The sequence below is a fragment of the Frigoribacterium sp. VKM Ac-2530 genome (assembly GCF_015350835.1).
In the GTDB taxonomy this organism is placed as follows: Bacteria; Actinomycetota; Actinomycetes; order Actinomycetales; family Microbacteriaceae; genus Frigoribacterium.
The window spans coordinates 1-113656 of sequence record NZ_JADKSE010000002.1; the positions used below are offsets into that span (position 1 = coordinate 1).

107 protein-coding genes (1 of these 107 cut by a window edge) are annotated in these 113656 nt (G+C 72.5%); 34 read left to right on the top strand and 73 right to left on the bottom strand.

Annotation, left to right across the window (positions count from 1 at the left end):
* Positions 1-252: 252 nt before the first annotated feature.
* From tyrS to infC, 20 genes are all read right to left on the bottom strand, one after another.
* Positions 253-1563 carry a tyrosine--tRNA ligase gene (tyrS, locus tag ITJ48_RS08915; RefSeq protein WP_123548729.1) on the bottom strand — a complete coding sequence of 437 codons (1311 nt, stop codon included), beginning with the start codon at positions 1561-1563 and terminating at the stop codon, positions 253-255.
* Between the two features lie 12 nt (positions 1564-1575).
* Positions 1576-2181 carry a DNA-3-methyladenine glycosylase gene (locus tag ITJ48_RS08920; RefSeq protein WP_194613424.1) on the bottom strand — a complete coding sequence of 202 codons (606 nt, stop codon included), beginning with the start codon at positions 2179-2181 and terminating at the stop codon, positions 1576-1578.
* 5 nt (positions 2182-2186) lie between these two features.
* Positions 2187-2312 carry a hypothetical protein gene (locus ITJ48_RS16435; RefSeq protein WP_255416206.1) on the bottom strand — a complete coding sequence of 42 codons (126 nt, stop codon included), beginning with the start codon at positions 2310-2312 and terminating at the stop codon, positions 2187-2189.
* Positions 2309-3760, bottom strand: a complete 1452-nt coding sequence (gene argH, locus ITJ48_RS08925) for an argininosuccinate lyase (protein ID WP_194613425.1) — start codon at positions 3758-3760, stop codon at positions 2309-2311. The genes ITJ48_RS16435 and argH overlap by 4 nt, the downstream gene beginning before the upstream one ends.
* Positions 3760-4959 carry an argininosuccinate synthase gene (locus ITJ48_RS08930; RefSeq protein WP_194613426.1) on the bottom strand — a complete coding sequence of 400 codons (1200 nt, stop codon included), beginning with the start codon at positions 4957-4959 and terminating at the stop codon, positions 3760-3762. Before ITJ48_RS08930 ends, argH begins: the two co-directional genes overlap by 1 nt.
* Before the next feature lie 108 nt (positions 4960-5067).
* On the bottom strand, positions 5068-5988 hold the full coding sequence (argF, locus tag ITJ48_RS08935; protein ID WP_123548725.1) for an ornithine carbamoyltransferase: 921 nt from the start codon (positions 5986-5988) through the stop codon (positions 5068-5070).
* Positions 5985-7202, bottom strand: coding sequence for an acetylornithine transaminase (locus ITJ48_RS08940; protein WP_370544857.1), 1218 nt, complete (start codon positions 7200-7202; stop codon positions 5985-5987). Before ITJ48_RS08940 ends, argF begins: the two co-directional genes overlap by 4 nt.
* Positions 7199-8197: an acetylglutamate kinase gene (argB, locus tag ITJ48_RS08945; RefSeq protein ID WP_194613427.1), complete on the bottom strand. Its 999-nt coding sequence runs from the start codon at positions 8195-8197 to the stop codon at positions 7199-7201. Before argB ends, ITJ48_RS08940 begins: the two co-directional genes overlap by 4 nt.
* Positions 8197-9354, bottom strand: a complete 1158-nt coding sequence (gene argJ, locus ITJ48_RS08950; RefSeq protein WP_194613428.1) for a bifunctional glutamate N-acetyltransferase/amino-acid acetyltransferase ArgJ — start codon at positions 9352-9354, stop codon at positions 8197-8199. The genes argB and argJ overlap by 1 nt, the downstream gene beginning before the upstream one ends.
* A complete protein-coding gene (argC, locus tag ITJ48_RS08955) occupies positions 9351-10400 on the bottom strand; it encodes an N-acetyl-gamma-glutamyl-phosphate reductase (RefSeq protein ID WP_194613429.1) in 1050 nt (349 codons plus the stop codon). The genes argJ and argC overlap by 4 nt, the downstream gene beginning before the upstream one ends.
* A 57-nt stretch (positions 10401-10457) precedes the next feature.
* Positions 10458-12962, bottom strand: coding sequence for a phenylalanine--tRNA ligase subunit beta (gene pheT / locus ITJ48_RS08960; RefSeq protein WP_194613430.1), 2505 nt, complete (start codon positions 12960-12962; stop codon positions 10458-10460).
* Complete coding sequence (gene pheS / locus ITJ48_RS08965; protein WP_194613431.1) at positions 12962-14002, bottom strand: phenylalanine--tRNA ligase subunit alpha; 1041 nt, start codon at positions 14000-14002, stop codon at positions 12962-12964. The genes pheT and pheS overlap by 1 nt, the downstream gene beginning before the upstream one ends.
* Positions 14003-14117: 115 nt before the next feature.
* Positions 14118-15062 (bottom strand): amino acid ABC transporter permease, encoded by a 945-nt coding sequence (locus tag ITJ48_RS08970; RefSeq protein WP_194613432.1) that lies wholly within the window; start codon positions 15060-15062, stop codon positions 14118-14120.
* On the bottom strand, positions 15059-15724 hold the full coding sequence (locus ITJ48_RS08975; protein ID WP_123548746.1) for an amino acid ABC transporter permease: 666 nt from the start codon (positions 15722-15724) through the stop codon (positions 15059-15061). Before ITJ48_RS08975 ends, ITJ48_RS08970 begins: the two co-directional genes overlap by 4 nt.
* A gap of 102 nt (positions 15725-15826) precedes the next feature.
* Positions 15827-16705: a glutamate ABC transporter substrate-binding protein gene (locus ITJ48_RS08980; RefSeq protein ID WP_192041345.1), complete on the bottom strand. Its 879-nt coding sequence runs from the start codon at positions 16703-16705 to the stop codon at positions 15827-15829.
* Positions 16706-16830: 125 nt separating this feature from the next.
* The gene (locus tag ITJ48_RS08985) at positions 16831-17568 is read right to left on the bottom strand and encodes an amino acid ABC transporter ATP-binding protein (protein ID WP_194613433.1); all 738 of its coding nucleotides are present in this window, start codon (positions 17566-17568) and stop codon (positions 16831-16833) included.
* A gap of 82 nt (positions 17569-17650) precedes the next feature.
* Positions 17651-18463, bottom strand: coding sequence for an RNA methyltransferase (locus ITJ48_RS08990; protein ID WP_194614394.1), 813 nt, complete (start codon positions 18461-18463; stop codon positions 17651-17653).
* 108 nt (positions 18464-18571) lie between these two features.
* Positions 18572-18964, bottom strand: a complete 393-nt coding sequence (rplT, locus tag ITJ48_RS08995; RefSeq protein ID WP_123548716.1) for a 50S ribosomal protein L20 — start codon at positions 18962-18964, stop codon at positions 18572-18574.
* A gap of 30 nt (positions 18965-18994) precedes the next feature.
* Positions 18995-19189, bottom strand: coding sequence for a 50S ribosomal protein L35 (gene rpmI, locus ITJ48_RS09000; RefSeq protein ID WP_123548715.1), 195 nt, complete (start codon positions 19187-19189; stop codon positions 18995-18997).
* A gap of 3 nt (positions 19190-19192) precedes the next feature.
* Positions 19193-19819, bottom strand: a complete 627-nt coding sequence (gene infC / locus ITJ48_RS09005; protein ID WP_123548744.1) for a translation initiation factor IF-3 — start codon at positions 19817-19819, stop codon at positions 19193-19195.
* Positions 19820-20170: 351 nt separating this feature from the next.
* Between infC and ITJ48_RS09010 the strand changes: the two genes are divergently transcribed.
* Positions 20171-20509 carry a DUF1844 domain-containing protein gene (locus tag ITJ48_RS09010; protein WP_123548743.1) on the top strand — a complete coding sequence of 113 codons (339 nt, stop codon included), beginning with the start codon at positions 20171-20173 and terminating at the stop codon, positions 20507-20509.
* Between the two features lie 31 nt (positions 20510-20540).
* Here ITJ48_RS09010 and ITJ48_RS09015 read toward each other — a convergent pair whose 3' ends face one another.
* The 6 genes from ITJ48_RS09015 to ITJ48_RS09040 all read right to left on the bottom strand — a co-directional run bounded on the left by ITJ48_RS09015 (position 20541) and on the right by ITJ48_RS09040 (position 24921).
* Positions 20541-21320 carry an SseB family protein gene (locus ITJ48_RS09015; protein ID WP_194613434.1) on the bottom strand — a complete coding sequence of 260 codons (780 nt, stop codon included), beginning with the start codon at positions 21318-21320 and terminating at the stop codon, positions 20541-20543.
* Positions 21317-22066 carry a bifunctional 1-(5-phosphoribosyl)-5-((5-phosphoribosylamino)methylideneamino)imidazole-4-carboxamide isomerase/phosphoribosylanthranilate isomerase PriA gene (gene priA / locus ITJ48_RS09020; protein WP_123548713.1) on the bottom strand — a complete coding sequence of 250 codons (750 nt, stop codon included), beginning with the start codon at positions 22064-22066 and terminating at the stop codon, positions 21317-21319. Before priA ends, ITJ48_RS09015 begins: the two co-directional genes overlap by 4 nt.
* Before the next feature lie 72 nt (positions 22067-22138).
* Positions 22139-22774, bottom strand: a complete 636-nt coding sequence (gene hisH / locus ITJ48_RS09025) for an imidazole glycerol phosphate synthase subunit HisH (protein ID WP_123548712.1) — start codon at positions 22772-22774, stop codon at positions 22139-22141.
* Entirely contained in the window at positions 22771-23385 is a 615-nt protein-coding gene (gene hisB / locus ITJ48_RS09030) for an imidazoleglycerol-phosphate dehydratase HisB (RefSeq protein WP_192041342.1), read from the bottom strand. The genes hisH and hisB overlap by 4 nt, the downstream gene beginning before the upstream one ends.
* Positions 23382-24467: a histidinol-phosphate transaminase gene (locus ITJ48_RS09035; RefSeq protein ID WP_194613435.1), complete on the bottom strand. Its 1086-nt coding sequence runs from the start codon at positions 24465-24467 to the stop codon at positions 23382-23384. The genes hisB and ITJ48_RS09035 overlap by 4 nt, the downstream gene beginning before the upstream one ends.
* Positions 24468-24555: 88 nt before the next feature.
* Positions 24556-24921 carry a LysM peptidoglycan-binding domain-containing protein gene (locus ITJ48_RS09040; RefSeq protein WP_194613436.1) on the bottom strand — a complete coding sequence of 122 codons (366 nt, stop codon included), beginning with the start codon at positions 24919-24921 and terminating at the stop codon, positions 24556-24558.
* A gap of 252 nt (positions 24922-25173) precedes the next feature.
* Here ITJ48_RS09040 and lexA point away from each other — a divergent pair, with 252 nt between their 5' ends.
* The gene (lexA, locus tag ITJ48_RS09045; RefSeq protein ID WP_192041339.1) at positions 25174-25860 is read left to right on the top strand and encodes a transcriptional repressor LexA; all 687 of its coding nucleotides are present in this window, start codon (positions 25174-25176) and stop codon (positions 25858-25860) included.
* 76 nt (positions 25861-25936) lie between these two features.
* Here lexA and hflX read toward each other — a convergent pair whose 3' ends face one another.
* Positions 25937-27508 (bottom strand): GTPase HflX, encoded by a 1572-nt coding sequence (hflX, locus tag ITJ48_RS09050; protein ID WP_194613437.1) that lies wholly within the window; start codon positions 27506-27508, stop codon positions 25937-25939.
* A gap of 81 nt (positions 27509-27589) precedes the next feature.
* Between hflX and ITJ48_RS09055 the strand changes: the two genes are divergently transcribed.
* Entirely contained in the window at positions 27590-28213 is a 624-nt protein-coding gene (locus ITJ48_RS09055; RefSeq protein WP_192041337.1) for a methyltransferase, read from the top strand.
* A gap of 74 nt (positions 28214-28287) precedes the next feature.
* Here the strand turns inward: ITJ48_RS09055 and dapF are convergent, their stop codons facing one another.
* The 15 genes from dapF to thyX form a co-directional block, all read right to left on the bottom strand.
* Positions 28288-29166 (bottom strand): diaminopimelate epimerase, encoded by an 879-nt coding sequence (dapF, locus tag ITJ48_RS09060; RefSeq protein ID WP_194613438.1) that lies wholly within the window; start codon positions 29164-29166, stop codon positions 28288-28290.
* Complete coding sequence (gene miaA / locus ITJ48_RS09065) at positions 29163-30104, bottom strand: tRNA (adenosine(37)-N6)-dimethylallyltransferase MiaA (RefSeq protein WP_194613439.1); 942 nt, start codon at positions 30102-30104, stop codon at positions 29163-29165. Before miaA ends, dapF begins: the two co-directional genes overlap by 4 nt.
* 23 nt (positions 30105-30127) lie before the next feature.
* A complete protein-coding gene (locus ITJ48_RS09070) occupies positions 30128-30736 on the bottom strand; it encodes a regulatory protein RecX (RefSeq protein ID WP_194613440.1) in 609 nt (202 codons plus the stop codon).
* A gap of 188 nt (positions 30737-30924) precedes the next feature.
* Positions 30925-31986, bottom strand: coding sequence for a recombinase RecA (gene recA, locus ITJ48_RS09075; RefSeq protein WP_123548702.1), 1062 nt, complete (start codon positions 31984-31986; stop codon positions 30925-30927).
* 307 nt (positions 31987-32293) lie between these two features.
* Positions 32294-32518, bottom strand: a complete 225-nt coding sequence (locus tag ITJ48_RS09080; protein ID WP_194613441.1) for a DUF3046 domain-containing protein — start codon at positions 32516-32518, stop codon at positions 32294-32296.
* Between the two features lie 91 nt (positions 32519-32609).
* Positions 32610-32918, bottom strand: a complete 309-nt coding sequence (locus ITJ48_RS09085) for a helix-turn-helix domain-containing protein (protein WP_123548700.1) — start codon at positions 32916-32918, stop codon at positions 32610-32612.
* Positions 32919-33064: 146 nt separating this feature from the next.
* Complete coding sequence (locus ITJ48_RS09090; protein WP_194613442.1) at positions 33065-33556, bottom strand: CinA family protein; 492 nt, start codon at positions 33554-33556, stop codon at positions 33065-33067.
* On the bottom strand, positions 33553-34194 hold the full coding sequence (gene pgsA / locus ITJ48_RS09095; RefSeq protein WP_194613443.1) for a CDP-diacylglycerol--glycerol-3-phosphate 3-phosphatidyltransferase: 642 nt from the start codon (positions 34192-34194) through the stop codon (positions 33553-33555). Before pgsA ends, ITJ48_RS09090 begins: the two co-directional genes overlap by 4 nt.
* Before the next feature lies 1 nt (position 34195).
* On the bottom strand, positions 34196-37147 hold the full coding sequence (locus ITJ48_RS09100) for a DNA translocase FtsK (protein WP_194613444.1): 2952 nt from the start codon (positions 37145-37147) through the stop codon (positions 34196-34198).
* A 76-nt stretch (positions 37148-37223) separates the two neighbouring features.
* On the bottom strand, positions 37224-38453 hold the full coding sequence (locus tag ITJ48_RS09105) for an ABC transporter permease (RefSeq protein WP_194613445.1): 1230 nt from the start codon (positions 38451-38453) through the stop codon (positions 37224-37226).
* Positions 38450-39259, bottom strand: a complete 810-nt coding sequence (locus ITJ48_RS09110; protein WP_194613446.1) for an ABC transporter ATP-binding protein — start codon at positions 39257-39259, stop codon at positions 38450-38452. Before ITJ48_RS09110 ends, ITJ48_RS09105 begins: the two co-directional genes overlap by 4 nt.
* Positions 39259-40281 carry a biotin/lipoyl-binding protein gene (locus ITJ48_RS09115; protein WP_194613447.1) on the bottom strand — a complete coding sequence of 341 codons (1023 nt, stop codon included), beginning with the start codon at positions 40279-40281 and terminating at the stop codon, positions 39259-39261. The genes ITJ48_RS09110 and ITJ48_RS09115 overlap by 1 nt, the downstream gene beginning before the upstream one ends.
* A gap of 120 nt (positions 40282-40401) precedes the next feature.
* Positions 40402-42078, bottom strand: a complete 1677-nt coding sequence (locus ITJ48_RS09120; protein ID WP_192041326.1) for a ribonuclease J — start codon at positions 42076-42078, stop codon at positions 40402-40404.
* Positions 42079-42178: 100 nt separating this feature from the next.
* Entirely contained in the window at positions 42179-43156 is a 978-nt protein-coding gene (gene dapA / locus ITJ48_RS09125) for a 4-hydroxy-tetrahydrodipicolinate synthase (RefSeq protein WP_192169887.1), read from the bottom strand.
* Between the two features lie 62 nt (positions 43157-43218).
* On the bottom strand, positions 43219-44001 hold the full coding sequence (thyX, locus tag ITJ48_RS09130; RefSeq protein ID WP_243833450.1) for an FAD-dependent thymidylate synthase: 783 nt from the start codon (positions 43999-44001) through the stop codon (positions 43219-43221).
* Between the two features lie 160 nt (positions 44002-44161).
* Between thyX and ITJ48_RS09135 the strand changes: the two genes are divergently transcribed.
* The gene (locus ITJ48_RS09135; RefSeq protein WP_194613448.1) at positions 44162-45067 is read left to right on the top strand and encodes a TIGR01777 family oxidoreductase; all 906 of its coding nucleotides are present in this window, start codon (positions 44162-44164) and stop codon (positions 45065-45067) included.
* Here the strand turns inward: ITJ48_RS09135 and ITJ48_RS09140 are convergent.
* Together ITJ48_RS09140 and dapB are read right to left on the bottom strand one after the other, a co-directional pair.
* Positions 45064-45504, bottom strand: coding sequence for a tetratricopeptide repeat protein (locus tag ITJ48_RS09140; RefSeq protein ID WP_194613449.1), 441 nt, complete (start codon positions 45502-45504; stop codon positions 45064-45066). The genes ITJ48_RS09135 and ITJ48_RS09140 overlap by 4 nt on opposite strands.
* Complete coding sequence (gene dapB, locus ITJ48_RS09145) at positions 45504-46235, bottom strand: 4-hydroxy-tetrahydrodipicolinate reductase (RefSeq protein ID WP_123548690.1); 732 nt, start codon at positions 46233-46235, stop codon at positions 45504-45506. The genes ITJ48_RS09140 and dapB overlap by 1 nt, the downstream gene beginning before the upstream one ends.
* A gap of 55 nt (positions 46236-46290) precedes the next feature.
* Between dapB and ITJ48_RS09150 the strand changes: the two genes are divergently transcribed.
* Positions 46291-46827, top strand: a complete 537-nt coding sequence (locus ITJ48_RS09150) for a GNAT family N-acetyltransferase (protein WP_194613450.1) — start codon at positions 46291-46293, stop codon at positions 46825-46827.
* Here ITJ48_RS09150 and ITJ48_RS09155 read toward each other — a convergent pair.
* Both ITJ48_RS09155 and ITJ48_RS09160 read right to left on the bottom strand, forming a co-directional pair.
* Complete coding sequence (locus tag ITJ48_RS09155; protein ID WP_123548739.1) at positions 46824-47426, bottom strand: histidine phosphatase family protein; 603 nt, start codon at positions 47424-47426, stop codon at positions 46824-46826. The two genes, ITJ48_RS09150 and ITJ48_RS09155, sit on opposite strands and share 4 nt — an antisense overlap.
* Before the next feature lie 14 nt (positions 47427-47440).
* Positions 47441-48799 carry a pitrilysin family protein gene (locus ITJ48_RS09160; protein WP_194613451.1) on the bottom strand — a complete coding sequence of 453 codons (1359 nt, stop codon included), beginning with the start codon at positions 48797-48799 and terminating at the stop codon, positions 47441-47443.
* Between the two features lie 241 nt (positions 48800-49040).
* Between ITJ48_RS09160 and ITJ48_RS09165 the strand changes: the two genes are divergently transcribed.
* Positions 49041-49655 (top strand): TetR/AcrR family transcriptional regulator, encoded by a 615-nt coding sequence (locus tag ITJ48_RS09165; RefSeq protein WP_192041321.1) that lies wholly within the window; start codon positions 49041-49043, stop codon positions 49653-49655.
* Between the two features lie 84 nt (positions 49656-49739).
* On the opposite strand, the gene ITJ48_RS09170 is transcribed toward ITJ48_RS09165, so the two are convergent.
* Entirely contained in the window at positions 49740-50783 is a 1044-nt protein-coding gene (locus ITJ48_RS09170) for an aldo/keto reductase (RefSeq protein ID WP_370544858.1), read from the bottom strand.
* Between the two features lie 266 nt (positions 50784-51049).
* The gene (locus tag ITJ48_RS09175; RefSeq protein ID WP_192041320.1) at positions 51050-53323 is read right to left on the bottom strand and encodes a polyribonucleotide nucleotidyltransferase; all 2274 of its coding nucleotides are present in this window, start codon (positions 53321-53323) and stop codon (positions 51050-51052) included.
* A gap of 341 nt (positions 53324-53664) precedes the next feature.
* On the opposite strand from ITJ48_RS09175, the gene ITJ48_RS09180 reads away from it, so the two are divergent.
* Entirely contained in the window at positions 53665-54912 is a 1248-nt protein-coding gene (locus ITJ48_RS09180) for a hypothetical protein (RefSeq protein WP_194613452.1), read from the top strand.
* 105 nt (positions 54913-55017) lie between these two features.
* Here ITJ48_RS09180 and rpsO read toward each other — a convergent pair whose 3' ends face one another.
* Both rpsO and ITJ48_RS09190 read right to left on the bottom strand, forming a co-directional pair.
* Entirely contained in the window at positions 55018-55287 is a 270-nt protein-coding gene (rpsO, locus tag ITJ48_RS09185) for a 30S ribosomal protein S15 (RefSeq protein WP_123520309.1), read from the bottom strand.
* Positions 55288-55379: 92 nt separating this feature from the next.
* Positions 55380-55835, bottom strand: a complete 456-nt coding sequence (locus ITJ48_RS09190) for a VanZ family protein (RefSeq protein ID WP_194613453.1) — start codon at positions 55833-55835, stop codon at positions 55380-55382.
* A gap of 119 nt (positions 55836-55954) precedes the next feature.
* On the opposite strand from ITJ48_RS09190, the gene ITJ48_RS09195 reads away from it, so the two are divergent.
* The gene (locus ITJ48_RS09195; protein WP_192041317.1) at positions 55955-56698 is read left to right on the top strand and encodes a M50 family metallopeptidase; all 744 of its coding nucleotides are present in this window, start codon (positions 55955-55957) and stop codon (positions 56696-56698) included.
* Between the two features lie 14 nt (positions 56699-56712).
* Here ITJ48_RS09195 and ITJ48_RS09200 read toward each other — a convergent pair whose 3' ends face one another.
* Entirely contained in the window at positions 56713-57252 is a 540-nt protein-coding gene (locus tag ITJ48_RS09200; RefSeq protein WP_133738666.1) for an adenine phosphoribosyltransferase, read from the bottom strand.
* Positions 57253-57434: 182 nt separating this feature from the next.
* Between ITJ48_RS09200 and ITJ48_RS09205 the strand changes: the two genes are divergently transcribed.
* From ITJ48_RS09205 to ITJ48_RS09220, 4 genes are all read left to right on the top strand, one after another.
* Positions 57435-58478, top strand: a complete 1044-nt coding sequence (locus ITJ48_RS09205; protein ID WP_194613454.1) for a M4 family metallopeptidase — start codon at positions 57435-57437, stop codon at positions 58476-58478.
* A gap of 53 nt (positions 58479-58531) precedes the next feature.
* Positions 58532-58870 (top strand): protealysin inhibitor emfourin, encoded by a 339-nt coding sequence (locus ITJ48_RS09210; RefSeq protein ID WP_194613455.1) that lies wholly within the window; start codon positions 58532-58534, stop codon positions 58868-58870.
* A gap of 4 nt (positions 58871-58874) precedes the next feature.
* On the top strand, positions 58875-59474 hold the full coding sequence (locus ITJ48_RS09215) for a hypothetical protein (RefSeq protein ID WP_194613456.1): 600 nt from the start codon (positions 58875-58877) through the stop codon (positions 59472-59474).
* A gap of 164 nt (positions 59475-59638) precedes the next feature.
* Positions 59639-60229, top strand: coding sequence for a DinB family protein (locus ITJ48_RS09220; RefSeq protein ID WP_194613457.1), 591 nt, complete (start codon positions 59639-59641; stop codon positions 60227-60229).
* On the opposite strand, the gene ITJ48_RS09225 is transcribed toward ITJ48_RS09220, so the two are convergent.
* From ITJ48_RS09225 to ITJ48_RS09235, 3 genes are all read right to left on the bottom strand, one after another.
* Positions 60213-62495: a UvrD-helicase domain-containing protein gene (locus tag ITJ48_RS09225; RefSeq protein WP_194614395.1), complete on the bottom strand. Its 2283-nt coding sequence runs from the start codon at positions 62493-62495 to the stop codon at positions 60213-60215. The genes ITJ48_RS09220 and ITJ48_RS09225 overlap by 17 nt on opposite strands.
* A gap of 142 nt (positions 62496-62637) precedes the next feature.
* Positions 62638-63468, bottom strand: coding sequence for an aldo/keto reductase (locus ITJ48_RS09230; RefSeq protein ID WP_228506841.1), 831 nt, complete (start codon positions 63466-63468; stop codon positions 62638-62640).
* Positions 63468-63842 (bottom strand): FKBP-type peptidyl-prolyl cis-trans isomerase, encoded by a 375-nt coding sequence (locus ITJ48_RS09235; RefSeq protein WP_123548736.1) that lies wholly within the window; start codon positions 63840-63842, stop codon positions 63468-63470. Before ITJ48_RS09235 ends, ITJ48_RS09230 begins: the two co-directional genes overlap by 1 nt.
* An 86-nt stretch (positions 63843-63928) precedes the next feature.
* Between ITJ48_RS09235 and ITJ48_RS09240 the strand changes: the two genes are divergently transcribed.
* Positions 63929-65254 carry an MFS transporter gene (locus ITJ48_RS09240; protein ID WP_194613458.1) on the top strand — a complete coding sequence of 442 codons (1326 nt, stop codon included), beginning with the start codon at positions 63929-63931 and terminating at the stop codon, positions 65252-65254.
* 27 nt (positions 65255-65281) lie between these two features.
* Here the strand turns inward: ITJ48_RS09240 and ITJ48_RS09245 are convergent, their stop codons facing one another.
* Positions 65282-66703: a PrsW family intramembrane metalloprotease gene (locus ITJ48_RS09245; protein ID WP_194613459.1), complete on the bottom strand. Its 1422-nt coding sequence runs from the start codon at positions 66701-66703 to the stop codon at positions 65282-65284.
* A gap of 155 nt (positions 66704-66858) precedes the next feature.
* Between ITJ48_RS09245 and ITJ48_RS16180 the strand changes: the two genes are divergently transcribed.
* The gene (locus tag ITJ48_RS16180; RefSeq protein WP_228506843.1) at positions 66859-68040 is read left to right on the top strand and encodes a YihY/virulence factor BrkB family protein; all 1182 of its coding nucleotides are present in this window, start codon (positions 66859-66861) and stop codon (positions 68038-68040) included.
* A gap of 119 nt (positions 68041-68159) precedes the next feature.
* Positions 68160-68756 carry a GNAT family N-acetyltransferase gene (locus ITJ48_RS16185; RefSeq protein ID WP_370544859.1) on the top strand — a complete coding sequence of 199 codons (597 nt, stop codon included), beginning with the start codon at positions 68160-68162 and terminating at the stop codon, positions 68754-68756.
* Between the two features lie 15 nt (positions 68757-68771).
* Here ITJ48_RS16185 and ITJ48_RS09255 read toward each other — a convergent pair whose 3' ends face one another.
* A complete protein-coding gene (locus ITJ48_RS09255) occupies positions 68772-69194 on the bottom strand; it encodes a hypothetical protein (RefSeq protein ID WP_194613461.1) in 423 nt (140 codons plus the stop codon).
* Positions 69195-69317: 123 nt separating this feature from the next.
* Here ITJ48_RS09255 and ITJ48_RS09260 point away from each other — a divergent pair, with 123 nt between their 5' ends.
* Complete coding sequence (locus ITJ48_RS09260) at positions 69318-69749, top strand: hypothetical protein (protein ID WP_194613462.1); 432 nt, start codon at positions 69318-69320, stop codon at positions 69747-69749.
* A 36-nt stretch (positions 69750-69785) separates the two neighbouring features.
* Here the strand turns inward: ITJ48_RS09260 and ITJ48_RS09265 are convergent, their stop codons facing one another.
* From ITJ48_RS09265 to ITJ48_RS09275, 3 genes are all read right to left on the bottom strand, one after another.
* Positions 69786-71516, bottom strand: a complete 1731-nt coding sequence (locus ITJ48_RS09265; protein ID WP_370544860.1) for an endo-1,4-beta-xylanase — start codon at positions 71514-71516, stop codon at positions 69786-69788.
* A 1-nt stretch (position 71517) separates the two neighbouring features.
* Positions 71518-72027, bottom strand: coding sequence for a hypothetical protein (locus ITJ48_RS09270; RefSeq protein WP_194613463.1), 510 nt, complete (start codon positions 72025-72027; stop codon positions 71518-71520).
* A gap of 106 nt (positions 72028-72133) precedes the next feature.
* Complete coding sequence (locus ITJ48_RS09275) at positions 72134-73660, bottom strand: aspartate ammonia-lyase (protein WP_370544962.1); 1527 nt, start codon at positions 73658-73660, stop codon at positions 72134-72136.
* Between the two features lie 428 nt (positions 73661-74088).
* On the opposite strand from ITJ48_RS09275, the gene ITJ48_RS09280 reads away from it, so the two are divergent.
* Positions 74089-75615 (top strand): MFS transporter, encoded by a 1527-nt coding sequence (locus ITJ48_RS09280; RefSeq protein WP_194613465.1) that lies wholly within the window; start codon positions 74089-74091, stop codon positions 75613-75615.
* Between the two features lie 552 nt (positions 75616-76167).
* Here ITJ48_RS09280 and ITJ48_RS09285 read toward each other — a convergent pair.
* From ITJ48_RS09285 to ITJ48_RS09295, 3 genes are all read right to left on the bottom strand, one after another.
* Positions 76168-76380 (bottom strand): hypothetical protein, encoded by a 213-nt coding sequence (locus tag ITJ48_RS09285; protein ID WP_194613466.1) that lies wholly within the window; start codon positions 76378-76380, stop codon positions 76168-76170.
* Positions 76377-77678 carry an inorganic phosphate transporter gene (locus ITJ48_RS09290; protein WP_194613467.1) on the bottom strand — a complete coding sequence of 434 codons (1302 nt, stop codon included), beginning with the start codon at positions 77676-77678 and terminating at the stop codon, positions 76377-76379. The genes ITJ48_RS09285 and ITJ48_RS09290 overlap by 4 nt, the downstream gene beginning before the upstream one ends.
* A gap of 114 nt (positions 77679-77792) precedes the next feature.
* Entirely contained in the window at positions 77793-79337 is a 1545-nt protein-coding gene (locus tag ITJ48_RS09295) for a carboxylesterase/lipase family protein (RefSeq protein WP_194613468.1), read from the bottom strand.
* A 178-nt stretch (positions 79338-79515) separates the two neighbouring features.
* On the opposite strand from ITJ48_RS09295, the gene ITJ48_RS09300 reads away from it, so the two are divergent.
* Both ITJ48_RS09300 and ITJ48_RS09305 read left to right on the top strand, forming a co-directional pair.
* On the top strand, positions 79516-81228 hold the full coding sequence (locus tag ITJ48_RS09300) for a sodium:proton antiporter (RefSeq protein ID WP_194613469.1): 1713 nt from the start codon (positions 79516-79518) through the stop codon (positions 81226-81228).
* 40 nt (positions 81229-81268) lie between these two features.
* Positions 81269-82576, top strand: coding sequence for an ABC transporter permease (locus ITJ48_RS09305; protein ID WP_194613470.1), 1308 nt, complete (start codon positions 81269-81271; stop codon positions 82574-82576).
* A 112-nt stretch (positions 82577-82688) separates the two neighbouring features.
* On the opposite strand, the gene ITJ48_RS09310 is transcribed toward ITJ48_RS09305, so the two are convergent.
* Positions 82689-82994 (bottom strand): hypothetical protein, encoded by a 306-nt coding sequence (locus ITJ48_RS09310; RefSeq protein WP_194613471.1) that lies wholly within the window; start codon positions 82992-82994, stop codon positions 82689-82691.
* 157 nt (positions 82995-83151) lie between these two features.
* On the bottom strand, positions 83152-83634 hold the full coding sequence (locus tag ITJ48_RS09315; RefSeq protein ID WP_194613472.1) for an 8-oxo-dGTP diphosphatase: 483 nt from the start codon (positions 83632-83634) through the stop codon (positions 83152-83154).
* 118 nt (positions 83635-83752) lie between these two features.
* Here ITJ48_RS09315 and ITJ48_RS09320 point away from each other — a divergent pair, with 118 nt between their 5' ends.
* The 4 genes from ITJ48_RS09320 to ITJ48_RS09335 are packed head-to-tail and all read left to right on the top strand — an operon-like array spanning position 83753 to position 87693.
* Positions 83753-84103, top strand: coding sequence for a hypothetical protein (locus tag ITJ48_RS09320; protein WP_146904661.1), 351 nt, complete (start codon positions 83753-83755; stop codon positions 84101-84103).
* A 50-nt stretch (positions 84104-84153) separates the two neighbouring features.
* The gene (locus ITJ48_RS09325) at positions 84154-84963 is read left to right on the top strand and encodes a hypothetical protein (protein ID WP_194613473.1); all 810 of its coding nucleotides are present in this window, start codon (positions 84154-84156) and stop codon (positions 84961-84963) included.
* Between the two features lie 45 nt (positions 84964-85008).
* Positions 85009-87117 carry a S9 family peptidase gene (locus ITJ48_RS09330; RefSeq protein ID WP_194613474.1) on the top strand — a complete coding sequence of 703 codons (2109 nt, stop codon included), beginning with the start codon at positions 85009-85011 and terminating at the stop codon, positions 87115-87117.
* Between the two features lie 18 nt (positions 87118-87135).
* Positions 87136-87693: a DUF1697 domain-containing protein gene (locus tag ITJ48_RS09335; RefSeq protein ID WP_194613475.1), complete on the top strand. Its 558-nt coding sequence runs from the start codon at positions 87136-87138 to the stop codon at positions 87691-87693.
* A gap of 123 nt (positions 87694-87816) precedes the next feature.
* Here the strand turns inward: ITJ48_RS09335 and ITJ48_RS09340 are convergent, their stop codons facing one another.
* Positions 87817-88596 (bottom strand): CYTH domain-containing protein, encoded by a 780-nt coding sequence (locus ITJ48_RS09340; protein ID WP_194613476.1) that lies wholly within the window; start codon positions 88594-88596, stop codon positions 87817-87819.
* Positions 88597-88684: 88 nt separating this feature from the next.
* Here ITJ48_RS09340 and ITJ48_RS09345 point away from each other — a divergent pair, with 88 nt between their 5' ends.
* Positions 88685-90040 (top strand): phosphotransferase, encoded by a 1356-nt coding sequence (locus ITJ48_RS09345; protein ID WP_194613477.1) that lies wholly within the window; start codon positions 88685-88687, stop codon positions 90038-90040.
* A 115-nt stretch (positions 90041-90155) separates the two neighbouring features.
* Here the strand turns inward: ITJ48_RS09345 and ITJ48_RS09350 are convergent, their stop codons facing one another.
* Positions 90156-91913: a pyruvate dehydrogenase gene (locus ITJ48_RS09350; RefSeq protein WP_194613478.1), complete on the bottom strand. Its 1758-nt coding sequence runs from the start codon at positions 91911-91913 to the stop codon at positions 90156-90158.
* A gap of 143 nt (positions 91914-92056) precedes the next feature.
* Here ITJ48_RS09350 and ITJ48_RS09355 point away from each other — a divergent pair, with 143 nt between their 5' ends.
* A complete protein-coding gene (locus ITJ48_RS09355) occupies positions 92057-92329 on the top strand; it encodes a mycoredoxin (protein ID WP_123548654.1) in 273 nt (90 codons plus the stop codon).
* Between the two features lie 120 nt (positions 92330-92449).
* On the opposite strand, the gene ITJ48_RS09360 is transcribed toward ITJ48_RS09355, so the two are convergent.
* A complete protein-coding gene (locus ITJ48_RS09360; protein WP_194613479.1) occupies positions 92450-92845 on the bottom strand; it encodes a VOC family protein in 396 nt (131 codons plus the stop codon).
* Between the two features lie 753 nt (positions 92846-93598).
* Between ITJ48_RS09360 and ITJ48_RS09365 the strand changes: the two genes are divergently transcribed.
* Positions 93599-93952 (top strand): hypothetical protein, encoded by a 354-nt coding sequence (locus tag ITJ48_RS09365; RefSeq protein ID WP_194613480.1) that lies wholly within the window; start codon positions 93599-93601, stop codon positions 93950-93952.
* Between the two features lie 280 nt (positions 93953-94232).
* Here the strand turns inward: ITJ48_RS09365 and ITJ48_RS09370 are convergent, their stop codons facing one another.
* Both ITJ48_RS09370 and ITJ48_RS09375 read right to left on the bottom strand, forming a co-directional pair.
* A complete protein-coding gene (locus ITJ48_RS09370) occupies positions 94233-96365 on the bottom strand; it encodes a DEAD/DEAH box helicase (protein WP_194613481.1) in 2133 nt (710 codons plus the stop codon).
* 394 nt (positions 96366-96759) lie between these two features.
* On the bottom strand, positions 96760-98004 hold the full coding sequence (locus tag ITJ48_RS09375) for an aminoglycoside phosphotransferase family protein (RefSeq protein ID WP_194613482.1): 1245 nt from the start codon (positions 98002-98004) through the stop codon (positions 96760-96762).
* 94 nt (positions 98005-98098) lie between these two features.
* On the opposite strand from ITJ48_RS09375, the gene ITJ48_RS09380 reads away from it, so the two are divergent.
* Complete coding sequence (locus ITJ48_RS09380; protein WP_194613483.1) at positions 98099-99232, top strand: FUSC family protein; 1134 nt, start codon at positions 98099-98101, stop codon at positions 99230-99232.
* Positions 99229-100197, top strand: a complete 969-nt coding sequence (locus ITJ48_RS09385; RefSeq protein WP_194613484.1) for an alpha/beta fold hydrolase — start codon at positions 99229-99231, stop codon at positions 100195-100197. Before ITJ48_RS09380 ends, ITJ48_RS09385 begins: the two co-directional genes overlap by 4 nt.
* Here ITJ48_RS09385 and ITJ48_RS09390 read toward each other — a convergent pair.
* Both ITJ48_RS09390 and ITJ48_RS09395 read right to left on the bottom strand, forming a co-directional pair.
* Complete coding sequence (locus ITJ48_RS09390) at positions 100172-100930, bottom strand: triacylglycerol lipase (protein WP_194613485.1); 759 nt, start codon at positions 100928-100930, stop codon at positions 100172-100174. The genes ITJ48_RS09385 and ITJ48_RS09390 overlap by 26 nt on opposite strands.
* Before the next feature lie 24 nt (positions 100931-100954).
* Positions 100955-101317, bottom strand: a complete 363-nt coding sequence (locus tag ITJ48_RS09395; protein ID WP_194613486.1) for a hypothetical protein — start codon at positions 101315-101317, stop codon at positions 100955-100957.
* Positions 101318-101603: 286 nt separating this feature from the next.
* Between ITJ48_RS09395 and ITJ48_RS09400 the strand changes: the two genes are divergently transcribed.
* Both ITJ48_RS09400 and ITJ48_RS09405 read left to right on the top strand, forming a co-directional pair.
* Entirely contained in the window at positions 101604-102110 is a 507-nt protein-coding gene (locus ITJ48_RS09400; protein WP_192041463.1) for a Dps family protein, read from the top strand.
* A gap of 104 nt (positions 102111-102214) precedes the next feature.
* On the top strand, positions 102215-103423 hold the full coding sequence (locus tag ITJ48_RS09405; RefSeq protein WP_194613487.1) for an NAD(P)/FAD-dependent oxidoreductase: 1209 nt from the start codon (positions 102215-102217) through the stop codon (positions 103421-103423).
* Positions 103424-103545: 122 nt separating this feature from the next.
* Here ITJ48_RS09405 and ITJ48_RS09410 read toward each other — a convergent pair whose 3' ends face one another.
* Positions 103546-104421, bottom strand: coding sequence for an SMP-30/gluconolactonase/LRE family protein (locus tag ITJ48_RS09410; protein ID WP_194613488.1), 876 nt, complete (start codon positions 104419-104421; stop codon positions 103546-103548).
* 123 nt (positions 104422-104544) lie between these two features.
* Here ITJ48_RS09410 and ITJ48_RS09415 point away from each other — a divergent pair, with 123 nt between their 5' ends.
* Both ITJ48_RS09415 and ITJ48_RS09420 read left to right on the top strand, forming a co-directional pair.
* Positions 104545-106488, top strand: coding sequence for a glycoside hydrolase family 15 protein (locus tag ITJ48_RS09415; protein WP_370544861.1), 1944 nt, complete (start codon positions 104545-104547; stop codon positions 106486-106488).
* A complete protein-coding gene (locus ITJ48_RS09420; protein ID WP_194613489.1) occupies positions 106488-108899 on the top strand; it encodes a phosphoketolase in 2412 nt (803 codons plus the stop codon). The genes ITJ48_RS09415 and ITJ48_RS09420 overlap by 1 nt, the downstream gene beginning before the upstream one ends.
* Before the next feature lie 96 nt (positions 108900-108995).
* Here the strand turns inward: ITJ48_RS09420 and ITJ48_RS09425 are convergent, their stop codons facing one another.
* Complete coding sequence (locus ITJ48_RS09425) at positions 108996-109979, bottom strand: Ku protein (RefSeq protein WP_194614399.1); 984 nt, start codon at positions 109977-109979, stop codon at positions 108996-108998.
* A 92-nt stretch (positions 109980-110071) separates the two neighbouring features.
* Between ITJ48_RS09425 and ITJ48_RS09430 the strand changes: the two genes are divergently transcribed.
* Both ITJ48_RS09430 and ITJ48_RS09435 read left to right on the top strand, forming a co-directional pair.
* Positions 110072-110959, top strand: coding sequence for an SDR family oxidoreductase (locus tag ITJ48_RS09430; protein ID WP_192169855.1), 888 nt, complete (start codon positions 110072-110074; stop codon positions 110957-110959).
* A gap of 252 nt (positions 110960-111211) precedes the next feature.
* Positions 111212-113656 carry the 5' portion of an ATP-dependent DNA ligase gene (locus ITJ48_RS09435; RefSeq protein WP_194613490.1) on the top strand. 123 nt of this gene lie beyond the right edge of the window, so only the first 2445 of its 2568 coding nucleotides appear in the window; it begins with the start codon at positions 111212-111214; its stop codon lies off the right edge, out of view.

Consider the following 113656-nt stretch of genomic DNA (forward strand, 5'->3'; position numbering starts at 1 on the left):
TGGTGACAAGAGGAAACACTACAGGCACACCAGCCACATCGTCCAAACCCTGCCGCATCCCGGGCGTGTCGCGAGCACGAACCCCGAAAAATCAAGGGTCGAGACCACGTTCGGCCGTCACAGGGCCGCACACGGCCTCCAGGGACACGATGAGCGACGCGGGAGACCCCACGAATCAGCCTCCTTGACCGCCAGACGCACGAAGGCCCGCCCCCTGTGCAGGGGCGGGCCTTCGTCATCACGGGCTGGTGGTCAGCGGACCGTCACCCCGGCGAGGGTCTTCTTGCCACGACGCAGCACCACGGTGCCGCCGGCGAGGGTCGACTCCCCCACCGGGGCGTCGGCGTCGACCACCCTGACGTTGTTCAGGTAGACCCCGCCTTCGCCGGTACTCCGGCGGGCGGCACCGAGAGATGCCGACAACCCGGTGGCCACCAGTGCCTGCGCCACCGTGGTGGTCGAGTCCGCCTCCGCGGACGGGAGCTCGGCGACCGCGCTGCGGAGGGTGTCCTCGTCCAGGACACCGAGGTCGCCCTGCCCGAAGAGGGCGGCGGCCGCGTCGATCGCCGACTGCGTGGCGGCCTCGCCGTGGACCAGGCGGGTGACCTCCCACGCGAGCGTGCGCTGCGCCTCCCGCCGGAACGGCTCGTCGGCCACCGCTCGCTCGAGCGACTCGATCGCCGCCCGGTCGAGGAACGTGAACACCCGCAGGCGGGAGACGACGTCGGAATCGTCGGTGTTGAGCCAGAACTGGTACATCGCGTAGGGGCTCGTCAGCTCGGGATCGAGCCAGACGGCGTTGCCCTCGCTCTTGCCGAACTTGGTGCCGTCGCTGTTGGTGATCAACGGGGTCCCGATGGCGTGCACCGCGACTCCCTCGGTGCGACGGATCAGCTCGGTGCCGCTGGTGAGGTTGCCCCACTGGTCGCTGCCCCCCGTCTGCAGCACGCACTCGTGCTGGCGGTAGAGCTCACGGAAGTCGAGGCCCTGCAGGATCTGGTAGCTGAACTCGGTGTAGCTGATGCCGGCGTCCGAGTTGAGGCGGGCGCTCACCGCGTCCTTCTTGAGCATCGTGCCCACTCGGAAGTTCTTGCCGATGTCGCGGAGGAACTCGATGGCCGACAGCGGCGCAGTCCAGTCGAGGTTGTTCACGACCCGGAGGCCGTTCTCCCCCTCGGCGGCGAGGAACTTCTCGACGTGCACGCGGATCCGCGTCACCCACTCGGCGGTCTGCTCGGGTGTCTTCAGGGTGCGCTCGGCCGTCGGACGCGGGTCGCCGATCAGGCCGGTCGACCCGCCGACGAGCCCGAGCGGTCGGTGTCCGGCCAGCTGGAGGCGACGCATCAGCAGCAGCTGCACGAGGTTGCCGAGGTGCAGGCTCGGCGCGGTCGGGTCGAAGCCGCAGTAGTACGTGATCGGCGGGCCGGCGAGCACGGACTTCAGCGCCTCGGCGTCCGTCGAGACGTGGACCAGGCCGCGCCACTGCAGCTCGTCCCAGACGTCGTCGAACGTGGGGTCGTTGGCCTGGCCGGCGAGGACGTCGGCCGTGGTTTCGCTGCTCACCCGAGAACGGTATCAGCGTGCGGACGTACCGCCGCCGCGCCTGACCGCGGGCCGCCAGGCCGAGACCGACGGCTCACCTGCGAGCGTGAACCGCCACGGGAAGTCGTCGGTCCCGGCCCGGCCGGACACCCCGACGCGGGGACCGGCGACGACCTCGCCGACGGCACCGGTCGGCAGCTCGAGGGAGAACCGCCCGTGCCCCAGGGTGCTGCCGTCGTCGTCGAGACCGATGTCGAGCGCCGACCCGAGCCTCCCGGGTCCCTTCGCCAGCTCGGCGTCGTTCCGGGCGGATGCCCGGCGCGACCGAGCGACGTCGAGACCGTCGACGACCTCGCCCGCGCGGAGCAGCAGCCCGGAGGCGTAGCCCTCAGGGCCGCAGACGATGTTGACGCACCGGTGGATCCCGTACGACAGGTACACGTAGAGGGTCCCGCCCTCGCGGAACATGCTCGAGTTCCGCGGCGTCGGCCCGCGGTGCGCGTGCGACCCGGGGTCCTGCCCCTGGCCGTGGTATGCCTCGACCTCGGTGAGCCTGACCGCCACCTCCCCGACCCGGAACACCGAGCCGAGGAGGAGCGGGCCCACCTCGAGGGCCGGCCGCGTCAGCAGCCGGGTCACCTCGTTCAGAAGAACCGCTGGCCCGAGGCGGTCGCGATCACGACGACCGCGACGAGGACGACGACGCACACCGCGACGACCGCGGGCAGCAGCCAGGCACGCGGGGTCCGCGGTCGACGCGGCTCGGTCACGCCGAGACCGGGTCGAGGTCGCGGACCAGGTGCGCGACGCGCTCGGTCAGCTCGGCGAGCTGCTCGGCGACGCGCTCGGGAGCCGTCCCGCCGACGCCCTGCCTGCTGCCGATCGAGCCGCGCACGGTCAGGACCGCACGGATCTCGGGGGTGAGGTGGGACGACACCTCGGCGTACTGCTCTTCGGTCGGCTCGTCGAGCTCCAGCCCGTGCTGCTCGCAGAACCTGACCAGCTCGCCGCTGATCTCGTGGGCGTCACGGAACGTCACTCCCTGGCGGACGAGCCACTCGGCCACGTCCGTCGCGAGCGAGAAGCCCTGCGGCGCCAGCTCGGCCATGCGGGCCTCGTCGAACTCGAGCGTGGCGATCATGCCCGTGAACGCGGGCAGCAGCACCTCGAGCTGGGTGACCGAGTCGAACACCGGCTCCTTGTCCTCCTGCAGGTCGCGGTTGTACGCGAGCGGGAGGCCCTTGAGCGTCGCCAGGAGGCCCGTGAGGTTGCCGATCAGCCGCCCCGACTTGCCCCGGGCGAGCTCGGCGATGTCCGGGTTCTTCTTCTGGGGCATGATCGACGACCCGGTCGAGAACGAGTCGTGCAGCTTCACGAAGCCGAACTCCCGCGTCGACCACAGGATCACTTCCTCGGCGAGGCGTGACAGGTCGATGCCGATCGAGGCCGCCACGAACGCGAACTCGGCGACGACGTCACGACTGGCCGTCGCGTCGATGCTGTTCTCGGTGGTGCGCTCGAAGCCCAGCTCGGTCGCGACGAGCATCGGGTCGAGGCCGAGCGAGCTGCCCGCCAGGGCGCCGGCGCCGTAGGGCGAGGCCGACGCACGACGCGACCAGTCGCGCAGGCGCTCGAGGTCGCGGACCAGGGGCCAGGCGTGGGCGAGGAGGTGGTGCGCGAGCAGGACGGGTTGCGCGTGCTGCAGGTGCGTGCGCCCGGGCATCACGGCATCGGGATGAGCCGAGGCCTGCGAGGCGATCGCGTCGACGAGCCCGACCACGAGACGGCCGATCGCCGCACCGTGGTCACGCAGGTAGAGACGCACGAGCGTGGCGATCTGGTCGTTGCGGCTGCGGCCCGCGCGGAGCTTGCCGCCGAGCTCGACGCCGGCGATGCCGATCAGGCCGCGCTCGAGCGCCGAGTGCACGTCCTCGTCGGACTCCGCCGCGACGAACGAGCCGTCGGCGACGTCGGCCTCGAGCTGGTCGAGGGCGGCGACCATGCCGTCGAGCTCAGCGCCGTCGAGGTACCCCGCGGCCGCGAGGGCACGGGCGTGCGCCCGTGACCCCGCGATGTCGTACGGCGCGAGCTGCCAGTCGAACTGCGTCGACTTGCTCAGGGCCGCGAGCTCGGGGGCGGGGCCGGAGGCGAAGCGGCCTCCCCACAGGGCGCCCGCCTCCCCCGCCCGCTGGTTCTGGCCCGGGGTCGCGTCGACCACTACTGCTGCGCCAGGTCGCGACGCGCCGAGATCTTGCTCGGCAGGGACCAGATCTCGATGAAGCCCTTGGAGAGCGACTGGTCGAACGTGTCGCCGGTGTCGTAGGTCGCGAGGTCGAAGTCGTACAGGCTCTGGCCGCTCCGCTGGCCCGTGACGACCGCGCGGCCGCCCTGCAGCTTGAGGCGGATCTCGCCCGAGACGTACTTCTGCGTGTCGTCGATGAAGACGTCGAGCGAGCGCTTCAGGCCCGAGAACCACAGGCCGTCGTAGACGAGGTTCGACCACTCGGCCTCGACGCCGCGCTTGTAGCGACCGAGGTCGCGCTCGATCGTGAGGGCCTCGAGCGCCTCGTGCGCCTGGATGAGCGCCACGGCGCCGGGAGCCTCGTAGACCTCGCGGCTCTTGATGCCGACGAGCCTGTCCTCGACGACGTCGATGCGGCCGACGCCGTGAGCGCCCGCCAGCTCGTTCATCTTCTGCACGATGCCGAGCGGCGTGTACGGGACGCCGTCGATCGCGGTGGGCACGCCGGCCTGGAAGGTGATGACGACCTCGTCGGCGTCCTTGATTACCGAGGGGTCTTGCGTGTACTCGTACAGATCTTCGATCGGCGGGTTCCACGGGTCCTCGAGGAAGCCCGTCTCGACCGCGCGGCCCCAGACGTTCTTGTCGATCGAGTAGGGGTTCGCCGCGCTCTGGCGGATCGGCAGCGAGTGCTGCTCGGCGTAGATGATCGCCTTGTCTCGGGTGAGGGCGAGGTCGCGAACGGGCGCGATGCTCGTCAGGTCGGGCGCGAGCGCGGCCACGGCCGCCTCGAAGCGGACCTGGTCGTTGCCCTTGCCGGTGCAGCCGTGCGCGACGCTGTCGGCGCCGAGCTCCTTCGCGACACGGGCGAGGTGGCGCGCGATCAGCGGGCGGCTGAGGGCCGAGACCAGCGGGTAGGTCTTCTGGTACATCGCGTTCGCCTTGAGGGCGGGCATCAGGTAGTCGCGCCCGAACTCCTCCTTGGCGTCGACGACGACAGACTCGACGGCACCGCAGTCGAGGGCACGCTGACGGATGTCGTCCATGTCCTCTCCGCCCTGTCCGACGTCGACGGCAAGGGCGACCACCTCCTTGCCGGTCGCGTCAGCGAGCCAGCCGATGCCGACGGAGGTGTCGAGACCTCCGGAGTATGCGAGGACGACGCGTTCCGCCATGGTTCTCCTTGAGTGTGGTGTGTGGGTGATCTTATCGGGAGGCCGCCCGGCCTCGTGGCCGGGCGGCCGGTGCTGCGAGCTCGCTGCTGCAGGCTCGCCGCTGCTGTCTCAGTGCGAGAGCAGCCAGGTGAGGAGCGCCTTCTGGGCGTGGACGCGGTTCTCCGCCTCGTCCCAGATGACGCTGGTCGGGCCGTCGATGACGTCGGCGTCGACCTCGTACCCGCGGTCGGCAGGGAGGCAGTGCAGGAAGATCGCGTCGTCGGCCGCCTGCGCCATGAGCGCCTGGTCGACCTTGAAGCCGCCGAAGACGGCGACGCGCTCGTCCTTCTCGTCCTCCTTGCCCATGGAGACCCAGGTGTCGGTGACGACGACGTCGACGCCCGCCACCGCGGCCGCGGCGTCGTCGACGACCTGGACGGAGCCGCCGGTCGTCGCGGCGATCGCGGCCGCGTCGTCGACGACGTGCTGCTCGGGCTGGAAGCCCGCCGGCGAGCCGATGCGGACGTGCATGCCGGCGGTGGCGCCGGCCAGCAGGTACGACTGGCCCATGTTGCTCCGGCCGTCGCCGACGAAGGCGACGGAGAGGCCCGCGAGCGTGCCCTTCGCCTCGCGGATGGTCTGCAGGTCGGCCAGCAGCTGGCAGGGGTGGAAGTCGTCGCTGAGGGCGTTGACGACCGGGACGGTCGTGCCGGCCGCCATCTCCTCCAGGCCGGACTGCGCGTAGGTGCGCCAGACGATGGCCGCGACCATGCGCTCGAGGACGCGCGCGGTGTCGGACGGCGTCTCCTTGCCGCCCAGCTGGCTGTTCGCGGTCGCGATCACGAGCGGGCTCCCGCCGAGGTCGGCGATGCCGACCGCGAAGGACACCCGGGTGCGGGTCGACGACTTGTCGAAGATGACGGCGACCGTCTGCGGCCCCTCGAGGGGGCGCTGCGACCAGCGGTCGCGCTTGAGGGCGTCGGCGAGGTCGAGGACCTCGAGCTGCTCAGCGGGGCTGAGATCGTCGTCGCGGAGGAAGTGGCGGGTCATGCGAGACCTTTCAGGACGCGGGAGAAGAGGGCGGAGAACTCGGCGATCTCGGCGTCGCCCACGATGAGCGGCGGAGCGAGACGGATGCTGGAGTCGTTGGGGGCGTTCACGATCAGGCCTGCCTCGAGGCACCGGGCCGAGATCTCGGCGGCGATCGGCTGGGTCAGCCCGATGCCGATCAGCAGGCCTTGTCCCCGGACGCCGGCGACGAGGGGAGACTCCATCGCCGTGATCGCGGCCCGGATCTGCTCGCCTCGGACGACGGCGGCCTCGACCAGGCCGGCACGCTCGATCTCGCCGAGGACCGCGTCGGCCGCGGCCGTGGCCAGCGGGTTCCCGCCGAACGTGCTGCCGTGCTGGCCGGCCTCGAACAGGTCGGAGGCGGCGCCGAAGGTGACGAGCGCGCCGATGGGCACTCCCCCGGCGATCCCCTTGGCGACGGTGATGGCGTCGGGCACGACGTCGAACTGCTGGAACGCGAACCAGGATCCGGTGCGGCCGATGCCCGTCTGGATCTCGTCGAGGACGAGGAGCACCCCGTGCTCGCGGGTCAGCTCACGGGCCCTCTCGAGGAACCCGACGGGGAGGTCGAGCACGCCGGCCTCGCCCTTGATCGGCTCGACGAAGAGGGCCGCGACGTCGTCGCCCATCGCGGCCTCGAGCGCCTCGAGCGTGGTGTCGATGTGCTCGACCCCTGCCACCATCGGCTCGAAGGGACCGCGGAGCGCGGGCTTGCCGGTGAGGGCGAGGGCACCCATGGTGCGCCCGTGGAACGAGTTCTGCAGGGCGAGGATCCGCGTGCGACGTCCGTCGCCGTGGTTGAGACGCGCGAGCTTGAACGCGGCCTCGTTGGCCTCGGCCCCGCTGTTCGCGAAGTAGACGCGTCCCTGGTCGCCCGCGCCGCTGAGGCGGAGGAGGCGCTCGGCGAGCGCCAGCTGCGGCTCGGTCGCGAAGTAGTTGGACACGTGGATCAGCGCGCCGGCCTGCCGCGCGATCGCGTCGACGAGCACGGGATGCGCGTGGCCGAGGGCGTTGACGGCGATGCCGGCGAGGAAGTCGAGGTAGCGCTTGCCGTCGACGTCCCACACGGCGCAGCCCTCGCCGCGCTCGAGCATCACCTTCGGGGTGGTCAGCGAGCGCATGAACGCGTCACCGAACCGGCTCTGCCAGTCGCGACGCTCGTCGTGTCCGGCTGGGGTCTGGGTGGTGGTCACGACTGTCCTTCCTGCGGGGTGCTGACGTCGCCGACCGGGGTGATCGGGAACGAGTCGACGACGGGCGCGCCGTAGGCGGCGGCCCTGTCGTCGGGGACGACCTCGGTGCCCGACCCGCGCTGGGTGAAGACCTCGAGGAGGATGGAGTGCGGGATGCGGCCGTCGATGATGGTCGCTCCCCCGACGCCGCCGACGACCGCGTCGAGGCAGGCCGTCATCTTGGGGATCATGCCCGACTCGAGCGTCGGGAGCATGTCGGTGAGCGCCGACACGGTGATGGCGGCGACCAGCGAGTCACGGTTCGGCCAGTCGGAGTAGAGGCCCGAGACGTCGGTGAGCACGACGAGCTTGGTCGCCCGGAGCGCCACGGCGAGCGCGGCGGCCGCGGCGTCGGCGTTCACGTTCAGCAGCGACCCCTCGTCGTCCTCGTCGACGGCGAGCGACGACACGACCGGGATGCGTCCTGCCTCGATCTCGGCGAGCACCGACGACGGGTCGACGTCGACGACGTCGCCCACGTGCCCGAGGTCGACGGCCTCGCCGTCGACGACGGTGCCGCGGCGACGGCCGCGGAAGAGCGTCGAGCCCTCGCCGGACACGCTGCGGGCAAGGTCGCCGTGTTCGTTGACGAGCCCGACGATCTGCTGCGCGACGTCCCCCGCGAGCACGTCGCGGACCACGGCGATGGCCTCGGTGCTCGTGTAGCGGTACCCGCCGCGGAAGTCGCTCGGGATGCCCGCGGTCGCGAGGGCCGCGGAGATCTGCGGACCGCCTCCGTGGACGACCACCGGGTACAAGCCGGCGAGCCGCAGGTAGACCATGTCCTCGGCGAAGGCACGGCCGAGGGCCTCGTCGACCATGGCGTTGCCGCCGAACTTCACGACCACGACCTTGCCGGAGAAGCGCTTGAGCCAGGGCAGCGACTCGATCAGGGTCGCTGCCTTGACGGCCGCGAGCTCCTGCTCGGCGCTGTGGGTCACCTCGTGTGCGCCCATCAGCTGGAGTACGCGCTGTTCTCGTGCACGTAGTCGTGCGTGAGGTCGTTCGTGAGGATGGTCGCCTCGGCGTCGCCGGCGCGCAGGTCGACCAGCACGTGGACGGCCCGCGGGGTGAGGTCGACGCTCTCGCTCGGCACGTCGGGCGCGCCCGCGTGGCAGACCCGGACGCCGTTCATCGACACGTCGACGTCGTAGGGGTCGAAGGCGGCCGACGTGGTGCCGATCGCGGCGAGCACCCGGCCCCAGTTGGGGTCGTTGCCGAACACGGCGGCCTTGAAGAGGCTGTTCCGGGCGATCGAGCGGCCCACCTCGACCGCGTCGTCCTCGTCGACGGCACCGACGACCTCGATGCGGATGTCGTGGGAGGCGCCCTCGGCGTCCGCCTGCAGCTGGCGAGCCAGGTCGGCGCAGAGCTCCGTGACCGCCGTCGTGAAGTCGTCGGCCGACGGGGCGGCACCGGACTCGGCGCTCGAGAGGAGCACGACCGTGTCGTTGGTCGACATGCAGCCGTCGGAGTCGAGGCGGTCGAACGTGACCCTCGTGGCCGCGCGCAGCGCGGCGTCGAGGGTCTCGGCCGGGAGGTCGGCGTCGGTCGTCAGGACGACGAGCATGGTCGCCAGGCCCGGCGCGAGCATGCCGGCGCCCTTGGCCATGCCGCCGACCACCCAGCCGTCGCCGACGACGACGGCCTGCTTCGGCACGCTGTCGGTCGTCATGATCGCGTGGGCGGCGTCCTCGCCGCCCTCGGCGCTCAGCTCGGTCGCCGCCGCCCGGGCCCCGGAGAGCACCTTGTCGCGGAACACCTGGTCGCCGACGCCGATCAGGCCGGTCGAGCACACGACGACGTCGCCGGCCGAGACGCCGAGCGACTCGGCGACGGCCTCCGCCGTGGCGTGCGTCGTCTGGAAGCCGAACGGGCCGGTGAAGCAGTTGGCGCCTCCCGAGTTCAGGACGACCGCCTCCGCTACGCCGTCGCCCAGCACCTGCTGCGACCAGAGGACGGGGTGCGCCTTGGCGCGGTTGCTCGTGAAGACGGCCGCGGCGGCCTTGCTGCGTCCGGTGTTGACGACGAGGGCGACGTCGCGTGCCCCGGTGCTCTTGAGGCCGGCGACGACGCCGGCGGCGGTGAAGCCCTGTGCTGCGGTGACGCTCACGGTGCCACTCCGTCCGTGCTGAGGCCCGCGGTCTCGGGGAGGCCGAGGGCGATGTTGGCGGACTGGACGGCCGCGCCGGCCGTGCCCTTCACGAGGTTGTCGATGGCGCTGACGACGACGACGCGCTCGGCGGCCTCGTCGACGGCGAGGCCGATGAGGGCCGTGTTCGCGCCGATCGTGTCGGCGGTCCGGGGGAAGACGCCCTCGGGCAGGACGTGGACGAAGGGCTCGTCCGCGTAGGCCTGCTCCCACGCGGTGCGGACGTCGTGAGCGCCGACCCCGGGGGCGAGCGTCGCCGTCGTGGTCGCCAGGATGCCCCGCGACATCGGGACGAGCACCGGGGTGAACGAGATGCTCACGTCCTGAGCGCCGGCCAGCCGGAGGTTCTGCTGGATCTCGGGCACGTGGCGGTGCGTGCCGCCGACCCCGTAGGCCGAGGCGGACCCCATCAGCTCGCTGGCCAGGAGGTGCGGCGCGAGGGCCTTGCCGGCTCCCGACGGCCCGACGGCCAGGACCGAGACGATGTCGGTCGCCTCGACCAGCCCGGCACGGACTCCCGGCGCGAGGCCGAGGGTCACGGCCGTGACGTTGCAGCCGGGCACCGCGATGCGGCGTGCGCCGCGCAGGGCGTCGCGCTGACGCCCGCCGGACGCGCCGAGCAGGAGCTCGGGCAGCCCGTACGCCCACGCGCCGTGGTACTCCGTGCCGTAGAACCGGGCCCAGGCGGCCTCGTCGGTCAGACGGTGGTCGGCCCCGCAGTCGACGACGAGCACGTCGTCGGGCAGCTGCGCCGCGATCGCGCCGGACTTGCCGTGCGGGAGGGCGAGGAAGACGACGTCGTGCCCGGCGAGGGTCTCGGCCGTCGTCTCGACGAGCGTGAGGTGCGCGAGGGAGCGCAGGTGGGGCTGGAGGGCGACGAGGGGCTGCCCGGCGTTCTGGAACGCCGTGACGGTCGTGACCTCGAAGTCGGGGTGCGCGGCGAGGAGCCGGAGGAGCTCGCCGCCGGCGTACCCGCTGGCGCCCGCTACTGCTACGGAGTGAGGCATGTGTCCATCCTGATGGTCGAGTCGGTCGAGGATCGAGGGCGGCGGCGCCTCGCGAGGTCACTCGCGGAGCGTCGCCCCTGATCGCTCGCCGGCGAGGCGGACGGCCCCTTGCTTGGCCTCGGTCGCCTCGGCGGCCGTCAGCGTGCGGTCGTCGGCACGGAACCGCAGCGCGAAGGTCAGCGACTTGCTCGCCTCCGGCAGCCCGGTGCCCCGGTAGTCGTCCACGAGCCGAACGGACTCGAGCAGGTCGCCGGCGCCCTCGCGGACGGTCTCGAGCAGGTCGCCCGCGGCGACGTCGACGCCCACCACCAACGACAGGTCCTGCGTGGCAGCCGGGTAGGACGAGATCGCCGTCGGCTGGACGGGGACGTCGGACAGCGTGAGGACTCGGTCGAGGTCGATCTCGCCGACCGCGACGACGCGCGGCAGGTCGAGCTCGGCCGACACCGTGGGCAGCAGCTCGCCGGCCGTGCCGACGACCTCGCCAGCGACCAGCACCTCGGCCGTGCGGCCCGGGTGCAGGGAGGCGTGCCGGCCCGTGCGGAACACGGCCGCGGCCCCGGCGGCGCGGACGGCGACCCGGAGGGCGTCGAGCACGTCGGCCAGGCCTGCGGCGACGGCCGGCTGGCCCGGCTGGTGGTCGACGGCGTCGCCGACGACGGCCACGGCGAGGTGCCGGGGCTGCGCGGGGAGGCTGGCGGCCAGCGAGGCGAGGAGCTCGTCACCGGGCCGCTCGGCACCGGCGGGCACCTCGGCGGTGCCGTAGGTCGTGCCCTCGACGGGCAGGAAGACCGTGCCGCTCTCGAAGACCGAGACGTCGACGAGGCCCCGGGAGGTGTTCCGGCGGACGACGTCGAGCAGCCCGGGGAGCAGCGAACGACGCAGCTGGGGTGCTGCGGAGTCGAGCGGGTTCGCGAGCGCGACGGCAGGGACCGTCGAGCCGGTGTCCGAGCCGTCGATCGAGCCGAAGGCGGCGTTCTGGTCGGGACGGACGAAGGGGTAGGCCTGGACCTCGACCGATCCCGCGGCGGCCAGCGACGCCGCGACCCGGCGGCGGAGCTTCTGCTCACGGGACAGGCCACGCCCGGGAGGCGCCACGGGCAGCACCGACGGGATGCGGTCGTACCCGGTGATGCGGGCCACCTCTTCGACCAGGTCGGCCGACGTGCGGAGGTCGCTCCGCCAGGTCGCCGGGGTCACCTGCCAGCCGTCGCCCGACTCGACGACGACGGAGCCGACGGCGCGCAGCGCACCCACGACCTCGTCGGTCGTGTAGTCGACGCCCATGAGGCGGGCGGCGCGGTCGCGCGGCAGCTCGATCGCCCCGGGCGCGACGGATGCGTCGAGGGAGGAGCCGAGCGGGTCGGCCGTGCCGCCCGCCAGCTCGACGAGCAGGTCGACGACCCGCTGTGCCGCGGGAGCGGACACGGCAGGGTCGACGCCGCGCTCGAACCGACGGGACGCCTCGCTCGGCAGCTTGTGCCGCCGAGCGGCCCGGGCGATCGAGACCGGGTCGAACGTGGCGGCCTCCACGAGCACGTCGGTGGTGCCCACGCCCATCTCGGTGCGAGCACCGCCCATGACGCCGGCCAGGCCCACGGCACCCTGTTCGTCAGCGATGACGAGGTCCTCGACGTGGAGGGCACGGACGGTGCCGTCGAGGGTCTCGAGCTTCTCGCCTGCCGCGGCACGGCGGACCGTCAGCCCGCCCTGGACCGCGGCGAGGTCGTAGCCGTGGATCGGCTGGCCGAGCTCGAGCATCACGTAGTTCGTGACGTCGACCGGCAGCGAGATCGAGCGGACGCCGGCGAGGCGCAGCCGCGACGACATCCAGGTCGGCGTGGGCCGCGAGGAGTCGATGCCGCGGACGACCCGGGTGACGAAGGTGGCCACGGCCTGGCGGCCGCGCACCGGGGCGTCGTCGACGACGCTCACGTCGAAGCCGTCCGCCGCCGCGGTCTCGACGGTGCCGGCCGGGTCGGTGAAGGAGGCGCCCGTCGCGTGGGAGTACTCGCGAGCCACGCCGCGCATGCTGAGCGCGTAGCCGCGGTCGGGCGTGACGTTGATCTCGACGGCGGCCTCGTCGAGGCCGAGGAGCGCGATCGCGTCGGTGCCGACCTCGGGGTCGAGGCCGAGCGAGCTGAGCAGGAGGATGCCGTCGTGCTCGTCGCCGAGGCCGAGCTCACGGGTCGACGCGATCATGCCGTCGGACACGTGGCCGTAGGTCTTGCGCGCCGCGATCGGGAACGGCCCGGGCAGCACCGCGCCCGGCAGCGACACGACGACCTTGTCGCCCACGACGAAGTTGTGGGCGCCGCAGACGATGCCCCGGACGTCGTCGGGGCCGACGGCGACCTGGCACCAGTTGATGGTCTTGCCGTTCTTCTGCGGCTCGGGCTGCAGCTCGAGCACCTGGCCCACGACGAGGGGGCCCGTCACGTCGCCGACGTGGACGTCTTCTTCTTCGAAGCCGACCGACACCAACGCGGCGTGCACGTGCTCGAGCGACACGTCGACGGGGAGGTCGACGTGCTCGCCGAGCCAACTCAGCGGAACCCGCATCAGACCACCATCCCGAACTGCTCGCTGAACCTGACGTCGCCCTCGACCATGTCGCGCATGTCGTTGAGGTCGTTGCGGAACTGCAGCGTCCGCTCGATGCCCATGCCGAAGGCGAAGCCCTGGTGCACCTCGGGGTCGATGCCCGCGGCCCGGAGGACGTTCGGGTTGACCATGCCGCAGCCGCCCCACTCGACCCAGCGCGCGCCGCCCTTGGCGTTCGGCTGCCACACGTCCATCTCGGCACTCGGCTCGGTGAAGGGGAAGTAGTTGGGCCGGAGCCGGATCTGCGCGCCCTGCCCGAACATCGAGCGCGCCAGGTGCTCGAGCGTGCCGCGCAGGTGCGCCATCGTGAGGCCGCGGTCGATCGCGATGCCCTCGATCTGCGTGAAGACCGGGGTGTGCGTCGCGTCGAGCTCGTCGGTGCGGAAGACGCGACCGGTCGCCACGTTGTAGACGGGGAGCTCCTTCGCGAGGAGCGTCCGGATCTGCACGGGAGACGTGTGCGTGCGCAGCACGAGGTGAGCGTCGACCGGGTCGACGAAGAAGGTGTCCTGCATGGCGCGCGCCGGGTGGTCGGCGTCGAAGTTCAGCGCGTCGAAGTTGAACCACTCGTGCTCGAGCTCGGGGCCCTCGCTGACCTCCCAGCCCATGCCGACGAACAGGTCGAGCATCTCTTCCTGCAGGAGGGCGAGCGGGTGCCGCGCACCGACCCGGCGACGGGTGGGCAGGGCCGTGACGTCGACGGCCTCGTCGACGAGGCGCTGCGTCTCTTCGAGCTCGGCGAGCTGGCCCTCTCGGGCTGCCACCGCCTGGCCGACGCGGCCACGGGCGCCGCCGACGAGCTTGCCCGCCGCGGCCTTCTGGTCGTTCGGCAGGTCGCGGAGACCCGCGTTCATGCGTGCCAGCACCGATGCCTCGCCGGTGTGCTGGGCACGGGCCGCCTTGAGCTCGGCGACGGAGGCGGCGGTCGCGACGGCGGCGAGGGCCGCGTCGACCGCGGCCGAGACGGCCTCTTCGGAGATGGGGACGGAGTCTGACACGAGAACCAAGCTTAGCGATCGTTGGGGAGACGACCCGCGCCTCCTCGTGCCCTGGGGACGAGGAGGCGCGGATCGCGGATCCGGGGAGGACCGGTCGGTGGGGCGGTGCGGCGGGTCAGCGACCGCCGCCGCCGCCTCCGCTGGCGTCCCCGGTCGTCGCGGGGATGTTCGGTCGGCCGGCGCGGGCGAGCAGACCGGGGCCGCCGAGACCGCCTCCCCCGCCCTTCGTCCGGACGACGCCGCGTCGGCCGGTGCGCCGGTCGACGACGCGCACCACGTACGAGAAGACGAGGTTCGTGACGAGGTACACCACGAGGACGACCGCGAAGAGCGTGAAGGTGTAGGTGCTGCCGTAGGAGGTGCCGAGCCGGTTGAGCCCCTGCCTCGTGAGCTCGACGTAGCCGACGATGTAGCCGAGCGAGGTGTCCTTGAGGAGGACGACCAGCTGCGCCAGGATGATCGGCAGCATCTGGCGGAACGCCTGCGGGAACTCGATCGCGAAGCGCGTCTGCACCGGCGAGAGGCCGATGGCCAGCCCCGCCTCGCGCTGGCCCCTGGGCAGGGCGGCGATGCCCGAGCGCAGGGCCTCGCCGATGAGGGCCCCGTTGTAGACCGCCAGCGCGGCCACCACGGCCCAGAAGGCGCCCGTCGAGAAGACCAGCAGGATGAACAGCATCATGAGCAGCACGGGCATGCCGCGGAAGAACTCGAGGACGACTGTGGTCGGCACCCGGACCCAGGCGGTGCGCGCCGTGCGGAGGAACGAGAACAGCACGCCGATGGCGACCGCGAGCACCGACGCGACGGCGGCGGCCTGGACCGTGGCCAGCCAGCCGCGGCCGATGTTCCGCCAGAGGTTGCGGTCGAGCAGGATGTCCCAGCGCGAGGGGTCGAGCACGCTGGCGGTGACGGCACCGTTGGCGCTGACGCGCGGGCGGCCCAGCAGGTACGCGACGTAGGCGACGAGCGCGACCACCAGGACCACCCCCACCACCGAGATGATGCGCGAGGTGCGGCGGGACTTCGGGCCCGGGGCGTCGTAGAGGACGTTCGTGCTCATCGCAGGACCGCGACCTTCTTCTCGACGAGGGCCGCGACGCGACCCAGGGTGATGGTGACGACCAGGTAGAACACGGCCACCGACAACAGCGTCGTGATGACCGCGTCGCCGCGGGAGTTCGCGATGAAGCGCCCCGCGGCGAACAGCTCGGCGACGAAGAACCCGCCCGCGACCGAGGTGTTCTTCGTCAGGGCGATGATCACGTTGATCAGGGGCGGGATGACCATGCGGATCGCCTGCGGCATGATCACGAGCGTCAGGGTCTGGCCGAAGCCCAGGCCGATGCTGCGGGCCGCCTCGGCCTGGCCCACCGGGACGCCGTTCACGCCGGAGCGGACGGCCTCGGCCACGAAGGGCGAGGTGTAGAGCGTCAGGCCGATCACCGCGAGCGGGAAGTAGCCGATCCCGACGCCGAGGTACGGGAGCACGAACGCGCAGAAGAAGAGGACGAGCGTCAGCGGGACGTTGCGGATCGCCTCGGTGTAGACCGTCGCGAAGACCCGGAACGAGCCCACGGGAGAGATCCGCATGGCGGCCACGACGAAGCCGATGACGATCGCGCCGACGCCCGACAGGACGAGGAGCTGCAGCGTCGTGACGAAGCCGCCCCAGAATCGGGGCCAGTTGTCGATCACGGCGTCGAAGCCGGGGATGACGTCCAGGGGGTTCACAAGGGTGTCCTCAGGTCAGGGCGGCTGCCCACACGGGCAGGAGGCGGTGGCGGGCACCGTGCGCAGGTCGCGACACGGTGCCCGCCGGTGTCGCTAGTAGCGGTCGATCGCCGGGGGCTCGGGGGTCTCGAGGACCTTGCCGGCCGTCGCCTCCCACAGCTCGTCCCAGGTGCCGTCGTCCTCGGCGTCCTGGAGCGTGTCGTTGACGAACATGCGGAAGTCGGTGTCGTCGAGCGCGAGGCCGATGCCGTAGGGCTCCTCGGTGAAGGGCTCTCCGACGACCTCGAACTCGCCCTCGTTCTGGTCGGCGAGGCCTGCCAGGATCACGTTGTCGGTCGTGACGGCCTGGACCGCACCGGTGCGGAGCGGCTCGAGGCAGTTCGAGTAGGTGTCGGTCGCGATGATGTCGGTCGGCGCGCTGACGTACTCGGCGATGTTCGCCTCGCTGGTCGAGCCGCTGACGGTGCAGACCTTCTTGCCCGCGAGGTCGTCGACGCTCTCGATGCCGTCGGGGTTGCCCTCGAGCACCAGCAGGTCCTGACCGGCCTGGTAGTACGGCCCGGCGAACGAGACGACCTCCTTGCGGGCGTCGTTGATCGTGTAGGTGGCGATGACGAGGTCGACGTCGCCGTTCTGGATGAAGGGCTCGCGGTTGGCGGAGACCGTCTCGACCCACGTGATGCCGCTGGCGGGGATGCCCAGCTTGGCGGCGACGAGCTTGCCGATCTCGGCGTCGAAGCCCTGGGGCGTGCCCGAGCCGTCGTCCAGGCCGAAGAGCGGCTGGTCGAACTTGGTGCCGATGGTGATCTCGCCGGCCTCGGCCAGGCGCGCCATCGTGGTGCCGTCCTGGAAGTCCGCGACCTCCTCGACGTCGACCGAGCTCTCGGGGGCGGCCGAGTCCGTGCAGGCCGAGAGGCCGAGCACCGTCACGGCCGCTGCGGCTACGGCGACGAATCCCTTGCTGAGTCGCATGTCGTTCTCCTTGCTGGGTGACCCGGCCGACGGTCGACGTCCGGGAGTCTGGGGGCGCCTCCTCGTCCGGGCGGGCAGCCGGGACGGGGGCACGAGGAGGCGCGTCGCGAGCGAGGCGCCCGGGCTCAGTGCGTGAGGATCTTCGACAGGAAGTCGCGGGCGCGGTCGGACTTCGGCGCCGTGAAGAACTCCTCGGGCGTCGACTCCTCGACGATCTGGCCGTCGGCCATGAAGACGACGCGGTCGGCGGCCTTCCGGGCGAAGCCCATCTCGTGGGTGACGACGACCATGGTCATGCCGTCCTTCGCGAGCTGCACCATGACGTCGAGCACCTCGGTGATCATCTCGGGGTCGAGCGCGCTGGTGGGCTCGTCGAGCAGCATCACCTTCGGGTCCATCGCGAGGGCACGGGCGATGGCGACGCGCTGCTGCTGGCCGCCCGAGAGCTGCGACGGCATCTTCGAGGCCTGGTCGCCCACGCCCACGCGGTCGAGCAGCTCCATCGCGCGCTTCTCGGCCTCGGCCTTCGAGCGGCCGCGCACCTTGATCTGGCCGAGGGTGACGTTCTCGAGCACCGTCTTGTGGGCGAAGAGGTTGAAGCTCTGGAACACCATGCCGACGTCGGCACGCAGCTTCGCCAGCGCGGCGCCCTCGTCGGGCAGCTGCGTGCCGTCGATCGAGATGACGCCGTCGTCGATCGTCTCGAGGCGGTTGATCGCCCGACAGAGCGTCGACTTCCCCGAGCCGCTCGGACCGATCACCACGACGACCTCGCCACGCCCGACCGTGGTCGTGACGTCCTTGAGGACGTGCAGCTGACCGAAGTGCTTGTTGACGTGGTCGACCACGACGAGGGGTTCCATGGGTCCACACAAACAGACGCCCGGAAGGGGGTCAAACTCACAGCTGATTCGTAACGCAACCGAAACGAGCCGTCCGGTCGGCCTACGAGCGGTGGGCGAACGCGCTCTCGTAGAGGCAGACGGAGGCGGCGGTCGCCAGGTTCATCGACTCGGCGTGCCCGTAGATGGGCACCACGACGGCGCGGTCGGCCCGGGCGAGGTCGTCGTCGGTGAGCCCGCGCGCCTCGTTCCCGAAGAGCCAGGCGGTCGGGGCGTCGAGGACGCCCTCCCGGCGCGCCTGCAGCAGGTCGTCGCCCTTGACGTCGGCCGCGATCACCTGGATGCCGGCCTCGGCGCACCGCGCCACGACGCTCGCCAGGTCGATGCCGACGGCGACGGGCACGTGGAAGAGGGAGCCAGTCGTGGCCCGGACGACCTTCGGGTTGTAGAGATCGACGCTGCGACCGGTCATCACGACGGCGTCGGCGCCGGCCGCGTCGGCGGCACGGATGATCGTGCCGGCGTTGCCCGGGTCGCGCACTTCCTCGAGGATGGCGATGAGCTTGGGCCCGCCGTCGTCGCCCTCGGCGAAGATGTCCTTGACCGACGTCGGGAACTGGCGGCAGACGGCCACGACGCCCTGCGGGGTCACGGTGTCGGCCATCGCGTCGAGCACGGCCTCGGTGACGAACTCGGCCTCGAGGCCCGCCTCGCCGGCCGCGTCGGCCAGCCCGGGGTGCCGCTCGAGGGCGGTGGGCGTGACGTAGAGCTCGAGGACCAGCTCGGGACGGAACGCGAGGGCCTCGGACACCGCCTGCGGCCCCTCCAGCAAGAACAGCCCCGTCTCGGTACGGGCGTCCCGCTTGGACAGCTTCGCCACCGCCCGGACTCGCGGCGAACGGGGGTTGTCGATCAGAGGGGTGCGCACGCGACAACTATGCCGCACCCGGCCCCGGGAACGACGGAGGGCCCGGACAGCTGGTGCTGTCCGGGCCCTCCGGAGGTGGTGCTGGCGCCGTCGTGACTACGCGGCAGCCGTGACCTTGGGGGCCGACGTGTCCGCAGGCAGCGCGGCCTTCGCCGTCGCGACGATCGACGCGAAGGTGGCGGGCTCGTGCACGGCCAGCTCGGCGAGGATGCGACGGTCGACCTCGATGCCGGCCAGGGACAGGCCCTGGATGAGGCGGTTGTAGGTCAGGCCGTTCTGACGCGACGCGGCGTTGATGCGCTGGATCCACAGGCGGCGGAACTCGCCCTTGCGCGCACGACGGTCACGGTACGAGTAGACGAGGGAGTGGGTGACCTGCTCCTTGGCCTTGCGGTACAGGCGCGAACGCTGACCGCGGTAGCCCTCGGCGCGCTCGAGGATGACGCGACGCTTCTTGGCGGCGTTGACCGCTCTCTTGACTCTTGCCATTTTCTTGTTCCTCTACGTTCGTGTCAGCGGTCAGTGACCGAGAAGCTTCTTGGCGACCTTGGCGTCGGCCGGGGCCAACAGCTGGTCCTGGTTGAGGCGCGCCTTGCGGCTGGCGCTCTTCACCTCGAGGTTGTGGCGCATGCCGGCCTGCTGCTTCATGATCTTGCCGGAACCGGTGACCTTGAAACGCTTCTTGGCACCGGAGTGGGTCTTCTGCTTGGGCATGTGTTACTTGCTCTCTTCTGTCGGCTCGGCCGGTGCATCGGCCGCCGCCTTGTCGGACGTGGGGTGCTTCGGGGGCTTGTTCGCCGCCTTGCGAGCTTCGGCCTCGGCCTTCGCCTCGGACTTGTTCTTGTGGGGCCCGATCACCATGACCATGTTGCGGCCGTCGATGGTGGGGGTGGACTCGACACTGCCCAGCTCGGACACGTCCTCCGCGAAGCGCTGGAGCAGACGCACGCCCTGGTCGGGACGCGACTGCTCACGACCGCGGAACAGGATCATGGCCTTGACCTTGTCGCCGCCCTCGAGGAAGCCCTCGGCGCGCTTGCGCTTGGTCTCGTAGTCGTGCTTGTCGATCTTGAGACGGAACCGCACCTCTTTGAGGATGGTGTTCGCCTGGTTGCGCCGAGCCTCTTTCGCCTTCTGCGCAGCCTCGTACTTGAACTTCCCGTGATCCATGATCTTGGCCACGGGAGGCTTCGAGTTGGGGGCCACCTCGACCAGGTCGAGTTCGGCCTCTGCGGCGAGACGCAGCGCCATGGCGATGGGAACGACGCCGATCTGCTCACCTGCAGGCCCCACGAGGCGGACCTCGGGGACGCGGATACGGTCGTTCGTACGGGGATCGCTGATGCGGAACTCCTCTGTCGTCGCTTCGTCACCTGCCGACCCGGAGGGCCTGCAGGGAAAGAGGAGGTTCGCGCACCGGTCGCTCTCGCGACGCGCACCGTCTGTCGACGGCGGTGCACTGCACCCTGGCTGCTCGGCCCGCGCCGCCTCGAGGATCGCTCTTCGGGGTGGTGCAGATCGAACGGGGTGCCAACAACCCGGTAACCTCGTGTGACGGTCAAGCGCGGGTGGGAGAATCTCCACTTTCGCACGCAGCAGACGCTGCGAGCCTGGAGAAGCCTAGCAGAGGATCAGCACGTGAGCCACACCCCGCACACCCACCCCGCCGACCGCCCCGACGACGCCCCCGTCGGCATCCCGGTCGAGCACCCGTCCGACGCCGTCCGCGACATCGCGGACGTCAACGCGGTCGAGGTCATCAACACCGTCGCCGTGCACCTGATGAGCGCGGCGGCAGTCAAGGTCGGCCTCGCCGACGACCCCGCGGCGCAGACCGACCTCGACGAGGCGCGCAAGCTCATCTCGTCGCTCGCCGGCCTCGTCGTGGCCAGCGCGCCGGAGATCGGCGACCAGCACGCCCGCGCGCTGCGCGACGGCCTCCGTTCGCTGCAGCTCGCCTTCCGCGAGGCCAGCTCGATCCCCGACGCCGTCGGCAAGGGCCCCGGCGAGAAGCTCACCGGCCCGGTCACCTGAGCCCCAGGGCCGCCCCTAGACGTGACCCGTCTCAGGCGGGGACGACGCTGACGGACATGCTGTCCACGCGGTCGACGATGAGCGGATCGGCCTGCCACGACGCCTGGAGGCGCTGCAGCAGCTCCCCCAGCTGCCCCTGGTCGAGCCCGGCACGCACGGCGAGTCGCACCACGATCTCGGGCGTGCCCAGCCGGGCGCCTCGGTAGCCGGGCGAGATCGCCAGCCCGACCAGCGCCTCCTCGTCGGTCGACGCGGCGAGGAACGCCTGCAGGACCGCCTTGTCCGCGTGGGCGGGGACCCAGGGAAGGTCCTGGGCGACGGCCCAGAGCGCCGGCCGCCGGACGCCGAACTCGGTCGGAGAGCCCGGATCGAGCACGAGGTGCTCCGTCGACTCGGCCACGGCCGCGAGCGCGACCCGTCGCGCGTCGACGGGGACGGGACGCGCCACGGCGTCCCACCGGCTGAGGGCCTCGACGCTCGTGAACGCCGGCAGCACCGCGCGACCGTCGGGGCCCGCCACCGTCACGATGGACAGCTCCTGCGTCTTGTCGACGCGGCGACCGTGGTCGTCGAGCCCCTCCTCCCCCGCGACCGCGACGAGCGGGATCAGCAGGCGCGCGGGGCGCAGGGCGTCGACGACCTCGTGCTCGGGCAGCCCGCCCGCGCCGAAGCGGACCAGGGCCTCGAGGAGGCGCGGGTCGGCCGAGCCGTCGTCGCCTGCGTGGGCCGTGTCGTGGTGGTCGAAGGTGCGTCCCGCGAAGGGCCGCCCGGCGCTGTCGGCCGCGTGCGTGGGCTCGTGGCCGAGGCTCACGACACCGACGCGACGTCGAGCGCGGCGGCGAGGGTGAAGGCGCCCGAGTAGAGGGCCTTGCCGACGATGGCTCCCTCGAGGCCGAGGGGGACGAGCTCGCGGAGGGCCGCGATGTCGTCGAGGCTCGAGATGCCGCCCGAGGCGATGACCGGACGGTCGGTGCGCTCCATCACCTGCCGGAGCAGGTCGGTGTTCGGGCCGGTCAGGGTGCCGTCCTTCGTCACGTCGGTGACGACGTAGCGGGCGCATCCCGCGTCCTCGAGGCGAGCGAGCACCGTCCAGAGGTCGCCGCCGTCCTCCGTCCAGCCGCGCGCGGCCAGGGTCGTGCCGCGCACGTCGAGGCCGACCGCGACGGCCTCGCCGTACTCGGCGATGACGTGGGCGGCCCACTCGGGGTTCTCGAGCGCGGCGGTGCCCAGGTTGATGCGCTTGACACCGGTGCTCAGCGCGTCGTCGAGCGAGCGGTCGTCGCGGATGCCGCCGCTGAGCTCGACGTCGATGCCCTTGACCTGCTTGATGACCTTCTTGATGATCGACCGGTTGTCGCCCCGGCCGAACGCCGCGTCGAGGTCGACGAGATGCAGCCACTCGGCGCCCTGCGACTTCCAGTCGTCGGCCGCCGCCACGGGGTCGCCGTAGCCCGTCTCGGTGCCCGCCTCGCCCTGCGTCAGGCGGACGGCCTGCCCGCCCGCGACGTCGACGGCGGGGAACAGGGTGAGGCCGGGGGTCGTGCAGAAGTCGCTCATGGTGTCTCTCTCGCGGGCGTGCCGCGTGCTGTCGCCGACGGGGCCGGGGATCGCGGTCGGATCAGAGGGGGTTCAGAGTGTCCCGAGCCAGTTCGAGAGCAGCCTGATGCCCGGCTGCCCCGACTTCTCGGGGTGGAACTGCGTGGCCCAGAGCGGACCGTTCTCGACGGCCGCGACGAAGCGCCCGCCGTGATCGGCCCACGTGACGTGGGGCTCGGGGAACGGGCGGATCACGTCGAGGGTCCAGGCCTGCGCCGCGAACGAGTGCACGAAGTAGAAGCGCTCGTCGCGCACGCCGTCGAAGAGGACGCTGCCCTCGGGAGCGTCGACCAGGTTCCAGCCCATGTGCGGCAGCACGTCCGCCTTCAGCTCGTCGACGACGCCGGGCCACTCGCCGAGGCCGCCGGTCGTCGCCCCGCGCTCGACACCGCCCTCGAAGAAGACCTGCATGCCGACGCAGATCCCCATCACGGGACGGCCGCCCGCGAGGCGCCGGTCGATCATCTCGCCGCCGCGGACCGACTGCAGCTGGCTCATCACGGCGCCGAAGGCACCGACGCCGGGGACGAAGAGCCCGTCGGCCGCCTGCACCCTGGCGCGGTCGCGCGTGAGCTCGACGTCGGCGCCCGCGAGCTCGAGGGCCTTGACCGCCGAGTGCACGTTGCCGCTGCCGTAGTCGAGGACGGCCACCGTGGGACGGACCGTCACAGGGCGCCCTTCGTGGACGGCACCCCGGTCACCCTGGCGTCGGGCTGGACGGCCTGACGCAGGGCCCGCGCGAACGCCTTGAACTCGGCCTCGGCGATGTGGTGCGGGTCACGGCCGCCGAGCACCCGCACGTGCACCGTGATGCCGGCGTGGAACGTGATCGCCTCGAAGACGTGGCGCACCATCGAGCCGGTGAAGTGCCCGCCGATGAGGTGGTACTCGAAGCCCTCGGGCTCGCCGGTGTGCACGAGGTACGGGCGGCCCGAGACGTCGACGACGGCCTGGACGAGCGCCTCGTCGAGGGGCACGAGCGCGTCGCCGTAACGGGAGATGCCGGCCTTGTCGCCCAGCGCCTCCTTGATCGCGCCGCCGAGCACGATGCCCACGTCTTCTACGGTGTGGTGGACGTCGATGTGGGTGTCGCCCGCGGCCGACACGTCGAGGTCGATGAGCGAGTGCTTCGACAGGGCCGTCAGGAGGTGGTCGAAGAACGGCACGGACGTGTCGATCGACGAGCGGCCCGTCCCGTCGAGGTCGAGGGACAGCTGGATGCGCGACTCGCTCGTCTCGCGGGATGAGGAGGCGGTGCGGGCGCGGGGCTGATCGGTCACGAGGAGAGCCTAATGTCGCGCAGTGCGTCGAGGAACGCGGTCGTCTCCGCCTCGGTGCCGGCGCTCACCCGGAGGTGCCCCTCGATCCCGAGGTCGCGGACGATCACGCCCCGGGCCAGGAGGCGGCGGAAGACGTCGGCGGGATCGTCGACGCCCCCGAACAGGACGAAGTTCGACCAGGTCGGCCACGGGCTGTAGCCGAGCTCGGTCAGGACGCGGACGATGCGGTCGCGCTGGGCCTTGATGTCGTCGACCATCGAGAGCATCTCGTCGGCGTGGGCGAGAGCGGCCACGGCCGCGGCCTGCGTGAGGGAGGAGAGGTGGTAGGGCAGGCGCACGAGGCGGAGGGCGTCGACCACGGCGGGGTGCGCGGCCATGTAGCCGACCCGGGCACCGGCGAAGGCGAAGGCCTTGCTCATGGTGCGCGAGACGATGAGGCGTTCCCGGCCCTCGAGCAGCGTCAGCGCCGTGGGCTGACCGGCCGGCATGAACTCGGCGTAGGCCTCGTCGACGAAGACCATGCCTTCGGTCGCGTCGTAGGCGGCTCGGACCGTCTCGAGGTCGAGCGGGGTCCCCGTGGGGTTGTTCGGGCCACAGAAGAAGACGACGTCGGGTCGGAGACGCTCGATCTCGGCGACCGCCGTCTCGGGCGAGATCGTGAAGCCCTCGTCGCGGGCACCCTCGAGCCAGGTGCTGCCGGTGCCCGCCGCGATGATCGAGTGCATCGAGTACGTGGGCGGGAAGCCGAGGACGGAACGCGCCGGGCCGCCGAACGCCTGGAGGATCTGCTGGATGACCTCGTTCGAGCCGTTGGCCGCCCAGATGTGGTCACGACTGAGACCGTGCCCGAGGTAGCCCGCGAGCGAGTCACGGAGGAGCGAGAACTCGCGGTCGGGGTAGCGGTTCACGTCGACGAGGGCCGCGCCGACGGCCTCGAGGATGTCGGCGGCGACGTCGGCGGGGACGGGGTGGGTGTTCTCGTTGACGTTGAGGGCGACGGGCACCCGCTCTTGGGGAGCGCCGTACGGCGTCAGCCCCTTGAGGTCGTCGCGGATGGGCAGGTCGGCGAGGCTGAAGGACACGAGACCATGGTAGGCGGCGAGCGGAGCGCCGGCCTCACCGTGACCTGGAACCGACGGGTCGCGCCAAGTCGAGCCAGGCCGGACCAGATCAGCGGCTGTACTTCTCGGGGACGGCGAGCGTCTGGCCCGCGGCCACCTCGGCGCTCGGCAGGTTGTTCAGGCGGACGAGGTCGCTGACGACGTCGCGCGGGTCTTTGGTGGGGGCGATCTCACTGGCGACCTGCCACAGCGACTCGCCGCCCTCGACGGTGACCTGCGCGAACGACACGTCGGCAGCCTGGTCGGACGCCACGGCACCCGGGCCGAGCAGGAGGCCCGCGGCGACGATGGCCCCTGCGCCGAGCGCGACCGCCGCGCCCACGACCCGTCGGCCTCGACGCGTGATGCGGAGGCGCGTGCGGGGGACGCTGGTGCCGGGGGTCGTGCTGAGGGTGCTGCTGCTGATGCTGCTCATGAGGTGGTTCCTTTCACCGCGAGAGTTGGTCGTACGAGTTCGTGCCCGGCACTCGGCCGGGAATGCCGGACACGAAGACGTGTACCGAACATATCTTCGATCAAGCCCGACGGCAACCACTTTCTTCGAACATCCGGTGCAGGAATGCGCGACACACTCGAACATGTGTTTCGCCAGGCGGCCGTGATCCGATAGGTTCCAGTCGGTGGGACGAGTACACCAGCGACCACCGACATCGACGGCAGGAGAGACATGACCGACCGGCACAGCGCCACGGCGACCGCCCCGGCGACGCCCCCGCGCAAGGCGCTCACCGCCAAGCAGGAGTCGATCCTCGCCGCCATCCAGGCGAGCATCGCCCAGAGCGGCTACCCGCCGAGCATGCGCGAGATCGGCGACGCCGTCGGCCTCAAGTCGCTGTCGAGCGTGACCCACCAGCTGAACCAGCTCGAGCTCGCCGGCCGCATCCGTCGCGACCCGAACCGCCCCCGCGCCCTCGAGGTGCTGGGCGAACCGGCCCCCGTCGCCACGGTCACGAGCATCCTCTCGACCAGCGACGACGGCGACACCGCACACGTGCCGATGGTCGGGCGCATCGCGGCCGGCATCCCCATCACGGCCGAGCAGCAGGTCGAGGACGTCATGCCGCTCCCCCGCCAGCTCGTGGGGAAGGGCGAGCTGTTCATGCTCCGCGTCGTCGGCGAGTCCATGATCGACGCCGCCATCTGCGACGGGGACTGGGTGGTCGTCCGACAGCAGCAGGACGCCGAGAACGGCGACATCGTCGCGGCCATGCTCGACGACGAAGCCACCGTCAAGGTGTTCCGACAGCGGGACGGCCACACCTGGCTGCTCCCCCGCAACAGCGCGTTCGAGCCGATCGTGGGCGACCACGCGCAGATCCTCGGCAAGGTCGTGGCGGTGCTCCGCTCGGTCTGACGCCGTCCTGACAACGACGAAGCGCCTCCTGCCCTGACCGGGTCGGAGGCGCTTCGTCGTCCGGGGAGCGAACGGCTCAGGAGGCGGCTGGCTCCGCGGTCTCGACGGCGTCGGCAGCGTCCGTGCGCACGAACGGCGAGAGCGCTGCGACGTCGCTCGGGTAGACGCGGGCGTGGACCCGGGTGCCCTGCTCGTCGTAGTCGGTCGTCAGGACCCGGCCGGAGTCGTGCAGGTGCGAGACGACGTCGCCGCGGTCGTAGGGCACGAGGAGGTCGAGCTCGACCTCAGGCTCGGGCAGCAGGCCGGCGACCTTGGCCAACAGCTCGTCGATGCCCTCGCCCGTGCGCGCCGAGACGAAGACGGCCGTCGGCTCGAGCCCCTGCAGCACCAGCCGCTGGTCGTCGTCGACGAGGTCGCTCTTGTTGAAGACCACGACCTCGGGGATGTCCCGGCCGTCGACCTCGCCGATGACCTCGCGCACCGTCGCCAGCTGTGCGGCGGGGTCGGGGTGCGACCCGTCGACGACGTGCACGATGACGTCCGAGCCAGCGACCTCCTCGAGCGTCGAGCGGAACGCCTCGACGAGCTGGTGCGGCAGGTTGCGGACGAAGCCCACCGTGTCGGCGTAGGTGAAGGGACGGCCGTCGGTGGTCGCGCTCTTGCGGACGGTCGCGTCGAGGGTCGCGAACAGGGCGTTCTCGACCAGGACGCCGGCGCTCGTCAGCCGGTTGAGCAGGCTCGACTTGCCGGCGTTGGTGTAGCCGGCGATGGCCACGGAGGGCACCTCGTTGCGGTCGCGGTTGGCGCGCTTGGCGTCGCGTGCCGGCTTCATCTCCTTGATCTGGCGTCGCAGGCGGGCCATGCGCGTGTGGATCCGGCGACGGTCGAGCTCGATCTTCGTCTCGCCGGGGCCCCTGCTGCCCATGCCCGCGCCGGCACCGCCGACCTGGCCACCGGCCTGACGCGACATCGAGTCGCCCCAGCCACGGAGGCGAGGGAGCAGGTACTCGAGCTGGGCGAGCTCGACCTGCGCCTTGCCCTCCCTGCTCTTCGCGTGCTGGCTGAAGATGTCGAGGATGACGGCCGTGCGGTCGATCACCTTGACCTTGACCACGTCCTCCAACGCACGCCGCTGGCTCGGTGCGAGCTCGGTGTCGGCGATGACCGTGTCGGCACCGAGGGCGGCCACGGTCTGGCGGAGCTCCTCTGCCTTGCCTTTGCCGAGGTAGGTGCTGGGGTCGGGGTTCGGCCGACGCTGCAGCAGGCCGTCGAGCACCGAGGCGCCCGCGGTCTCGGCCAGCGCGGCGAGCTCACGGAGCGAGTTCTCGGCGTCCGAGAGCGAGCCCTGCGACCAGACGCCGATCAGGACGACGTTCTCGAGGCGGAGCTGGCGGTACTCGACCTCGGTGACGTCCTCCAGCTCGGTCGAGAGGCCGGCCACGCGACGGAGCGCGGCCCGGTCCTCGCGGTCGTACTGGTCGCCGTCGCCCGAGCCGTCGAGGGAACGGGTCTGGATCGCCTGGGCAGGCGAGAAGATCGTGTAGGCGGACGCCCGCGACGCCGCACGCTCGAGGACCCGAGCCACGACGTCGTCGCCGTGCTGTCCGTCGCGCTCGTCGTCGAGCGGGGTCGTGGGGGTGTCTGTCATCGAAGTGATACTAGCCCTCCGGAGGGGGTCGAGCCTGGGCCGTCACGGGCCAGGCAGCTGATGTTCGGTAGGTTGTCGTGCGTGACCAACGACCACTACTTCTCCCCGAACCCGGAGAGCGAGCTGCGTCGGCGGACGATCACGGCGACCCTCGCAGGGCGAGAGCTGACGCTCACGACGGCGTCGGGCGTCTTCAGCCCCGAACGGGTCGACCCGGGCACGGCCGTCCTGTTGGCCGGTGCACCGCAGCCGCCCGCGACGGGCGACCTGTTGGACGTCGGGTGCGGATGGGGCCCCATCACACTGAGCCTCGCGTTGTCGTCACCCGACGCGACGGTGTGGGCCGTCGACGTGAACGAGAGGGTCCTCGACCTCGTCCGTGAGAACGCACGGGCCGCGGGCCTCGTCAACGTGAACGCCGTGACGCCCGACGGTGTTCCCGACGACGTCGTGTTCGCGTCGATCTGGTCGAATCCGCCCATCCGCGTCGGCAAGGAGGTGCTGCACGGCCTCCTCGAGACGTGGCTCCCTCGCCTGGAGCCCGGCTCCGACGCCTGGCTCGTCGTGCAGAAGAACCTCGGCGCCGACTCGCTCCAGGCGTGGATGAACGCGACCATGGCGGACGTGGTGCAGGTGGAGCGGGCCTCGACGAGCAAGGGATACCGCGTGCTGCGGGCCCGTCGCGCCTCCTCGTCCCTCGCATAGACGAGCGACGACGACAGGGCGTGCGCCCTCGCGGCCCGGGGCCCCGGCGCCCACGCGTGGCGGACGGACGGACGCTAGAGGGTCAGCGCCCCGCTGAAGACGAGCTCGGCCGGTCCGCTGAGCGACACGTGCTCACCGTCGGCCCCGGGCGCGACGTGGACCCCGAGCACGCCGCCCGGCACCTCGACGGCCCAGTCGTCGGGCGCGCCCGCACCGGCCCAGTGCCGCACGGCCAGTGCCGCAGCCGCGGCGCCCGTGCCGCACGAGAGCGTCTCGCCGCTGCCGCGCTCGTGCACGCGCATGCGGATGCGGCCGATGCCGTCGACCACGAGCGGATCGGACGGGACGACGAACTCGACGTTGGCGCCCTCTGCAGGGGCAGGATCGAGCACCGGCACCCAGGAGAGGTCGAGCCCGTCGAGCTCGTCGTCGGAGGCGAGGGCGACGACCACGTGCGGGTTGCCGACCGAGAGGGAGAGGCCCGGCCTCGCCGCGTGGAGTTCTCGGGCGCGGACCGTCGGCTCGTCGTCCCCGAGCGCCCAGGCGCCGAGGTCGACCCGGAAGCCCGAGCCGTCACGCCGCACCGTGCGCACGCCGGCGCGGGTGCCGATGGTGAGGGCCGCGCCGACGGGAAGGTCGACCAGGCCGCGCTCGACCAGGTAGCGCGCGAAGACGCGGACGCCGTTGCCGCACATCTCGGCGAGGCTGCCGTCGGCGTTGTGGTAATCCATGAACCACTCGGCAGAGGGATCGCTCGCCAGCGTCGCGGCGCCGGCCGGGAGCGCGGACGAGCGGACGGCACGGATGACCCCGTCGGCCCCCACGCCGAAGCGACGGTCGGTCAAGGCGCGGATGGCGACCCCGTCGAGGTCGGTCTCGCCGTCGGCGTCGGTGAACAACACGAAGTCGTTCCCCGTGCCCTGTCCCTTGGTGAACTGGAGCGTCGTGGTCACGCGACGAGTCTAGCGAGGGCCCGCTCGACGGCCGCCGGGTCGCCGGTGGTCGACCAGTCGACGTCCGGGTACCTCGTGAACCAGCTGACCTGGCGACGGGCGTAGCGACGCGTGAGCGCCTGCGTCTCGGCGATCGCCGCCTCCTCGTCGGTGTCGCCCCGCAGCTGCGCCGCCGCCTGGGCGTAGCCGATGGCCCGGGAGGCGGTGATCCCGTCGGCGAGGCCGAGCGGCAGCAGGCCGCGCACCTCGTCGAGCAGGCCGTCGGCCCACATGCGCCGGACGCGGGCGTCGAGACGCTCGACGAGGACCGGCCTCTCCTCGGCGATCCCGACGATCGAGGAGGGACGCCACCGCCGTGCCTCGTCGGGCAGGGCCGCCGAGAACGGCTCGCCGGTGATCTCGCCCACCTCGAGGGCCCTCACGAGACGCCGGGCGTTGTGCGGTCCGATCCGCTCGGCGGCGACCGGATCGGTCTGCGTGAGCAGCTCGTGCAGCGCGCCGGGGCCGCCGCTCTCGGCCACCCGCTCGAAGCGCTGTCGCACGGCTACGTCGGTGCCCGGGAACCGGAAGTCGAACAGCACGCTCGAGACGTAGAGCCCGGATCCGCCCACCAGGAGGGGCACGGCGCCGCGCGCGAGGACGTCGTCGATCACGGCACGAGCACGGGACTGGTACCACTCGACGCTGGCCTCGGCCGTCACCTCGAGCTCGTCGAAGAGGTGGTGAGGCACTCCTCGCCGCTCGCCCTCGGGCAGCTTGGCCGTGCCGATGTCCATCCCCCGGTAGAGCTGCATCGCGTCGGCGTTGACGATCTCGGCCGGACGCCCCGCGTCGCGGAGACGCTCGGCCAGGTCGAGCGAGAACGCCGACTTGCCGGTGCCGGTCGAGCCGACGACGGCGACCACGCCGTCGCTGAGTGCTTCACCGACCGTCGACATGGTGCCCCAGTGTAGGGCGGACGTCACTCGAAGCGGACGCCGCCCCGGCTGCTGCCGCCGCGCGGCAGGGCCTTCTCGACGGCACGACGGATGGTGTCGGAGCGGTAGCCGCGACGCATGAGGTAGCCGTTGAGACGCCGCTCGGCCGTGGCCCTGTCCAGCCCCCGCAGCGAGCCCGCACGCTTCTCGGCCCATTCATCGGCCCTGGCTTGCTCGTCGGCGTCGTCGGTCTCGGCGAGGACCTCCTCGATCACGGACGCATCGATGCCCCGCGAGCGCAGCTCGGACGTCACGGCGCCCCGACCGAGGCCCTTTCGGCCCTGCTTGGTCTCGAGGAGGTTCTCGGCGAGTTCCCGGTCGTTGAGGAGGCCCACCCCTTCGAGGCGCGACACCTCGTCGGCCACGACCTCGGGATCGAGGTCGCGCGCCTCGAGCAGGGACGCCATCTCGGCCGACGAGACTCCCCGTCGGCTGAGGGCGTGGAGGCTCACGTTCTCGGCCCTGGTCCGCTGTGCGTCCAGGTCGTCGGGCTGCTCCTCGGCCTCTGCCTCGTCGCCGTGCGCAGGGGCCACGGCAGACCCGTCCGACCAGTGCTCGGTCACGGCGGCCAGCGCGGCTGCCGCGTCACGCACCGGATCCCGCCGCGCGCGGTCTCCCGACGGGTCGACAGGCTCGTCGTCGTCCCCGACAGGCGCGAGCCCCTTCGAGGGGTGGCTCGACGTGACTGAGTCTGCGCCTGTACGGCCGGACCTGGCCCCGCGGACCCCGAAGAGGGGCGTCACGGGAGCCAGGTCGTCAGCCGACTCGTCGTCGTGCGGGGTCATGCGCCCTTCCGGGCGGCGATCTTCGCCTCGATCGACTCGACGGGCGCCTCGACCGGCTTCGCCCCGCCGACACCGAGCTTGGCCAGGATCTTCTGCTCGATCTCCTGCGCGACGGAGGCGTTCTTGAGGAGGAAGTTGCGCGAGTTCTCCTTGCCCTGACCGAGCTGGTCGCCCTCGTAGGTGTACCAGGCACCGGACTTGCGGACGATGCCGTGCTCGACGCCGAAGTCGATCAGGCTGCCCTCACGAGAGATGCCGACGCCGTAGAGGATGTCGAACTCGGCCTGCTTGAAGGGCGGTGCCATCTTGTTCTTGACGACCTTGACGCGGGTGCGGTTGCCGACCGCGTCCGTGCCGTCCTTCAGGGTCTCGATGCGGCGGATGTCGAGTCGCACCGAGGCGTAGAACTTAAGCGCCTTGCCGCCGGCGGTGGTCTCGGGGCTGCCGAAGAACACGCCGATCTTCTCGCGCAGCTGGTTGATGAAGATCATCGTCGTGCCGGTCTGGCTGAGCCCACCCGTGAGCTTGCGGAGGGCCTGCGACATGAGACGCGCCTGGAGGCCGACGTGGGAGTCGCCCATCTCGCCCTCGATCTCGGCACGCGGCACGAGCGCCGCCACGGAGTCGATGACGACGAGGTCGATGGAGCCGGAGCGGACCAGCATGTCGGCGATCTCGAGCGCCTGCTCGCCCGTGTCGGGCTGCGAGACGAGCAGCGCGTCGATGTCGACGCCCAGCTTCTTCGCGTACTCGGGGTCGAGGGCGTGCTCGGCGTCGATGAAGGCCGCGATGCCGCCGCCGCGCTGGGCGTTGGCGATGGCGTGCAGGGTGAGCGTCGTCTTTCCCGAGGACTCAGGGCCGTAGATCTCGACGATGCGGCCCCGAGGGAGCCCGCCGATGCCGAGCGCGACGTCGAGCGCGATGGAGCCGGTGGGGATGACGGCGACCGGAGCCCGCTCGTCACTGCCCAGGCGCATGACGGCGCCCTTGCCGAACTGACGGTCGATCTGCGCGAGCGCCGTCTCGAGCGCCTTCTCGCGGTTCTCTGCTGAGGGCATGGTGACTCCTTCGTGGTTGCTGTCCGTGCGCCTGTAGGCTGTCGCGTCGCGCTCGGCCCGGGGGCGGCGGTCTCGACGACAAGGCTGGTGCCCCCGCGGATGCGGGAGCGGTGGAACGTCGATGCGTGAACGCTACGACCCGCCACCGACATCGCAGACGCGATCTCGGCAGGAGGTGGAGCACTCGGGCGTCGACGCCCTTGTGGAGGAAGCTACCACCGTGCCGAACGCACGTTCGAACCCGGACCCCGGCGTGTCGAACACCTGATCGCCGACGGGCTGCGACGTCGCAGGTGAACGACGACGATCAGCGACGCGGCTCGGGCAACCCGGCACCGTGCCTGCGCGCGACCGGGACGCCCTCGGCCTCGCAGAGCGCCAGCCACACCTCGCGCGGCGGCACGCCGCCGCGGAGCGCCTCGTCCGCGGTCTCGTCGCCCAGCGACGAGAGGACGAGGTCGCGGGTGACGACTCGCCCGTACGCCTCGCCGAACTCGTCCTCGACCGCCCTGCGGAACTCGCTCTTGCGCATCAGTCGAGGGTACCCGGACGCCGAGACGCCCCCGACCGGGGTCGGGGGCGTCTCGAGGCGTGCTGCACGGCAGACCGTGAGGTCGGTGGCGTCAGCGCACGACCAGGTCGGTGTCGAACTCGGCGACCATGTCGTCGGGCAGGGTGTCGGGGATCGGGTTCAGACCCTCGATGACGGCCATCCGGTCGCCCACCTCGCGCATGATCACGGAGATCGGAGTCTCGAGCGCGTCGGCGACGGACGCGAGGATCTCGGAGCTGGCCTCTTTCTGCCCACGCTCGACCTCGCTGAGGTAGCCGAGTGCGACGCTCGCCTTGGAGGCGACCTGTCGCAGCGTGCGGCCCTTCTGGAGACGGAAGTCGCGGAGGACGTCGCCGATCTCTTGACGGACCAGAACCATGGGACCCCTCCTTGCGACATAGGACCCACCGTGACGGGATTCAGGGGTGGGTGAGGAACACTGCTGTCGAGCTGGGTGCCACTGTAGCCAGCCAGCTCTGTGTGACGCTTGTGAACTCGCGAGATGTAACGAGACCGAAACCCCGGCTATTCCCGAGGCCCCGTGAGCCAGTCGTCCAGCATCGAGAGTGATTCGGAGACGGTCGCCGATCGGATGGCTGCACGGTCGCCCTCGAGGGCGAGCCTCGTGACGCGGGTCTCGCCTCCTGCGCTCAGGGCGACGTACACCGTGCCCGGCGCCTGGCCGTCCTGGGGGTCGGGGCCGGCGACCCCGGTCGTCGCGATGCCGACGTCGGCGGGCCGACCCTCGACGGCCAGCGCTCGACGTGCCCCCGCCGCCATGGCGACGGCGACGTCGGGATCGACGGCGCCCCGGGCCGCGAGCAGCGCCGCCGGCACGCCGAGCAGCGAGGCCTTGAGCGGCGTCTGGTAGGCCACGACTCCCCCGACGACGACCGCGGACGCACCGGGGACCGAGATCAGCTCGGCGGCGAGCAGGCCCCCCGTCAACGACTCGGCGACCGCGACGGTCAGCCCCTGGCGGTCGAGCTCGTGCACGACCTCGGCCGCGGTGGTCACGACGTGCGCGAGTGCTTCAGGGCGACCCGGACGTAGTCCGCACCCGACACGAGCGTGGCCGCCACGGCGGCCGTCATCACGACGGTGTTCAGGCCGTGCACCCAGTCGCCCAGCGGGACCCACAGCGGGAAGAGCGCCAGCGTCACCGCGACGGCCTGCAGCACCGTCTTGAGCTTGCCGCCCCGCGACGCGGGGATGACGCGATCGCGGATGACGACGAAGCGGTAGACGGTGATCCCGATCTCGCGCACGAGGATGAGCGCGGTGACCCACCAGGGCAGCTCGCCGAGGATCGAGAGCCCGACCAGCGCGCCGCCGACCAGGACCTTGTCGGCGATCGGGTCGACGATCTTGCCGAAGTCGGTGACGAGGTCGAGGCCCCTCGCCAGCATGCCGTCGAGGCTGTCCGTGAGGATGGCGACGACGAACAGCACGGCGGCCGCGATGCGCAGCGGGCCGTCGGCACCGTCGTCGATCAGCAGCCAGGCGATGAACAGCGGCGCCATCAGGATGCGGACGACCGTGATCACGTTGGCGATGTTCGCCGTGCTGGCCGGCCCCGCGCCGCGGCTCGCGAAGCGTCCCCGCCAGGGGAACGTCGCGGCCCGGGGTGCGTCGGGGGTTCTCTCGTCGGTCACGTCAGTCCCTGCCGGTCAGGCCCCAGGCGTCTTCCGACTCCTCGTCGCCGTCGACCTCGTCGTAGCCTCGTGTCATCTCGGCGACGGGGTCGTCGCCGTAGTCGCCCGCGCCGACCGCCGTGGGAGCCGAGGAGGCGGGGGCCGGCCCCCGGAGCCCGTCGTCGCCCTGCCCGCGCAGCTTCGCCAGCACGCCCGGCAGCTGCTCGTTGGTCACGAGCACGTCGCGCGCCTTCGACCCCTCCGAGGGGCCGACGATGTCCCGCGACTCCATGAGGTCCATCAGGCGCCCGGCCTTGGCGAAGCCGACGCGCAGCTTGCGCTGGAGCATCGACGTCGACCCGAACTGCGTGCTGACGACGAGCTCCGCCGCCGCGAGGAGCAGCTCGAGGTCGTCGCCGATGTCGCCGTCTATCTCTTTCTTCTCGACCACGGCCGCCACGTCGGGTCGGTAGTCGGGACGCGCCTGCCGGGTGACGTGCGCCACGACCTCGGCGATCTCCGCCTCCTGCACCCACGCGCCCTGGACCCGCATGGCCTTGGAGGCGCCCATCGGCAGGAAGAGCCCGTCGCCCTGGCCGATCAGCTTGTCGGCACCGGGCTGGTCGAGGATGACCCGCGAGTCGGTCACGCTCGACACGGCGAAGGCGAACCTCGACGGCACGTTGGCCTTGATGAGGCCCGTCACGACGTCGACCGACGGACGCTGCGTCGCGAGCACCAGGTGGATGCCCGAGGCGCGCGCCAGCTGGGTGATGCGGACGATGCTGTCCTCGACGTCGCGCGGGGCGACCATCATGAGGTCGGCCAGCTCGTCGACGACCACGAGCAGGTACGGGTAGGGCTTGAGCGACCGGGCGCTGCCGGCCGGCAGCACGATCTCGTTCGCGACGACGGCGCGGTTGAAGTCGTCGATGTGGCGGAAGCCGAAGCTGGCGAGGTCGTCGTACCTCATGTCCATCTCCTTCACCACCCACTGCAGCGCCTCGGCCGCCTTCTTCGGGTTGGTGATGATCGGCGTGATCAGGTGCGGGACGCCGGCGTAGATGGAGAGCTCGACCCGCTTCGGGTCGATCAGGACCATGCGCACGTCGGTCGGCTTGGCCCGCATGAGCAGGGACGTGATCATCGAGTTGACGAAGCTCGACTTGCCGGAGCCGGTGGCGCCGGCGACCAGGAGGTGCGGCATCTTCGCGAGGTTCGCCACGACGTAGCCGCCCTCGACGTCCTTGCCGACGCCGATCGTCATCGGGTGCACGCTCTTGGCGGCGGCTCCGGAGCGCAGGACGTCGCCGAGGGACACGATCTCGCGGTCGGTGTTGGGGATCTCGACACCGATGGCGCTCTTGCCCGGGATGGGCGAGAGGATGCGCACCTCGTTCGAGGCCACGGCGTAGGACAGGTTCTTGCTGAGGGCCGTCACCTTCTCGACCTTGACGCCCGGGCCGAGCTCGATCTCGTAGCGCGTGACGGTCGGGCCGCGGCTGAAGCCGACGACGCGGGCGTCGACGGAGAACTGCCGGAGCACCTCGGTGATGCTGCGCACGATCTCGTCGTTCGCCTCGCTGCGTGCCTTGGCAGGCGGGCCGACGCTCAGCGTGGAGGCCGCCGGCAGGCGGTAGGGCGCCACGGGCGAGTCGTCCTCGACGTCGAGCGACGGCGGAGCGGGCTCGTCGTCGTCGACGGCGAGGAAGTCGGCGGCGACGTCGCTCTCACCCGGCGCGGCCGCGGACGTGCTGGCCGGCACGCCGGTGGCAGGCACGGACGGCAGGACGGTCGTGACGGCCGTCGCACCGGAGGGACCGCCGGCGGCGGGACGCGCGGCGGACGTCGTGGGCGCCGGCTCGTCGTCGTGCAGCGGGACGTCGATGCCGAACGACCGCACGGCGTCCTCCGCCGCGTCGAGGTCGTGCAGCAGGTCGGCCTGGTAGACGTCGGTCGGGGCGTCGGCTGCCGCAGCCCCCGCTGCCGGGGACCCTGCGGCCGGGGCGTCGCCGCCGATGGTCGCGCCGTGGTCGACGAAGACCGGGCCGGCGGAACCGCGACGACGAGAGCCCCGCCCTCGGCGGTCCGCGGCGTCGTCGGCGCTGCTCTGGGTGACCACGGGAGTGTCGTAGGCCGGGTCTTCTTCGCGCCCGCTCTTGGTGCGTCGCCACCAGGGCAGCGCGTCGGGCTCGCCCGGCTCGCCGTCGGCGGTGCCGTCAGCCGTGGCAGCGCGAACGTCTGCCGTGGTCTCGCCGAAGAGCCAGCGGTACAGGTCGCCGAGTCGGTGGCCGATGCGGTTCGGCGGCGTCTTGGTCATGATGAGCAAGGACAGGGCGAGCAGGACGACGACGACCGGCACCGCGACCCACTCGGTCGCGAGCATGACCAGCCAGGAGGCGACGAGCCAGCCGAGCACTCCCCCGCCCGTCGCCAGGGCGCGCATGCCCTCGACGGCCTGGGGCTGGCCGCCGTAGATGTGGCAGAGCGCGCTGATCGACACGATCATCAGCCCGAGGCCGATGCCGATGCGGGTGTTGTCGTGCACGGAGGCAGGGTGCCGGAACAGCCACCCCGCGAAGAGGACCATGATGACCGGAAGGGCGTAGGCCACCCGCCCGACGAGGCCGCCGAACGTGTAGGCGTCGAAGCCGACGGCGATCGGGCTCGTGGGGTTCAGCCACTCGACCACGGCCCCGGCGATCGCCAGCAGCACCAGCAGGAACGGCACGCCGTCGCGACGCTCGGACTTGTCGAGGGACTCGCTGCCGAAGAGCCGGAAGGCACCGCCGGTCAGGTGGGCCAGGCCCATCCAGGCGGACGCGAGGACGCCGGGGCCCTCGTCGACGGGCGCCGGCGCCTTCGCGGCGGGGAGCTTCTTGGTCGCCGCGGTCGCGCCGCGGGCGGCCGAGGCACCTGAGGACGCGCCGCGCCCCGAGCGCGAGCGCGCGGTCGACTTGGTGGGCGTGGCCATGCCGTCGAGGTTACCGCCCGCCGCCGACGCCGACCGGAGGCGGTCGGCGCGGCGGGCCCCGCGCGGCCCGCCCGGCTCAGTAGCGGATGGCGTCGATGACCTTGACCCGGACGGCGACGAGGGCGGGCAGCACTCCCGCCACGGCGCCGATCAGCGTCGCGGACCCCAGGCCGATCAGGGCGGCGGTGATCGGGAACGGCGGCAGGTCGTCGACCGATCCCTGGGCGATGAAGCCCTGCACGGTCGGGTTCTGCACGACGAGCACGGCGACCATGACGCCGACCGCCCCCGCGACCACCGTGCCGGCGACGCTCTCGAGCATCACCGAGAAGAACACCCGGGGCGCCGTGGCGCCGAACGACCGCCGGACCCCGATCTCGCGGATGCGCTGCCGCACGGTGACCAGCGCGATGTTGACGAGGCCGAGCCCGCCGAGCAGCAGGACGAGCACGCCGACGCCCGTGATGATCAACTTGATGGGCAGGAACGGGTCGGAGTCGCCCGCGTACGCCGCGTAGTCGGACCTGTTCACGTCGACCTGCACGTCGTCGCCGAGGGCCGCCGCGAGGTTGCCCTGCACCATCGTGCTCAGCTGGTCGCCGGAGGACGTCGGCAGCCACATCTCGTACTGCGGCGTCTCGGCGTACCCGCCCTGCGAGAGCGGCACCAGGTCGTGATCGTCCGAGGGCAGGAGGAACAGCCCGGGCGCCTCCTCGGCGTACTGCGCCGCCGTGACGCCCACGACGACGCCCGTCACCGAGTCCGTGCCGGTCAGCAGGAGGGTGGGGTGCGAGGCGACCGGAGGGCGGCCGAGCGTGTCCCAGAGCGCCTCGTTCACGACGACCGCCGGGGCCATCCGCCGGTCGTCGCCGTCGACGAACCAGGATCCCTCGGCCATCGACACCCGGTGCATCTCGCCGTACTCGGGGTCGACGACCTGTGCCGAGACGTCGGTGAGGCCCCCGGGCAGCTGGACGGACCTCGTCGTGTAGAGGTTCTCGGACGCCCACGAGATCTGGTAGCGCGACATCGTCGAGCGGAACTCGTCGTCGAGGAGGGCGGGGTCGAGCGGGGTCGCCCCCTGGCTGTAGGCCGACACCGTGTAGGTGGCGGGTCGCCCGCCGGACTTCTCGGACGACTCGCGCGTGGACTGCTCGGCGAGGCTGCCGAGGCCGACGACGGCGGTCAGCGCGGCGACGGCCACCGCGACCCCGATCAGGCTGAGCAGCACCCGCAGCTTGTTGACCCTCAGCTCGGACCAGGCCTCGACGAACGCCCCGACGACCCCCGACAGCAGCCCGCTCACGACACGACCTCGACGGGTGCCGGGGCGGAGGAGGAAGGACTCCCCGAGGCGGAGGAGGCCGCAGGCCCGGAGGCGGTGGCGCCCGCCGGCACGAGGGCCGACGCCCCGGCCAGCCCGCTGCCCAGTCGCGCGGCCGAGAGCACCCCCGCGTCGAGCGAGTAGTGCCGGGCGGCGAGGCCCGCCACGGCCAGGTCGTGCGTGATCGTGACCAGGGCGGCGCCGGTGTCGGACGAGATGTCGTCGAGGAGGCGCATGACCGTCGCCCCCGTCTCGATGTCGAGCGCGCCCGTCGGCTCGTCGGCCAGGATGACGCGCGGGTCGCGCACCAGCGAGCGCGCGATCGCCACCCGCTGCTGCTCGCCGCCGGAGAGGCGGTGCGGCATCGAGTCGACGCGGTGCCCGAGCCCGACCTTCTCGAGCATCTCGGTCGCGATCGCCCGCCGGCGCCAGAAGCGCCGACCGCGGGCGTAGAGCAGCGGGGTCATGACGTTCTCGAGCGCCGTGCGCCCCTGCAGCAGGTTGAACTGCTGGAAGATGAAGCCCACCTGCTCGCCGCGGAGGCGGTCGCGGGCTCCCGAGCGCATGCCGCTGACGTCGACGTCGTCGAACCAGTGCGTGCCCGTCGTCGGCGCGTCGATGAGCCCCAGGATGTTGAGCAGCGTCGACTTGCCCGAGCCGGAGCGGCCGACGATGCTCACGTGCTCGCCCGCCTCGACCACGAGGTCGACGCCGCGCAGGATGTCGAGGGTCGCGTCGTCGGCGAGGGGGACCGTCTTCGTGACGCCCTCGAGCCGGATCAACGACATCAGCAGTAGACCTCTCCGGTCGTCGGGTCGACGCAGCCCTCCTGCGGGGCGACGGCACCGGGCACGAACTCGAGGACCATGTCGCCCTCGACGAGGCCCCCGGTCACCTCGACGGTCGTGCCGTCGTTGATGCCGAGCGTGATCTCCCGCTCCTCCTCGGTGCCGTCGGCGCCGACCACGGTCACGACGCCCTTGCCCGCGGCGCCCTCGACCGCGGTGAGCGGCACCGTGAGGACGTCGGTCGCGACGCCGGCAGGGATCGTCAGCTTCGTGGCGAGGCCGGCGAAGACCGTGACGTCGCCGGGGACGGCGCACGTCACCGACTGCCCCGAGACGCTCGTGCCCGACGAGTCACCGGTGTCGCCGGCGGTCGTGGTGCCCGTGCCCGAGCCGGCGCCGGCGCCGCCGACCGAGAGACCGGTGCAGGCGAACGGCGCCGGGCCGCCCTGGATGGACGCGGTGCCCTCGGCCGGCCGGCTGACCAGGCGGTAGAGCTGGTCGGCGGCCAGCGCCCCCGTGACGTGGAACGTCGGAGGCGCCACCTTCGCGACCGCGTCGCCCACGGCCACCTCCTGGTCCTTGATGACGGAGAGCTCCGTCACGGTGCCCGCGACGGGCGACGTCACCACCGCGGTCTTGACGATCGGGGCGCGCTCGGTGACCGTGCCGTCGGCCGAGACCAGCGCCTCCTGCGGGGTCTCGGAGCGCAGCGTCGCGATCTTGTCGCCCGCGGCGACGGCCTGGCCCTTCTCGACGACCACGGTCACGACCGAGCCGGCCAGCGTGGCGGGCACGGTCGAGGCGGCATCGGCCTCGACGGTGGCGTCGACCGTCACGTCGTTCGTGACGGTGCCGACGGCCACGGCGACCTGGGGCTCGACGGCCTCGCCGGTCGGGACCGCCACGGAGCCGGTCGCCGCGTCGGGCGCCGCGAAGAACGCGAGCTTGACGAGGGCCACGGCGATCACGACGAAGATCAGGATGCGGAGGATCGGGAAGATCCAGGTCTTGGCGACGCGCACGGGCGACTCCCCCTTCGGAGCAACGGACGGAACGTGCTCACCATAGGAGTCGGGGGACGACGGAGGCCTCAGCCGCCGGGATGACTTCCCGAACGAGCCGAGGCCTCGTGCCGAGCCGCGTCAGGCGCCGATGACCACCGGCACGATCATGGGACGACGACGGTGCTGCGTGTTCACCCAGCGGCCCACCGTGCGGCGCACGACCTGGCTGAACTGGTGGGTGTCCCGGGTGCCGTTCTCGGCCGCCTCGGCCAGCGCGGCGAGGATCTTGGGCATGACGTCGTCGAAGACCCGCTCGTCCTCGGCGAAGCCGCGCGACTGGATCTCGGGGCCGACGACGACACGCCCCGTCGTGGCGTCGATCGCGAGGAAGACGGAGATGAAGCCCTCCTCGCTGAGGATCCGCCTGTCCTTGAGGTCGGCGTCGGTGATCTCGCCGACGGTCGAGCCGTCGACGTAGACGTAGCCGAGGTCGAGCTGGCCGACCACCTCGGCGACCCCGTCGCGGAGGTCGACGACGACGCCGTCCTCGCCGAGGATCGTGTTCTCGCGCGGCACGCCGGTGCGCTCGGCCAGGGCGGCGTTCGCGTAGAGGTGCCGGTGCTCGCCGTGGACGGGCATGACGTTCTTCGGACGGAGGACGTTGTAGCAGTAGAGGAGCTCGCCGGCCGAGGCGTGGCCCGACACGTGCACCTTCGCGTTGCCCTTGTGCACCACCTTCGCACCGAGCTTGGTGAGCCCGTCGATGACCCGGTAGACGGCGTTCTCGTTGCCGGGGATGAGGCTCGAGGCGAGGATGACCGTGTCGTCCTGCCCGATCTCGATCTGGTGCTCGAGGTTCGCCATCCGGGCGAGGACGGCCATCGGCTCGCCCTGCGAGCCCGTGCTCATGTAGACGATGCGGTCGTCGGGGAGGTCCTTGGCCTTCTTGGCGTCGATGAGGACGCCCTCGGGCACGACGAGGTAGCCCAGGTCGGCGGCGATGCCCATGTTGCGGATCATCGACCGGCCCATGAACGCGACCCGGCGCCCGTTGGCGTGGGCGGCGTCCAGCACCTGCTGCACGCGGTGCACGTGGCTCGAGAAGCTCGCCACGACGACCCGGCGCGGTGCCCGGCGGATGACGTCGTCGAGGACCGGTCCGATGTCGCGCTCGAGGGCGGTGAAGCCCGGCACGTCGGCGTTGGTCGAGTCGGGGAGGAACAGGTCGACCCCCTCCTCGCCGAGGCGGGCGAAGGCCCGCAGGTCGGTGATGCGGTCGTCGAGCGGCAGCTGGTCCATCTTGAAGTCGCCCGTGTGCAGCACGAGGCCCGCGGAGGTGCGGATCGCGACGGCGAGGGCGTCGGGGATCGAGTGGTTCACCGCGACGAACTCGAGGTCGAACGGGCCGAGGGTCTCGCGCCCGCCCTCCTTCACCGTCAGCGTGTAGGGCTTGATGCGGTGCTCCTTGAGCTTCGCCTCGATGAGGGCGAGCGTGAGCTGCGAGCCGATCAACGGGATGTCCGCGCGGAGGCGCAGGAGGTAGGGCACCGCGCCGATGTGGTCCTCGTGACCGTGGGTCAGCACGACGGCGAGGACGTCGTCCAGCCGGTCGCGGAGGGGCGAGAAGTCGGGGAGGATCAGGTCGACGCCCGGCTGGTGCTCCTCGGGGAACAGGACCCCGCAGTCGACGACGAGCAGCTTGCCGTCGATCTCGTAGACGGTCATGTTGCGCCCGATCTCGCCGAGGCCGCCGACCGGGATGACCCGGAGCGTGCCGTCCTCGAGCTTGCGCGGGGTCTTGATGGTCGTGGGCATCGTGTCCTTCGGGTCGAGGTCGGGGCTCGTGCCCCGGGGATCGAGGTCTCTCTCGGCCCGCGCGCCGCGCCGTCGACACGGCCGGCGGCGTGCCGCGTGGTCAGCGCGTGGTGCCGTGCACCTTGGGCAGGGCACCGCCGGCCGCGGCGTTGCGGTCGGGGCGGAAGCGGCTGAGGTCGAGCCCGGGGATGTCGCCGACGTGCGAGAGCTCGTCCTCGATGAGCGCCGCCTCGCTGTCCTCCGGGCCGACGAGCGGCAGGCGGACACGGGGGCTCGAGATGCGGCCGAGGCCGTGCAGGATGTACTTCGCCGCGACCGTGCCGGGCACGTGCGTCATGACGGCGCGCACCAGCGGCTCGAGCATCTTGTGGGCTGCCGTGGCCGTGTGCAGGTCGCCTGCGTTCACGGCGTCGATCATGGTGCGGTACGGCGCGGAGACGATGTTCGCCGTCACGCCGATGAGGCCCGAGGCGCCGATCGCCAGGTGCGGGAGCACGTTCGCGTCGTCGCCCGAGAAGTAGAGCAGGTCGGTCTGGTTGATGACGCGGCTGACCTCGGCGAAGTCGCCCTTCGCGTCCTTGACGGCGACGATGTTCGGGTGCTTCGCCGCGCGCAGGAGGGTCTCGTACTTGATCGGGATGCCCGTACGGCCGGGGATGTCGTACAGGATGACCGGCAGGTCGGTCGCGTCGGCGATCATGCGGAAGTGCGTGAGGACGCCGGCCTGCGTGGGCTTGTTGTAGTACGGCGTGACGATCATGACGCCGTCGGCACCGGCCTTCTCGCTGGCCTTGTACAGCTGGATGGCGTGGGCGGTCTCGTTCGAGCCGCCGCCCGTGATGATCTTCGCGCGACCCGCGGCGACCGACTTGCCGACCTCGACGAGCTTGAGCTTCTCGGGGTCGGTCAGGGTGCTGGTCTCGCCCGTCGTGCCCGTGACGACGATGCCGTCGGCACCCGCCGAGACGCAGTCGTCGATGTGCTTCTCGACCGCCGGCCAGTCGACCTCGCCGTCGGCGGTGAAGGGGGTGACGAGAGCGACGAGGACCTGCCCGAAGGGGTTGCTGATGTTCGACACGTCGACCAGCGTACTGTCTCGCCCCGCGCGGATCGCCCCTCGGAGGGTCAGGGTCGACCCGGTCAGGGGGCGACGCGGCCGTTCGTGCCGAAGGCGGCGTAGGTGAGCGGCATGAGCTCGGCCCAGATGTCCTCCATCTTCTCGGCGCACATCTCGATCTCGCGCTGCGGGAACGACGGGAAGTGCGTGCCCTCGCGCTTCGTGCGGAGGCTGAGGAAGTTCATCAGGGACCGCGCGTTCACGGTGACGTACATCGACGAGTAGATGTTCAGGGGCAGGACGATGCGGGCGACCTCGCGGGCGATGCCCTCGTCGAGCATGCGCTTGTAGGCCGCGTAGGCCTCGCGGGAGGTGCGCTCGGTCTCGGACCGGACGAGCTCGCTCTGCTCGGGCGTGCCGGGCAGGAAGTCGTAGGCGCCGGGCTTGCCCACCTGCTGCAGGTTGCGGGTCGCGGCGGGGACGTAGAAGACGGGGTTGAGCTCGCGGTAGCGACCGCTCTCTTCGTTGTAGCTCGCCATGCGGTGCCGCATGAACTCGCGGAACACGAAGATCGGCGCCTGCACGTAGAAGGTCATCGAGTTGTGCTCGAAGGGCGAGCCGTGGCGGTCGCGCATGAGGTAGTTGATCAGGCCGGCGCCCTTGGTCGCCTGGGCCCCGTCGGCCGAGGCCTGGGCGCCCTCGAGCGTCTGCTCGCCCATGGTCGAGACACGCGCCGCGAAGAGGACGTCGGAGTCGTGCGCGCTCGAGCGGACCAGCTCGACCGTGACGTCGCTGCGGAACTCGACGGGGTCGGCGGCGGTCTCGGGAGACGAGGAGGCAGGGGTCACGGCGTCGGCATCAGTCACGGCCACGACTCTACCTCCGACCACCGACGAGCCCCGATCGGCGGCCGGCTCGGCCCCGCGGCCCGGGGGCCGGCGCCCGGTCGACCGGGAGGAGGCGCGGCTACGCTCCCGGGGAGGCGCACATCCCCTGCGCCGCACCTCCTCGAGAAAGACCGGGCCCATGACCGCCGACTCCCTCACCGTCCTCGTCTCCGGCGCCTCCGGCCTGGTCGGCACCGAGCTCCGACGCCAGCTGGTGGCCGCGGGCCACACGGTCGTCGCGCTCGTCCGGCGCGAGGCCCGCGACGAGGGCGAGGCGACGTGGGTGCCCGCTGCCGGGATCGTCGACCGCACCCTGCTCGACCGGGCGGACGCCGTCGTGAACCTGAGCGGCGCCTCCCTGGGCCGGCTGCCCTGGACCACGGGCTACAAGCGCGAGATCCGTGACTCCCGCGTGACGGCCACCGCCACGTTGGCGCACGGCATGGCCGGCGCCGAGCGGCCGCCCGCCGTGTTCCTCAGCGGCTCGGCCGTGGGCATCTACGGCGACCGCCCGGGAGAGCGCCTGACCGAGCAGAGCCCCCGCGGCAGCGGCTTCCTCAGCGACGTCGTCGCCGACTGGGAGGCCGCGACCGCCCCGACGCCCGACGCCACCCGTGTCGTCCACCTGCGCACCGGCGTCGTCGTGGGCCCCGGCGGCGCCATGGCCCCGTTGCTGCCCCTCACGAAGCTCGGCCTCGGCTCGCGCCTCGGCACCGGCGACCAGTTCTGGCCGTGGATCAGCCTGCACGACGAGGCCGCGGCCATCGTGCACCTGCTGACCTCGAGCCTCAGCGGCCCCGTCAACCTCGCCGGCCCCACGCCCGCGACCAGCGACGCCCTGACGCGACGGCTCGCCAAGGACCTGGGACGCCCCTACGCGCTCACGGTGCCCGAGGTCGTCATCAGCACGGCGATGCAGGAGGCGGGTCGCGAGATGCTGCTGCCCAGCCAGCAGGTCGTGCCGGAGGCGCTGCTCGCGGACGGCTTCGCCTTCCGTCACCGCACGGTCGACCAGGCGGTCGACGCGCTGGTCGGCAGCCGCTAGGCCGCGGACCGCATCCGCGACGCCTTGCGGACGGCCTGTCGGGCCCGCCTGCGGTCGCCGCACGCGTCGTAGGCCAGGCCGAGCCGGAACCAGGCGCGCCAGTCGTCCGGGGCGTCCTCGACGGCCTGTGCCCATCGGGGGAACGCCGCGTCGGCGGCGGCGCGTTCGTACCGGCCCGAGGCACGGCGCGGGACCTCGTCCACCGGCAGCTCGCCTGCCTCCTCGAGCTCGCGCACCATCTGCTGCGTGTGCACCCCGAAGCGCAGCTCGGCGACCAGCGCGAAGATGCCGAGCACGGGCAGCACGAGCAGCGCAACGCCGAGCACGACGGCCACGGGCTCGCCGGTCATGACGAAGAGGTACGCGCGCTGTGCGACGAGCACGACGTACAGGAGGAGGAACAGCGCCATGACGAGCGCCGCGGTGCGGCCCTTCATCAGTCGAGCGGCAGCACGCTGTCGAGCCCCACGACGACGCCCTCGACCCGGGGTGCCTCGGCCATGGCGACGAGCAGCCCCTGCTCGTAGGCGCGCTGCGAGATCGTGTCGTGCGTCAGGGTGAGCGTCTCGCCCTCGCCGCCGAAGACGACCTCCTGCTTCGCGACGACGCCGCGGAGGCGCATGCTGTGCACCGGGACGCTGGCGACCTGCTGGCCGCGGGCGCGCTGGTCGGAGAAGGGGGCGGAGACCGGGCCGAGCTCGCGGCGCGCCTCGGCGATGAGCTCGGCGGTGCGGACGGCCGTGCCGGAGGGCGAGTCGACCTTGCCCTGGTGGTGCGCCTCCACGATCTCGACGCTCTCGTAGAAGCGCGCCGCCATCGTGGCGAACCGCGTCGCGAGGACGGAGCCGAGCGAGAAGTTCGGGACGACCAGGACGCCGGGGCCGCCGACGTCGGCGACGACGGTGCGGAGCTTCGCCACCCGCTCGGCGTTCCAGCCGGAGGTGCCGACCAGGACGGGGAGGCCGGCCCGGACGACGTGCTCGACGATGCCGGGGCTGACGGCCGGGTGCGTCACGTCGACCACGAGGTCGGCACCGCGCACGTCGTCGAGGTCGTCACGGGAGGAGAGGCCGGCGTGCAGCTCGAGGCCCGGGGTGCGCCGGACGAGGTCGACGACGAACGAGCCGAGCGTGCCCGTGGCTCCGACGACGGCGATCTGGGAGGTCATGGGCTCCAACCTACCCGGCGGCGCCCGGGGGCCCGCCCGACCTAGCATGGTGCGCATGCCCCGGTTCCGTGCCGTCCCCGTGTCGTCCCCTGCCGCCGCCGACCTGCTCGAGGCGTACTTCGCCGAGCGCCGGGAGACCTTCCCGTCGGGGAAGGGCAGCTACCGCACCGCGTCACCGTCGGACGCGACCTTCACTCCCCCGGCCGGGTCGTTCCTCGTCGTCGAGGACGAGGACAAGGACGCCGGCGCCGGATCCGCCGCCGAGCCCGGCACGGTGCACGCCCTGGCGTGCGGCGGAGTCCGCCGCATCGACCCGACCGAGGAGGGGCTGGTCCGGTACGAGGTCAAGCACGTCTACGTGCGCCCGGAGGCCCGCGGGCGAGGGCTCGGTCGCCTGCTGATGGCCGAGCTCGAGGAGGTGGCCGCCGGCCTGGGCGCGGACCTGGTCGTCCTCGACACGAACGAGAGCCTCCTCGCTGCCGGTGCCCTCTACCGGGCGACCGGCTACCGCGAGGTCGAGCCCTACAACGACAACCCGAACGCGACGACCTGGTTCGCCAAGCCGGTGGTGCCCCGCGAGCCCGTCAGCTAGATCGGCTGCTCGACCGGCAGGCCGGTGCGCAGCTCGACGGGGAGGTGGCCCAGGTCGTTGTGAGTCACGAGCTCCGGCGGCTTCGCCGACCGGACGCGGATGATGGTCAGGCCGGCGTTGGCCTGGTTCACGCCCATCCAGCGCCAGTCGGGAGCCCCGAAGACCTCGCGCACGAACCACCCGATGACGAAGTTGTGCGTGATGAGCAGGTCGTGGCGATCCTCGCGCGAGGGCGTCAGCCACTCGGACACCGCGTCGGCCATCTGTGCCTGGCCTGCCTCGATCTCGTCCTCGGTGACGCCGCCGAAGAAGGGCTTGTAGGCGGACGGCATGTCGGCCGTCGGGCCCGACGGCACGCAGTCGAAGAGCAGGGTCGACGGCTGCGACTCGAGGGCCGGGAGCCGCTCGGTCATGATGCGCGCCGTCTCGGCCGCCCGCTCGAGCGGGGAGTGCCAGGCGGCGGAGAACGGGACTCCCCCGAGCCGCTCGGCGAGGAGGCGCGCCTGTCGCTTGCCGCGCTCCGACAGCGGGCCGTCGGGGAGCCCGTGCTCGGCGTCCTGTTGCTCGCCGTGCCGGACCAGGTACAGGTAGTGGGACACCGTCGTCTCCTGACTCATGGGGTTGCCGCCGCCGACGTCGTCGTCGGGGGCGTGAAGGAGGATCCGCCGACGTCGCCGACGACCACGGTCGAGAGGGGGCCGGACCGGAGCTCGCGAGCGAGGTCGCGCACGTCGTCGAGGTCGACGCGCCCGAGCCGGGCGAGGGAGGCGTCGAGGTCGACGAACTCGCCGGTGGACAGCTCGGCCCGGCCGAGGCGGTTCATGCGGGTGTCGCTGTCCTCGAGCGCGAGGGCGGCAGCGCCGCCGAGCTGGCCGAGCGCCCGCTCCCGCTCGAGCTCGGTGACGCCCGACTCGGCGACGCGGTCGAGCTCGTCGAGCATGAGCTGCCCGACCACCTCGACGTTGCTCGGCGTGCAGCCCGCGTAGAGCCCGAACAGCCCGGCGTCGGAGTAGCTCGGCGCGAACGAGTACACCGAGTAGGCGAGGCCGCGCCGTTCGCGGATCTCCTGGAACAGGCGGGACGACATGCCCCCTCCCAGGACCGAGTTGAGGACGGCGAGGGCCGGGCGACGGTCGTCCGAGGCGGAGATGCCCGGCATGCCCAGCAGGACGGTGGCCTGCTCGAGGGGGCGGCGCACGACGAGGGTCGGCTGGCTCGGCGTCGGCACGACGAGCTCGGACGAGCGTCGGGGCACGGGGGCGGCTGCCTCGGTCGACCAGGGGGACCTCGTGATCGCCCGCTCGAGCCGCTCGACGACGTGGTCGTGGTCGACGGCCCCGGCGATCGTGACCACGAGGTCGCGGGGCCGGTAGTTCGCCAGGTAGTGGGCGTGCACGTCGTCGCGTCGCGCCTCCTTGATGCTCTCGGGCGATCCCCCGATCGGGCGCCCCAGCGGGTGCTCGCCGAAGACGGACTCGAAGAGCCGCTCGCCGGCCACGTCCGCGGGGTCGTCGTCGGCCATCGCGAGCTCCTCGAGGATCACGCCCCGCTCGGTCTCGAACTCGCCGGGCTCGAGGGCGGAGGAGGTGAGCATGTCGGCGAGGACGTCGACGGCGTCGTCCAGGTCGACGTCGCGCACCCGGGCGTAGTAGCAGGTGTACTCCTTGGCGGTGGCGGCGTTGTGCTCGCCGCCGACCGACTCGAAGGCGACCGCGATGTCGAGGGCGGAGCGCGTCGCCGTCCCCTTGAAGAGGAGGTGCTCGAGGAAGTGGGTGGAGCCGCGCTCGCCGGGCTGCTCGTCGCGGGAACCCACGGCGACCCAGAAGCCGACGGTCGCGCTGCGGGCCCCGGGCATCTGCTCGGTGAGGACGCGGACGCCCGTCGGGAGGAGGGTGCGCCGCACGAGTGCGTCGCCCGTCGCGCGGAAGGAGAGCTCGACCGAGTCGAGTGGGAGGGAGACCGGGCCGTTCATCGCGTCGAGCCTACGGGACCGCACCTCGGCACGGCCCGACCGTCGGAGCTGGCACCCGAACTGGGGGACGGTCGTGCGGACAAACAGACGGTTCAGTCTGTCCTCCGCGGTGTTAGAGTCGAGGGACCGCCGGCGAGACACCCCCTGCCTCGCCGTCGGCGGCTGGTCGGAGGTCATCCGGCGGTCCGGAGCAGACGTCCCCCGCGCTGCTCCAAGCCGATATGCCTCGAGGAGCCACGCTGTGACGGTCGATTCCCCCCCTCCGGCCGTCCAGCGTCTCCCGGGGCGGCCCCGTGCCGACCAGACGACGCCCGGCGCCCGGGACCGCGTCCTGACGACGGCCGACCGTCTCTTCTACGACGAGGGCGTCCGCGTCGTCGGCGTCGACCGCCTCATCGCCGAGGCGTCCGTGACGAAGGCCACGTTCTACAAGCACTTCGGCGCGAAGGACACCCTCGTGCTCGAGTACCTGCGCGTGAGGCACGAGCGTGCCGTCGCCGGGCTCGAGGCCGTCGTCGCCGCGTCCCCCGGCGGCGCCGCGACCGTCCTCGCGGTCGTCGACGAGGTCGTCGCGTCACTGCAGTCGCCTCGCTTCCGCGGCTCGGCCTTCGCCAACGCCGCCGCCGAGTTCAGCGACCCGACCCACCCGGTCCGCACCGCCGTGGCCGAGCACCAGGAATGGCTCACCGACGCACTCGTCGAGCTCTTCAAGGACGCCGACCACCCGATGCCCGGCGACGCGGCCGACGACTTCCTGCTGGCGCTCGACGGCGCGCTCGTGGGCGCGTACTGCGGCGACGCCATCGCGGCGTCCGCAGCGCTCCGCCGGACGGCCGAGCGCCTCCTGCCGGCCTAGCCCGCCGCCGCTCCCGGGCCGGTCGAGCAGGTCGGGCCCGTCGAGCGGCTCAGGCCCGTCGCACGGACCGGGCCGACCGTTCCGCTAGGCGGAGACGCGGTCGAGCTCGAGCACCTGGGTCCGCGTCAGCTTCACCGTGGCCGCCTGCGCGAGCTCGACGACCTGCTTGGCGTTCGTGGCGCTCGCCACGGGCGCCACGACGTGCGGCTTGGCGAGGAGCCAGGCCAGGGCCACGGCCGCCGTCGAGACCTCGTGCGCCGACGCGACGCTGTCGAGCTCGTGCAGCACGCGCAGCCCCTTCTTCGTCAGGTAGCCGGAGACCCCGCGCCCGCGCTTCGTGCCGGCGAAGTCGGAACGCGAGCGGTACTTGCCGGTGAGGAACCCGCCGGCCAGGGCGAACCGGGGCATGACCCCGAGGCGCAGCTGAGCGGCGACGCGCGCCAGGCCCTTCTCGTACTCGGTGCGGTGCATGAGGCTGTACTGGTTCTGCAGGGCCACCATCGGGGCCACGCCGAGCATGCCGGCGGCGATGCGCGCCTCGTAGAGCCGGTTGCCCGAGTGGTGCGACCCGCCGAACCAGCGGACCTTGCCCGCGCGGATGAGGTGGTCGACGGCGAGCAGGGTGCGCTCGAAGGCGACCTCGGTGTCGTCGACGTGCAGGTACAGGAGATCGATGTGGTCGGTGCCCAGGCGCTCGAGGGACGCCTCGACGGCGCGCTCGATCGAGCGCGGCGAGAGCCCGGGAGCGTCCGCGCCCTTGCCGACCTTCGTCGAGACGACCATGTCGTCGCGTGATCGGCGCGAGCGCATCCACGAGCCGATCATGACCTCGCTGCGGCCGCCCGCGTAGCTGTCCGCCGTGTCGACGAAGTTGCCGCCGTGGTCGTAGTAGGCGTCGAGGACCGACATGGTGTCGGTCTGGTCGGCGGTCCAGCCGAAGACGTTGCCGCCGAGCGCGACGGGGAAGACCCGGAGGTCGGAGACCCCGAGTCGACGTCGAGGCTGGATGATGCCGAGGTCGACGGGCACGGTCGCGTCGCCGACGGTCTCGGGGAGGCGTGCCGGCAGGTCGACGGGAGATGCGGAGGGCGTGGTGGGACCGGGGATGCCCGCCGACGTGTTCGTCACTCCGTGCCCTTCGTGGTCGTGGCGTCGTGCGCGTGGGTACGCCGGACGACCACCTCGATGTGCCGCCTGAGATGGCCCGGGAGCACCGTGCTCGCTCCTGGTGCAAGCGTACGTGCTGAGGTCGCCGCGCGCCTGCCGCCGCACCCGATCGTTACGAGATCCGGCACCCCGAGTTCGGGGGCTGCCCCAGGAGGGCCGGCACCGACGACGGAGCGCCCGCCCCGACGTGGTCGGGACGGGCGCTCCGGCTGAATGCCGTTCGGGGACTAGACCTCGACGGACTCGTCGTTCGACTGCTCGGCGGCGCCGCTCGAGTCGGTGTCCGCCTCGTCGGCGACGACGGGAGCGAGCGACAGCTTGCCGCGGTCGTCGATCTTGGTGATCTCGACCAGGATCTTCTGTCCGACCCCGAGGACGTCCTCGACGGCCTCGACGCGCTTGCCGCCGGCCAGCTTGCGGACCTCGCTGATGTGCAGCAGGCCGTCCTTGCCGGGGAGGAGCGAGACGAAGGCGCCGAACGACGCGATCTTGACGACCGTTCCGAGGAACTGCTCGCCGATCTCGGGGTTCGTCGGGTTCGCGATCGCGTTCACCTGGGCGCGAGCGGCCTCGGCCGAGGGACCGTCGACGGCGCCGATGTAGACCGTGCCGTCCTCCTCGATCGAGATGTCGGCACCGGTGGTGTCCTGGATCGAGTTGATCGTCTTGCCCTTCGGGCCGATGAGCTCGCCGATCTTGTCCTGCGGGATCTGGACCGAGATCACGCGGGGCGCGGTCGGGGCCATCTCGTCGGGCGCGTCGATGGCCGAGTTGAGCACGCTCAGGATGGCGGTGCGCGCCTCCTTGGCCTGCTTCAGGGCGGCGTCGAGGACGGCGGTCGGCAGACCGTCGAGCTTCGTGTCGAGCTGGATGGCCGTGACGAACTCGGACGTGCCGGCGACCTTGAAGTCCATGTCGCCGAGGGCGTCCTCGGCACCGAGGATGTCGGTCAGCGCGGCGTACCGCGTCTGGCCGTCGACCTCGTCGGACACGAGGCCCATCGCGATGCCCGCGACCGGCGCGCGCAGGGGCACACCGGCGTTGAGCAGCGACAGGGTCGAGGCGCAGACGGAGCCCATCGACGTCGAGCCGTTGGAGCCGAGGGCCTCGGACACCTGACGGATGGCGTAGGGGAACTCCTCACGCGACGGCAGCACCGGCACGAGGGCGCGCTCGGCGAGGAAGCCGTGCCCGATCTCGCGGCGCTTCGGCGATCCGACGCGGCCGGTCTCGCCGGTCGAGTAGGGCGGGAAGTTGTAGTGGTGCAGGTAGCGCTTCTTGGTGACCGGGCTCAGCGAGTCGATCTGTTGCTCCATCTTGAGCATGTTCAGCGTGGTGACGCCCATGATCTGGGTCTCGCCGCGCTGGAAGATGGCGGAGCCGTGCACGCGCGGGATGACCTGCACCTCGGCGTCGAGCGGACGGATGTCGGCGAGGCCGCGACCGTCCATGCGGACCTGCTCCGTGAGGATGCGGTCGCGGACGACCTTCTTCGTCGCCGACTTGTAGGCGGCGGAGACCTGGCCGGTGGCCTCGGCGGGCAGCTCGCCCGCGTCGACCTTGGCCGAGATCGCGTCCTTGACCTTGCCCTTGAGCACGTCGTCGGCGTCCTGGCGCTCGGTCTTGCCGGCGATCTTGTAGACCTCGGCGAGCTCGGTGCCGGCGGCCTCGGTGACGGCCGCGAGGACCTCGTCCGTGTAGGGCAGGAAGACCGGGTAGTCGGCGATCTCCTTGAAGGCCTGCGCGGCCATGGCCGACTGCGCGTCGACGAGCTGCTTGAGGAACGGCTTGGCCGCCTCGAGGCCCTGGGCCACGACGGCCTCGTCGGGCTTGGTGGCGCCGCCCTGGATGAGGCCCCAGGCGTGCTCGGTGGCCTCGGCCTCGACCATCATGATGGCGACGTCCTCGTTGCCCGCGGCGTCGGTGACGACACGGCCGGCGACGGTGAGGTCGAAGACGGCCTCCTCGAGCTGCGAGGCCTTGGGGAAGGCGACCCACTGGTCGCCGATGAGCGCGAGGCGCACGCCGGCGATCGGGCCGGAGAAGGGCAGGCCGGAGATCTGGGTCGAGGCGCTGGCGGCGTTGATGGCCAGGGCGTCGTAGAACTCGTCGGGCGCGATGCTCAGGACGGTGATGACGACCTGCACCTCGTTGCGGAGGCCCTCGACGAACGAGGGACGCAGGGGCCGGTCGATGAGACGGCAGACGAGGATGGCCTCGGTGGAGGGGCGACCCTCACGGCGGAAGAACGAGCCGGGGATCTTGCCCGCGGCGTACGAGCGCTCCTCGACGTCGATGGTGAGCGGGAAGAAGTCGAAGTTGTCCTTCGGCTTCTTGCTCGCGCTGGTGGCCGAGAGGAGCATCGTGTCCTCGTCGAGGTACGCAGCGACGGCTCCCTGAGCCTGCTGGGCGAGACGGCCGGTCTCGAATCGGATGGTGCGCTTGCCGAACTTGCCGTTGTCGAGGACGGCTTCGCCGAACTTGATCTCTGGACCCTCCATGTGGGGGCTACTCCTCTTTGTTTTGCATCGAGGCCCCGTGTGGGCATCGATGTGCAGCGGGAGCGGGCGGCGAGGACGGCGTGAGGACACGCACGTGCAGCAACGCGACGGAGGCGGCGGCACGTCTGGTCAGCGGAAGAAACGGTCGGACCCGCCCCGCGACCCCGTGCTCGGGACTCTCTGCGTGCACGTGTCGGGGCGTTCCGCCTGTCACCACCGGCGACCAGCAGCCAGACCGGCCTGCTCCGAGGGCGATGGTAGCACCCGGCCCCTCGGGGACCAGGGAGGCGACCCCCGCTCGGGGCGGCGCCCCGGGCCGGAGCCCCGGCTAGGGTCGACGGATGCACGCACCGCGCCTCCCCCGCCGCCCGGGGTCGAGCGCGGCCTCCGCGATCGCGACCGCGGTCGCCTGCTCGGCCGTGCTCGTGCTGAGCGCGGGCCTGCCCGCCGTCGCCGTGGAGGCGCCGACCGGGGACGCCGCGTCGGTGCAGCAGCAGATCGACGCGGTCGTCGGCTCGCTCGACGAGCTGGAGGCCGGCGCCGCCGACGCGAGCGAGCGCGCCGTGGTCGCCGAGGGCGCAAGCACCCGGGCCTCCGACGCCCTCGCCGCGGCTGCGGCGCTCTCGGACCAGCTCGACGCGCGGTCCGCCGAGGCCGAGTCGACCGAGGAGGCGGCCCACCGGCAGGCTGGACAGCTCGCCGCGCACCTGGCCCGCGCCGGCAGCGGCGCGTCGACGACCAGCGTGCTGCTCGGCTCGGACCACCCGGACGAGGTGCTGCGCCAGCTCGGCACCCTCACCCAGCTCGGGGACCGCTGGCAGGGGGTGCTGGCGGACGCCACGACGAGCAGCAACGAGCTCGCCTCGCTCCGCGACCAGTCGGAGGCCGCTCGCGCGGAACGCGAGCGCCTCGCGACGGAGGCGGCGCAGGAGGCGTCGGCCGCCTCCTCGGCACAGGCCGCGGCCGACGGCGCGGTCGCGTCGGCGACGAGCCGCACCGACGACCTCTACTCTCAGCTCGCCGCGCTGCGGCAGAGCACCGCCGACGCCGAGCGCACGGCCCGGCGGGATGCGGCGGTCCTCGCCAGCACCGAGCAGGCCGGCGCGGCGGCGGCTGACCGAGGGGCTGCCTCCGGCGGCAGCGGGGCAGGGACGTCGGCACCGCCTGCCGGCGCTCCGGCACCTGCCGCGCCTAGGCCGGCCCCCGCACCGGCACCCGCGCCTGCACCGGCTCCCGCACCGGCACCGGCCCCGGCACCGGCTCCTGCACCGGCTCCCCCGGCCGGGGTCGTCAACGATCCGGCCGGCGCGAAGGCGTACGCGGCGTCCAAGATCGGCACGGGGTCCGAGTACACCTGCCTCGTGCAGCTCTGGAACAAGGAGTCGGGCTGGCGGACGAACGCGCAGAACCCCACCAGCGGCACCTACGGCATCCCGCAGGCGAACCCGGGCAGCCTGATGGCCTCGGCAGGGCTGGACTGGCGGACGAACTACCGACCCCAGGTCGACTGGGGCCTGAGCTACATCGCCGGTCGGTACGGCACGCCGTGCGGCGCCTGGGGCTTCTTCGTGCGGAACAACTGGTACTGAGCCGGCCCCGCCGCTCTCCGTCGCGGATCCTGGCTGCAGCTCGGACGAGAACGGCCCCCGCCCTGCTGAGCAGGACGGGGGCCGGAGTCGAGACTCGGAGGTCGACTAGCGACGCAGGCCGAGGCGACCGATCAGCGTGCGGTAGCGCTCGATGTCGACCCGGGACAGGTAGCCCAGGAGACGACGGCGCTGGCCGACGAGGAGGAGCAGGCCACGACGCGAGTGGTGGTCGTGCTTGTGCTCCTTGAGGTGCTCGGTCAGGTCGAGGATGCGCTGCGTCATCACGGCGATCTGGACCTCGGGGGATCCGGTGTCGCCGGGGTGGGTCGCGTATTCTTCGATGATCCGGGTCTTGACGTCAGGTGCGAGTGCCATTCAGGATCCCCTTCCAGTTCGTTGCGCGGCGCCCGTCACAGGATGTGCGAGCTCTCTTGTTCCGCGGCCGTTCAGACGGCAACCTGGCGAGCTTACCAGACGGGTGCCGGACGAGGTGAGCCGCGGCGGGCTCGCGAGCAGCGGCGGCTCGGCAGGACGAGACCGACGAACGCGGCGCCGATCGCCGCGCCGATCGTGTTCATCAGGATGTCCTGCGGGTCGGAGAACCGCGTCGACGAGAGGGCGGTGGCCTGGTAGAACTCGATGGCGCAGGTCGCGGCGAAGCCGAGCACGACGCCGACCCACCAGGCGCGCTTCGGGAGGAGCAGCGCGGGGAACATGCCCATGGGCACGAACATGGCGACGTTCGCCGCCGCCTCGACGCGGGCGAACGTGATCCAGCTCGTCTCGTCGTGACGACCGAAGAAGTCGAGGGTGCGCCAGAGCAGCTCGGACGTGCCGTCGCCGTAGACCGACGGGCGCAGCGTCATCCAGGCCACCCCGGCGAGGTAGACGAGGCTGAAGAGGAGGAGGACGGCGCGGCGCATCCGTCCATGGTGCGGCACGCCGGCTCGGAACACGCCGCCCGGAGCCGAGGACCATCCTCCCGACGGAGGCGATCGACCCTGGGGAGGGAGGACCGGGAGGCGCCTCCTAGGCTGGCGGGATGGACGAGACCACCGCCTCCCTGGCCGCGCTCTGGGCCCGGGTCGCGCAGCGCGCCGACCCGCTCCCCCTGTCGTGGATGCTGCTGGCCGTCGCCGCCGGGGCCGCGCTCGTGCTGCTGCCGGGCACCTGGCACACGGTGCGGCACGCGGTGACCGTCGTGCACGAGGGCGGCCACGGCCTGGCCGCCGTGCTGACCGGTCGGCGGCTGACCGGGATCCGCCTGCACTCGGACACGTCCGGGCTGACCGTCTCGCGCGGTCCGCGGTCGGGGCCGGGCATGGTGCTGACCCTGCTGGCGGGCTACACCGCCCCGGCGCTGGCCTCGCTCGGTGCCTCCTGGCTGCTCGGCGCGGGCTTCGCCGCCGGGCTGCTCTGGGCGCTGCTGCTGCTGCTCGCGCTCATGCTCGTGCAGATCCGCAACTGGTTCGGCCTGTGGGTCGTGCTCGTCGGCGCGGCCGTCGTCGCGGGCGTCACGTGGCTCGCGCCGGTCGAGTGGCAGCAGGTGTTCGGGCTGGTGCTGGTGAGCGTGCTGGGCCTGGGCGCCCTCCGCGCCTCCGTCGAGCTGCAGTCGAGTCGCCGGCGGGCGGCGCGCCACGGCGCCCGCACGGAGTCGGACGCCGACCAGCTCGCCGGGCTGACGCACGTGCCCGGCGTCCTCTGGGTCGGCGTGTTCGTGGGGGTCGCGGCGGCGTGCCTCGTGGGGGCGTCGCTGCTGCTGTTCCCGGGGTGGCTCGCGCCCTAGGTCCGGCTCGCGCCCTAGGCGGGGGCGCTGCCGAGGGCGTGCACGGGGATGCGCGACGCGAGGCGCTCGCGGCCGGGGAGGCCCTCGAGCTCGAGCAGCACGGCGATGCCGACGACCTCGTAGCCCGCGCGTTCGAGCAGGGTGACGGTGGCGTCGGCCGTGCCGCCGGTGGCCAGGACGTCGTCGACGACGAGCACCCGGGTGCCCGGGGGCAGCTGGCTCGGCCGCAGCTCGAGCGTCGCCTCGCCGTACTCGAGCGCGTAGCTCTCGCTCAGGACCTCGCCGGGCAGCTTGCCGGCCTTGCGCACGGTGAGGACGCCGACGCCCTGCTCGATCGCGATGCCGCCGGCGAGCGCGAAGCCGCGGGCCTCGATGCCGGCCACGGCCGTGAAGGCACCGTCGAACGGCTCGGAGAGGGCGGCGGTCACGGTCGCGAAGGCGTCCGCGTCGGAGAAGAGCGGCGTGACGTCGCGGAACAGGATCCCGGGGACGGGGAAGTCGGGGACGACGGCGATCATGCGGTCGACGAGGGCGGAAGCGTCGGAGGCGGTCATCCGGTCGACGCTACCGGCTCGCGGAGGTCGCCCCGCACCTCCGGGGCCCGCGCCCCCTCGCGGGCGGACCGCCCCCTCGCGGGCGGACCGCCCGCTCGCGGGGTCGCTCGGCCGACCGGCCGCTCGTGACGATCGTGTGAACGGACGGCCCCGATGTCGGGGGCCGGTGACAGAGTCTGTCCATGACCCGCTACATCGTGCCCCCGTACCTGCTCGCCCACCTCGCCGCGGCCGACACCGAGCGCTTCGCACGAGCTCCCGAGGCCGCCCGGCACGGGCTGCGGCAGATCGACGAGGTGCGCGCCGCCCGCAGCGAGGCGCTGCCCGTGCGGCAGGGCGCCGTCGCCCGGGGCCCCGAGGTCGAGCGCACCATCTCGGACGCCCAGGGCACCGAGCAGCTGCCCGGGGTGCGGGTCCGGGGCGAGGGCGAGCCCGCGGGCGACGACGTCGCGGTGACCGAGGCGTACGACGCCCTCGGCGCGACGCACGCGCTGTTCCGCGAGGTCTACGGGCGCTCGAGCATCGACGGCGCCGGCCTGCCCCTCGACGCGACCGTGCACTACGGCCAGGACTACGACAACGCGTTCTGGAACGGCGAGCGGATGGTCTTCGGCGACGGCGACGGCGAGGTCTTCGGCCGGTTCACCGCCTCGGTCAGCGTGATCGGCCACGAGCTGGCCCACGGCGTCACCCAGTACACGGCGAACCTCGAGTACCAGGGGCAGTCGGGCGCCCTGAACGAGTCGGTCAGCGACGTCTTCGGCGCGCTCGTCGAGCAGCACCTGTTCGACCAGACGGCCGGGCAGGCGACGTGGCTGATCGGCGAGGGGCTCTTCACCGAGGCCGTCGAGGGCCGCGCGCTCCGCTCGATGTCGGCGCCGGGCACGGCGTACGACGACGACGTGCTCGGCAAGGACCCCCAGCCGGCCCACATGGACGACTACGTCGAGACGACCGACGACAACGGAGGCGTGCACCTCAACTCGGGCATCCCGAACCGCGCGTTCTTCCTCGTCGCCGACGCCCTGGGCGGCCGCGCGTGGGAGCGCGCGGGGCAGGTCTGGTACGACACGCTCGTCGGCGGGCAGGTGTCGCCGACCGCCTCCTTCGCCGAGTTCGCCGCGGCCACCGTCTCGGCGGCGGCAGCCCGGTACGGAGCCGACTCGGAGGAGGCGCGGGCCACGACCGCGGGCTGGCAGGGCGTGGGCGTCGACCCGGCAGCCTGAGCACCGGGCCCCTCGCCCTCGGCAGCTCGGTGCCGCGGAGTAGCATCGCGGCCATGATGGTGACCGTCCAGAGGTCCGGCGGCTTCGCCGGGCTCACCCGCACCTGGCAGGTCGACGTGGACGCCGAGCCCGACACCGAGTCCTGGCTCGTGCTGCTCGACCTCGTGCCCTGGCAGGAGGCGCCCGCCCCGACCCAGCCCGTGCAGCCGGACCGCTTCGTGTGGGTCATCTCGGCGGAGACGTCGCCGGCCAAGAAGGCCAAGCTGCCCGAGCAGCAGGTGACCGGGCCCTGGCGGGAGCTCGTCGACCGGGTGCGCGAGGTGAGCGACGCCGAGCGCGCGAGCGAACGCGGCGCCGCGCACGACTCCACCGCGCCGGGCGACGGGGCCTAGCCGCGTGCCCTCTCGGGACACCCTCTTCGCGTCCGTGGCCGCGCTCGTCGTCGTCGGCGGCGCCGTCGGGATCGGGCTGGTCGGTTCGGCGCAGCCGTCCCGCGTCGTCGGCGCCGAGAGCGCCCCGCCCTGGCCCGTGCCCGCCGTGGGCGACCGGCTCGGCCGCGCCGAGCTCGCGGGCATGCAGAACGTCTGGGGCGAGGACCTCGCGATGCACGTGCACACGCACCTCTCGATCACGGTCGACGGCGAGGCCGTGACGATCCCCGGCGACATCGGGCACGACGCCGGAACGAAGCTCGCCGCTCCCCTCCACACCCACGACACCTCCGGCATCGTGCACGTCGAGTCGCCTCGACGGGAGTCGTTCGTGCTGGGCCAGCTCTTCACCGAGTGGGACGTGCACCTCGACGCCGTGAGCATCGGCTCGCTCGGGCCCGACGACGGCCTCGAGCTGACGACGTTCGTGGACGGGAACCGCTGGTCGGGCGACCCGGCCGGCATCCGGCTGAGCGACTTCGAGGACGTCGCGCTCGTGCTCGCGCCCCGGGGCGAGACCGTGACCGCGCCTCCTGCGTTCGCCTGGCCGCCCGACTACCGCTGAGCGCATCGGCGTCCGCACCCGCAGGAGCCGCGCGCACCCTGCTGCGCGCCGAGGGGTCCGCGCGGCTTCGACGGGTCTCGACGATCCAGCATGCGCGGCATCGCTCGGCGGCCGAGGCGCAGGAGGCGGTGGCGGCCGGGGCAGGGAGGCGGCACCCTGGGGGCATGGACGAGAAAGAGACCCTGCAGCGCTACCTCACGAAGCAGCGCGCCGACCTGCTGGCGAAGCTCGACGGGCTCGACGAATACGACGCCCGGCGTCCGCTCGTGGCGAGCGGCACGAACCTGCTCGGCCTCGTCAAGCACGTCGCGAGCGTGCAGCTCGGCTACCTCGGCGAGGTCTTCGACCGGCCGTCGCCGCAGGAGATGCCGTGGCTGACGGACACGAGCGAGCCGGAGGCGGACCTCTGGGCGACCGAGGACGAGACGCGGGAGGCGATCGTCGCGTTCGCACGGCACTCGGCCGACCACGCCGACGCGACCGTCGCGGCGCTCGACCTCGACTCCCCCGGCGTGGTGCCGTGGTGGCCGGCAGACCGACGCGACGTCACGCTGCACTCGATCCTCGTGCACCTGTGCGTCGAGACGGCGCGTCACGCGGGCCACGCCGACCTCGTCCGCGAGCTCGTCGACGGCAGGCTCGGCAACGGAGCGGCCGACCCGAACGTCGCGGACCGGGACGACGAGGGCTGGCGCGCCCACCACGACCGGGTCGAGGCGGCGGCCCGGGCCGTCGGGGCTAGCCGACGACCGTGAGGCGCTGCGTCGGCCGGGTCATCGCGACGTAGAGGCTCGCCGCGCCGCGGGCGGCGCCGGTGCGGATGCCCTCGGGGTCGACGAGCACGACGCTGTCGAACTCGAGGCCCTTCGAGGTGGCGGGGCTGAGCACCGAGATCGGCCGGGTCAGCGACGCCGTGCCCGGCGCCACCTGCCCGGGGAACAGCGGGTCGAGTCCCGAGACGAGGTCCGCCACGAGGTGCTGCGGCGCGATGACCGCCAGCGTCCCCTCGGAGTCGATGCCGCGGTCGGCGGCGACCGCCTCGACGGCCGCGGCGACGAGGGCGTCGTGCGCCGCGCCTCCTCGGCTGTCGCCCGTCGCGGCGAGGGCAGGCACCGCGATCTCGCGGACCGGCCACTCGCTCGACCGGACCGACCGGCTCGCCGTGATGGTCAGCCCGTTCTCGACGGCCAGGCGCTCGGCGTGCTCGACGATCTGGCTCGGCGTGCGGTAGTTGACCGTGAGTTCTTCGAGGCGCCAGGGCGCCGTGGTGCCGGCGACGCTCGAGCCGCGACGACGGCCGAGCAGGGCCTGGAGCGCCCTGTCCCACGAGGAGGCGGCGGCCGGGCTGGACGCCTGGGCGATGTCGCCGACGACGGTGAACGAGCGCAGCGGGCAGCGGCGCGACAGCAGCCGCCACTGCATGGGCGACAGTTCTTGCGCCTCGTCGACCACGACGTGCCCGAAGGCCCAGGTCCGGTCGCCCGCGGCGCGTTCGGAGGTGGTCATCGACGCGGCGCGCTCGGCGAAGCCGCCGGCGATCTGCTCAGCCGACACCATGCCCTCGACGCCCATGTTCTCGATCGCGCGCTCGGCGTTCTCGATGTCGCGCTTGCGCTGCTGCTTGCGCGCCAGCTTGTCGGGGTCGACCCCGGCCTGGAACTCGCCGAGCAGCTCGGCCGCCTCGTCGAGCAGCGGCACGTCGGAGATCGTGAACTGCGAGCCGCGGGGGCGCTGGAGCAGGGCCCGCTGCGCCGGCGTCCAGCGCTGGGTGATGGTCGCGAGCCAGTTCGGGCGCGCGAACAGGTCCTCGACGAGCTTCTCGGCCGACAGCGGCATCCACGCGGTGTTGAGCAGCACCCGCACGTCGTGCGACTGGCGGATGTCCTCACGGAGCACCGCCTCGTCCGACTCGTCGACCGTCGTGCCGTGCTCGCGCATCTGCGACACGAGCAGGCGGGTCAGCGCCGAGAGCGCCGCCTTGTTGAAGGTGACCCGGCCGAGGTTGTGCTGCTTGCCTCTCTCTTGCGCACGCCGCATGGCGTCGCCGATCAGCTCGGGGTGCACGACGAGCCGCTCGCCGTTGATGTCGATCGTCGTCGCCTGCGTCGGCCGGACCTGACGCGAGCGCACGGCTCGCTTGATCAGCTCGGCCATCTCGGCCGAGCCCTTGAGCGCCGCGACGTCGGGCGCGTCGTCGACCTGGGTCTCGAGGTCGGGGTAGAGCCCGCCGAGGCTCGACAGCACGACGCCGCTCTCGCCGAGCGACGGGAGCACCTGCTCGATGTACCGCAGGAACGACCGCGACGGGCCGACGATGAGCACGCCCGAGCCGCGCAGGCGGTCGCGGTGCGAGTAGAGCAGGTAGGCCGCGCGGTGCAGGGCGACGGCGGTCTTGCCCGTGCCGGGCCCGCCCTGGACGACGAGGACGCCGTCGAGCTCGGAGCGGATGATCCGGTCCTGCTCGGCCTGGATCGTGGCGACGATGTCGGTCATCCGGCCGGTCCGCTGGGCGGTGAGGGCCGCCATCAGCGCGCCCTCGCCCTGCAGCTGCACGTCGTCGCGGTCGAGCAGGTCGGGGTCGAAGACCTCGTCCTCGAGGCGGGTGACGGCGCGCCCGGCGAGGGTGAGGTGACGGCGGGCCCGGACGCCCATGGGCGTCGCCGCGGTCGCCTGGTAGAAGGCGCTCGCGCCGGGCACCCGCCAGTCGAGCAGGATCGGGTGGTGCTGCCGGTCGCGCAGGCCGACCCGGCCGATGTAGCGGAGGGCGCTGCCGGTCTCGTCGGGCCGCTCGAGCTCGAGGCGGCCGAAGGCGAGCCGCTCGTCGACGGCGCCGAGCTGGGTGATCGTGTCCTCGTAGAGCTTCGCGAACGCGTCCCGCTCGCTGCGGCTCTGGTGGTTGCCGCCCACGGCTTCTCGCCGGGTGCTCTCCAGCCGCACGCGGGCGTCGGCCTTCAACTCGTCCAGACGCGCGTACAGCGTGGCCACGTAGGCGCGTTCGCGCTCGAGCTCAGATGACACCAGGTTTGCTCCACCCCTCGGGAAAAGACGGCACGCCAGTCTACCTGTGCCCGGGCGCGCGTCCGCCCCCACCCGCGACGACGCCCGCGCCCTCCGGGGAGGACGCGGGCGTGTCGAGCCGAGCGGGTCGAGACCGCAGGCGGAGCTAGAACTCCTCGTGCGTCTCGGGGTCGCCGTCCCAGAGCCGGCCGCGCTCGAGGCCGCTGATGCGCGCCACCTCGTCGTCGGACAGCTCGAAGTCGAAGACGTCGAGGTTCTCGCGCTGGCGGCCGGGGTCGGCCGACTTGGGCACGGGCACGGCGCCGAGCTGGACGTGCCAGCGCAGGACGACCTGGGTGGGCGTCTTGCCGTGGGCACGCGCGATCTCGGTGACCACCGCCTCCTGCAGCAGCTCGCTCTGCTTGGCGAGCGGGCTCCAGCTCTCCGTGACGATGCCCATGCGCTCGTGCACCGCGCGCATCCCCGCCTGGGGGAAGTACGGGTGCAGCTCGATCTGGTTCACCACGGGCACGACGCCGGTCTCGTCGGCGACGCGCTGCAGGTGCTCCTCGGTGAAGTTCGAGACGCCGACGCTGCCGACGAGGCCGTCCTCCTGCAGCTTCACGAAGGCGCGGAACGAGTCGACGTACTTGTCGACCCGGGGCAGCGGCCAGTGGATCAGGTAGAGGTCGACGAAGTCGAGGCCCAGGGCGGCGCGGGTCTCCTCGAAGCTCGCCAGCGTCTCCTCGTAGCCGTGGTGCCGGCCCGGCAGCTTCGACGTGACGACGAGCTCGTCGCGCGGCACGTCGACGCGGCGGACGGCCTCGCCGACCGCCGCCTCGTTGCCGTAGTTGAGGGCCGTGTCGAGGAGGCGGTAGCCGGACTCGATCGCCGTGGCGACCTGGCCCGCGCCCTCGTCGCCGTCCATCCCGTACGTGCCGAGGCCGAGGGCCGGGATGGTCCGGCCGTCGGCGAGGCCGATCGAGGGGGCCGTCATCAGCTGACGCCGAGGAGGTCGATGACGAAGATCAGGGTCTTGCCGGAGAGCGGGTGACCGCCGCCGACGGGGCCGTAGGCGAGGTGGGGCGGGACGACGAGCTGGCGGCGGCCGCCGACCTTCATGCCGGGGATGCCCTCCTGCCATCCGCGGACGAGGGCCGCGAGGGGGAAGTTGATGGGCTCGCCGCGGCTCCACGACGCGTCGAACTCCTCGCCGGAGTCGAACTCGACACCGAGGTAGTGGACGTTGACGGTCGAGCCGGACTGGGCCTCGTCACCGTCGCCGACCGTGATGTCGGTGATCTCGAGCTCGGCCGGAGCAGGAGCGGTAGGGGCGTCGATCTCGGGCTTGGTGCTGGGGTCGTGAGTCATGGCTCCATCCAACCACCGCCTCCTCGTGTCGTCGGGAGGAGGCGGGACGTCGACCCCGAACCGTGCGCATCGCGCATGATGGAGCCTTGACCACTCCGACTCCCGCCCCTGCTCCGTCCCGCCGCCCCGTGCTCGTCGACGTCACGCCGCTGCGGCAGAGCCCGGCCTTCGCACGCCTCTTCGTCGGCAACACCGTGAGCGGCATCGGGACGCAGCTCACCCTCGTCGCCGTCGGGCTCGAGGTCTACGACATCACCCGCTCGACCTTCGCCGTCGCGCTGGTCGGCGTCGTCTCGCTCGTGCCGATGATCGTCGCGGGGCTCTGGGGCGGCATGCTCGCCGACGCGTTCGACCGGCGCAAGGTCGCCCTCGTCGCCGCAGTCTTCGCCTGGCTGTCCACCGCCGCCATCGCCCTGCACGCCTGGCTCGGCCTGCACGAGGTGGGGCTGCTCTACGTCTTGACCTGCGTCAACGCGGTGGCCGGCACGATGATCGCCACGTCGCGCGCCTCGATCGTGCCGCGCCTCCTGCCGGCCTCGCTGCTGCCCGCCGCCGCCGCGCTCGGCGGCATCGGCACGGGGCTGATGCTCACGGTCGGGCCGGCGCTCGCGGGGGTGCTCGTCGCGGGCATCGGCTTCGCGCCCACCTACACGGTCGACGTGGTGCTCTTCTCGTTCGCGTTCCTCGGGATCGTGACGCTGCCGCCGATCCGCCCCGAGGGGAACGCCCAGCGCCCGGGGCTGGCGTCGCTGGTCGAGGGGATGCGGTTCCTGCGGCGAGCGCCGACCGTGCGCACGACCTTCGTCGTCGACATCATCGCGATGACCTTCGGGCAGCCGCGGGTGCTCTACCCCGTGGTCGGGGCCGTGGTGATCGGAGGAGGCGCGGTGACGGTCGGCGTCCTCACCGCCTCCTACGCGGTGGGCGCGCTGCTGAGCAGCGTCTTCTCGGGACGGCTCGGACACGTGCGCCTCCAGGGCCGCGCGGTCGACCGCGCGATCACCGTCTACGGGATCTGCATCGCCGCGTTCGGGCTCGTGCTGGCGGTCACCGCGCCGCGCGGCGACGGCGGGCTGACGGAGGGGCTGGGGCAGGCCGACCGGGTCGCCCTCGGCGCTGCCGCGCTCGCCCTCGCGGGGGCCGGGGCCGCCGACAACGTCAGCTCGATCTTCCGCTCGACCATCCTGCAGACCGCAGCCCCCGACCACATGCGCGGGCGCCTCCAGGGCGTGTTCATCGTGGTCGTCACCGGTGGGCCGCGGGTGGGCGACCTGTTCGTCGGCCTGGTCGCCGCGGCGGGCGTGGCGTGGCCGCCGTTGCTCGGCGGGGCGCTGATCGTCGTGCTGATCGCCGTCGTGGCACGGCTGACCCCGTCGTTCAGGACGTACGACGCGCTGCACCCGACGCCGTAGCGGCGGAAGCGGCGACGGCCGCCGGGATCACCAGCCGGGAGGCGGGAGGGGGCGACCCCACGGATCGTGCGTGGGCGGGCCGTCCTGCCAGTGGTGCTGCTGTGCGGGCTGCTGCGGCACCTGCAGCGGCGCGGGCTGCTGCGGCTGCCAGACCTGTTGCGGCTGCTGCGGCTGCTGCGGCTGCTGCGGCCAGGCCAGCGCCGGCTGCTGCGGCCACCCGACGAACGCCGCGGGCGGCGCCTGCAGCGCCGACCGGCTCGCGGCGAGCGCCGCCAGCAGGTCGGCCTCGTCGCGGCGGGCGCCCTCGTCGTGCCCTCTCTTGCCCTTGACGAGCCGCTGCCGGGTGAAGGCGAGGCGCGTGGCGTCCGAGACGAAGCGCCGCATGGCGGGCCCCGTCCCGTTCGCGGCCGCCCAGCGGCGCGCGCGACGCCGTCCGGCGCCGGTCGACAGCATCGCGACCTCGTCGGCGCTGAACCAGCCCACCGCGGCGTACTCGGCGAGACGTGCGTGGGTGACCCGGCGCTCGTTGCGGCGCAGGAAGACGACCAGCAGCACCATCGCGACGAAGATCGGCACCTGCACGAGCAGGTAGTAGACGAAGAAGCCGTCGCCGACGACGACGAGCGCGCCGTTCCAGAGGGCGTGCAGGGCGGCGGCGGGCACGACGCCGAGGGCGAACCAGCCGATCGCGCCGAGCCGGCCGGTGCGGCGGGCGGCCCAGCCGAGCGCGATGCCGGTGCACGCCGTGTACATGACGTGGGCGAACGGCGACATCAGCGCCCGGACGACGAAGACGAACACCAGGCCGTCGCTGCCGAGCGCCAGGTCGTCGACGACCTGCAGCGCGAAGTACTGGACGTTCTCGACGAAGGCGAACCCCGCGGCCACGGTCGCGGCGTAGACCACGCCGTCGACGGGGCCGTCGAAGTGCCGTCGGAAGATCCACAGCACCAACAGCACGCCGAACCCCTTGGCGACCTCCTCGACGATGGGGGCCTGGACGACCGCGCCGAAGACCTCCGCGCCTCCCTCGGCCCCGATGCCGACGAGCCCCTGCACCGACCCGACGACGAGGTCGACGATCAGGGCGGTGCCGACCGAGACGGCCGCGCCCCAGAGGAACGCGAACAGCAGGGCGACGCGGGGTTCCGGCTCCCAGCGGTCGACGAGCCAGATGCCGACCATGACGATCGCGAGCGGCACGAAGGCGAGCAGGCTCGCGGCGAGGATCACGCCCGGCGACAGGAAGATCAGGAAGTAGACGACCAGGGCGAGGACGAAGACGCCGATCACCGTGAAGCCGACTGCCAGGGCCACGCCGCTCGCGACCGGGCGACGGCGCGGCGCCGGCTGCGCGAACACCGGCTGTGCCGGCCACCAGACGGGCTCGGGCGCCGGCGCGGGCTGCCCGGCGATCTGGTGCTGCTGTCCGGAGTCGTCCCACGTCATGCCCCCGACCCTACGGGCCCGCAGGAGGCGCGGGCCGGGGCCCCGGGACGCACCCGCCGGGGTGCGGCGCAGGGCACCTGCCCGAGCGCTGCTCGCGCGTGGCCGCGCAGCGCACGGCCACGCCCCCACGGGCTCCCCCGCTGTACCCTCGGGGGATGCCTGCGACGCGGTCCCTCCCGGAGAACCCGTCGCCGACCCGGTACGTCGTCATGCGGGTGTGGCACGACTTCCTGAGGCACCGCACGATCGACGCCGCCGCCTCCCTGACGTTCTTCTCGACCCTGGCGATCCTGCCGACCGCGCTGGCCCTCGTCTCGGGCGTCGCGCTCTTCCAGGACGGCGAGGCGGCCGTGAACGACATCCTCGAGGTCGCCCGCTTCGTGCTGAGCGCCGACGCGATCGACACCCTGCGGCGACCGCTCGAGCAGATGCTGAGCCTCTCGAACCCGGGCGTCGCGTTCGGCATCGGCCTGTGGCTGACGCTGTGGTCGCTGTCGTCGTACACGACCGCCTTCGGCCGGGCGATGAACACCGCCTACGAGGTCGAGGAGGGGCGGCGCATCTGGAAGTTCCGCGGGCACATGATGATCGTCACCTTCGTGCTGATGGTGTCGTTCGCCGTGATCGCGGCCCTGCTGCTCGTCACCCCGACGCTCTTCGTCGGCATCGGCGAGGCTGCGGGCTTCGGCGAGCCGTGGTTCACCCTCTACAACGTGCTCAAGTGGCCCGTCATCGCCGCCCTCGCGGTGTTCGCCGTCGCGATGCTCTACTACTTCACGCCGAACGTGCGGCCGCCCCGGCTGCGCTGGGTCTCGTACGGCGCCATGTTCGCGCTCGTCATCTGGGCGGTCTGCACCCTCGGCTTCGCCCTCTACGTGTCGACCGTCTCGAACTACGACCGCTTCTACGGCTGGCTCGGCGGTGTCGTGGTGGTTCTGCTGTACTCGTACATCAGCAACTTCGTGCTCGTCATCGGCGGCGAGCTCGACAGCGAGGTGCTGCGGATGCGCCAGCTGCGCCGCGGGGTGAAGGCCGAGGAGGTCATCCCCCTGCCGATGCGCGACACGGCCCGCAACCACATCCTCGCCCGGAACGGAGCATGGGACGTCCGGGTCGGACGCGCGCTCCGCGAACGGGCCCTGCGCGAGAACGGCGGCGTGCTCGACGCCGACGAGCTGCGCCATCTGCACGTGCGGGGCGAGCGGCTGCACATCACCGACCGCGACCACGCCCACGCGGCCGCGCTCGAGCTCGACCTGGACGGCGACGGCAGCCGCGAGCCGGAGCGGACGCCCGAGGTCGACGCGGCGCGCTCCCCCGAGCCGTCCACGCCGTAGCCGCCCCCGGCGTCGCACCCCGGAGTGGACGATGCACCCCGTCGCTGCGGGGTGCATCGTCCACTCCGAGGTGTCCCGGCGACGGATGCAGGAGGATCGAGGCCAAGGACTCGGACACGGTGGCGACGACGCCTCGACTGACGCTGCGCCTCCATCGCTCCGGCGATCTGGACCGGCTCGTGGCGATCCACTCCCGACCGGACGTCGCGAGGTACCTCCTGCAGGAGCCGTGGACCGTCGAGGACGGCGAGGCACAGCTCGAGCGACGCCTGCCCCGGATCGACCTGGCCGAGCCCGTCGGGGCGCTCGCCCTCGTGGTCGAGCGGGAGGACCTCCTCATCGGCACGGTGTCGCTGTGGCGCACGGAGCAGGAGCGGCGCACCGTCGAGATCGGCTGGACGCTCGACCCTGCACACGGAGGCGGCGGCTACGCGACCGAGGCGGTCGCGGCCGGTCTGCGGCTCGCGTTCGGACAGCACGACGTCCACCGCGTCACGGCGCAGCTGGACGCCCGCAACACGGCGTCCGAGCGCCTCGCCGCCCGGGTGGGCATGCGGCAGGAGGCGCACCACCGGCAGGACTTCTGGAGCAAGGGCGAGTGGACGGACACCCTGGTCTTCGGGGTGCTGGCGGATGAGCATCGCGCTCAGGGGCTCGATCGGCAGCCCGACCGACCGGCCCCTGATGCCCGGCGGGGAGCGGACACAGGCACCTGACGGAGCGGCCGCTCCTCAGCTCGGCAGACGGAGCGCATCGGTGTAGTCGCGTCCGTCAGGTCGACCTGACGCGAAGAGCCGCAGGTCAGCATGGTCGCCTCGACAGACGGCGGCGGCCATCCTGTGGGCGCGCGCAGCGCTCACGAGCGGCGACCGACGGCCCTTCTCCGTGCGGACCGCCGCGAGGTCCGCCGCCAACCGGTCGTGATGTCCTGCGGCGACCTCGAGGCTCCCGCCGGACGACAAGGTGAGGCTCGCAGCGAGGCCCAGCTGCGACTGCAGCACCTCGATCGCCTCGTCGTCGCGGGTCTCTGCGTAGACATCACCGACCAGCAGACTGAGGGCGCGGATGCGAGCCCACGCCGTGAGCACCGAGGACTCGTCGACGGGGTAGCGCCCGATCAGGCTGGTGATGCGATCGAGGAGCACGTCGGTCATGGGCCGATCCTCGCACGCCGCTGACGGAGGCCCAGGAACACGGGGGCCCGTCGGCCCCCAGACCGCGACCGCCGACGTCGACACGAGGAGGTCGTGACCGTCGTGCGCTGAGAGGATGACCACATGACGGATCACCTCGGACGACGCATCGAGCACCTCATGACCAGGTACCCGGTCGACGAGTCCTCTCGCCACACAGCCTGGGCTCGGACCACCGCGCTGAGCGAGCTCGTCCGGATCCTCCGGACGAACGAGCCGACCGACGTGGGGGTCGAGACGCTCGAGGCCCAGCTGAGACTGGCGGCGATCATCACCCGGGACTGCGACGGCGACCTCGAGGACGCGGCCGCGCACCACGATCGGCTGGCGTCCGACATCACCGCGGTGCAGCCGGACGCCGACCCCTGGTCCCCCGTGCGGAACGCCGCACGCGCCCACCGGATGGCCGCTGCCATCTGCCGTGGTGACCACTCCGACCTGCGGCTCTTCGCCTCCCCCCGGAAGGACGGGATCGACCGCACCGCGGCGCTCCGGCTGCCGTCCGCCGAGGGGTGACCTCCGGCCCCCGCGCTCGCCGCAGCGAACCGCTCGTCAGCCCGCGAGCACCGACCGCACCGCGTCGTAGGCGGGCGTCGGCTCTCCGTCGTCGAACAGGAGGTCGTGGCCCTGCTCCGGGCTGCCGCCGTCGTCGACGAAGTGGTCGTACCGGTCGTCCACGCCCCACGTCGTGTACGAGACGCAGGTCGGTGAGCCGAGACAGGTCGCGAAGATCGTGGCGTACTGCTCTGCCTGGGCCATCTGCCCCTGAGCGTCCGTGACGTCGTTCTCCGAGATGCGGACGAGCAGCCCGGCTTCCTCGAAGACGTCGAGGGTCGCGTCGAGGTCCTCGACCGAGACGGCGTCGGTGTCGAGGTCGTAGACGTGGGCCTGGAGGCCGACGCCGTCGACGTGACCGCCCGCCGCGTTCGTGTCGAGGACGAGCTGCCGCAGGGCGTCCTGCCGAGGCCCCGGCACGTCGGCGCCGTTCTCGTTGACGAACTGCCGGACGTCCGGGTCCGCGTCGTGGACCGCCTGCGAGACGACCGAGGGGTAGGTCTCCCCGAAGACCCGCAGCCAGGTGTTCTCCTGCAGCTCGGTCCCCTGGTCGACGTCGAACGGCTCGTTCACCACGTCGAGCGAGTCCAGCCGGCCGCGGAAGTGCGTGACGACCGCCGTGACGTAGTCGAGCAGGGCCTCGGCGCTGGTCTGCCGCTCCTGCTCGGTGTCGCTCGGCAGTTCCTGCATCCACCGGGGCATCGCCTCGGTGAACGCGATGGTGTGGCCGTGCACCGCGATCCCCTTGCTCTCCGCGAGGTCGAGCAGAGCGTCGGCCTCCTCGAAGGCGTACTCGCCCTGGCGTGGGGAGAGCGCCTGCGGCTTCAACGCGTTCTCCGGCGTGAGGGCGCCGAACTCGCCCACGAACTCGTCCGCGTAGTCCGCGTCCGAGGCGAGCGGCGCGAGTGCCACAGCCGCGCCGACGACGAAGCCCGGGCGAGCACGGGCGGCGAGCGCCTGCAGCCCGTCCGGAGAGGGCTCGGCATCGGCCGCAACGGGACCAGCGGTCGAGAGACCATCTCCGGCCGCCGCCGAGGCCGCCAGCGACCCGACGGTGAAGGACCCTCCTCCGCTGGACAGCCCCAGCCAGAGCTGGCCCGAGCTGAAGACGTCGCCGAGCGGCGAGGTGGAGACCGTCCTCCCGGCGCTCGTGATCTCGAGCCTGTCGCCGCGACGGTCCACGGTGAGCTCCGCCTCGGGATCGGAGATCGTGACATGCTCGTCCTCGGCCGGCTGGGGATCGGCGACGTCGTCCGGGGGCGAGCCGTCGAACACGGCGATCTCGAGGTCGTCGCCCCGCAGCGTGAGGTGCAGGCCGGCCGGCTCGAGGCGGAACTCGTCCGCGATCACGGGCGGGCTGTCGAGCAGGGACACGGTGGCGTCGGCGGTGACGTCCGTGAAGGAGGCGCGGAGCGAGAAGTCCCGGACGCCCACGAGGTGCGTCCCCATGAGGTCGACCGGCGGGTCCGGCTGTGCGTCCCCGCCGTCCTGCTCGACGATGCTCCTCCCGGTCGCGGACACCCGCAGCTCGTCGCCGTCCGCGACGACCCCCGGGACGTGCTGCCAGTCCTCTTGCAGCAGATCGATGGTGGTGGTCCTCTCGGGTCGTGGGTCCGTCGAGCCGCAGCCCGCCAGGGCGAAGCAGAGACCGACGGCCGAGACGCGCAGCGCGAGACGTCGTCGACCGGTCCGGTGCGCCGTCAGCACCCGCCGTGCTCGGCCGACCACGTCACGATCCTTCAGGACGGACGCTGTCGGATGTCCCGCCCGCAGCGGGGCGGTCCGGGGTGAAGCGTTTCCCCGAAGCAGGGCTGTAGGCGTACCAACGGCCACCGCCCAGTCTCTCCGTGACGGCTCGAGCCTCCTCGGCCTGCCGCTCTGCCCGCACGTGCAGGGCCTTCGCCGCCCTGGGGTTGGTCGGCGGCTCCGCAGACCTGACGACCCGGCGTCCCTCGACGATCAGGTGGACCTCGACGCCGCGCCCGAGCTCGTCGGCGACCCGCCGGGCCAGGGCGCCGCCGGTCACGGCGAACTCGTGCTCGTCCTCCGGCGCGTGCGACGGGACGTCCGGATCGAGGCGCGACCGGTGGAACGCGTCCCACGCTCGGAGATCGTCCTGGAGTCCCGGCGACAGGCGGGCATCGTCGAGATCGACCGCACCGCCGGACCAGAGCACCGTGCCCGCGTGGTCGGGGAACATCCGCACGATCAGGCGGCCGTCTCGTGAACGCTCGGTCATCCCGAGACCGTATCGTGCCCGCCGGACGGCCCCCAGGGGTTCCCGTCCGGTGTCGGGGAGGCGCGGTGCAGGCCGGACCGGCACCGCGCCTCCTGCGGACCGCTCGTCAGCCCGCGGTCTCGTCGCCCGGGTTGCGCACCCCGGTCGCGTTCGCGGCGCGGGCCACGGCAGCCGCCGGGTCGTCCACGTCGATGATCGGGATGGCGCTCGTGACGGCCTCGAGGCCGGACAGGCGCGCGGGCGACAGCACCTTCTGCACCTGCTCCTCGCTCATCAGGCCGGCCGCGACGACGAGGCGCGCGATGGGCGCGTTCGTCGTCAGGGCGGTGTGCGCGATGGCGGCGGCGGCCGAGTAGCCGATGTACGGGGTCAGGGCCGTGACGCTGCCGACGTTCGTCTCGACCTGCTGCGTGAGCCGGGCGCGGTTCGCCTCGATGCCGTCGACGCAGTTGACCCGCAGGGTGCGGCACGCGTAGGTCATCCACTGGAGGCTCTGCATCACCGAGTGGGTGATGACGGGCTCGAAGGCGTTGAGCTGCAGCTGGCCCGCCTCCGCCGCCATCGTCACCGTCACGTCGGCCCCGGCGACCGAGAACGCGACCTGGTTCACGACCTCGGGGATCACGGGGTTCACCTTGCCCGGCATGATCGACGAACCGGCCTGGCGCGGAGGCAGCGTGATCTCGCCGATGCCGGCCTGCGGGCCCGACGACAGCAGGCGCAGGTCGTTGCAGATCTTCGAGAGCTTGATGGCGCTGCGCTTGAGCGCCCCGCTCAGCGTCATGAAGACGCCGGTGTCGCTCGTCGCCTCGATCAGGTCGGGAGCCGTGACGAGCTCCATCCCCGACAGCTCGCTGAGGTGGCGGCGCACCGCGTCCGCGTACTGCGGGTCGGCCGTGATCCCGGTGCCGATCGCCGTGGCGCCGAGGTTGATCTCGCCGAGCAGCGGGATGACGTCGCGGAGGCGCTGCACGTCCTCGCCGAGGGTGTGGGCGAAGCCGACGAACTCCTGGCCGAGCGTCATCGGCACGGCGTCCTGCAGCTGGGTGCGCCCGACCTTGAGCACGTCGTGGAACTCGGCCCCCTTGGTCGCGAACGCGGTGGCGAGCAGGTCGAGCTCGTCGAGGAGGCGGCGGAGCGTCAGGACCATCGCGATCTTCACCGAGGTCGGGTACGTGTCGTTCGTGCTCTGGCTGCGGTTGACGTCGTCGATCGGGTGCAGGTGCGCGTAGTCGCCCTTGGGGTGGCCCATCAGCTCGAGGGCCCGGTTCGCGATCACCTCGTTGCTGTTCATGTTCGTGCTCGTGCCCGCGCCTCCCTGGATCACCCCGACGGCGAACTCGTCGTGCAGCGCTCCGCCGCGGATCTCGACGCAGGCCTGCTCGATGGCGTCGGCCTTGTGCCGCTCGAGCACGCCGATCTCGACGTTCGCGCGGGCGGCGGCCTGCTTGACGAGCGCGAGCGCGATGACGAGGTCGGGGTAGACCGAGATCGGCCGCTGGCTGATCGGGAAGTTCTCGAGCGCCCGCGCCGTGTGGATGCCCCAGTAGGCGTCGGCGGGGACCTCGCGGCTGCCGAGGGAGTCGCTCTCGGTGCGCGTGCTCGGGCCGGCCGCACGTCGCCCGCGCGACACGGGCTGCTCGCCCGTCTGGTCGGCGAGCCGCTGGTCGGGCCGCCCGTCGAGGTCGTCGGTGCCGGCGTCGTGCCGGTCGTCGGTGCGGGAGCTGTCGGTCGTCACGGTGTCGTGCCTCCGTCGTCGTCGTCGTTCGCCGCCACGACCTCGTGAGCCGTGACGGTCGGCCGCTGCCGAGCCTACCGAGCCGAGGAGGCGCGGGCCGGGCCGAGCGCACATCGTCGACAGGTGTCGACCAGCGTCCCGAACCGTGGGAAGCTTCTCGACGCCGCCCGAGTTGCAGCCTGTGCACCGATGCGTCGCCGCCCGCTCGACGAGCACGGCGGCGACGAGCACCACCGCAGCGCCGCATCCTCGCCGCGCAGGACCGCAGCGCCGCGTGCCGCCCCACCCGACCGCCGCCCCCGGGCCGCCAGCCGAGAAGACGCATGACCACCACGACGCACGACGACGCCCGCCCCGACGCCCCCGAGGGCGACCCCGCGCCCGGAGGCTCGTCGTCGCTCACCCCCGCCGAGCGCCGCCGGCTCACGCGGACGCCCGACCCGCGCGTCGTCACCGCCGTGCTGGCCTTCTCGGGCCTCGTCGCGGCGCTGATGCAGATGCTCGTGATCCCCATCGTGCCGTCGTTCCCCGAGCTGCTCGACGCCGACCCCGCCGACACGACCTGGATCATCACCGCGACCCTGCTCGCCGGTGCCGTCGTCACCCCGATCGCCGGGCGCCTCGGCGACCTGATGGGCAAGCGCCGGATCGTGCTCGCCCTCGTCGTCGTGATGATCGTCGGGTCGATCGTCGCCGCCTCCACGTCGGAGCTCGTGCCGCTGATCGTCGGACGTGCGCTGCAGGGCACCGCGCTCGGCATCATCCCGCTCGCGATCAGCATCCTCCGCGACACGCTGCCCGCCGAGCGCCTCGGCGGAGCCGTCGCCCTCGTCAGCGCCACCCTCGGCTTCGGCGGTGCGGTCGGCCTGCCGCTCAGCGCCTGGATCTCGGTCACCTTCGACTGGCACGTGCTCTTCTGGACCGCCGCCCTGCTCGGCGTCGTCGTCTTCGCCCTCGTGGCCTGGCTCGTGCCCGCCAGCACGCTCCGGACCGAGGGCCGCTTCGACCTGCCCGGGGCGATCGGCCTCGCGATCGGGCTCACCGGCGTGCTCCTCGCCGTCTCGAAGGGCAACGACTGGGGCTGGCTCAGCGGCTCGACCCTCGCCTCCGGCCTGACCGGCCTGGCCGTGCTCGTGCTGTGGGGCTTCTACCAGCTGAAGGTCAGCAGTCCCCTGGTCGACCTGCGGGTCGCCGTGCGCCCTGCCGTGCTGCTGACGAACCTGGCGTCCGTCGCGCTCGGCTTCGCGCTCTTCGGCAGCAACGTGTCGCTGCCCCAGCTGCTCGAGCTGCCCGCCGAGACCGGCGTGGGCCTCGGCCAGAGCATCATGGTCGCGTCGCTCTGCCTGGCGCCCTCGGGCGTCGTGATGATGCTGATGGCTCCCGTCGCCGCACGGGCCACCGCCCGCTTCGGCGCTCGCATCTGCCTCGTCGTCGGCGGGTCGATCATCGTCGTCAGCTACGCCGTCGCCGCGGTCGCCTTCGACCAGGTCTGGCAGATCGTGCTCGTGTCGGTGCTGATCGGCTTCGGCATCGGGCTCGCGTACGCGGCCATGCCGACGCTGATCATGCACGCCGTGCCCGCGACCGAGACGGCCGCGGCCAACGGCCTCAACACCCTGATGCGCTCGCTCGGCACGACCAGCGCGTCGGCCGTCGTCGGGCTGCTGCTCACCGCCGAGTCGATGCCGTTCGCCGGCGGATCGGTGCCGACCGAGGCCGGCTTCCGGCTGACGTTCGTGCTCGGCGGAGCCGTGGCGCTGCTCAGCGTGCTGCTCGCCGTCGCCATCCCGCGCCGTGAGCCCGTGTACGCGGACGCGGCGCTGCCCACCGGGCCGGTCCGCACGCGCTGACCGGCGCCTCCTCGGCCCTGCCTGCTCTGCCCTGCTCTGCCCCTCTCCTCATTCAGGAACTTCGGTCCTGATCTGCGCGCGCAGGGGCAGGCGAGTCCTGAATCGTGCACGACACAGGAGTCAGCGACGCTCAAGTCCTGAATTGCGTCAGGTCTGAGCGAAGCTCCCGCTCGGCCTCTCGCACTTGCCCCGCCGCTGCTGTCCTTTTTCAGGACTCTCGATCCTGAGAACGCGTTGCTCAGGGTCGCGAGTCCTGAATCGTGCACGACTCAGGAGTCCACAACCCACAGGTCCTGAGTTGTGCGCGGCGCAATGGGGCGGCTGCGCACGGTCCTGATACGGCGAGGAGGCGGCTCCGGGCGATCCCGATCGAGCGCACGGCTTCCGGAGGCGCGGCGCGTGCCCCGAGGGCGGGTGTTCCGGGTCGAGGGCGGGTCGTCAGCTACCCGCCCTCGACGCGGTCGACCCGCCCTCGAGCAGTAGGCGAGCGACGGATCGCGAACGCGCAGCAGGCGACGGCGGCCTGCGGACGGGCGACCCAGGGCGCCGCGGTCAGCGGTGCAGCGCCGGGACGATCAGGTAGATGCCGTAGAGGACGCCGAGGCCGCAGAGCACGAAGCACGCCCAGCCCGCGACCGTGCGCACGGCACTGCGGTCGTCGACCGTGAGGAGGCGGAGGCCCAACGAGTAGACCGTCACCAGCGCCGCGGCGGAGAACAGCGACACCAAGGCGACGGTGACGAAGGCGAACCAGTCGATGCTCATCGGGTCGTCCCGTCGTCGGTGCGGTCGGTGCGGTCGGTGCGGTCAGCTCGCTCGGCGGTCGCCGTGGCGACGGGCGGGTCGTCCAGCCGGACGAACGGCGCCTCCACTCCCCCGGCGGGCGTGTCGACGCGGCCCTTCTTCTCAGCGCGGCGGGCGCGGCGGCGAGACAGGACGCTCGTCGCGGCCACGTCGACCTCCATCGCCGCCGACTGGTCGTGCGGGCGGCGACGCGAGAGCAGGAAGATCCCCGCGATGACCGCGACCCCGACGACGGCGTCGACGACGAGCCCGACGATGCCCGCCGAGGCGATGAACGCCGCGACGGCGCCCACCGCAGCGCTCGCCGGCAGCGTGATGAACCAGGCGGCGACGATCTTGCCGGCGGTGCTCCACTGGATCTTGGCGCCGCGACGTCCGAGCCCGGCGCCGATGATCGAGCCGCTCGCGACCTGCGTCGTCGACAGCGCGAAGCCGAGGTGGCTCGACGCCAGCACCGTGGCCGTGGTCGACGCCTCGGCGGAGAAGCCCTGGGTCGGCTTGACCTCGGTGAGGCCGCCTCCCATGGTCTGGATGATGCGCCAGCCGCCGGTGTAGGTGCCGAGCGCGATCGCGAGGGCACAGACCACCACGACCCAGAGGGGCGGGCCCGAGCCTGCTCCGAGAGCGCCCGACGCGATGAGAGTCAGGGTGATGACGCCCATCGTCTTCTGGGCGTCGTTCGTGCCGTGGGCGAGCGCGACCAGCGACGACGTGAAGATCTGGCCGTAGCGGAAGCCGCCCCGCTCGCTCTTGTCGTCGCGGCGACGCGTGATCCGGTAGGCGAGCCGGGTGGCCGTGTAGCCGACGAGCCCCGCGATCAGCGGAGCCAGCAGCGCGGGCAGCACGACCTTCGAGAGCACGACGGAGAAGTCGACCGAGCTGAGGCCGGCGCCGACGACGGCCGCGCCGATCAGGCCGCCGAAGAGCGCGTGCGACGAGCTCGACGGCAGGCCGCGCAGCCAGGTGAACATGTTCCAGACGACGGCGCCGATCAGCCCGGCGAAGATCATCTCGGGCGAGATCTGCACCCCGCCGTCGCCCTCGCGGATGATGCCGCCCGAGACCGTCTTCGCGACCTCGGTGCTGAGGAACGCGCCGACGAGGTTGAGCACGGCGGCCACCGTCACCGCGACCTTGGGCTTCATCGCCCCCGTCGCGATCGGGGTCGCCATGGCGTTGGCCGTGTCGTGGAACCCGTTGGTGAAGTCGAAGAAGAGGGCCAGGACGATGACCAGGACGACGATGAGCGTGAGATCCACCGGGCAACACTCGCACCCCGGTGAACGGCGGTCAACTCGGAGGTGCACGGCACGCAACGAGGAGGTGGACGGCAGGTGTCCGAGGACGACGTGCGCCCGGTCCGCGCGCAGGCCTCAGACGTGCGGCACGAACTCCTGCCAGGCACGACGCCTGTCGCCCCGTGGGTCCTCCTCGACCCGGTCGACGTCGTCGATGACGAGCGTGCGGCGGTGCTCGGGCTCGTAGGTCGGCCAGTCGGCGACCGCCCCGGTGAGGACGAACTCGACCCAGCGGGCGCGCATGCGGGAGGCCGTGCGGAGGAACGCGCGACGACCGCCCAGCAGGCTCATCGCCCAGCCGAACGGCGTGCGCATCCGGTCGTAGAGCGCCCAGAGCTCGAGTCCGTGGAACGCGTCCACCCCGGCGACGCGGAGGATGCGCGGCGCGGCGTCGAAGCGGTAGAAGCGCACCGGCTGGTGGCGCGCGTGGCGCTCGGCGACCTTCACCGACGGGAACCAGAACGCGTAGTCCCCGCCGAAGTCGAGCGCCGCCGGGCGGTCGGGCAGCCCGGGGTAGAGCTTCTTGATCGCCTTGCGGGACGGCTTGGCGGTGGCCGCGAAGATCGCGCGGATGCGCGGCTTGGTCGTCGCGAGGATGTCCCGCCGGCCGGTGAAGACGGAGCCCTCGCGGTCGTTCGTCCCGATGATCAGGGGCACCGGGTGGGCTCGGCCGGCCTTGAAGGCGTCGAGGGGCCGTTCCGGCAGCACGTCGCCGTCGATCACCGGGCAGAAGCAGATCGTGCCCGGCTCCTCGTCCGGGGTGCGGAGCTGCAGCTCGGCCGCCGCCCGCACGACCGAGGCGACCGGCGCCTCCTCGAGCATCCGTGCCGCGTCGTCGAGCGACGTCGACTCGAGGTCGTCGTCGCCGACCTGGTGGCTCAGCAGCTCGAGGAACTCGGCCGCCCAGCGCCGCGTCACCTCGGGCAGGTAGACCGCGTTCGTCGGCGAGCTCTGGGCGATGGCCCGGGCGAAGAGGCCGCGCGCCGACGGCACCGTCATCAGAGTCGTCACCGCGTTGCCGCCCGAGCTCTCGCCCGAGAGCGTGACGGCGTCCGGGTCTCCCCCGAACGCCGCGACGTTGGCGCGGACCCACTCGAGCGCCGCGACCTGGTCGCGGAGCCCCAGGTTCGACTCGACCGGGCGCTCGGGCGTCGACCAGTGCGAGAGGTCGAGCCAGCCGAGCGCGCCCAGCCGGTAGTTGATGCTGACGTAGACGAGCCCTGAGTCGCGCACCAGCGTCTCGCCCTGCCTCGGGTACTCGCGCGACGAGCCGACGCTGTAGGCGCCTCCGTGGACGTAGACGAGCACCGGGAGGCGGTCGCCCGGCCGGGAGTCGCGGGGCGCGACGACGTTGACGGTGAGGCAGTCCTCGTCGAGCGGGGTGCGGCGGTCGACGCCGACGAACTGCCCTCGGTCCTGCGGGGCCGCCGGGCCGAACTCCGCGGCGTCGCGGACGCCCGGCCAGGGCGCGGCCGGGACCGGGGCCCGGAAGCGGCGAGCGCCGGTGGGAGCCGCCGCGTACGGGATGCCGCGCCAGGCGAGCACGCCCCGCTCGCGCACCCCGCGGACGAGGCCGCCGGCGGTCTCGCGCAGCAGGGGGTCGTCGTCGGTCCGGGTCACGACCCGACTCTACGAGGCTCGGGCAGGCGCCGCGGCCCCCTGTCGCGTGCCGCTCGCACGCCGGTCGTCCGCCCGACGACCGTCGTTCATCCGGAGTTCTCCGAGGTGCCGCCTGAGAGACTGGTGAACGACTTCACACACTGCACATCTGCACCGACGGAACGGGGACTCACGCCGCATGGAACTCGCCGAAGTGCTGATCATCCTCTCGGGCTCCCTCCTCGTCACCGGCTTCGCGCGCTGGAAGGGCCTGCCGGCCCCGCTGCTCACGGTCGCCGTGGCGCTCGCCGTGTCGTTCCTCCCCGGGGTGCCCGACATCCAGATCGACAGCGAGGTCATCCTCACGGTCGTGCTGCCGCCGCTGCTCTACTCGGCGTCGCTCGACGTGTCGCTGCTGAACTTCCGTGAGAGCCGCGTCCAGATCCAGCGGCTCGGCATCGGCGCGGTCGTCGTCACCGCGTTCGTCGTGGGCGGGGTCGCCTACGTGCTGATCCCCGACATGACGTGGCCGGCCGCCGTGCTCGTCGGCGCCGTCGTCGCCCCGCCCGACGCCGTGTCGGCCGCGGCGATCGGTCGCAAGCTCGGCCTGCCCCGCAAGGTGATGACCGTGCTCTCGGGCGAGAGCCTGATCAACGACGCGGCGTCGCTGACGCTGGTCAAGGTGTTCCTCGCGATCGTGGGGGGCGCCTCCTTGACGCTCTGGCAGGACCTCGGCATCTTCGGCCTCGCGATCGGGGTGGGCGTCGCCGTCGGCCTCGTGCTCGGCTTCGTCGCGCACCGCGTGCGGATGCGCATCGACGACCCCGTCATCGAGAACGTGATCGGGCTGCTGCTGCCGTTCATCGCCTACATCACGGCCGAGGAGCTCAGCGGCTCGGGAGTGCTCGCCGTCGTCGCGGCCGGCCTCTTCGTCGGCTTCAACTCGCCCCGCACCGGCTACGCGACCCGGCTGCAGGAGCGCCCGTTCTGGGCCGCCGCGGACGTGCTGCTCGAGGGCTTCGTCTTCGCCCTGATCGGGCTGCAGCTGCGCACCGTCGTCCAGGAGGTGGCCGCCAGCGACCGGGGACTCGGCCAGAGCGTCGGGGTCGCCTTCGTCGTCCTCGCGGTGGTGGTGCTCGTCCGGCCCGCGTTCGTCTTCGCCAGCTACTACGCGGCCCGCGTGCTGCGCTACCTGCTGTTGTCGCGCCTCCTGCGGGGCATGCGCCGGGTGCCGGCGCTGCGGCGCGTGCGGTACCACCCGCAGCCGCGGCTGGACTGGCGGCAGCTGACCGTCATCTCGTGGACGGGCATGCGCGGGGTGGTCACGCTCGCCGCCGTCGTGTCGATCCCGGCCGTGACCGAGAGCGGGGTGCCCGTGCCCGCGCGCGACACGATGTTCCTGATCGCGTTCGTGGTGACCGTGGGGACGCTGCTGCTGCAGGGGCTGACGCTGCCCGCCGTGATCCGTCGGCTCGGCGTGCAGGACACGAGCCAGCGCGACCGCGACCTCGCCGCCGAGCTCGCGCTCTTCGCGACGAGCACCGCCGAGACGCTCGAGCACGTCGAGTCGCGGCGGGCGGCCTGGACGGCGCAGTACGGCCCCGAGCTGACCGAGCGGGCGATCCAGGCGGCGACGGCGCGGCTCGTGCGACAGAACGACGCCCTGCAGCGCGGCGCCGTCGAGGACGCCTCCGACCGCACCGTCACGGGCGCCGAGCGCGACCGGCGTCGCGAGGTGCCGCGGGCGATCAGCAAGATCCGGCGCGAGCTGCTCGACAAGCGGCGCGAGGTGGTGCTCCGCGAGCGCGACGCGGGCGCGCTCGACGAGGAGGTCATGCGCCACGTGCTGCTCGGCATCGACGCGGAGGAGCTCGCCATGGACACCAACGCGATGTCGAGCACCCGGTCGTGAGGGCCGGGCGTATCGTGACGGCGAGCGAGGAGGAGGACGCGTGACGTCGACGAAGCCCGAGCCGGGGCGCTTCCGCCGCTGGTACTCGACCCTGCACCCGTCGCTGCAGCTGATCGGCCTGCAGCTCTGGCTGCCGCTGTTCTTCATCGTCGGCTTCTGCCTCTGCTACATCGCCGCGTTCCACGCCCCGCACCCGCACGACGTGCCGATCGCGGTCGTCGGGTCGTCGTCGGAGCTGCAGCAGGCGCTCGACGAGGCGGACCCCGGCGTCTTCGTCGTCCGCGGCGAGACCACCGTCGAGGAGGCGCGCGAGGCCGTGCGCACCGGTCACGCGGCCGTCGCCTGGGACCCCGCCGACTCCACCATCTACAAGGCGAGCGCCCACCAGTACCAGGTGTCGGCGCTGATCCCCGCGATGCTCACGCCGGTCCTCCAGGCCGGAGGCGCCACCCCCGTCGTCCAGGACCTCGCGCCCCTGCCCGCCTACGACGAGTACGGCACGGTGTCGCTCTACCTCATGCTCGCCTGGTGCATCGGCGGCTACATGGTCGCGATGTTCATCGGGCTGATGGGGGCGCCGCTCCGGCACCGCACCCGGGTGTCGGTGATCGTCGTCGGCGCGCTCCTGATCTCGCTGATCACGAACACGCTCGCCGGGCCGGTGATCGGCGCGGTGCAGGGGCACTGGGGCGAGCTGGTGCTGCTCGGCTGGGCCTGGATCACGGCCATCGGCCTGACCGTGAACGGGATCAGCTACTTCGCGGGGCGCTTCGTCGCCCTGCCCGCGATGATCGTGTTCGTCTTCCTGTCGATGCCCGCCTCGGGCGGCGCCTACCCGTCGTGGTTCATGCCGCAGCCCTTCGCCTGGCTGAACGCCGTCGTCGTCGGCAGCGGCATCACCGAGATGCTCAAGCGCGTGCTCTACGACGTCGGCCCCGGCTACGGCCGCGGCCTGACGATGCTCGTCAGCTACGCCGTCGCCGGCGTCGTCCTGATGATCGTCGGCAAGGCGTGGTGGGAGCGGCGGCGCATCCGCCGCATCGTCACGGGCCGGACGACCATGTTCGCCGACGCCCAGGCCGCGAACCGCGAGTTCCTCATCAGCGAGCGCGACGACGTGCTCGCGCGGCACGGGCTCGTCGCGACCGACACGGGCAGCATCGACACGGTGCCCGAGGACGAGCGGAGGCGGTACGAGGCGGGCGCGGACGACGGCTCGGACGTCGACGGCGACGTGCACGGCGACATGTTCCTCGGGGCTCCGGGCGGGCTCGAGGACACCGGGCTCGACACGCGTCCGGTGCGCGTGGTGCGGCGGCGGGACGAGGGCGGCGGCGGGGCGCGCTAGCTGGCGCAAGCCCGGCTCACGTCACACGGCCGGCCCCGGTCGGCCGGGGACGACGACGGGCCCGTGTGCAGTGCACACGGGCCCGTGTCGCGGTCGGCCGTCGATCGCCTGGTCAGCGGCTCCCGGCAGCGACCGCGGCCGCTTCGCGCCTGGCGAGCAGGGCCTGTTCGGCGGCCCGGTCCGAGTGCGCGAAGCGGACGGCGACGACCGCGAAGCGCGTGAGCACCGCGGCGGTGCCGATCAGGGAGAGTGCGAGTCCCGTGCTCCCCAGCACGGCGCCCACGACGATCGCGGAGACGGCGACGGCCCACCCGAGGGCCACCACCCATCGCGGTGTCGTCAGGGACAACTCGGCCCACCGTCGCGCGCCACCCGTCGTGCGTGTCGCACGGATGGTGACCGCCTGGTGTCCGCTCATGTCGCACTCTCTCCTGATCGTGTTGATCTGTCACCCGAATGACTCGTCTCCATCGACTGTAGGGATCGCGCCCGGAGCGTGCGTCCCCCTCTTGCGGGGGCACCCGAGAGGGGGCAGAACGCGCCGGAGTCCTCCGTTCTGCGGACCCGGCGGGCCCTCAGGAGGTGGGCAGCGGCCGGTCGGACACCACTGTCGCGAGGTCGTCGCCGAAGGTGAACTCGTGCGACACGTGTCCCCCGACGAGCACGTCGGGCAGCCACTGCCGGGCGTCGTCCCACATCTCGTCGAGGGGCAGGTCGGCCACGTCGTGCCAGGCGGGCACGAGCTCGTCGCTCTCGGCCGGCTCGCCCTGCCAGCGGGTCGTCACGAACACGGACGAGCGCTGGCTCCACGACTCGCGGTGGGGGAAGAGGTAGAGCAGCTCGCCCCGGGGGTCGAGGTCGGCAGGGTCGACCGTCACGCCCGCCTCCTCGGCGACCTCGCGGACCGCCGCCTCGACGGCCGCCTCGCCCGGCTCGAGCTTGCCGCCGAGGCCCACGTGGTAGCCGACGCCGAGGCCGGTCTTCTTGCGGCCGAGCAGCACCTGGGCGACCCCGTCGCGCTCGCGGAGCAGGTACGTGACGCAGACGCGGTAGGGCATGCCGCCCAGGGTAGCGACCGACGGCCCGGCGCCGAGCAGGACCCAGGGACCGGGACGCGGGAGGCGCGCGACCGGCACCGAGGAGGCGTCCAGGGACGCCCCGCGTAGGGTCGTCGGCATGCCCGAGACGCCCGACGCACCCCGCGGCGGCGTGCCGGAGTTCCGCGGTGCCGGCCGGAGCCTCGAGGTGCTGCGGGCCGAGGCGCACGACGAGCTGGCCGCCCTGATCGAGCTGCGCTGCCGCGGCGGCGAGGACCCGTGGGACGTCGTGCCGTCGCTGCCGACCGTCGACGAGCAGGTCGTGATCGGCATCCGCGCCGACGCCCGGGGCGTCGAGGGCGTGCCCGTCGCGGGCGGCCTCGGGGCCGAGGACGAGCTGCGGTTCCTCCGCGGGGTGGCCCTGTGGCACCCGGAGCTGTCGCGCGCCGTCTGGTCGTTGATGGGGCGGATCGACGCGGCGTCGCACTGAGGCACAGCGGCGGCGCTCGCCGTGTCGGGGGTCACGGCTAGCGTGGCCGCATGATCTGGAGCGACGTCCTCACCGTGACGCTCGGCGCGTTCCTCGGCGCCGGGGCGGCCTTCGCCTCGAACCTGCTCGTGCGGCTGCTCGAGTCGCGTCGGGCCGAGGCGTCGGCCCTCAACGAGCTCGTGACCGAGATCCACTTCCGGCGGGTACTCCGGCGCACCTCGGCGACGCGCAGCCCCGACGCCGCGACCCGCGATCCCGGCTGGCAGCACGCACGGCGGTCGATCGCAGCGCTGCGGGGCGTGATCCGGGCGGCGCGTCGGCGCACGCGTCCGCGCTCGACGGCGCTGCCCGTGCTCAACGAGATGACGCTGGCGTGCAACACGTTCCTCGACGACAGCGAGGACGCGCCCGACCTGTACCGCCTGCACCTCCTGCAGCTGCACGCCCGGCTCAACGAGAGCGTGCGACGCCTCCGCGACCCGCGCCGGGCCATCGCCGACCTCGAGCCGGGCGAGGCGCACCTCGCCCCGACCGTCGCGGGGCTGCGGGCCCCGACGACGCTGCTGCCGGACGACGGGCTGCAGCCGGGAGGCGCGGGTACCGTCGCCCGCATGACCAGCGACGCGCACGCCGACCAGCCAGCCCCTGCCGACCTGCCCGACGACGACCTCGACGGGCTCGCCACGCTGCCGGGCGTGCGCACCGCCGGCGGCGCCGAGAAGGCCGGCACCCCGGAGGAGGCGGCCGAGATCCGCCGGCAGGAGGCCGCCCCCGGCCCCGCCGACAGCCACGTCGCGTCCGACGAGTACCCGGACGTCCCCGAGCAGGACGGCCTCACGGGGTCCGACCGCGGGGTCTGAGGCACGAGCCGGAGCACGACGCGGCAGCCTGGCTAGGCTGGCCGGATGGCCTCCCTCACCCCTCCCCGCGCCCCGCAGAAGCCCGTCGTCCGCAGCCACCACGGCCACGACGTCGTCGACGCCTACGAGTGGCTGCGCGACAAGGAGGACCCCGAGGTGATCGCCCACCTCGAGGCCGAGAACGCGTACACGGCCGAGCAGACCGACCACCTGGCGGCCCTGCGCGAGACGATCTTCGCGGAGATCAAGGGCCGCGTGCAGGAGACCGACCTCGGCGTCCCCGTGCGCGAGGGCTCGTGGTGGTACTACTCGCGCACGGCAGAGGGGAAGCAGTACGGCATCCACTGCCGCGCCCCGATCTCCGGGCCGGACGACTGGACTCCCCCGGCGATCGCCGCCGACCGCCCGGCCGAGGGCGAGCAGGTGCTGCTCGACGGCAACGTCGAGGCCGAGGGGCACGACTTCTTCTCGCTCGGCAGCTTCGACGTCTCGGCCGACGGCACCCGCCTGGCCTGGGCCGTCGACACGACGGGCGACGAGCGCTACCTGCTCCGCGTCCGCGACCTCGAGACCGGCCGCGACCTCGACGACCGCGTCGAGGACACCGCTCCCGGCGCCGTGTTCGACGCGACCGGCGAGTGGATCTTCTACCCCACCGTCGACGATGCGTGGCGGCCCGACACCATCTGGCGGCACCGCGTCGGCACGACGGGCGACGACGTCGTCGTGATGACCGAGCCCGACGAGCGCTACTGGATCGGCGTCGGCCTCACCCGCAGCCGCCAGTACCTGCTGATCGAGATGGGCTCGAAGATCACCAGCGAGACCTGGCTGCTGGACGCGACCCACCCGACCGGCGAGTTCCGCGTGGTCTGGCCCCGCCGGGAGGGCGTCGAGTACGAGGTGGAGCACGCCGTGATCGCGGGCAGCGACCGCCTTCTCGTCGTCCACAACGACGGTGCCGAGAACTTCGAGCTCGTCGACGTTCCGGCCGACGACCCGACCTCGACGACCGACCGCCAGGTGGTCGTGCCGCACAGCGCCTCCGTCCGGCTCGAGTCGGTCGACGCGTTCGCCGGGCACCTCGTCGTCGAGTACCGCCGCGAGGCGCTGCCGCGCTTCTCGGTCGTCCCCCTCGGCCCCGACGGCATCGGCGAGCCGGTCGAGGTCGAGTTCGACGAGCCGCTGTTCTCCGCGGGTGCCTCGGGCGGCCCCGAGTTCGCCCAGCCGACCGTGCGCTTCGTGCACACGTCGTTCACGACGCCCTCCACCGTCGTCGACCTCGACGTCCGCAACGGCGAGCGTCGCGTGCTCAAGCGCCAGGTCGTGCTCGACGACTACGACCCCGCCGACTACCAGCAGGCCCGCGAGTGGGCGACGGCCGCCGACGGCACCCGCATCCCGATCTCGCTCGTCTGGCGGCGCGACGCCGTCCGCGTCGGCGAGCCTGCTCCCCTGCACCTCTACGGCTACGGCTCGTACGAGCACAGCATCGACCCGGGCTTCAGCGTCGCCCGCCTCTCGATGCTCGACCGCGGCGTGGTCTTCGCGGTCGCGCACGTGCGCGGCGGCGGCGAGATGGGCCGCGCCTGGTACGAGCAGGGCAAGACCCTGTCGAAGAAGAACACCTTCACGGACTTCGTCGACGTCGCCGACCACCTCATCGCCGAGGGCCGCACCAGCCCCGAGCTGCTGGTGGCCGAGGGCGGCAGCGCGGGCGGCCTGCTGATGGGCGCCGTCGCGAACATCGCCCCGGAGCGCTTCGCCGGGATCGTCGCGGCCGTGCCGTTCGTCGACGCCCTGACGAGCATCCTCGACCCGTCGCTGCCCCTCACCGTGATCGAGTGGGACGAGTGGGGCGACCCCCTGCACGACCCCGAGGTCTACGAGTACATGGCGAGCTACACGCCGTACGAGAACGTGCGTGAGGGGGCGACGTACCCGCGCATCCTCGCGGTCACCTCTCTCAACGACACCCGCGTGCTCTACGTCGAGCCCGCGAAGTGGACGGCGCGGCTGCGCGACGTCGGCGCTCCCGTGCTGCTCAAGACCGAGATGTCGGCCGGCCACGGCGGCGTCAGCGGACGCTACGAGTCGTGGCGCGAGCGAGCCTTCGAGCTCGCCTGGCTGCTCGACGTGCTCGGCCGCGCCTAGGCCGTCGGGGACGACGCCGTGCGGGACCCGGGCAGGCTCGACCACGTCGCGCTGCTGCGCGGGATCAACGTCGGGACGGCGAAGCGCGTGCCGATGGTCGAGCTGCGCGCGGCCGCCGAGGAGCTCGGACACGAGCGAGCCGCCACGCTGCTGAACAGCGGCAACCTCGTGTTCTCGGCCGATCGTCCGCTCGGGGCCGAGGACGCCGACGCCCTGCGGGCAGCCGTCCGCGAGCGCACGGGCGTCGACGCCGAGCTGGTCGTCCTCGGCGGCGACGCGTTCGCGCGGATCGCGGCGGCGAACCCGCTGCGCGACGGGTCACGTGAGCCGAAGCTGCTGTCGGTCGCCTTCGCCCAGGCGGGGCGTCCCGTGGTCGAGGAGGTGCCTCCTGCGTCCGACCTCGCCCCCGAGCTGATGGTCGTGACGGGCGAGGCGGTCTACCAGTGGCTGCCCGACGGCGTCCTCGCCAGTCGCGTGCCCGCCGCGTGGTGGCGGTCGCTCGCCGTGCCGGTCACGGCACGGAACGACGCCACCGTGCGCAAGATCGAGGCGCTGCTCGCCTCACGCCGCCCCTGACGTCGCCCGCAGCCTCCGCTCCCGCCGCTCACCGCCTCCGTCCATCTCGAGGGCGGGTCATCGCGGCCGAGGGCGGGTCCGCGGCGACCCGCCCTCGACGCAGGCGACCCGCCCTCGGCAGGCTCAGGCGGGCTCGGCGCCGAGGCCCCGGGCGAGCTTCGAGCGCGACGTCGAGGGGACGGCGCCGCCGGCGAGCAGGCGCTCCTCGATCGCGTCGAGCAGGGCGTCTCCCGCCGGGCCGTCGACGCCGGGGGCGAGCTCCGCCTCCCACTCGCGCCAGCGTCGGACGACGGGCTCGGCGCCGTCTCGGCCCGGCACGGTCGCCGTGACGACGTCGTCGGCGAGCTCGGCCACCGCGTCGCCCTCCGCGTCGACGAGCGTCGTCGCCATGCGCGTCGTCTCGAGCACGATCACCGGCGCGACCGACCGGCCGCGGAGCTGCTCCTCGACCCGGGCGAGCAGCTCGGCGGGGACTCCCTCGTCCTCCGAGCCGAGGGGCACGTGCACCTCGCGCCTCCCCCGCGTGCTGCCGTCGGAGGTCGATGCGGCCGTCGAGTGGTCGGTTCCTGTCCCCTGAGGGGTCTCGGAGGACATCTCCCGACCACTCGAGTCCTGACCACTCGAGGCCGAGCCGGCGGCCACGGGCGGCAGCTTGAGGTGCCAGCCCTCGTCGTGGCCGCCCGTCCGGCGGCGGAGCGTGATGCGAGAGCCCAGCAGGAGGTGGTCGTCCGTGTCGTGGTAGACGGCCCGCAGGTGGGCGGGGGCGGAACGCTCGACGCGGGCGACCTCGAGGACCGGGGCTGCGCCTCCTGCGGGGCTCGAGAGGCCGTCGAGGTCGGGGACGACCGCCTCCGCGTCGACGTCGTACTTGCGCTCGATCTCGGTCTGCTCGCTGGTGCTCATGCAGACAGTTCTAGCCCGGCGGTCTCCGAGCGTCCCGGGCCCGGAGAACGCCGGTCTCTCGACCTGCCCGCGGGCGTAGGGTCGGGGAATGAGCGACGTCGCCCCGACCCTTGCCGGATGGATGGCGCGACAGCGCTGGTACGCCACGAAGGGCAGCACGCCCGCGATCCGGGTGATCGGCTCGTTCGAGGCCGACCTCGACGGCGTCCTCGCGATGACGCTGCTCGTGATCGACGAGGCGCCCGAGCTGCCCGTGCTGTACCAGGTGCCCGTGGTCGCGCGCCGCACCCCGCTGCCCGGCGGCGACGCGGCGTTCATCGGCTCGGCCGACGACCTCTACCTCTACGACGCCCCGCACGACCCCGCGTACGCCCGTCACCTCTTCGAGCTGATGTCGAGCCGTGCGCACGTGGAGGGGTCCGACGTCGTCGTCGACGGGACGCCGCTCGTCGAGGCCGGGCGGGTGCGGAAGTCGCGCGTCCTGAAGGGCGAGCAGTCGAACACGTCGATCATCTACGACCTCGAGGGCGGGCCCGTCGAGCACGCCATCGCGAAGGTGTTCCGGGTGCTGCACCACGGCGACAACCCCGACGTCACGACGCAGGCCGCGCTGACCGAGGGCGGCTCGACCAGGGTGCCGACGACGTTCGGCTCGCTGCACGCCACCTGGCCCGACCCGGGCCGCGACCACGGCGAGGCGCGCGGCCACCTCGCCTTCTCGCAGGAGTTCCTCGCCGGCGCCGAGGACGCCTGGCGCGTCGCGCTCGACGCCGCCTCCGCCGGCCAGGACTTCACGACCTCCGCCCGCGAGCTCGGCACCGCCGTCGCCGAGGTGCACGCCACCCTCGCCGACCAGCTCGGCACGGTCGACGCCGACGACGACGCCGTCGCCGAGGCCCTCACGAGCATGCGGCGCCGCATCTCGATCGCGGCCCGCGAGGTGCCCGAGATCGCCGAGCACGAGGAGGCGGTCCTCGCCGTCTACGACGCGGCCGAGTCGCTGACGTGGCCGCGCCTCCAGCGGATCCACGGCGACCTGCACCTCGGACAGGCCCTGAAGTCCCCCAGCCGCGGCTGGACCCTGCTCGACTTCGAGGGCGAGCCGCTGCGGCCGATGCCCGAGCGCTCGCGCGCCGACCTCGTGCTGCGGGACATCGCCGGCATGCTCCGCTCGTTCGACTACGTCGCGGGGTCGCTCGCGCAGCAGACCCCGGCGGTCGACGCGGCGGCCTGGGCACACGACTCGCGCGTCGCCTTCGTCGACGGGTACATCGCCTCCTCGGGGGTCGACGTGCGCGCCCAGCGCGCCCTGCTCGACGCGTTCGAGATCGACAAGGCCGTCTACGAGGCCATCTACGAGAAGCGGAACCGGCCGGACTGGATCGGCATCCCCCTCGCCGCGGTCGCCCGGCTCGTCGCGCGCTCGGGTCGCCGCGCGGGCTGAGGCCCGCCCCGCCGCCCCTGCCCTCGGGCCACGCGCGGTCGTGACGGAGCGAAGGAGGCGCGACGCCGGTCCTCGGGACCGGTGCCGCGCCTCCTTCGTGCTGCCGTGCCGGGCCCTACGGCCTCGGCACGTTGCGCAGGTTCGAGCGCGCCATGGACACGACCTCGCCCGCGCCTCCGTTCATGACGATCTTCGACATCGCCAGCGAGAAGCCCTTCACCTGGGCCCCCGTGATCGCGGGAGGCAGCGAGAGCGCCTGCGGGTCGGTCGCGATGTCGATCAGCGCCGGTCCGTCGTGCTCGAACACGGCCTGGAAGCCGTCGCGGAGGTCGCCCGGCTGGTCGACGTGGACGGCGTGGATCCCGATCGAGCGGGCGACGGCGGCGTAGTCGACGTAGGGCACGTCGACGCCGAAGTCCGGGTAGCCGTCGACGAGCATCTCGAGCTTGACCAGGCCGAGGGTCGAGTTGTTGAAGACGACGATCTTCACGGGGATCTCGTACATCTTCGCGGTGATCAGCTCGCCCATCAGCATCGAGAGCCCGCCGTCGCCCGACATCGAGACGACCTGGCGGCCGGGGAACGCGAGCTGGGCGCCGAGCGCGTGCGGCAGGGCGTTCGCCATCGAGCCGTGCAGGTACGAGCCGAAGACGCGACGACCGGCGGTGGGCGTGATGTACCGGGCCGCCCAGACGTTCGCCATGCCGGTGTCGGCGGTGAAGATCGCGTCGTCGGCGGCGATCTCGTCGAGGATCGACGCCGCGTACTCGGGGTGGATCGGCACGAGCTTCTCGGCCCTCTTCGTGTACGCGCCGACGACGCTGCCCATCAGCTTCTCGTGCTTCTTGAGCGTCTTGTCGAGGAACCGGCGGCTCTTCTTGGGCTTCACCAGCGGCTGCAGCATCCGCAGGGTCGGCAGCACGGCCCCGTGCACCGGCACGTGGACCGTCGCGCGACGACCGATCACGGCCGCCTCGACGTCGACCTGCGCGATCGTCACCTGGTCGCCGTCGGGCAGGAACTGCGGGTAGGGGAAGTCGGTGCCGAGCAGGACGAGGAGGTCGGCGTCGTGGATGCCCGCGTGCGCGGCCCCGTAGCCGAGCAGGCCCGTCATGCCGACGTCGTAGGGGTTGTCGTGCTGGATGACGTCCTTGCCGCGCAGGCTGTGGCCGATCGGCGCCCCGACGACGCCGGCCAGCTCGACGATCTCGTCGTGGGCGCCGCGACCGCCCTCGCCCACGAAGAACGCGACGGTGCCGGCGGCGTTGATCGCGTCGGCGAGGGCCTGCACGTCCTCCTGCGCGGGGACGAGCTCGGGGGCGCGGGTCGTGAGGTGGGGCGGCGTGGCGCCCTGCGCCTCCAGCTCGGCGACGTCGCCGGGCAGCGTCACGACGCTGACGCCGTGCCCGGCCACCGCGTGCCGGATGGCGGAGGCGACGACCGACGGCGACTGGACGGCCGTCGAGATCATCTCGGAGTAGCCCGAGCACTCGACGAAGAGCCGGTCGGGGTGCGTCTCCTGGAAGTAGTCCGAGCCGATCATCGCGCTGGGGATGTGACTCGCGATCGCGAGCACCTTCGCGCGGCTGCGGTGGGCGTCGTAGAGGCCGTTGATCAGGTGCAGGTTGCCGGGGCCGCACGAGCCGGCGCAAACAGCCAGCTCGCCGCTCATCTGCGCGTCGCCGGACGCCATGAAGGCCGCCGCCTCCTCGTTGCGCACGTGGATCCAGTCGATGCCGCCCTTCGCCGAGCCACCCGTGCGGCGGACCGCGTCGACGATCGGGTTCAGGCTGTCGCCGACGATCCCGTAGATGCGCCGGACCCCGGCGGCGACGAGCTGGGCGATGATCTGGTCGGCGACGGTGTCTGCCACGGGGTCCTCCTGGTGCGGTGCGTGATGGTGTGGGGACGCAGGAGGCGGTGGGCCGGCCCCTTCGACGGGCCGGCGCCTCCTGCTGTCGTGTCTCCCAGCCAACTCCCCCGTCCCTCACCGCCGACCGGGCATAGCCTGAGGCCATGACCGACACCGCCACCTCCTACGTCCCCGAAGCCGGCTCCATCACGATGTTCAGCACGTCGTGGTGCGGCTACTGCGCCCGCCTCAAGCAGCAGCTGGGCAAGCAGGGCATCGGCTTCACCGAGGTCAACATCGAGGAGGTCGCGGGCACCGCCGAGATCGTCGAGAGCGTCAACGGCGGCAACCAGACGGTGCCGACCGTGATCTTCCCCGACGGCTCGACCGCGACGAACCCGTCGCTCGCCGACGTGAAGGCGAAGCTCGGGCTCTAGTGCCCGGCTGACGCCCGTCGGCGCTCACGGGCGCCTGCGATCTGTCGCGGGCGCCTGCGACGCGAGAACGCCCCGCTCCTCCCTCGGGAGGCGCGGGGCGTTCGCGTGCGCCGGGTCGCGTCAGCTCTGCGGTGCGGCCGCGAAGAACTCGATCTGGTTGCCGTCGGGGTCCTTGACCATCAGGGTGGTGCCGAAGTCGGGGTCCTCGAGGTCGGACTCGATGCCGACCGACGCGGCGTGCTCCTGCCAGGCGACGACGGCGTCGCGGTCGGCCACGGCGAAGCCGATGTGGTCGAGGCCGGGCACGGTCGGGTCGAAGGGCACCGCCTTGCCGGCGGTGTAGGCGGTCACGCCGAGGATCTGGCCGTTGCCGACCGAGAAGAGGCGACGGTCGAGCCCGTCGAGCACGATCTGGCCCACGGGGGGTGCCCCGAGCAGCGACTCGTAGAACGCGAGGCTCGCGTCGAGGTCGGACACGGTGATGGCGACGTGGGCGTAGCCCTGGATCTCGGGCATGGGGTGCTCCTTCGGGTGCGTGCGTGTGGTGGTCACCCGACCCAACTCCCGCCTCCTGGGAGGCGTCCCTCCCCCGTCGCCCCGCACTCGCTCTCCGTCCACAGGCCCGACCCGAGGAGGCGCTGGCGCCGGCCGGAGGACGCCACACTCGCCGCGTGCTCCCCTCCCGCGCCTCCGGCCTGCTGATCCGGTCCCGTCACGACGACCCCGCCGAGCGCCGGGCGAACGCCCGCGGCGAGCTCGTGCGCGTCGCGCCTGGCCGCTACGTCCGCGCGGCGGACTGGGCGCCGCTCAGCCCCGAGGACCGCGTGGTCCTCCGTGCCGTCGCCGTCCTGAACAGGCTCGAGACCGACGTCGTCGTCTCTCACGTGTCCGCCGCGGCGGTGTGGGGCATGCCCCTCGTCGGTCGAGAACCCCAGTCGGTCACCGCGACGGACCCTGCGAGGGAGCGCACGCACACCGGACGGCACCTGACGAAGTACGCGGCCCCGCTCGGCGACGAGGACGTGCTGGTGCTCGACGAGATCCTCGTGACGAGCCCGGCCCGCACCCTCGTCGACGTCGCGCTGTCGTCGTCCCGGAGCCAGGCCGTGGCAGCACTCGACCACAGCCTCCGCACGAAGCTGTGCACGCGGGACGACTACTGGACCGCCCTCGACCGACGCGACCGCGTCAGGGGCGCGATCCGCGCCTCCTGGGCCGGCACCTTCGCCTCCCCCCCTGGCGGAGTCGGCTGGCGAGTCCGTGCTCAGGGTGACCCTCGAAGGTCTCGGGTTCCCCTCACCCGAGCTCCAGCACCCGTTCACCGACGGAGACGGCCTGATCGGCTACGGCGACTTCTGGTGGGACCGTGCTGGCGTGCTGGACGAGTTCGACGGCCTGAAGAAGTACCGCGCTGCCGAGTACCGCGGCGGTCTCAGCGTCGAGGACGTCGTCGTGCGCGAGAAGCTCCGCGAGGACCGGCTGCGCGCACTGCCCGAGGTACAGGGCGTGGTCCGCACGGTCTGGGCCGACTTCTCCCGCCCAGAGGGCATCGCTGCCGCCCTGGAACGGAGCGGCCTCGTGCCCGAGCGCATCGGCTTCCGTCGACTTGACCGGTCTGGATGACCCTTGGGTCCCGTTGCACCGAGAATCGTGCACTGCACCCGGACTAGACGCGGTGCAGTGCACGAGACGCGGTGCGGTGTCACGCGGGCCTCAGCGCACCTGCGTTCGTGCAACGCACCACGTAGCGACGCTCGGCGATCACCGCCGCACGCGCTGCACCGCGCTTCGTGCACTGCACCGCTTCTAGATGCGGTGCAGTGCACGAAGGGTGTGCGATACCGCCGGGCAAGAGCAGCAGCGGCGGGGCGGGCGGCAGCGTCGGGGCAGGGCGGCAGGTGGGCTACTCGGCGAGGGCCTCCGTGAGGAGGGCGACGAGCGCGCTGAGCTGGATGTCGGTCGAGTCGACCACCTCGCTGTCGTCGCCGTCGAGGGCACGCGCCGCGAGGCCCGCCTTGCTGTCGATCAGCTCGGCGATCTTCGTGTCGATCGTCTGGGCGGCGATGACGCGCCAGGCGGTGACGGGTTCTTCCTGGCCGATGCGGTGCACGCGGTCGATCGCCTGCGTCTGCTCGGCGTCCGTCCACGACAGCTCGGCGAGCACGACGTTCGACGCGACCTGCAGGTTGAGCCCGACGCCGGCCGCCGTGAGCGAGCAGACGACGACCTCGACCTCAGGATCGTTCACGAACGCGTCGATCTGGCGTTGGCGCACGGCCGGCGTCTGGTCGCCGCGGATCGACGAGTACTTGATGCCGCGCTTCGCGAAGGTCTGCTCGGCGACGTCCATGACGTCGATGTGCTTGGCGAAGAAGACGACCTTGCCGACGTTGCGGGCGAGCTGGGCCGTGTAGTCCGCGGCGAGCCCGGCCTTGGCCTGGCCGATGCGGCGCACCATGCTGAAGACGTTCTCGCCGTTCTTCGCGGTGGTCGTGTCCTCGAGCTCCCACTTGGCGACCTGGCGCACCAGGTCGTGGTCGATCCCCTCGACCCGGACGCCGGAGGTGCGGGCCGCGAGCGCGGACCGGTACCGGGACACGAGACGGCGGGCAAGCTCGCGCTCGGCCTCGCGGATCGAGCGGCCGGCCTCGTCGTCGAGCTCGACGGGCAGGTCGGCGATGCGGCGGGCCGGGATGTCGGCGGCGACGTCGACCTTGCGGCGTCGGACGATGCCGAGGTCGATGACGATCTCGCGCGCGGACGAGAAGAAGCCGGGATCGGCCGGCGTGAGGCCCGCCTCCTCGAGCTGTTCCATCAGCTCGGCGGCGGGCTTCTTGTCGCCGATCCAGCCGAGGAACTCCCAGATCGCCCGGAAATCTTCGATGTCGTTGATCAGCGGCGTGCCGGTGAGCGCCATCAGCAGCGGGTGCGCCGTGCGCGAGCGGATGCGCTCCGACAGCTGCAGCACGTGCCGCGACCGCTGAGACTCCTTGTTCTTGATGAAGTGCGCCTCGTCGACGATCATGCCCTTGAAGCCGAGGTCGCCGAGCCAGCCGACGTGGCGGTCGAGCACCTCGTAGTTGACGATCACCACGTCGGCGAAGGCGTCGAGGGTGTCGCCGTCGCCGTGGATCACCGTGGCCGTGCGGGTCGGCGTCCAGAGCTGGACCTCGCGGGCCCAGTTGGTCTTGACGACGTTGGGCACGACGACGAGCAGCGGGTAGGCGCCGGCCGCCTGCGCGGCGAGCAGCGACTGGGCCGTCTTGCCGAGGCCGGGCTCGTCGGCGAGCAGGTAGGTGCGGTGGCCCTGGCGGGCGGACTCGACGAGCTGCGCCTGGTGGTGCATGAGCGTCGCGCCGGCCGGGGCGTCGACGGTGGTCGGCTCGGGGAGCGGCATGCACGCGGACCCGCCGCCGGCGCCGTACTCGAACGACTTGAAGAGCGGGCCGAACAGCTCCCAGTTGGCGAGGCGCACCGGGTGCACCTCGCGGGTGACCTCGGCGAGCGAGAAGTCCGGCGGCAGGAACGGGTTGGCGAGCTGACGCGAGACGACCGACTGCGGCACCACCTGGCGCTCGGAGGCGGGCGCGACCGGCGCGGCCTCGCGCACGACGACCTGCTCCTCGGGCGCGAGCTCCATGCCCGCGGACATCTGCATGTCGCGCTTGAGTGCCTTGGCGCTCTCGGACACGACCGCGTCCTCGCCGAGCAGCGCGATGAGCGACGTGTCGCGGGCGGCGGTCTTCGCGAGGATCTGGGCGACGCCGTCGAGGCGCTTCATCTGCTCGGCGCGCTCGGAGTCGCTGATCGCCTTGTCGACCTTGACGCGGGCGCGCTCCTCGCGCATCAGCAGCGCGATGACCTGGAACTTCGTGCGGCTGGAGGGCTTCACCTGCCCGCGCTGGGCAGCGGCCTCCACCTCGCGCACGGCCCGGGCGAGGACGGGGATGAGCCCGTCGTTGTCCACCTCGCGGCGGCGGTGCTTCTGGGGGGCGGTGCGGGTGCCGCCCTGCTGACGCTGGCCTGGTCGAGCCAAGGCTCCTCCTCGTGGTCGACGCGACGGTCGACGATGCTGTGTCGTCGAGCGACGACGGGTGGTGCTGCGGTGCGGCGCTCCGGCCCGGGGGCCGGCCCCGGCCCTCGTCTGCCCCGGCCCTCGCCTGCCCCGACGCGACGGACCGCCGCGGTGCGGGCACCGGGGCGAGACGAGACACGGCCGGACGACTTCGGGTCGGACGGCGGGAAGGCACGGACGGACGGAACCAGCCTCAGACGCGAGGTGCGGAGGAGGCGCGGTGCCGGCGACACGTCACCGGGCCCGTGCAGACCTGGCCCACACAGACCGGAGAGGCGGACGAGCCGCCGCCGATCGTGTCGGACCCACCGCGTCGGACGACGACACGGACGGTGCTGCGCCCTACTTTACGCGCTCACGCACCCGCGACGCCACCGGGCGCCGCCGTGTCGCGGGCGGCGGGGGCCGGCCAGCCGCCGAGGGCCCCGGCCGCGGCGCCGAGCAGCTGCTCCGCCTTGCGCCGCCCGGTGTCCGTGCCGAGAGTCGCCTGGCCTCCCGCGTGGGCCAGCAGCTGGGCCGCGACCGCCGGCGCGAGGCGGTCGGCGAGCTCCGGCACCGCGCGCGCCCAGGTGCGGGAGAGCTCGTCCGCGAGCCGCTCGCACGCGCGGGCCTCGGCCTCGTCGCCGTTGCCGCGGTGCCACTGCCCCGTGACGACGAGGTGCGCGACCAGGGCCGCGGCGTCGCGGGCCGGGTGACCGAGCCCGGCGGTGTCGATGTCGAGCAGGCCGGTGACGTGCCAGGGCCGCTCCGGGTCGACGAAGAGCTGCTCGAGGTGGAGGTCGCCGTGGATGACGGCGAGGGCGTCGCCCGTCCAGGACGACCGCCGACGCTCGATCTCGCCGTACAGGGCGTGGATCTCGGGCGCACGCTGCGGCAGGGCCGTCGACAGCGTGCCGCGGTGCCACTCCGCGTGGTCGAGGGCGTCCGACTGGGCCCGGTTCGTGATGTGCACGCCGGCGACGAGCCGGCCGAGGTCGACGATCTGCCGCACGAAGCGCGGCTCGTCGGCGAGGTCGGCGACCCGCTGCCCCGCCGGCACGCCGGGGACGCGCTCGAGCACGAGGAGCCCGTCGGGCCGCGACGCGAGCACGCGGGGCACCGGGAGGCCCTGCGCTCGGAACGCCTCGTGCTGGGCGACGATCGGGGCGACGCGGTCGGGGCGGACGACCTTCACGAAGACGGTCGTCTCGGGCGAGTCGAGCCGGATGACCGCCCTCTTGCCCGGCCGGTACGCGGCGACGCTGAGGGTCGGCGAGGTGACCACGATGCCGAGCGCGGCCAGCGACTCCGTGACGCGGTCGGGGTAGGTGACGCCGGCGAGGGCGGGGAGGAGCGGGTCGGCCGGGTAGGCCCAGACGGCGAGCTGCTGCCCCGTCGACGGGTCGGTGGTGAGGACGCTCGTCGCGTCCGCGGTCGACACGTCCGTGTCGATGAAGGTCAGGACCGTGTCGGAGGTGCCCGCCTCGTCGACCGTGTCGACCTCGTAGCCGTAGAGGAACCCGTGCCCGGAGGGCTCGACCGAGTGGGGCCGGAAGGCGACGACGGTGAGCCCCGAGCCGGCGAAGGCCGCGGGGAGCACCTCTGCTGAGTTCGGCCACACGCGTTCAGTAAACCCGTCGGAGGCCGCCACCGCGGGCCGACGGCGCGGCACGGTTACCCGATCGTGATGCGGGCGCGACGGTATCCTCGGGAGCGTGCACCTCGTCTCGCGCATCCGTCAGACGCGGCGCACCCCTCTGCTCCAGGTCGCCAAGACGTCCGCCGCGGTCGTCGTCGCCTGGTTCGCGTCGGTCGCGCTGCTGCAGCAGCCCCTGCCGATCTTCGCCGCGATCGCCGCGCTGCTCGTCGTCCTGCCGAGCGTCAACCAGTCGCTCGTGCGCGGGCTCGAGCGGAGCGTCGGCGTGGTCGCGGGCGTGCTCATCGCGTTCGCGGCAGGCCAGCTGTTCGGCGCCTCCACCTGGATCGTGCTCGGCATCGTCGTCGTCAGCCTGCTCGTCTCGTGGGCGCTCCGCCTCACGCCGAGCAGCGCGAACCAGGTGCCGATCTCGGCGATGCTCGTGCTCGCGATCGGGGCGCAGACCCCCGACTACGCGCTCGACCGGGTGCTCGAGACCGTCATCGGCGCCGTGGTGGCCCTGGCGATCAACGCGCTCGTGGTCCCCCCGGTGCTGCTCGCGCCCGCCCACCTGGCCGTCGGACGCCTCACCCGCGACCTCGCGGCGGTGCTCGACGAGCTCGGCGCCGTGCTCTCGACGCCGAGCGACCGCGAGCGCCTCGGCGCCGTGCTCGTGCAGGCGCGAGGCCTGCGCGACCTCCAGGCGAAGGCCGCCGCCGCGGTCGCCGCGGGCGAGGAGAGCCTCATGCTCAACCCGCGCGCGAGCCGGCAGCGGACCGTGCTCGAGGCGGACGCCGCCCTGCTCGTCCGGCTGACCGCGCTCGTCCACCGAGCCGTCGGCATGACCCGCTCCGTGCACGACAACTACGACGTCGAGCTCGTGGACGACCCGGCCGTGGGCCAGATCGCGGAGGAGCTGCACCGGGCGGCACACGACCTGCGGCTCCGGGGACGCGAGGCCGAGGCAGGCTCGGCCCCCGCCTCCTCGGGGCCGTCGCCGGACGAGCGCCGCCTGCGCGGACAGCCCCCGCTCGACGGTGAGCGCCCGGTGCTCGACGCCGGAGACGCCGGCACGAGCCCCGACGCCTGGCCCGAGGCCCCCGCCCTCACGGCGCCGGTGCGGGTGCTCCGCCCCGACCCGGAGCACTGGGTGCTGATCGGCTCGCTGCTCGAGGACATCCGCCGGGTGCGCGAAGAGATCATCGACGAGTGACCGGCGACGTCAGCGCGGCCCCCGGCGACGCGTACGCGCCCTTCGGGCTCGACCCCGAGGAGGCGCGCGACCTGGTCGAGGACGTCGTCGACACCGCCGACGGCCGCGTCGTGCTGCACCGCTCGGCCGTGCTCGGCGACGCGGGCCCGGCCGGCGACGCGGCCCGCGCCTCCGCGACGGTGATGCTGCACGGGGCGGCCGGCTCGTGGACGACGTGGCTGCCGCTCCGCCGTGCCGTTCACGAAGCCGGCGCGGACGCCCCGGCGGCCCTCGCCGGCCCGCTCGTGCTGATCGACCTGCCGGGCTGGGGCGCCAGCCCGGCGCCCGCCGTCGCCCTCGACGTGCACGCGGCGTCCCGGGTCGTCCGCGCCGTGGCCGACGCCTGCGGGCTCGACCGCTTCGACCTCGTCGGCCACTCGCTCGGCGCCCTGGTCGCGCTGCACGTCGCCGCCCAGACGCCGGGTCCGGTCCGGTCGCTCGGGCTCGTCTCCCCCACGACGTTCTCCGCGCTCGAGGCCGCGTCGCGGCCGTGGCGCGGGCTGCGGACGGTGCCGGCCCTCGTGCTGCTGCGCGTGGTGTTCCGGGTGCTGCCCCGCGCCTCCGGCCCCCTGCTCGCCGGCGCAGCCAGGGTCGGGCTGCTGCGCGCCCTCTCCGCTCCCGTGTTCCGGCACGTGCGCCGCGTGCCCCGGTCCGTGCTCGAGGCGTTCGTGGCCGAGATCCGGCCGCGGGCCTTCGTCGCCGCGGTCGAGTCGGGCGTGGGCTACGACACCGGCACGTGGGCGAGGATCACCTGCCCCGTCGCGGTCGTCGCCGGGGCGGAGGACGCGTTCGCGCAGCCGGACGACCTGGTGCGGCTGCGGGACCTGCTGCCGGGGGCGCGGACGACCGTGCTCGTCGGCTGCGGGCACTTCGCCCACGTCGAGCGGCCGCGCGAGACGGTCAGGGCGCTGAGTCCCCGGCGCTGAGGGCGTCGCCGTCGGAGCCGAGCTCGCCGCCCTCGACCGCGGCCACGACCATGTCGACGCACCCGGGGTTCCCCAGGGGCCGGAAGTGCCCGTCGACGGGGAACGTCACGTTGACGGCCCCCGGCAGGACGCTGCCCTCGGTGACGTGCGCGTCGAAGCGCGACGCCATCGAGGTGACCCGCGCGTTCGCCTCGCGCTGCTCGGCGAGCTGCAGCAGCGCGGCGTCGCTCGGCGAGAACGCCCGCAGAGCAGGGTTCGGCAGCACGCGCGACCAGCGCGTGCCCGAGAACGGGCTGTTGATCGCCACCATCCGGTCGATGCGACGCTCGACGTCGGTGCCGACCATCATCGACTTGCCGACGAGTCCGCCCTTGCTGTGGGCGACCACGACGACCCCGCGCAGGTCGTGCGCGTCGAGGATCCGCTGCGCGGCCTCCGCGGTCGCCGGGATCGGCTGCCGGTTGTGGCGCATGCCGGGCACCACGACGACCGGGTGCCCGAGGTCGGACAGGCGCTCGCCGATCACCCGGAGGTGCCGCCAGGTCTCGTAGACGCCGGGCAGCAGCAGCACGGGGGCGCGGTCGCCGTGCCGCCACCGTGCGGGGACGACGCGGCCCGACCGCGGCACGAGGTGCACGCGCCAGACGAAGGCGTAGTCGGTCACCACGGTCGCGGCGAAGCGGACCAGGCCGACGCGACGGCGGCCACGGCCCCGGGACGGTGCGGAGGTCATGGCCCCGACGCTAGGCCGAGGTGCTCAGGCGACGCTGTGCGCCCGGGACGTGCCGGCGGGCTCGTCGTCGACCCAGACGGGGGCGTCCCGGAACTCGACGGCGGCGCGGGACGCGGCGAGCGCGCGTACCCAGCCCGTGCAGATCGACGCCCACGGCGGCGGGAACTGGGCCGCGTCGTCGAGGAGGCGGAGGGCCAGCCCGGCGTGGCCGGCACGGGCTGCGGCACTGGCCGCGTCGGGCAGCGCGCCGATCACGTAGCGGACGACGAGGACCCGGTGGTCCCACGCCATCTGGTCGATGTCGTCGAACGCGCCCCAGGCGCTCTCGATCTCGCGGCGCAGCCGCGTCACCTCGACGGACTCGAAGCCCTGCGATCCCTCGCTCATGTGCCCCCCTCAGAGCCGGACGGGCGCCGGTGCCCGTCGAATCGCGACCGGTCGGTCGCGATCGAGAAGATACCACGCCACCGGTTTCCGGACGAGAACCGGTCTCGCGGCCGGCACCGGCGCCTCCTCACCTGGGTGTCCCCCGGAAGCTGGACCGCTGCCCGGCGGGACGGGACTACCGTCCACGACGCACCCTGACCGGTGCGACGCAGCGGCTCCACGGCCGCACGCCCCCACGACTGAAGGAGTCCCCGTGTTCCAAGGATCCCCCGCCCTGCGCGAGTCCATGCAGAAGGTCCTCGTCGACCTCATCGAGCTCCACATCCAGGGCAAGCAGGCTCACTGGAACCTGCTCGGCAGCAACTTCCGCGACCTGCACCTGCAGCTCGACGAGATCGTCGACGCAGCCCGTGAGTTCAGCGACGAGGTCGCCGAGCGCATGCGCGCCGTCTACCTCGTGCCCGACGGCCGTTCGAACACGGTCGCCAACGAGACCAGCCTCGTGCAGTTCCCCGCCGGCCCGGTCGAGACCACCTCGGTCGTCGACCTCATCGTCGACCGGATGTACGCCGTCGTCGACACCATGCGCACCGTGCACGACGACGTCGACGACGAGGACCCGACGACGGCCGACGTGCTGCACAGCATCCTCGAGCGCCTCGAGCAGCTCGCCTGGATGACCGGCGCCGAGAACCGCCACCCCGAGCAGGACGCCGCGTCGGCGGACACGCGCGGACGCGACGAGGACGCCATGGCCGAGGGCCAGGACCGCGTCGGAGCCGTCGCCAACTAGCGACCCGCCGCCCGCCCCTGCGGGCACCACCGACTGGGCACCGCCCCGGAGATCCCCTACGCGACCTCCGGTGCGGTGCCCTTCCCACGACCTGGAGGCACCACATGAGCGACAGCACCAGCACCAGCACCGGTTCCGACTCCTTCGACCACGTCGTCGTGGGCGGGGGAATGACCGCCGACGCCGCGGCGAAGGCGATCCACGAGACGGCCCCCGAGGCGACCGTCCTGATCCTCAGCGACGACGTCGACGAGCCCTACACGCGCCCCGCGCTCTCGAAGAAGCTCTGGATCGACCCCGAGTACACCGAGACCGACAACGACCTGGGCACCCGCGACGCGTCGGGCGCCGAGATCCGCCTGCGCACCTCGGTCACCGCCGTCGACCGCGAGGCCCGCACCGTGACGACCGACGACGGGCGGACCGTGTCGTGGGGGCGCCTCCTGCTGGCGACCGGCGGCACGCCGACCCGGCTCGACCTGCCCGAGGACGACCGCGTCGTGCACTTCCGCACCGCGGCCGACTACCGGCGGCTGCGCGAGCTCTCGGGCGAGGGACGCCGGGCCGTCGTCGTCGGCGGCAGCTACATCGGCACCGAGCTCGCCGCGGCGCTGGTGCAGAACGACACGCGCGTGACGCTCGTCACGCCCGACGACGTACTCGGCGGCTCGGTCTTCCCGGCCGAGATCGCCACGCGCTTCGAGGAGGCCTTCGAGGAGGCGGGCGTCACGCTGGCGAAGGGACGTCGCGTCGAGGGCGGCTCGGCCTCGGACGCCGGGGTGCAGGTCGCGCTCGACGACGGCTCGTCGCTCGAGGCCGACGCCGTGGCCGTCGGCCTCGGCATCACGCCGTCGACCGAGCTGGCCGAGGCGGCCGGTCTCGAGGTCGAGGACGGCATCGTCGTCGACGCCTCGCTGCGCACCTCGGACCCGCACGTCTTCGCGGCCGGCGACGTCGCCTCCTACCCGGACCGCATCCTCGGCCGCCGTCGCGTCGAGCACGTCGACAACGCCAAGGAGCAGGGCGCCTTCGTCGGGCGCATCATGGCCGGGGCCGACGAGAGGTACGGGCACACGCCGTACTACTACTCGAAGGTCTTCGACATCTCGTACGAGGCGGTCGGCACGCTCGACGCGTCGCTCGAGACCGTGGTCGACGACAAGGGCGACGGGTCGGCCGTGGCGTACTACCTGTCGGACGGCGCAGTGGTCGGCGTCCTGCTCTGGAACGTCGAGGACGCCCGCGACGCCGCGCGCGCCGTCCTGGCCGAGGGGACGGACGTGTCGCGCGACGGGCTCGTCGGGCGGATCTGAGCCGGGACGAGACCGGACGGCAGGGCCCCGGGGACGCGCACCGCGCCTCCTCGGGGCCCTTCGTCGTGGGCGGCCTGCGGAGTCGGGCGCTCAGGCCGTCAGGCGCTCAGGCGCTCAGGCCGTCAGGCCTGCGGGCCGAACAGGAACGGCGCCCGACCGGCGCGGTCGAGGTCGAGCGCGAACACGCCGCCGCTGAGGGGGTGCTCGGCGAGCTGGTCGTCGTCGAGGCCCTCACGCGCCGACAGCACGAAGAGGGTGCGCAGGTCGGCACCGCCGAAGCCGATGCCGGTGAGCAGCGGCACAGGGAACTCGATCCGCTCGACGACGTCGCCGTCGCGGTCGAGGTGCACGACGACGCTCTCGCCGTGGACGGCGCCCCAGAACTCGCCGAGCTCGTCCCGGGCGAGGCCGTCGTGCGATCCGCCCGACGAGAAGGGGACGAGCTCGCCGAGCCTGCCGTCGGCGTCCCACGAGGCGCGGTAGATCGTCTCCCGGTCGGTGTCGGTGAGGTAGATCTCCGAGCCGTCGTCGTTCCACTCGAAGCCGTTGGTCGTCGTGAAGTCGTCGCGCAGCATCGTGACGACGCCGTCGGGCCCGACGCGCCACAGGCCGGCGACGGGAGCGCCGTCCGGGTCGAGGGCCCCGACGACGAACGCGCCGAACGGGTCGCACTTGCCCTCGTTCAGGCGCATGCCCTCCTTGGCGAGCTCGACGGCCGCGAGCACCTGCAACGAGCCGCCGTCGTCGTCCGTCAGCACGACCTGGTCCTCGAGGGCGGCGACGAGACCGCCGCCGCGACGACGCTGGAAGCTGGGGAGGGGCGGGTCGACGGGCAGGGACCGGTCGCGCAGGCCGTCCGCCGAGGTGCGGTGCAGGAGCCCAGGCGTGATGTCCGTCCAGACGAGCTCCTGCGCGTCGACGTCCCAGACGGGGCTCTCGCCGAGCGTCGCCCGGGCGTCGAGGAACAGGCGGGGACGGGGCGTGCCGGTGTCGGTCATCCGTCCCGTCTACGCGTCCGGCCTGGCCGCCGCCTCCTCCCCAGGGGTACGGAGCCCTCCCGTACCGCACAGACCCCTGGCAGCGGCGAGCACGAGGAGGCGCGGGAGAGCACCGTAGGACGGGTGACCGACACCATCCAGAACGCCCCCGCCGACACCGACGACTTCCATGACGACGCGTGGTCGGCGCCCGACCCCCGGGAGGACGGCTACGTCGCCCTGCGCTCGTACGGGGCGATCGGCGACGGCCGCACCGTCGCGCTGATCGCGCGCGACGGCCAGATCGACTGGCTGCCGTTCCCGTCGATGCCGAGCGACCCGGTCTTCTCCGGCATCGTCGACTCCGCCGACGGGGGCCGCGTCGAGCTGCGGCCGGTCGACGACGACTTCGAGGTCCAGCGCGCGTACGTGCCCGGCACGAACGTGCTGCGCACCCGGTTCCGCACCTCCGCCGGCAGCGTCGAGGTCACCGACGCGCTCGTGACCGGCGTGGCCGGCCGGCTCCCCTGGGGCGAGCTCGCGCGTCGCGTCGACGGCCTCGAGGGCTCGGTCGAGATGCGCTGGGCCGTCGTTCCGGGCAACGCCTTCGGCACGCATCCCGTCACCCGCGTCGACACGGTGCACGGCCCCGTGCTCCGCGCCGCGGACATCAACCTCGCGCTGGTCGGCTTCGAGCACGGCCGCACCGACCCCACGGAGCCCGGCGACGGCGACGCGGAGGGGCCGCTCGAGTTCCGGGGCACGTTCACGACGTCGCCGGGCTCTCGGTCGCTGATCTGCCTGTGCGGCACCGAGGACGAGCCGCTGCACCTGCCCGACCCGCACGTCGTCGACCAGGGCATCGACCGCACCATCGAGAACTGGGAGGGCTGGTCGACGGAGTTCAGCTGGGACGGTCCCTGGGCCGACGCCGTGCACCGCAGCGCGCTCGCCCTCAAGCTGCTCATCTACAGCCCCACCGGCGCAATCGCGGCCGCGGCGACCACCGCCCTGCCCGAGAACTTCACCGGGCAGAAGAACTGGGACTACCGCTTCGCGTGGGTGCGCGACCTCGCCTACACGGTCAACGCGCTGCTGCGCTTCGGGCTGCGCGAGGAGCCGCACGCGGCCGTGTCGTGGCTGCTCTCGGCGCTCAAGGCCAACGGCCACGAGATGCACATCTTCCTCGAGCTCGACGGCAGCGTCCCCGGCGGGACCCGCGAGACGGAGTCCGAGGGCTGGCGGGGCATCGGCCCGGTGTACGCCGGCAACCCCGCCGGCGGTCAGCTGCAGCTCGGCGTCTTCGCCGACATCATCGCGGTGATGAGCCAGTACGCCCACGGCGGCAACATGCTCGACGCCTCCACACAAGACCTGCTGACCGGCTTCGCCGACGACGCGTGCCGTCGCTGGCAGGAGAAGGACAGCGGCATCTGGGAGCTCGGCGACGAGCAGCACTACGTCAGCAGCAAGATGGGCTGCTGGCAGGCCATCGACGCCGCGCTCGGCCTGGCCGAGATCGGCCAGCTGCACCCCACGGACGACGACCTCGAGCACTGGAAGAAGAACCGCGACCTCATCGTCGAGTGGATCGACGAGCACGGCTGGTCGGAGGAGCGCGGCGCGTACCTCATGCACCCCGACAGCGACGCCCTCGACGCCTCGGTGCTGCTGCACGCGCCCAGCGGCTTCGACCGCGGCGAGCGGATGTCGCGCACCATCGACACCATCCGTGCCGAGCTCGGCGCCGGCCCGCTCGTCTTCCGCTACAGCGGTGTCGACGCCGAGGAGGGCACCTTCGTCGCCTGCGCCTTCTGGCTCGCCTCCGCCCTGGCCTGCGTCGGCCGCATCGACGAGGCCGTCGACCTGATGGACGAGCTCGTCGTGCAGTCGAACGACGTCGGGCTGTTCACCGAGATGATCAGCGCCGACGACGGGCAGTTCCTCGGCAACATGCCGCAGGGCCTCAGCCACCTCGCCCTCGTCAACGCCGCCATCACCATCGACGAGATGCGCACCGAGCTCGGCGTCCAGCCGGACGACCGACGCGACGGCGACGACGACGCGAACGACCGCCAGGAGAACTGATGACCGACGCTGCCGCCTCCTCGCCTGCCGCCCCTGCCGTCCCGGCGACGCCCGACGACCTCCGGCTCGTCGACGCCTGGTGGCGTGCGGCCAACTACCTGACGGTCGGGCAGATCTACCTGCGCGACAACGCGATGCTCGAGCGCCCGATCGCCCGGGACGACATCAAGCCCCGCCTGCTCGGCCACTGGGGCACGTCGCCGGCGCTGAGCCTCGTCTACGCGCACCTCAACCGGGTGATCCGCCGCGACGACCGCGACCTGCTCTACGTCTGCGGCCCCGGGCACGGCGGACCGGCGATGGTGGCGAACACCTGGCTCGAGCGCACGTACTCCGAGCTCTTCCCGAAGGTGCCGCTCGACCGTGACGGCATGAAGGAGCTGTTCCGGCAGTTCTCGTTCCCGGGCGGCATCCCGTCGCACGCGGCGCCCGAGACGCCGGGCTCGATCAACGAGGGCGGCGAGCTCGGCTACTCGCTCAGCCACGCCTACGGCGCCGTGCTCGACGACCCCGACCTCGTGGCCGTCTGCGTGATCGGCGACGGCGAGGCCGAGACCGGGCCCCTCGCGACGAGCTGGCACGCGAACAAGCTGCTCGACGCCGTGCACGACGGCGCCGTTCTGCCGATCCTCAACCTCAACGGCTACAAGATCGCGAACCCGACGATCCTCGCCCGCATCCCCGAGGGCGAGCTGCTCGAGCTGTTCCGCGGCTACGGGTACCAGCCGATCGTGGTGTCCGGCGGCTTCGACGGCGAGGACCCGATGGTGGTCCACGCGCAGATGGCGGCCGCGCTCGACGAGGCCTTCGGCCGCATCGACCAGATCCAGCAGGAGGCGCGCTCGGGCGAGAGCACCGAGCGCCCGCGCTGGCCGATGATCGTCCTGCGCACCCCCAAGGGCTGGACGGGCCCGAAGGTGGTCGACGGCAAGAAGGTCGAGGGAACCTGGCGGGCCCACCAGGTGCCGCTGAGCGGCGTCCGCGAGAACGACGAGCACCGCGAGCAGCTCGACGCCTGGATGCGCTCGTACGGCGCCGACGAGCTGTTCGACGAGACCGGGGCGCCCGCCGCGTTCCTCGACGAGCTGCGCCCCCGCGGCGAGAAGCGGATGAGCGCGATCCCCGCCTCGAACGGCGGGCTGGTGCGTCGCCCTCTCTCGCTGACCGACTACCGCTCGCACGCCGTCGAGACCAGCGACGACCGCCGCACGACGGCGGAGGCGACCCGGGTGCTCGGCCGCTGGCTCGCCGACGTCGTGCGCGACAACCCGGCGACCTTCCGGCTGTTCGGCCCGGACGAGACCGTCTCGAACCGCCTCGACCCCGTCTTCGACGTGACCGACCGCGTCTGGGCGGCCCGCATCGACGAGGAGGACGAGCACGTCGCCCACAGCGGCCGCGTGATGGAGGTGCTGAGCGAGCACCTGCTGCAGGGCCTGATGGAGGGCTACCTGCTCACCGGTCGCCACGGCCTGCTCAACACGTACGAGGCCTTCGTGCACATCGTCGACTCGATGTTCAACCAGCACGCGAAGTGGCTCGAGAGCGCCGACGACATCGCCTGGCGCGAGCCGATCTCGTCGTTCACCTACCTGCTCTCGTCGCACGTCTGGCGCCAGGACCACAACGGCTTCTCCCATCAGGACCCGGGGTTCCTCGACGTCGTCGTCAACAAGCAGGCGCACCTCGTGCGGATCTACCTGGCACCCGACGCGAACACTCTGCTCGCCGTCGCCGACCACGCACTGCGCACCACGGACACGGTGAACGTGATCGTCGCCGGCAAGCAGGAGTCGCCGGCCTGGCTCTCCCTGCCCGAGGCGGAGGCGCACGTCGCCGCCGGCGCGGGCATCTGGGAGTGGGCGGGCACCGAGGGCACGGCGGTCGACGGCGTCGACCCCGACGTCGTGCTGGCCTGCGCGGGCGACGTGCCCACCCTCGAGACGGTCGCCGCCGCGGACATCCTCCGCCAGCGCCTCCCCGACCTCGTGACGCGCGTCGTCAACGTCGTCGACCTGATGCGCCTGCAGGACGCCGACGAGCACTCGCACGGCCTCGCGAGCGACGACTTCGACGCGCTGTTCACGACGACACGGCCGGTGATCTTCGACTTCCACGGCTACCCGACACTCGTGCACCGGCTCACGTACCGCCGCACGAACCACGACGGCATCCACGTGCGCGGCTTCCAGGAGAAGGGCACGACCACCACGCCCTTCGACATGGCCATGCTGAACGACATCGACCGGTACCGGCTGGTGCTCGACGTGCTGCACCGCGTGCCGGGTCTCGCCGACGCGCACCCCGACCTCGTGACCGAGTTCGAGGCCAAGCGCGAGGAGGCCCGGGCGTACGCGTACGAGCACGGCGAGGACCTGCCCGAGGTCGTCGAGTGGGAGTTCGGCCGCTAGGTCGCCTGATCGCGCGGTCGGCCGATCAGCTGATCGGCCGACCGAGATGCCGCGTGACCGGTGATCTCGCGGAGCATCTCGCCGGGGCGGGCGGCCTCAGCTCGCCTTCTTCTCCGCGGCGGGCTTCTTCGCGGCGGTGGGCTTCTTCGCCGAGGGCGCCTTCTTCGCGGCTGCGGGCTTCTTCGCAGCGGACTTCTTCGCGGCAGGTTCCTTCTCGGCTGCCGGCTCCTTCTTCGCGGCGGACTTCTTCTTCGCCGGGGCCTTCTTCGCGCCCGACCGGCTGCGCTCCACCGACTGGCGGAGCGCCTCCATCAGGTCGATCACCTCGCCGTCGCCGGATCCGTCGCCGTCCTCGTCGTCGTCGTCACCCGAGCGGCCGAACGTCGCGTCCGTGTCGAGCGACTCGCCCTCCTCGAGCTTGGCGTCGATGAGCTTGCGGAGCTCCTCCTGGTAGTCGTCGCCGAACTGCGACGGGTCGAAGTCGTCGCCGAGCGACTCCACCAGGGAGCCGGACATGTCGAGCTCCTTGCCGCTGATCCGCACCTTCTCGTCGAGCACGGGGAACCGCGCCTCGCGGACCTCGTCGTCCCAGAGCAGCGTCTGCAGCACGAGCACGTCGCCGCGCACGCGCAACGCGGCGAGCCGGGTCTTCTGCCGCAGCGAGAAGTGCACGATGGCCGTGCGGTCGGTCTCCTCGAGCGTGCGCCGCAGCAGCACGTAGGCCTTGGGCGACGCGGAGTCGGGCTCGAGGAAGTAGCTGCGGTCGAACATCAGCGGGTCGAGCTGGTCGCTCGGCACGAACTCGAGCACGTCGATCTCGCGCGAGCGCTCCTCGGGCAGCGACTTCAGGTCGTCCGCGGTGAGCACCACGGTGCGGTCGCCGTCGTCGAACGCCTTGTCGATGTGCTCGTAGTCGACGACCTTGCCGCAGATCTCGCACTTGCGCTGGTACCGGATCCGACCGCCGTCCGCGTCGTGGACCTGGTGCAGCGAGACGTCGTGGTCCTCGGTGGCGCTGTAGAGCTTAACGGGCACGTTGACGAGCCCGAACGTGATCGCGCCCTTCCAGATCGATCGCATGACGGTCATGTTCCTCCGCATGCGCTCCGAATGACCGGCTGACGGGTACAGACGCCGGGCACGTCCCCCGCACGGCGTGCACCGTGGAGCACATGAGCCAATACGACAAGAAGAACCCGGTCGACCTGTACCCCGCGCCGCCGTTCCCGAAGCAGGAGCAGTCCCTGCCGGGCGAGGCCTGGAAGATGGACCCGAAGCCCGACCACGGCGAGACCAGCTACGTCGGCAAGGAGCGCCTCGTCGGCTTCCGCGGCATCGTCACCGGCGGCGACTCCGGCATCGGCCGTGCCGCCGCCATCGCCCTCAGCCGCGAGGGCGCCGACCTCGTGCTGAGCTACCTGCCCAGCGAGCAGACCGACGCCGAGGAGGTGCGCGACCTGCTCGAGGGCGAGGGCCGCCGCGTCGTCCTGGTTCCCGGCGACATCTCCGACGAGCAGTACTGCAAGGACCTCGTCGCGAAGGCCGTCGAGGAGCTCGGCGGGCTCGACACGCTCGTCATGGTCGCCGGTCGGATGAAGAGCAACGACGACATCCTCACGCTCACCACCGAGGACATCGACTCGACCATCAAGACCAACGTCTACTCGCTGTTCTGGCTGTCGCAGGCGGTCATCCCGCACCTCGAGCCCGGCTCGTCGATCGTGACGACCGGCTCGGTCCAGGGCACGCAGCCGAGTCCGGACAAGATCGACTACGCACTGACGAAGGGCGCCATCGGCGTCTTCACGTCGGGCCTCGCGCAGCAGCTCGCGCCCAAGGGCATCCGCGTCAACCAGGTCTCGCCCGGCCCGGTCTGGACGCCGCTGCAGCCCGGCTCGGACGACGCCGAGACCGTGTCGGAGTTCGGCGGCCAGGCGCCGTTCGGCCGCCCCGGCCAGCCGGCCGAGCTCGCCGCGGCGTACGTGCACCTCGTGAGCCCGGAGTCGAGCTACACCTCGGGTGCGACCATCACGATCGCGGGGGCCATGCCGGCCGTCTGACCGGCACCGCGCCTCCTCGGCTCCGCTCGCGGCCCGCTCCCCCGCCCCGGCGGGGAGGCGGGCCGTCGCGGTCCGCGGGCGCGGGCGTCCGGGACGCCCCGCACGACGAACGAGCATCATCGAGGCAGACCGAGTTCGTCGAGGGCGGGCATTCCGGGCCGAGGGCGGGTCGCCCACCACCCGCCCTCGGCCCGGAACACCCGCCCTCGGCAGGAATCAGGCGAGCAGGCAGACGACACGAGGAGGCGCCGGATGGCCAGCAAGGGACGCGGCGAGCGCGTGCAGGTCGGCGGGCACACCCTGCAGCTCACCAACCTCGACAAGGTGCTGTACCCCGCGAGCGGCACGACGAAGGCGGACGTGCTCGGCTACTACGCCGCCGTGGCCGAGTGGATGCTGCCGCACGTGGAGGGCCGTCCGGCGACGCGGAAGCGCTGGGTGAACGGCGTCGACGGCGAGGTCTTCTTCGAGAAGAACCTGCCTGACTCGGCGCCCGAGTGGGTCGCCCGGCACGAGATCGAGCACAAGGACCACGCGAGCGTCTACCCGATGGTCAACGACCTCGCGACGCTCACCTGGCTGGCCCAGGTCGCGGCGCTCGAGGTGCACGTGCCCCAGTGGCGCTTCGGGCCGCGTGGCGCGCAGCGGAACCCCGACCGGCTCGTGCTCGACCTCGACCCGGGCGAGGGCGTGGGCCTCGCCGAGTGCGTCGAGGTCGCGCAGCTGCTGCGGCCCCTGCTCGACGGGATGGGCCTCGAGCTCGTGCCGGTGACGAGCGGCAGCAAGGGCGTGCACCTCTACGCGCGGCTCGACGGCAAGCAGACGAGCGCGCAGGTCAGCGACGTGGCACACGAGCTGGCCCGGGCCGTCGAGGCCGACCACCCCGACCTCGTGCTGAGCACGATGGGCAAGGCCGACCGGCGCGGCAAGGTGCTGCTCGACTGGTCGCAGAACAACGGGAACAAGACGACGGTCGCGCCGTACTCGCTGCGCGGCCGTGAACGGCCGACGGTCGCGATGCCGCGCACCTGGCGCGAGCTGGCCTCGAAGAGCCTGGAGCAGCTCGAGTACACCGAGGTGCTGGCGAGGCTGAAGCGGCGCGGCGACCCGCTGGCCGACGTGTCGAGCGGCACCCCGGTGCCTCCCGGCGAGCTCGGCGACGACATGCGCAACACCGAGTCGCCCGAGCACGACTCGTCCCACGACGGCGACGGCGCGGGCGAGACGCGCGAGGGGCGCGACCGCCTCGCCACGTACCGGTCGATGCGCGACGCGTCGAAGACCGCCGAGCCCGTCCCCGCGGCCGCCCCGCCGACGAGCGACGGCCGCAGCTTCGTCATCCAGGAGCACCACGCCAGCCGCCTGCACTGGGACTTCCGCCTCGAGCACGACGGCGTCCTCGTCAGCTGGGCCCTGCCCAAGGGCGAGCCCGACGACCCCGGCACGAACCACCTCGCCGTGATGACGGAGGACCACCCGCTCGAGTACGGCACCTTCGAGGGCACGATCGCGAAGGGCGAGTACGGCGCTGGCGAGGTCACCATCTGGGACTCGGGCACCTACGACGTCGAGAAGTGGCGCGACGGCAAGGAGGTGATCGCGGTGCTGCACGGCGAGCAGCGCGGCACGCGCCGGGTCGCCCTGATCCACACCGGCCACGGCGGCGGCAAGGCCGACCAGAACTGGCTGATCCACCGCATGGCGGACGATCCCGCCGAGGGCGGGCCGTCACGGGGCGAGCGCAGGAAGCGCGGCAGGACCGTCGTCGGCAACTCCGGAACCGGGTCGCGCTCGGACGACGACTCCCCCGGGAAACGGGGCCGCGCCTCCTCCGGAGGAGGCACGGAGCAGGAGTTGCCGACGCTCGATCCCGTCTCCCCCATGCTCGCCGTCGCGGGCACCGCTGCCGACGTCGACGACGACTGGGCGATCGAGATGAAGTGGGACGGCATCCGTGCGATCGCCGTCGTCCAGGGCGGCCGGGTCACCCTGACCAGCCGCAACGGCCACGACCTGGCCCCCGCCTACCCCGAGCTGCAGGTGCTCGCCGACCAGGTCGACAGCGACGGAGGCGCGGTGCTCGACGGCGAGGTCGTGGCCGTCGACGAGTCCGGTCGCCCCGACTTCGGGCTGCTGCAGACGCGGATGGGCCTGACGAAGCCGCGCGAGGTCGAGCAGGCGGCGAAGGCCGCGCCGATCCGGTACCTGCTCTTCGACGTGCTGCACGCCGAGGGGCACTCGCTCCTCAGGAAGACCTACGACGAGCGGCGCGAGGTGCTCGAGCGGATCGTGACCTCCCGGGGCCCGATCGACGTGCCGGTCGTCTTCGACGGCGACCTCGAGGAGGCGATGCGGACCTCGCAGCGCCTCCGGCTCGAGGGGGTGGTCGCCAAGCGACGCGACGCGACCTACAGCGCCGGCCGACGCTCGCGCGCCTGGATCAAGACGAAGCACCACGCGACGCAGGAGGTGGTGATCGCGGGCTGGCGTCCCGGGAACGGGCGTCGCGCCTCCGGCGTGGGCTCGCTGCTGATGGGCGTGCCCGGCGACGACGGGCTCGTCTACGTGGGACGGGTCGGCACGGGGTTCCGCGATCGGGACCTCGACGCGCTGCTGACGGAGTTCCGCGGGGTCGAGCGGAAGACCAGCCCGCTCGTCGACGTGCCCGCCGCCGACGCCCGTGACGCGCACTGGATC

Excerpts from the sequence above, each read along its gene's own strand:
- ITJ48_RS08930 (WP_194613426.1), bottom strand. The coding sequence starts at position 4,959 with ATGGCGGAACGCGTCGTCCTCGCATACTCCGGAGGTCTCGACACCTCC.
- argF (WP_123548725.1), bottom strand. The coding sequence starts at position 5,988 with ATGACCCGCCACTTCCTCCGCGACGACGATCTCAGCCCCGCTGAGCAG.
- argB (WP_194613427.1), bottom strand. The coding sequence starts at position 8,197 with ATGGGCGCACACGAGGTGACCCACAGCGCCGAGCAGGAGCTCGCGGCC.
- argC (WP_194613429.1), bottom strand. The coding sequence starts at position 10,400 with ATGCCTCACTCCGTAGCAGTAGCGGGCGCCAGCGGGTACGCCGGCGGC.
- pheT (WP_194613430.1), bottom strand. The coding sequence starts at position 12,962 with ATGCGGGTTCCGCTGAGTTGGCTCGGCGAGCACGTCGACCTCCCCGTC.
- ITJ48_RS08970 (WP_194613432.1), bottom strand. The coding sequence starts at position 15,062 with ATGAGCACGAACGTCCTCTACGACGCCCCGGGCCCGAAGTCCCGCCGC.
- ITJ48_RS08980 (WP_192041345.1), bottom strand. The coding sequence starts at position 16,705 with ATGCGACTCAGCAAGGGATTCGTCGCCGTAGCCGCAGCGGCCGTGACG.
- ITJ48_RS08985 (WP_194613433.1), bottom strand. The coding sequence starts at position 17,568 with ATGGAACCCCTCGTCGTGGTCGACCACGTCAACAAGCACTTCGGTCAG.
- rplT (WP_123548716.1), bottom strand. The coding sequence starts at position 18,964 with ATGGCAAGAGTCAAGAGAGCGGTCAACGCCGCCAAGAAGCGTCGCGTC.
- rpmI (WP_123548715.1), bottom strand. The coding sequence starts at position 19,189 with ATGCCCAAGCAGAAGACCCACTCCGGTGCCAAGAAGCGTTTCAAGGTC.
- priA (WP_123548713.1), bottom strand. The coding sequence starts at position 22,066 with ATGAGCGACTTCTGCACGACCCCCGGCCTCACCCTGTTCCCCGCCGTC.
- ITJ48_RS09040 (WP_194613436.1), bottom strand. The coding sequence starts at position 24,921 with ATGAGCAGCATCAGCAGCAGCACCCTCAGCACGACCCCCGGCACCAGC.
- lexA (WP_192041339.1), top strand. The coding sequence starts at position 25,174 with ATGACCGACCGGCACAGCGCCACGGCGACCGCCCCGGCGACGCCCCCG.
- hflX (WP_194613437.1), bottom strand. The coding sequence starts at position 27,508 with ATGACAGACACCCCCACGACCCCGCTCGACGACGAGCGCGACGGACAG.
- miaA (WP_194613439.1), bottom strand. The coding sequence starts at position 30,104 with ATGTCGACGGTCGGTGAAGCACTCAGCGACGGCGTGGTCGCCGTCGTC.
- recA (WP_123548702.1), bottom strand. The coding sequence starts at position 31,986 with ATGCCCTCAGCAGAGAACCGCGAGAAGGCGCTCGAGACGGCGCTCGCG.
- ITJ48_RS09080 (WP_194613441.1), bottom strand. The coding sequence starts at position 32,518 with ATGCGCAAGAGCGAGTTCCGCAGGGCGGTCGAGGACGAGTTCGGCGAG.
- ITJ48_RS09085 (WP_123548700.1), bottom strand. The coding sequence starts at position 32,918 with ATGGTTCTGGTCCGTCAAGAGATCGGCGACGTCCTCCGCGACTTCCGT.
- ITJ48_RS09100 (WP_194613444.1), bottom strand. The coding sequence starts at position 37,147 with ATGGCCACGCCCACCAAGTCGACCGCGCGCTCGCGCTCGGGGCGCGGC.
- ITJ48_RS09110 (WP_194613446.1), bottom strand. The coding sequence starts at position 39,259 with ATGTCGTTGATCCGGCTCGAGGGCGTCACGAAGACGGTCCCCCTCGCC.
- ITJ48_RS09120 (WP_192041326.1), bottom strand. The coding sequence starts at position 42,078 with ATGCCCACGACCATCAAGACCCCGCGCAAGCTCGAGGACGGCACGCTC.
- ITJ48_RS09135 (WP_194613448.1), top strand. The coding sequence starts at position 44,162 with ATGACCGCCGACTCCCTCACCGTCCTCGTCTCCGGCGCCTCCGGCCTG.
- ITJ48_RS09140 (WP_194613449.1), bottom strand. The coding sequence starts at position 45,504 with ATGAAGGGCCGCACCGCGGCGCTCGTCATGGCGCTGTTCCTCCTCCTG.
- dapB (WP_123548690.1), bottom strand. The coding sequence starts at position 46,235 with ATGACCTCCCAGATCGCCGTCGTCGGAGCCACGGGCACGCTCGGCTCG.
- ITJ48_RS09150 (WP_194613450.1), top strand. The coding sequence starts at position 46,291 with ATGCCCCGGTTCCGTGCCGTCCCCGTGTCGTCCCCTGCCGCCGCCGAC.
- ITJ48_RS09160 (WP_194613451.1), bottom strand. The coding sequence starts at position 48,799 with ATGAACGGCCCGGTCTCCCTCCCACTCGACTCGGTCGAGCTCTCCTTC.
- ITJ48_RS09175 (WP_192041320.1), bottom strand. The coding sequence starts at position 53,323 with ATGGAGGGTCCAGAGATCAAGTTCGGCGAAGCCGTCCTCGACAACGGC.
- ITJ48_RS09180 (WP_194613452.1), top strand. The coding sequence starts at position 53,665 with ATGCACGCACCGCGCCTCCCCCGCCGCCCGGGGTCGAGCGCGGCCTCC.
- rpsO (WP_123520309.1), bottom strand. The coding sequence starts at position 55,287 with ATGGCACTCGCACCTGACGTCAAGACCCGGATCATCGAAGAATACGCG.
- ITJ48_RS09190 (WP_194613453.1), bottom strand. The coding sequence starts at position 55,835 with ATGCGCCGCGCCGTCCTCCTCCTCTTCAGCCTCGTCTACCTCGCCGGG.
- ITJ48_RS09195 (WP_192041317.1), top strand. The coding sequence starts at position 55,955 with ATGGACGAGACCACCGCCTCCCTGGCCGCGCTCTGGGCCCGGGTCGCG.
- ITJ48_RS09200 (WP_133738666.1), bottom strand. The coding sequence starts at position 57,252 with ATGACCGCCTCCGACGCTTCCGCCCTCGTCGACCGCATGATCGCCGTC.
- ITJ48_RS09205 (WP_194613454.1), top strand. The coding sequence starts at position 57,435 with ATGACCCGCTACATCGTGCCCCCGTACCTGCTCGCCCACCTCGCCGCG.
- ITJ48_RS09210 (WP_194613455.1), top strand. The coding sequence starts at position 58,532 with ATGATGGTGACCGTCCAGAGGTCCGGCGGCTTCGCCGGGCTCACCCGC.
- ITJ48_RS09220 (WP_194613457.1), top strand. The coding sequence starts at position 59,639 with ATGGACGAGAAAGAGACCCTGCAGCGCTACCTCACGAAGCAGCGCGCC.
- ITJ48_RS09230 (WP_228506841.1), bottom strand. The coding sequence starts at position 63,468 with ATGACGGCCCCCTCGATCGGCCTCGCCGACGGCCGGACCATCCCGGCC.
- ITJ48_RS09235 (WP_123548736.1), bottom strand. The coding sequence starts at position 63,842 with ATGACTCACGACCCCAGCACCAAGCCCGAGATCGACGCCCCTACCGCT.
- ITJ48_RS09245 (WP_194613459.1), bottom strand. The coding sequence starts at position 66,703 with ATGACGTGGGACGACTCCGGACAGCAGCACCAGATCGCCGGGCAGCCC.
- ITJ48_RS16180 (WP_228506843.1), top strand. The coding sequence starts at position 66,859 with ATGCCTGCGACGCGGTCCCTCCCGGAGAACCCGTCGCCGACCCGGTAC.
- ITJ48_RS09255 (WP_194613461.1), bottom strand. The coding sequence starts at position 69,194 with ATGACCGACGTGCTCCTCGATCGCATCACCAGCCTGATCGGGCGCTAC.
- ITJ48_RS09260 (WP_194613462.1), top strand. The coding sequence starts at position 69,318 with ATGACGGATCACCTCGGACGACGCATCGAGCACCTCATGACCAGGTAC.
- ITJ48_RS09270 (WP_194613463.1), bottom strand. The coding sequence starts at position 72,027 with ATGACCGAGCGTTCACGAGACGGCCGCCTGATCGTGCGGATGTTCCCC.
- ITJ48_RS09280 (WP_194613465.1), top strand. The coding sequence starts at position 74,089 with ATGACCACCACGACGCACGACGACGCCCGCCCCGACGCCCCCGAGGGC.
- ITJ48_RS09285 (WP_194613466.1), bottom strand. The coding sequence starts at position 76,380 with ATGAGCATCGACTGGTTCGCCTTCGTCACCGTCGCCTTGGTGTCGCTG.
- ITJ48_RS09300 (WP_194613469.1), top strand. The coding sequence starts at position 79,516 with ATGGAACTCGCCGAAGTGCTGATCATCCTCTCGGGCTCCCTCCTCGTC.
- ITJ48_RS09310 (WP_194613471.1), bottom strand. The coding sequence starts at position 82,994 with ATGAGCGGACACCAGGCGGTCACCATCCGTGCGACACGCACGACGGGT.
- ITJ48_RS09315 (WP_194613472.1), bottom strand. The coding sequence starts at position 83,634 with ATGCCCTACCGCGTCTGCGTCACGTACCTGCTCCGCGAGCGCGACGGG.
- ITJ48_RS09320 (WP_146904661.1), top strand. The coding sequence starts at position 83,753 with ATGCCCGAGACGCCCGACGCACCCCGCGGCGGCGTGCCGGAGTTCCGC.
- ITJ48_RS09325 (WP_194613473.1), top strand. The coding sequence starts at position 84,154 with ATGATCTGGAGCGACGTCCTCACCGTGACGCTCGGCGCGTTCCTCGGC.
- ITJ48_RS09330 (WP_194613474.1), top strand. The coding sequence starts at position 85,009 with ATGGCCTCCCTCACCCCTCCCCGCGCCCCGCAGAAGCCCGTCGTCCGC.
- ITJ48_RS09340 (WP_194613476.1), bottom strand. The coding sequence starts at position 88,596 with ATGAGCACCAGCGAGCAGACCGAGATCGAGCGCAAGTACGACGTCGAC.
- ITJ48_RS09345 (WP_194613477.1), top strand. The coding sequence starts at position 88,685 with ATGAGCGACGTCGCCCCGACCCTTGCCGGATGGATGGCGCGACAGCGC.
- ITJ48_RS09355 (WP_123548654.1), top strand. The coding sequence starts at position 92,057 with ATGACCGACACCGCCACCTCCTACGTCCCCGAAGCCGGCTCCATCACG.
- ITJ48_RS09360 (WP_194613479.1), bottom strand. The coding sequence starts at position 92,845 with ATGCCCGAGATCCAGGGCTACGCCCACGTCGCCATCACCGTGTCCGAC.
- ITJ48_RS09390 (WP_194613485.1), bottom strand. The coding sequence starts at position 100,930 with ATGACCTCCGCACCGTCCCGGGGCCGTGGCCGCCGTCGCGTCGGCCTG.
- ITJ48_RS09395 (WP_194613486.1), bottom strand. The coding sequence starts at position 101,317 with ATGAGCGAGGGATCGCAGGGCTTCGAGTCCGTCGAGGTGACGCGGCTG.
- ITJ48_RS09400 (WP_192041463.1), top strand. The coding sequence starts at position 101,604 with ATGCAGAAGGTCCTCGTCGACCTCATCGAGCTCCACATCCAGGGCAAG.
- ITJ48_RS09405 (WP_194613487.1), top strand. The coding sequence starts at position 102,215 with ATGAGCGACAGCACCAGCACCAGCACCGGTTCCGACTCCTTCGACCAC.
- ITJ48_RS09410 (WP_194613488.1), bottom strand. The coding sequence starts at position 104,421 with ATGACCGACACCGGCACGCCCCGTCCCCGCCTGTTCCTCGACGCCCGG.
- ITJ48_RS09420 (WP_194613489.1), top strand. The coding sequence starts at position 106,488 with ATGACCGACGCTGCCGCCTCCTCGCCTGCCGCCCCTGCCGTCCCGGCG.
- ITJ48_RS09425 (WP_194614399.1), bottom strand. The coding sequence starts at position 109,979 with ATGCGATCGATCTGGAAGGGCGCGATCACGTTCGGGCTCGTCAACGTG.
- ITJ48_RS09430 (WP_192169855.1), top strand. The coding sequence starts at position 110,072 with ATGAGCCAATACGACAAGAAGAACCCGGTCGACCTGTACCCCGCGCCG.